The 113,743-nt window shown below is 59.7% G+C and carries 99 protein-coding genes and 6 pseudogenes (1 of these 105 cut by a window edge); 44 read left to right on the top strand and 61 right to left on the bottom strand.

Going from position 1 to position 113,743, the window contains the following annotated elements; all coding sequences use genetic code 11:
* Positions 1-487: 487 nt before the first annotated feature.
* The 3 genes and pseudogenes from KVH01_RS20660 to KVH01_RS20650 form a co-directional block, all read right to left on the bottom strand.
* A complete protein-coding gene (locus KVH01_RS20660) occupies positions 488-868 on the bottom strand; it encodes a RidA family protein (RefSeq protein WP_046068176.1) in 381 nt (126 codons plus the stop codon).
* A gap of 71 nt (positions 869-939) precedes the next feature.
* Positions 940-1,644, bottom strand: a pseudogene (locus tag KVH01_RS20655) (beta-ketoacyl synthase N-terminal-like domain-containing protein); the annotation flags it as partial.
* A 66-nt stretch (positions 1,645-1,710) separates the two neighbouring features.
* Positions 1,711-2,580 carry an isocitrate lyase/PEP mutase family protein gene (locus KVH01_RS20650; RefSeq protein ID WP_217882694.1) on the bottom strand — a complete coding sequence of 290 codons (870 nt, stop codon included), beginning with the start codon at positions 2,578-2,580 and terminating at the stop codon, positions 1,711-1,713.
* Between the two features lie 329 nt (positions 2,581-2,909).
* Between KVH01_RS20650 and KVH01_RS20645 the strand changes: the two are divergent.
* Positions 2,910-3,170, top strand: a pseudogene (locus tag KVH01_RS20645) (sulfonate ABC transporter substrate-binding protein); the annotation flags it as partial.
* A 19-nt stretch (positions 3,171-3,189) separates the two neighbouring features.
* Positions 3,190-3,879 (top strand): annotated as a pseudogene (locus KVH01_RS20640) (NtaA/DmoA family FMN-dependent monooxygenase); the annotation flags it as partial.
* Positions 3,880-3,933: 54 nt separating this feature from the next.
* Here KVH01_RS20640 and KVH01_RS20635 read toward each other — a convergent pair.
* Together KVH01_RS20635 and KVH01_RS20630 are read right to left on the bottom strand one after the other, a co-directional pair.
* Positions 3,934-4,485 (bottom strand): ATP-dependent Clp protease proteolytic subunit, encoded by a 552-nt coding sequence (locus tag KVH01_RS20635; protein ID WP_217882693.1) that lies wholly within the window; start codon positions 4,483-4,485, stop codon positions 3,934-3,936.
* A gap of 356 nt (positions 4,486-4,841) precedes the next feature.
* Positions 4,842-5,018 carry a con-10 family general stress protein gene (locus tag KVH01_RS20630; protein WP_043050189.1) on the bottom strand — a complete coding sequence of 59 codons (177 nt, stop codon included), beginning with the start codon at positions 5,016-5,018 and terminating at the stop codon, positions 4,842-4,844.
* A gap of 306 nt (positions 5,019-5,324) precedes the next feature.
* Here KVH01_RS20630 and KVH01_RS20625 point away from each other — a divergent pair, with 306 nt between their 5' ends.
* The 3 genes from KVH01_RS20625 (at position 5,325) to KVH01_RS20615 (ending at position 7,997) form a co-directional block, all read left to right on the top strand.
* Entirely contained in the window at positions 5,325-5,546 is a 222-nt protein-coding gene (locus KVH01_RS20625) for a PLDc N-terminal domain-containing protein (protein ID WP_043050188.1), read from the top strand.
* A gap of 128 nt (positions 5,547-5,674) precedes the next feature.
* On the top strand, positions 5,675-7,468 hold the full coding sequence (locus tag KVH01_RS20620; protein ID WP_217882692.1) for a thiamine pyrophosphate-requiring protein: 1,794 nt from the start codon (positions 5,675-5,677) through the stop codon (positions 7,466-7,468).
* A gap of 349 nt (positions 7,469-7,817) precedes the next feature.
* Positions 7,818-7,997: a hypothetical protein gene (locus tag KVH01_RS20615; RefSeq protein WP_217882691.1), complete on the top strand. Its 180-nt coding sequence runs from the start codon at positions 7,818-7,820 to the stop codon at positions 7,995-7,997.
* A gap of 38 nt (positions 7,998-8,035) precedes the next feature.
* Here the strand turns inward: KVH01_RS20615 and KVH01_RS20610 are convergent, their stop codons facing one another.
* Complete coding sequence (locus KVH01_RS20610) at positions 8,036-8,317, bottom strand: hypothetical protein (RefSeq protein WP_217882690.1); 282 nt, start codon at positions 8,315-8,317, stop codon at positions 8,036-8,038.
* Between the two features lie 42 nt (positions 8,318-8,359).
* Positions 8,360-8,812 (bottom strand): short chain dehydrogenase, encoded by a 453-nt coding sequence (locus tag KVH01_RS30685; RefSeq protein WP_217882689.1) that lies wholly within the window; start codon positions 8,810-8,812, stop codon positions 8,360-8,362.
* Between the two features lie 192 nt (positions 8,813-9,004).
* On the opposite strand from KVH01_RS30685, the gene KVH01_RS20600 reads away from it, so the two are divergent.
* Positions 9,005-9,937 carry a cupin domain-containing protein gene (locus tag KVH01_RS20600; RefSeq protein ID WP_217882688.1) on the top strand — a complete coding sequence of 311 codons (933 nt, stop codon included), beginning with the start codon at positions 9,005-9,007 and terminating at the stop codon, positions 9,935-9,937.
* A gap of 1 nt (position 9,938) precedes the next feature.
* Here KVH01_RS20600 and KVH01_RS20595 read toward each other — a convergent pair whose 3' ends face one another.
* A complete protein-coding gene (locus KVH01_RS20595; RefSeq protein WP_217882687.1) occupies positions 9,939-10,841 on the bottom strand; it encodes a LysR family transcriptional regulator in 903 nt (300 codons plus the stop codon).
* 159 nt (positions 10,842-11,000) lie between these two features.
* On the opposite strand from KVH01_RS20595, the gene KVH01_RS20590 reads away from it, so the two are divergent.
* Both KVH01_RS20590 and KVH01_RS20585 read left to right on the top strand, forming a co-directional pair.
* Entirely contained in the window at positions 11,001-11,270 is a 270-nt protein-coding gene (locus tag KVH01_RS20590; RefSeq protein WP_217882686.1) for a hypothetical protein, read from the top strand.
* 81 nt (positions 11,271-11,351) lie between these two features.
* Positions 11,352-12,221, top strand: coding sequence for a HEPN domain-containing protein (locus tag KVH01_RS20585; RefSeq protein WP_217882685.1), 870 nt, complete (start codon positions 11,352-11,354; stop codon positions 12,219-12,221).
* A 176-nt stretch (positions 12,222-12,397) separates the two neighbouring features.
* Here KVH01_RS20585 and KVH01_RS20580 read toward each other — a convergent pair whose 3' ends face one another.
* On the bottom strand, positions 12,398-13,603 hold the full coding sequence (locus tag KVH01_RS20580; RefSeq protein ID WP_217882684.1) for an MFS transporter: 1,206 nt from the start codon (positions 13,601-13,603) through the stop codon (positions 12,398-12,400).
* Between the two features lie 141 nt (positions 13,604-13,744).
* Here KVH01_RS20580 and KVH01_RS20575 point away from each other — a divergent pair, with 141 nt between their 5' ends.
* Together KVH01_RS20575 and KVH01_RS20570 are read left to right on the top strand one after the other, a co-directional pair.
* The gene (locus tag KVH01_RS20575; RefSeq protein WP_217882683.1) at positions 13,745-14,656 is read left to right on the top strand and encodes a LysR family transcriptional regulator; all 912 of its coding nucleotides are present in this window, start codon (positions 13,745-13,747) and stop codon (positions 14,654-14,656) included.
* A 110-nt stretch (positions 14,657-14,766) separates the two neighbouring features.
* Entirely contained in the window at positions 14,767-16,500 is a 1,734-nt protein-coding gene (locus tag KVH01_RS20570; protein WP_217882682.1) for a hydrogenase maturation protein, read from the top strand.
* A 46-nt stretch (positions 16,501-16,546) separates the two neighbouring features.
* Here the strand turns inward: KVH01_RS20570 and KVH01_RS20565 are convergent, their stop codons facing one another.
* The 8 genes from KVH01_RS20565 to KVH01_RS20530 all read right to left on the bottom strand — a co-directional run bounded on the left by KVH01_RS20565 (position 16,547) and on the right by KVH01_RS20530 (position 24,523).
* Positions 16,547-17,839, bottom strand: coding sequence for an MFS transporter (locus tag KVH01_RS20565; protein WP_217882681.1), 1,293 nt, complete (start codon positions 17,837-17,839; stop codon positions 16,547-16,549).
* A gap of 398 nt (positions 17,840-18,237) precedes the next feature.
* Positions 18,238-18,906, bottom strand: a complete 669-nt coding sequence (phzG, locus tag KVH01_RS20560; protein WP_217882680.1) for a phenazine biosynthesis FMN-dependent oxidase PhzG — start codon at positions 18,904-18,906, stop codon at positions 18,238-18,240.
* Positions 18,903-19,739, bottom strand: coding sequence for a PhzF family phenazine biosynthesis protein (locus KVH01_RS20555; protein WP_217882679.1), 837 nt, complete (start codon positions 19,737-19,739; stop codon positions 18,903-18,905). Before KVH01_RS20555 ends, phzG begins: the two co-directional genes overlap by 4 nt.
* 2 nt (positions 19,740-19,741) lie before the next feature.
* On the bottom strand, positions 19,742-21,631 hold the full coding sequence (locus KVH01_RS20550) for an anthranilate synthase family protein (RefSeq protein WP_404822077.1): 1,890 nt from the start codon (positions 21,629-21,631) through the stop codon (positions 19,742-19,744).
* Between the two features lie 20 nt (positions 21,632-21,651).
* Positions 21,652-22,275 carry an isochorismatase family protein gene (locus KVH01_RS20545; RefSeq protein WP_043050173.1) on the bottom strand — a complete coding sequence of 208 codons (624 nt, stop codon included), beginning with the start codon at positions 22,273-22,275 and terminating at the stop codon, positions 21,652-21,654.
* A gap of 15 nt (positions 22,276-22,290) precedes the next feature.
* Positions 22,291-23,493 carry a 3-deoxy-7-phosphoheptulonate synthase gene (locus KVH01_RS20540; protein WP_217882677.1) on the bottom strand — a complete coding sequence of 401 codons (1,203 nt, stop codon included), beginning with the start codon at positions 23,491-23,493 and terminating at the stop codon, positions 22,291-22,293.
* 24 nt (positions 23,494-23,517) lie between these two features.
* Positions 23,518-24,006 carry a PhzA/PhzB family protein gene (locus KVH01_RS20535; RefSeq protein ID WP_043050171.1) on the bottom strand — a complete coding sequence of 163 codons (489 nt, stop codon included), beginning with the start codon at positions 24,004-24,006 and terminating at the stop codon, positions 23,518-23,520.
* A gap of 25 nt (positions 24,007-24,031) precedes the next feature.
* Positions 24,032-24,523, bottom strand: a complete 492-nt coding sequence (locus KVH01_RS20530) for a PhzA/PhzB family protein (protein ID WP_217882676.1) — start codon at positions 24,521-24,523, stop codon at positions 24,032-24,034.
* Between the two features lie 387 nt (positions 24,524-24,910).
* On the opposite strand from KVH01_RS20530, the gene KVH01_RS20525 reads away from it, so the two are divergent.
* Complete coding sequence (locus tag KVH01_RS20525; RefSeq protein WP_043050196.1) at positions 24,911-25,636, top strand: autoinducer binding domain-containing protein; 726 nt, start codon at positions 24,911-24,913, stop codon at positions 25,634-25,636.
* Between the two features lie 47 nt (positions 25,637-25,683).
* On the opposite strand, the gene KVH01_RS20520 is transcribed toward KVH01_RS20525, so the two are convergent.
* Entirely contained in the window at positions 25,684-26,274 is a 591-nt protein-coding gene (locus KVH01_RS20520; RefSeq protein ID WP_217882675.1) for an acyl-homoserine-lactone synthase, read from the bottom strand.
* Positions 26,275-26,550: 276 nt separating this feature from the next.
* Between KVH01_RS20520 and KVH01_RS20515 the strand changes: the two genes are divergently transcribed.
* The 6 genes and pseudogenes from KVH01_RS20515 to KVH01_RS20490 all read left to right on the top strand — a co-directional run.
* Positions 26,551-26,799: a CsbD family protein gene (locus KVH01_RS20515; protein WP_043050168.1), complete on the top strand. Its 249-nt coding sequence runs from the start codon at positions 26,551-26,553 to the stop codon at positions 26,797-26,799.
* A 360-nt stretch (positions 26,800-27,159) separates the two neighbouring features.
* Positions 27,160-28,527 carry an epoxide hydrolase family protein gene (locus KVH01_RS20510; RefSeq protein WP_217882674.1) on the top strand — a complete coding sequence of 456 codons (1,368 nt, stop codon included), beginning with the start codon at positions 27,160-27,162 and terminating at the stop codon, positions 28,525-28,527.
* Between the two features lie 62 nt (positions 28,528-28,589).
* Positions 28,590-29,663, top strand: coding sequence for an alpha/beta fold hydrolase (locus KVH01_RS20505; protein ID WP_043050166.1), 1,074 nt, complete (start codon positions 28,590-28,592; stop codon positions 29,661-29,663).
* Positions 29,664-29,687: 24 nt separating this feature from the next.
* Positions 29,688-30,182, top strand: coding sequence for a cytochrome P460 family protein (locus KVH01_RS20500; protein WP_217882673.1), 495 nt, complete (start codon positions 29,688-29,690; stop codon positions 30,180-30,182).
* A gap of 24 nt (positions 30,183-30,206) precedes the next feature.
* Positions 30,207-30,983, top strand: coding sequence for an alpha/beta fold hydrolase (locus KVH01_RS20495; RefSeq protein ID WP_217882672.1), 777 nt, complete (start codon positions 30,207-30,209; stop codon positions 30,981-30,983).
* A 24-nt stretch (positions 30,984-31,007) separates the two neighbouring features.
* Positions 31,008-31,142 (top strand): annotated as a pseudogene (locus KVH01_RS20490) (hypothetical protein); the annotation flags it as partial.
* A gap of 42 nt (positions 31,143-31,184) precedes the next feature.
* Here the strand turns inward: KVH01_RS20490 and KVH01_RS20485 are convergent.
* Both KVH01_RS20485 and KVH01_RS20480 read right to left on the bottom strand, forming a co-directional pair.
* Positions 31,185-32,396, bottom strand: a complete 1,212-nt coding sequence (locus tag KVH01_RS20485; RefSeq protein ID WP_217882671.1) for a cytochrome c biogenesis protein DipZ — start codon at positions 32,394-32,396, stop codon at positions 31,185-31,187.
* A 32-nt stretch (positions 32,397-32,428) separates the two neighbouring features.
* Entirely contained in the window at positions 32,429-32,689 is a 261-nt protein-coding gene (locus tag KVH01_RS20480; protein WP_217882670.1) for a DUF2790 domain-containing protein, read from the bottom strand.
* Between the two features lie 304 nt (positions 32,690-32,993).
* On the opposite strand from KVH01_RS20480, the gene KVH01_RS20475 reads away from it, so the two are divergent.
* Genes KVH01_RS20475 through KVH01_RS20465 form a run of 3 tightly spaced genes read left to right on the top strand, consistent with a single transcriptional unit; the run spans position 32,994 to position 35,482 of the window.
* Positions 32,994-33,734: a response regulator gene (locus tag KVH01_RS20475; protein WP_043050160.1), complete on the top strand. Its 741-nt coding sequence runs from the start codon at positions 32,994-32,996 to the stop codon at positions 33,732-33,734.
* Positions 33,731-35,038 carry an ATP-binding protein gene (locus KVH01_RS20470; RefSeq protein WP_217882669.1) on the top strand — a complete coding sequence of 436 codons (1,308 nt, stop codon included), beginning with the start codon at positions 33,731-33,733 and terminating at the stop codon, positions 35,036-35,038. The genes KVH01_RS20475 and KVH01_RS20470 overlap by 4 nt, the downstream gene beginning before the upstream one ends.
* Positions 35,039-35,050: 12 nt before the next feature.
* A complete protein-coding gene (locus KVH01_RS20465; protein ID WP_217882668.1) occupies positions 35,051-35,482 on the top strand; it encodes a DUF1810 domain-containing protein in 432 nt (143 codons plus the stop codon).
* A gap of 680 nt (positions 35,483-36,162) precedes the next feature.
* Here the strand turns inward: KVH01_RS20465 and KVH01_RS20460 are convergent.
* Complete coding sequence (locus KVH01_RS20460) at positions 36,163-36,597, bottom strand: hypothetical protein (RefSeq protein WP_217882667.1); 435 nt, start codon at positions 36,595-36,597, stop codon at positions 36,163-36,165.
* A 211-nt stretch (positions 36,598-36,808) separates the two neighbouring features.
* Positions 36,809-37,492 carry a deoxyribose-phosphate aldolase gene (deoC, locus tag KVH01_RS20455; protein WP_217882666.1) on the bottom strand — a complete coding sequence of 228 codons (684 nt, stop codon included), beginning with the start codon at positions 37,490-37,492 and terminating at the stop codon, positions 36,809-36,811.
* A 128-nt stretch (positions 37,493-37,620) separates the two neighbouring features.
* On the opposite strand from deoC, the gene deoR reads away from it, so the two are divergent.
* Entirely contained in the window at positions 37,621-38,379 is a 759-nt protein-coding gene (gene deoR, locus KVH01_RS20450; RefSeq protein WP_217882665.1) for a DNA-binding transcriptional repressor DeoR, read from the top strand.
* Here the strand turns inward: deoR and KVH01_RS20445 are convergent.
* The 5 genes and pseudogenes from KVH01_RS20445 to KVH01_RS30675 form a co-directional block, all read right to left on the bottom strand.
* Positions 38,376-39,422: an aldose 1-epimerase family protein gene (locus tag KVH01_RS20445; protein ID WP_217882664.1), complete on the bottom strand. Its 1,047-nt coding sequence runs from the start codon at positions 39,420-39,422 to the stop codon at positions 38,376-38,378. The genes deoR and KVH01_RS20445 overlap by 4 nt on opposite strands.
* Entirely contained in the window at positions 39,419-40,750 is a 1,332-nt protein-coding gene (gene fucP / locus KVH01_RS20440; RefSeq protein ID WP_217882663.1) for an L-fucose:H+ symporter permease, read from the bottom strand. Before fucP ends, KVH01_RS20445 begins: the two co-directional genes overlap by 4 nt.
* 27 nt (positions 40,751-40,777) lie before the next feature.
* On the bottom strand, positions 40,778-41,698 hold the full coding sequence (rbsK, locus tag KVH01_RS20435; protein WP_217882662.1) for a ribokinase: 921 nt from the start codon (positions 41,696-41,698) through the stop codon (positions 40,778-40,780).
* 240 nt (positions 41,699-41,938) lie between these two features.
* Entirely contained in the window at positions 41,939-42,664 is a 726-nt protein-coding gene (locus KVH01_RS30680) for a methyl-accepting chemotaxis protein (protein WP_404822076.1), read from the bottom strand.
* A gap of 132 nt (positions 42,665-42,796) precedes the next feature.
* Positions 42,797-43,552: pseudogene (locus tag KVH01_RS30675) on the bottom strand (MCP four helix bundle domain-containing protein); the annotation flags it as partial.
* 158 nt (positions 43,553-43,710) lie between these two features.
* Between KVH01_RS30675 and KVH01_RS20425 the strand changes: the two are divergent.
* Together KVH01_RS20425 and KVH01_RS20420 are read left to right on the top strand one after the other, a co-directional pair.
* On the top strand, positions 43,711-44,922 hold the full coding sequence (locus tag KVH01_RS20425) for a multidrug effflux MFS transporter (protein ID WP_043050150.1): 1,212 nt from the start codon (positions 43,711-43,713) through the stop codon (positions 44,920-44,922).
* Between the two features lie 106 nt (positions 44,923-45,028).
* Positions 45,029-45,886: an SDR family oxidoreductase gene (locus KVH01_RS20420; RefSeq protein WP_124400639.1), complete on the top strand. Its 858-nt coding sequence runs from the start codon at positions 45,029-45,031 to the stop codon at positions 45,884-45,886.
* A 67-nt stretch (positions 45,887-45,953) separates the two neighbouring features.
* Here the strand turns inward: KVH01_RS20420 and KVH01_RS20415 are convergent, their stop codons facing one another.
* The 3 genes from KVH01_RS20415 to KVH01_RS20405 all read right to left on the bottom strand — a co-directional run bounded on the left by KVH01_RS20415 (position 45,954) and on the right by KVH01_RS20405 (position 48,688).
* On the bottom strand, positions 45,954-46,868 hold the full coding sequence (locus tag KVH01_RS20415) for a site-specific integrase (protein WP_217882660.1): 915 nt from the start codon (positions 46,866-46,868) through the stop codon (positions 45,954-45,956).
* Between the two features lie 626 nt (positions 46,869-47,494).
* Positions 47,495-48,307 carry a M949_RS01915 family surface polysaccharide biosynthesis protein gene (locus KVH01_RS20410; protein ID WP_043050464.1) on the bottom strand — a complete coding sequence of 271 codons (813 nt, stop codon included), beginning with the start codon at positions 48,305-48,307 and terminating at the stop codon, positions 47,495-47,497.
* A 195-nt stretch (positions 48,308-48,502) separates the two neighbouring features.
* A complete protein-coding gene (locus KVH01_RS20405) occupies positions 48,503-48,688 on the bottom strand; it encodes a hypothetical protein (protein WP_124421724.1) in 186 nt (61 codons plus the stop codon).
* A 30-nt stretch (positions 48,689-48,718) separates the two neighbouring features.
* Between KVH01_RS20405 and arnC the strand changes: the two genes are divergently transcribed.
* From arnC to KVH01_RS20335, 14 genes are all read left to right on the top strand, one after another.
* Entirely contained in the window at positions 48,719-49,753 is a 1,035-nt protein-coding gene (gene arnC / locus KVH01_RS20400; RefSeq protein ID WP_124400637.1) for an undecaprenyl-phosphate 4-deoxy-4-formamido-L-arabinose transferase, read from the top strand.
* A complete protein-coding gene (gene arnA / locus KVH01_RS20395) occupies positions 49,750-51,741 on the top strand; it encodes a bifunctional UDP-4-amino-4-deoxy-L-arabinose formyltransferase/UDP-glucuronic acid oxidase ArnA (RefSeq protein WP_217882659.1) in 1,992 nt (663 codons plus the stop codon). Before arnC ends, arnA begins: the two co-directional genes overlap by 4 nt.
* Positions 51,741-52,625 carry a 4-deoxy-4-formamido-L-arabinose-phosphoundecaprenol deformylase gene (gene arnD, locus KVH01_RS20390; protein WP_217882658.1) on the top strand — a complete coding sequence of 295 codons (885 nt, stop codon included), beginning with the start codon at positions 51,741-51,743 and terminating at the stop codon, positions 52,623-52,625. The genes arnA and arnD overlap by 1 nt, the downstream gene beginning before the upstream one ends.
* Positions 52,622-54,277, top strand: a complete 1,656-nt coding sequence (arnT, locus tag KVH01_RS20385) for a lipid IV(A) 4-amino-4-deoxy-L-arabinosyltransferase (protein WP_217882657.1) — start codon at positions 52,622-52,624, stop codon at positions 54,275-54,277. The genes arnD and arnT overlap by 4 nt, the downstream gene beginning before the upstream one ends.
* Positions 54,274-54,621: a 4-amino-4-deoxy-L-arabinose-phosphoundecaprenol flippase subunit ArnE gene (arnE, locus tag KVH01_RS20380; RefSeq protein ID WP_217882656.1), complete on the top strand. Its 348-nt coding sequence runs from the start codon at positions 54,274-54,276 to the stop codon at positions 54,619-54,621. The genes arnT and arnE overlap by 4 nt, the downstream gene beginning before the upstream one ends.
* On the top strand, positions 54,618-55,031 hold the full coding sequence (gene arnF, locus KVH01_RS20375; protein ID WP_043050470.1) for a 4-amino-4-deoxy-L-arabinose-phosphoundecaprenol flippase subunit ArnF: 414 nt from the start codon (positions 54,618-54,620) through the stop codon (positions 55,029-55,031). The genes arnE and arnF overlap by 4 nt, the downstream gene beginning before the upstream one ends.
* Entirely contained in the window at positions 55,028-56,410 is a 1,383-nt protein-coding gene (locus KVH01_RS20370) for a UDP-glucose dehydrogenase family protein (RefSeq protein ID WP_057010937.1), read from the top strand. Before arnF ends, KVH01_RS20370 begins: the two co-directional genes overlap by 4 nt.
* On the top strand, positions 56,411-58,033 hold the full coding sequence (locus tag KVH01_RS20365; protein ID WP_217882655.1) for an ArnT family glycosyltransferase: 1,623 nt from the start codon (positions 56,411-56,413) through the stop codon (positions 58,031-58,033). It abuts the gene before it with no gap.
* 319 nt (positions 58,034-58,352) lie between these two features.
* On the top strand, positions 58,353-58,541 hold the full coding sequence (locus KVH01_RS20360) for a type VI secretion system contractile sheath small subunit (protein ID WP_264083707.1): 189 nt from the start codon (positions 58,353-58,355) through the stop codon (positions 58,539-58,541).
* A gap of 166 nt (positions 58,542-58,707) precedes the next feature.
* Positions 58,708-59,415 carry an HPP family protein gene (locus tag KVH01_RS20355; protein WP_043050473.1) on the top strand — a complete coding sequence of 236 codons (708 nt, stop codon included), beginning with the start codon at positions 58,708-58,710 and terminating at the stop codon, positions 59,413-59,415.
* A 141-nt stretch (positions 59,416-59,556) separates the two neighbouring features.
* Positions 59,557-60,756 (top strand): cytochrome P450, encoded by a 1,200-nt coding sequence (locus KVH01_RS20350; RefSeq protein ID WP_217882654.1) that lies wholly within the window; start codon positions 59,557-59,559, stop codon positions 60,754-60,756.
* Positions 60,741-61,619 carry an alpha/beta hydrolase gene (locus KVH01_RS20345; protein ID WP_217882653.1) on the top strand — a complete coding sequence of 293 codons (879 nt, stop codon included), beginning with the start codon at positions 60,741-60,743 and terminating at the stop codon, positions 61,617-61,619. The genes KVH01_RS20350 and KVH01_RS20345 overlap by 16 nt, the downstream gene beginning before the upstream one ends.
* A gap of 117 nt (positions 61,620-61,736) precedes the next feature.
* Entirely contained in the window at positions 61,737-62,840 is a 1,104-nt protein-coding gene (locus KVH01_RS20340; RefSeq protein WP_217882652.1) for an enoyl-CoA hydratase/isomerase family protein, read from the top strand.
* A gap of 3 nt (positions 62,841-62,843) precedes the next feature.
* Complete coding sequence (locus KVH01_RS20335) at positions 62,844-63,995, top strand: acyl-CoA dehydrogenase family protein (RefSeq protein WP_217882651.1); 1,152 nt, start codon at positions 62,844-62,846, stop codon at positions 63,993-63,995.
* A gap of 318 nt (positions 63,996-64,313) precedes the next feature.
* On the opposite strand, the gene KVH01_RS20330 is transcribed toward KVH01_RS20335, so the two are convergent.
* Genes KVH01_RS20330 through KVH01_RS20310 form a run of 5 tightly spaced genes read right to left on the bottom strand, consistent with a single transcriptional unit; the run spans position 64,314 to position 69,871 of the window.
* The gene (locus KVH01_RS20330) at positions 64,314-65,087 is read right to left on the bottom strand and encodes an enoyl-CoA hydratase (RefSeq protein ID WP_217882650.1); all 774 of its coding nucleotides are present in this window, start codon (positions 65,085-65,087) and stop codon (positions 64,314-64,316) included.
* Between the two features lie 11 nt (positions 65,088-65,098).
* A complete protein-coding gene (locus KVH01_RS20325; protein ID WP_043050479.1) occupies positions 65,099-66,226 on the bottom strand; it encodes an acyl-CoA dehydrogenase in 1,128 nt (375 codons plus the stop codon).
* Between the two features lie 9 nt (positions 66,227-66,235).
* Positions 66,236-67,420, bottom strand: coding sequence for an acetyl-CoA C-acyltransferase (locus KVH01_RS20320; RefSeq protein ID WP_217882649.1), 1,185 nt, complete (start codon positions 67,418-67,420; stop codon positions 66,236-66,238).
* A gap of 12 nt (positions 67,421-67,432) precedes the next feature.
* A complete protein-coding gene (locus KVH01_RS20315; RefSeq protein WP_124400624.1) occupies positions 67,433-68,200 on the bottom strand; it encodes an SDR family NAD(P)-dependent oxidoreductase in 768 nt (255 codons plus the stop codon).
* 21 nt (positions 68,201-68,221) lie between these two features.
* On the bottom strand, positions 68,222-69,871 hold the full coding sequence (locus KVH01_RS20310; RefSeq protein WP_217882648.1) for an AMP-binding protein: 1,650 nt from the start codon (positions 69,869-69,871) through the stop codon (positions 68,222-68,224).
* 254 nt (positions 69,872-70,125) lie between these two features.
* Here KVH01_RS20310 and KVH01_RS20305 point away from each other — a divergent pair, with 254 nt between their 5' ends.
* On the top strand, positions 70,126-72,114 hold the full coding sequence (locus KVH01_RS20305) for a peptidase U32 family protein (RefSeq protein ID WP_217882647.1): 1,989 nt from the start codon (positions 70,126-70,128) through the stop codon (positions 72,112-72,114).
* A gap of 99 nt (positions 72,115-72,213) precedes the next feature.
* Here KVH01_RS20305 and KVH01_RS20300 read toward each other — a convergent pair whose 3' ends face one another.
* Positions 72,214-73,746 (bottom strand): hypothetical protein, encoded by a 1,533-nt coding sequence (locus tag KVH01_RS20300; protein ID WP_217882646.1) that lies wholly within the window; start codon positions 73,744-73,746, stop codon positions 72,214-72,216.
* Between the two features lie 118 nt (positions 73,747-73,864).
* Positions 73,865-74,767 carry a DMT family transporter gene (locus KVH01_RS20295; RefSeq protein ID WP_217882645.1) on the bottom strand — a complete coding sequence of 301 codons (903 nt, stop codon included), beginning with the start codon at positions 74,765-74,767 and terminating at the stop codon, positions 73,865-73,867.
* A 108-nt stretch (positions 74,768-74,875) separates the two neighbouring features.
* On the opposite strand from KVH01_RS20295, the gene KVH01_RS20290 reads away from it, so the two are divergent.
* Complete coding sequence (locus KVH01_RS20290; RefSeq protein WP_217882644.1) at positions 74,876-75,316, top strand: Lrp/AsnC family transcriptional regulator; 441 nt, start codon at positions 74,876-74,878, stop codon at positions 75,314-75,316.
* Here KVH01_RS20290 and KVH01_RS20285 read toward each other — a convergent pair.
* Positions 75,315-76,475 (bottom strand): annotated as a pseudogene (locus tag KVH01_RS20285) (pyridoxal phosphate-dependent aminotransferase); the annotation flags it as partial. The gene KVH01_RS20290 and the pseudogene KVH01_RS20285 sit on opposite strands and share 2 nt — an antisense overlap.
* Before the next feature lie 182 nt (positions 76,476-76,657).
* On the opposite strand from KVH01_RS20285, the gene KVH01_RS20280 reads away from it, so the two are divergent.
* Positions 76,658-78,010, top strand: a complete 1,353-nt coding sequence (locus KVH01_RS20280; protein ID WP_217882642.1) for a cation:proton antiporter — start codon at positions 76,658-76,660, stop codon at positions 78,008-78,010.
* Here KVH01_RS20280 and KVH01_RS30330 read toward each other — a convergent pair.
* From KVH01_RS30330 to KVH01_RS20260, 5 genes are all read right to left on the bottom strand, one after another.
* Positions 78,001-78,135 carry a hypothetical protein gene (locus KVH01_RS30330; protein WP_014718417.1) on the bottom strand — a complete coding sequence of 45 codons (135 nt, stop codon included), beginning with the start codon at positions 78,133-78,135 and terminating at the stop codon, positions 78,001-78,003. The genes KVH01_RS20280 and KVH01_RS30330 overlap by 10 nt on opposite strands.
* Positions 78,136-78,146: 11 nt before the next feature.
* The gene (locus KVH01_RS20275; RefSeq protein WP_043050488.1) at positions 78,147-78,359 is read right to left on the bottom strand and encodes a hypothetical protein; all 213 of its coding nucleotides are present in this window, start codon (positions 78,357-78,359) and stop codon (positions 78,147-78,149) included.
* Positions 78,360-78,443: 84 nt separating this feature from the next.
* Entirely contained in the window at positions 78,444-78,989 is a 546-nt protein-coding gene (locus KVH01_RS20270; RefSeq protein ID WP_043050489.1) for a hypothetical protein, read from the bottom strand.
* Between the two features lie 657 nt (positions 78,990-79,646).
* The gene (locus KVH01_RS20265; RefSeq protein ID WP_217882641.1) at positions 79,647-81,905 is read right to left on the bottom strand and encodes an ATP-dependent DNA helicase; all 2,259 of its coding nucleotides are present in this window, start codon (positions 81,903-81,905) and stop codon (positions 79,647-79,649) included.
* Positions 81,902-83,548: a VRR-NUC domain-containing protein gene (locus KVH01_RS20260; RefSeq protein ID WP_217882640.1), complete on the bottom strand. Its 1,647-nt coding sequence runs from the start codon at positions 83,546-83,548 to the stop codon at positions 81,902-81,904. Before KVH01_RS20260 ends, KVH01_RS20265 begins: the two co-directional genes overlap by 4 nt.
* 187 nt (positions 83,549-83,735) lie before the next feature.
* Here KVH01_RS20260 and KVH01_RS20255 point away from each other — a divergent pair, with 187 nt between their 5' ends.
* Positions 83,736-83,960, top strand: a complete 225-nt coding sequence (locus KVH01_RS20255; RefSeq protein ID WP_005788446.1) for a YgdI/YgdR family lipoprotein — start codon at positions 83,736-83,738, stop codon at positions 83,958-83,960.
* Between the two features lie 134 nt (positions 83,961-84,094).
* On the opposite strand, the gene KVH01_RS20250 is transcribed toward KVH01_RS20255, so the two are convergent.
* The 10 genes from KVH01_RS20250 to KVH01_RS20205 all read right to left on the bottom strand — a co-directional run bounded on the left by KVH01_RS20250 (position 84,095) and on the right by KVH01_RS20205 (position 101,258).
* Positions 84,095-85,519, bottom strand: coding sequence for a polyurethane esterase (locus tag KVH01_RS20250; RefSeq protein ID WP_217882639.1), 1,425 nt, complete (start codon positions 85,517-85,519; stop codon positions 84,095-84,097).
* Between the two features lie 173 nt (positions 85,520-85,692).
* Positions 85,693-88,800, bottom strand: a complete 3,108-nt coding sequence (locus KVH01_RS20245) for an autotransporter outer membrane beta-barrel domain-containing protein (protein WP_217882638.1) — start codon at positions 88,798-88,800, stop codon at positions 85,693-85,695.
* 189 nt (positions 88,801-88,989) lie between these two features.
* Complete coding sequence (eprS, locus tag KVH01_RS20240; protein WP_217882637.1) at positions 88,990-91,947, bottom strand: autotransporter serine peptidase EprS; 2,958 nt, start codon at positions 91,945-91,947, stop codon at positions 88,990-88,992.
* Between the two features lie 109 nt (positions 91,948-92,056).
* Positions 92,057-93,397 (bottom strand): TolC family outer membrane protein, encoded by a 1,341-nt coding sequence (locus tag KVH01_RS20235; RefSeq protein ID WP_217882636.1) that lies wholly within the window; start codon positions 93,395-93,397, stop codon positions 92,057-92,059.
* A gap of 2 nt (positions 93,398-93,399) precedes the next feature.
* The gene (locus KVH01_RS20230) at positions 93,400-94,713 is read right to left on the bottom strand and encodes an HlyD family type I secretion periplasmic adaptor subunit (RefSeq protein ID WP_124400611.1); all 1,314 of its coding nucleotides are present in this window, start codon (positions 94,711-94,713) and stop codon (positions 93,400-93,402) included.
* A complete protein-coding gene (locus KVH01_RS20225) occupies positions 94,710-96,461 on the bottom strand; it encodes a type I secretion system permease/ATPase (protein ID WP_217882635.1) in 1,752 nt (583 codons plus the stop codon). The genes KVH01_RS20230 and KVH01_RS20225 overlap by 4 nt, the downstream gene beginning before the upstream one ends.
* Before the next feature lie 101 nt (positions 96,462-96,562).
* Complete coding sequence (locus tag KVH01_RS20220) at positions 96,563-96,931, bottom strand: AprI/Inh family metalloprotease inhibitor (protein ID WP_217882634.1); 369 nt, start codon at positions 96,929-96,931, stop codon at positions 96,563-96,565.
* Positions 96,932-96,978: 47 nt separating this feature from the next.
* Positions 96,979-98,412: a serralysin family metalloprotease gene (locus KVH01_RS20215; RefSeq protein WP_217882633.1), complete on the bottom strand. Its 1,434-nt coding sequence runs from the start codon at positions 98,410-98,412 to the stop codon at positions 96,979-96,981.
* Between the two features lie 368 nt (positions 98,413-98,780).
* On the bottom strand, positions 98,781-99,884 hold the full coding sequence (locus tag KVH01_RS20210; protein WP_217882632.1) for a DmpA family aminopeptidase: 1,104 nt from the start codon (positions 99,882-99,884) through the stop codon (positions 98,781-98,783).
* Between the two features lie 9 nt (positions 99,885-99,893).
* Positions 99,894-101,258 (bottom strand): APC family permease, encoded by a 1,365-nt coding sequence (locus tag KVH01_RS20205; RefSeq protein ID WP_217882631.1) that lies wholly within the window; start codon positions 101,256-101,258, stop codon positions 99,894-99,896.
* A gap of 198 nt (positions 101,259-101,456) precedes the next feature.
* Between KVH01_RS20205 and KVH01_RS20200 the strand changes: the two genes are divergently transcribed.
* A complete protein-coding gene (locus tag KVH01_RS20200; RefSeq protein ID WP_124377870.1) occupies positions 101,457-102,242 on the top strand; it encodes a helix-turn-helix transcriptional regulator in 786 nt (261 codons plus the stop codon).
* Positions 102,243-102,244: 2 nt separating this feature from the next.
* On the opposite strand, the gene KVH01_RS20195 is transcribed toward KVH01_RS20200, so the two are convergent.
* The 5 genes from KVH01_RS20195 to KVH01_RS20175 all read right to left on the bottom strand — a co-directional run bounded on the left by KVH01_RS20195 (position 102,245) and on the right by KVH01_RS20175 (position 106,695).
* Positions 102,245-102,712: a M10 family metallopeptidase C-terminal domain-containing protein gene (locus KVH01_RS20195; RefSeq protein ID WP_043049394.1), complete on the bottom strand. Its 468-nt coding sequence runs from the start codon at positions 102,710-102,712 to the stop codon at positions 102,245-102,247.
* A 210-nt stretch (positions 102,713-102,922) separates the two neighbouring features.
* Entirely contained in the window at positions 102,923-104,002 is a 1,080-nt protein-coding gene (locus KVH01_RS20190) for a polyamine ABC transporter substrate-binding protein (protein ID WP_217882630.1), read from the bottom strand.
* A 60-nt stretch (positions 104,003-104,062) separates the two neighbouring features.
* The gene (locus KVH01_RS20185; RefSeq protein WP_043049396.1) at positions 104,063-104,404 is read right to left on the bottom strand and encodes a cupin domain-containing protein; all 342 of its coding nucleotides are present in this window, start codon (positions 104,402-104,404) and stop codon (positions 104,063-104,065) included.
* Positions 104,405-104,432: 28 nt separating this feature from the next.
* Positions 104,433-105,839, bottom strand: a complete 1,407-nt coding sequence (locus tag KVH01_RS20180; RefSeq protein ID WP_217882629.1) for an NAD(P)/FAD-dependent oxidoreductase — start codon at positions 105,837-105,839, stop codon at positions 104,433-104,435.
* A 49-nt stretch (positions 105,840-105,888) separates the two neighbouring features.
* A complete protein-coding gene (locus KVH01_RS20175) occupies positions 105,889-106,695 on the bottom strand; it encodes a helix-turn-helix transcriptional regulator (RefSeq protein WP_217882628.1) in 807 nt (268 codons plus the stop codon).
* Between the two features lie 256 nt (positions 106,696-106,951).
* Here KVH01_RS20175 and KVH01_RS20170 point away from each other — a divergent pair, with 256 nt between their 5' ends.
* Positions 106,952-107,224 (top strand): DUF1652 domain-containing protein, encoded by a 273-nt coding sequence (locus KVH01_RS20170; RefSeq protein WP_005788459.1) that lies wholly within the window; start codon positions 106,952-106,954, stop codon positions 107,222-107,224.
* A 373-nt stretch (positions 107,225-107,597) separates the two neighbouring features.
* Here KVH01_RS20170 and KVH01_RS20165 read toward each other — a convergent pair whose 3' ends face one another.
* A complete protein-coding gene (locus tag KVH01_RS20165) occupies positions 107,598-110,054 on the bottom strand; it encodes a UvrD-helicase domain-containing protein (protein WP_217882627.1) in 2,457 nt (818 codons plus the stop codon).
* Positions 110,055-110,273: 219 nt separating this feature from the next.
* Here KVH01_RS20165 and KVH01_RS20160 point away from each other — a divergent pair, with 219 nt between their 5' ends.
* A complete protein-coding gene (locus KVH01_RS20160) occupies positions 110,274-110,969 on the top strand; it encodes a pirin family protein (RefSeq protein WP_217882626.1) in 696 nt (231 codons plus the stop codon).
* Between the two features lie 360 nt (positions 110,970-111,329).
* Here the strand turns inward: KVH01_RS20160 and pgm are convergent, their stop codons facing one another.
* Together pgm and KVH01_RS20150 are read right to left on the bottom strand one after the other, a co-directional pair.
* Positions 111,330-112,973 (bottom strand): phosphoglucomutase (alpha-D-glucose-1,6-bisphosphate-dependent), encoded by a 1,644-nt coding sequence (gene pgm / locus KVH01_RS20155; RefSeq protein ID WP_217882625.1) that lies wholly within the window; start codon positions 112,971-112,973, stop codon positions 111,330-111,332.
* A 103-nt stretch (positions 112,974-113,076) separates the two neighbouring features.
* On the bottom strand, positions 113,077-113,743 hold the final stretch of the coding sequence (locus KVH01_RS20150) for an aminotransferase-like domain-containing protein (RefSeq protein ID WP_217882624.1). It continues 740 nt past the right edge of the window; only the last 667 of its 1,407 coding nucleotides appear in the window; its start codon lies beyond the right edge, outside the window; its stop codon occupies positions 113,077-113,079.

The raw sequence follows: 113,743 nt of genomic DNA, 5'->3' as shown, positions 1-113,743 counted from the left end.
CGGTCCAAATGTGGGAGAGGGCTTGCTCCCGATGGCGGCCTCAGGGCCGACCAGGATGTTGGATCATACCGAGTACATATCCATTGCTGCGGTAACGGCGGCTATTGGTTCCGCCCTGACGGCGGGTCACTTTGGAAAAGAGCCCAAAGTAACCAAAGGGCTCTTGCCCCACCACTCGGCACCTCGCCCAGGCTCGGTGTGCCCGTAATCCGCCATGGATTTGGGGGGCCGCCGCCACGCGCCATCCATGGCGCGGGGCGGCTAAACCGGCATCCCTGCCGGTTTACCCCCCAAATGCCTGTCGAATTCCGGCCGGCGTGGTTTAACGGGGCGCCTGAGATCAAAAGCAGATCAAGATCAAGAGCGGCTCGCTGCGCGTCGTGGTAACCGTCGGCTGCTGTACAGTTGTGCAGATACCCGTGGGCATCGGGAGCAAGCCCTCTCCGACATTTCGTTCGCGGCGCACCATGCGAATACTCGGTGGCTGTCAGGCCTTGGCCGCCATTGCCGTCACTTCAACACGCATGCCTTCCACGGCCAGCGCAGCAACGCCCACCGCCGCGCGGACCGGCCATGGCTTGGCGAAAAAGCGCTTGTAGACTTCGTTGAACGCCCCACGGTCGGCCATGTCGGTGAGGTAGATGGTCAGGTGCATGACCCGGTCCATGGAACTGCCGGCTTTTTCCAGCGCGACTTTCAAGGCTTGCAGGGTGCATTCGCTTTGCAGGGTGATATCGCCCAGTTCCAGGCTGCCGTCGGCGCGGGTTGGCACTTGGGTGGAGACTAGAATGCCGTTGAAACCGATTACGTCGGAGGAAATTGAATCGGCATCCGGGTCGGGGGTGTAGGACAGGTCGTGGTTGGCCATGGGCACCTCTTGTTGGCAGGAACACAAAGGCGCCATGGTCCGCGAAATTTACCCCAGGGGCAAACCCCTGATCATGTCCAACGTCGGAACAGCACGCTGGCGTTCACACCGCCAAAGCCGAAGCCATTGGACAGCGCATATTCAATCGGCATCGGCCGCGCCGCAACGCGCACCATGTCCAGGCCGTCGGCGAGGGCGTCCGGGTTTTCGAGGTTGAGCGTCATCGGTGCAATCTGGTCACGCAGGGCCAGCACAGTGAACACCGCTTCGATACCCCCGGCCGCGCCGAGCAGGTGGCCGGTGGCGGATTTGGTCGAGCTGATGGCCGGCCCGCTGCCGGTACCGAAGACTGTCTTGATCGCCGCCAGTTCGCCTTTATCACCTACCGGCGTGGAGGTCGCGTGGGCGTTCAAGTACTGCACCTGCGACGCGTCGATGCCTGCCTGGCGCAACGCCTGGGTCATCGCCCGGCGCGCGCCATCACCATCTTCGGGCCCGGCTGTCATGTGATAGGCGTCTGCACTGGTGCCATATCCCACCAGCTCGGCAATCGGCTGCGCACCGCGGGCCAGTGCATGTTGCAGTTCCTCGATGACCAGGATGCCGGCGCCTTCGCCAATCACGAAACCATCGCGTGCCTGGTCAAAAGGCCGTGAAGCATGCTCCGGCGCGCCCAGGGGGCCCTTCAGGCCGTAGTTGATCGACACGTGCCCGGCGGCCATGTTGCTTAAAAACGACGGAATGGTGAATGGCGACAACCGAGTACAGGCCGGTCCGGCCGCCAGCGCACGCATGCGCAAGCGGCTGGCCCCTGAATGATTGAGGCAGTACCGCTGCGGTAATTACTCTTTAACGTCCATGAACTCTTCGGCCCACGCCACATAGCTTTCGGGCAAGGTGTAGGTGTGGGTCAGTTCCGTTGCACTGAGGTTCGAAGTGCTGTGGGTCAGCTGGCGTTGCGCACGCAGGCTGTCGTAGGTGGCCTTGATCGCGGCGAAATAAGCGCCATGTCCGGCCACCACGATGCGTACGCCCAGGCTGGCCAGGCGCTCGCTGTCGTGCAGTTGCGGGTTGCCGTAGGTCACCAGCATCAGCGGGACGGTGAGGTTTTCTGCGATCTGCTCCAGGTGCTGGAAGTCTTTGACCCCGACCATGCAAATGCCATCGGCACCGGCCTTTTCATAGGCCTTGGTGCGCGCAATCACGTCTGCGGTGGGCAGCACACCTGCGTTGGTGCGGGCAATGATCGACAGCTCAGGGTCAACCCGCGCTTCAAGGGCGGCCTTGACCTTGCCGATGCCTTCCTCAACCGAAATCAGATCCGTGGATTTGCGCCCGAATTGTGCAGGCAGCAGGGTGTCTTCAATGGTCAGCGCCGCGACGCCGGCACGCTCCAGCTCTTCGACGGTGCGCATCACATTCAGGGCATTGCCGTAGCCATGGTCGGCGTCGGCAATGAACGGCAACTGGGCGACACGGCCGATGCGGGTGGCCTGCTCAACGAACTCACTCAGGGTAATCAACGCAAAATCGGGGGCCGCCAGTACCTGCAGGGAGGCGACTGAGCCGCCCAGGATCCCGACTTCAAAACCCAGGTCGGCCGCGATGCGGGCAGACATGGGGTCGAATACGGAAGCGGTTTCAACGCAGATGGGGGTTGCAAGCAGGTCACGGAAGTTGCGGCGTAGCGCTGAGTGAGAAATCTTGGGCATGTTCTTTCCTGGCTTTGGTCATCGTCAAGTGACGATCAATGTCTATTCGTGGTGGCGTGAGATTACCACGCAGACGCCCGCAGGATTATGACGTTTGAGCGTGGCCCGCGTAGCAGGCCCATGACGGGTCGGTTAAAGGCTTGAGGATGGAGAAACCGGCCAGAAGATCGATTAGATGCAATGCCTGCATTATTAAAGATTTACGTTATGCATTATGGGTATTTTAAACCTGATCACTGCAACCTCATCGTATCGACCCTGACAACCATTGCCGAGACCGCGCGCGCGGATCGACTTGAAATGCCCTGACCGGGCATCTGGAGACGAACGTGCGTTACCTGACAACACTGGCGGCGGGGTTCACCGCCGCCTTACTGTGCCTGACGGCACAGGCACAAACCCTGGTCGTCGGCGACCAGAGCTACAACGCCCAGGCCGTGATGGGAGCGGCGGGGGTGCTGGATGATCTGCCCTACACACTGGATTGGAAGCAATTCACCGCCGGCTCCCCGGTGGCCGAGGCGCTCAACGTCGGCAGCCTGGATATAGGCCTGCTGGGGGATGCGCCGGTATTGTTCCTGGGCGCACTCTTCAAGGAACCCCTGCACAATGACTCAAAGACAGCTCAAACTCGGCGCCCTGACCATGGGTTGCGACGGGCCGGCTCGGCATAACCTGTGGCTTGACCCGCAATTGCCGGCCGATGCCAGCGTCAACGTCGACTGGTACATCGACATTGCGCGCCAGGCCGAGGCGGCGCTGTTCGACCTGATGTTTATCGTCGACAGCCAGTTCATCACCGAAGGCTCGCTGTCCCATTACCTCGATCGCCCGGAACCGCTGACGCTGTTATCGGCATTGGCGGTGGGCACCCGGCATATCGGCCTGGTCGGTACGCTGACCACCTCCTGCAACTCACCCTATAACGTCGCCCGGCGCCTGGCGTCCCTGGACCTGATCAGCAAAGGCCGCGCCGGCTGGAACGTGGTGACCAGCGGCGATGCCGGCACCGCGGGCAATTACAGCCGCGACGAACATTATGACTATGCCACGCGCTATGGCCGCGCCGCTGAACATGTGCAAGTGGTGCAGGGCTTGTGGAACTCCTATGAGGAAGATGCCTTTGTGCGCAACCGGGCTACTGGCCAGTTTCTTGATCCGAGCAAACTGCACAGCCTGAATCATCAGGGCGAACACTTCTCCGTGGTCGGGCCGCTGAATATCCAGCGCTCACCCCAGGGCCAGCCGGTGATCTTCCAGGCAGGCGACTCAGAGCCCGGCCGTGACCTGGGCGCCGCGTGAGAGCCTGGGTTTGTCGATTCCAACCTGTACGCCGGGCCGGGTCCAGGCGCCCTAGGAGTGAATGAAGCTGGTGACGAATTCTGCCTTGATGAGCGTCGGCTCAATGCCATGGATCAAACCGCAGGCCATGGCCTGGTGCGGATCGAAGATGCGCGGCGCAGCGATCAGGTACTTTTCGGTTTCCAGTTGTTCGATGGCATCGTGGGTACGTTCGGCCACGATGCGTGCGTACAGATGCAGGTCGTAGTCCAGACTCATGGTGTACTCCGACATGCGCGAATGATCGACGGCGCCTTGCAGGTGCCAATGAAACGGATGAAACAGGAATTTGCTATGGGCGCAGGCCGTCCTGCGCTCACCGGCCAGGAAAATAATGTTGCCCATCGACTCCACCGTGCCCAGATTGTGGGTATGCACGGGAATCGGCAGGGCCAGCAGAAAGTTGTACATCGTAAAACCGTAGCTGCACTCACCGCCCATGGTCGCAATATTCAGTAGCAGGCAGCTGGCACCCTGCTGTACGGCAACCGTGGCCTTGTCGATGAGTTGGCTACAGGTCGATGCATTGATCGGGCCGGTGAAGTTGATAGCGTGTAGAGGCATGTTGTCCCTCGCAAATGAAACCTGCATTAACCGCATTAACTATCAAGTTAACGGCTGTTTTGCAGTCTTGCTCAGACTAATTAAAATGTGCCGCTTTTATGAGCGGTGGTTATAAGCGCTTTTCGCATAAAGGTAGCGCACGCTCAGTACCAACAGTGATTTCAGCCTGTTTGGCAACCTGCAAATGTTCATAACATGAGTGCGGGTTCGAACGCACTGCCGTTTTCGGTTCGGTTCGTCCTTCCATAATAGCCTCACGAGATAAGTCGTCAGGCTGCACATCAACTGGCGCTCGCATGTTCAACTCCTTGCTGTCAAAAGAAGGGGCGGCATTGCCGCCCCCACCGTCGCGTCAATTACGACTTGCGGCCGCCGCCATGGCTCTGCTGCCCACCTTTACGGCCGGCTTCCGACGCCTTTTCACGGTCGTTGGCAAAGTTGCCGCCAGATGCCTGGCCACCTTTCCTACCCGCCTCGGAAGCTTTTTGTTGATCGTTGGCGAAGTTTCCAGGGTTTTTATTACTTGTGGTCATGATCGTTCTCCAAAAGTAAGTGTCGTTTCGCTAGTTGCCCATTGATGCAGCGGGCATTTACTTCGAGAAGAGCGACCGCGAAAACGTTTTGAAAATTTTTCCGCGCGGCGATGAATGGTAGTGCACGTCAAAAAACTTTTACAAGGCAGCGTTAATTCGTGCTGCTTCGTATAACTTTTGTGACCGGCTCAAGCGCGCCGAAACCGAACCCATAGGCTCAACGGCCGCTTCGCTTAGTTGCCTTTTATATTGAACCTCTCGCACCCGCCCTTGACCTAACTTGCATCACTGACCTGGAGGTGCAGCATGCAAACCACGTATTTCTGGATAGGCCTGGCAGTCATCCTCGTATTACTCGACCTGTGGATCATCAACAGCGTATGGCGCAGCGACAAAACCTCGGGCACCAAGGCCGGATGGACTGCGCTCGTGGTGGTGCTGCCATTTGTCGGCGCGGTGATATGGAGCGTGGCCGGCCCCCGTGGCGTAACCAAAGGCCCGTCGTCGCCGGAACACAGCAAGGGGTGAAAGCGGTAACGGCGCGCTGATCCGAATATGCGCAAATGAAGCTGAACTAACCCTGGCAGCGTGCCCTCGCAAGACTATGCGCGACGGCAGGGCCTTCTATTCTCTGAAATAAAGGAGAAAACAATCCGATGACAATGACAGTAAGCGACTTTCTGGTTGAACGGCTCAGCGAGTGGGGCGTAACGCGTATTTTCGGTTACCCCGGCGACGGTATCAACGGGGTGTTCGGTGCCTTGAATCGGGCCAAGGGCAAAATCGAATTCGTCCAGGCGCGCCATGAGGAAATGGCCGCTTTCATGGCCTCGGCCCATGCCAAGTTCACCGGCGAACTGGGGGTATGCATCGCCACCTCCGGCCCGGGCGCTGCGCATTTACTCACCGGCCTGTATGACGCGCGTATGGACCACATGCCGGTGCTGGCTATTGTTGGGCAGCAGGCCAGGGCCGCACTGGGCAGTCATTACCAGCAGGAACTGGACCTGCTCTCGATGTTCAAGGATGTCGCCGGGGCTTTTGTGCAACAGGCCTCGGTCCCGGCGCAGGTGCGCCATCTAGTGGACCGCGCGGTGCGCACCGCTGTGGGCGAGCGCAGGGTCACCGCGATCATCCTGCCCAACGATCTGCAGGAGCAGCCTTACGAAGCGCCAGCCCGAGCCCATGGCACTGCGCATTCCGGCGTCGGCTACACCAAGCCCAGGGTACTGCCCTATGCCAATGACCTGGAGCGCGCCGCCGAGGTGCTGAACGGCGGCGAAAAGGTCGCCATCCTGGTTGGCGCCGGTGCCTTGGGAGCCACCGATGAAGTCATCGCCATTGCCGAGGCGCTGGGCGCCGGAGCCGCCAAAGCCCTGCTCGGCAAGGCCGTGCTGCCTGACGACTTGCCGTGGGTCACCGGTAGCATTGGCCTGCTCGGCACCGAGCCCAGTTATAAGCTGATGACCGAGTGCGACACCCTGTTGATGATCGGTTCGGGGTTTCCCTATTCCGAATTCCTGCCCAAGGAAGGCCAGGCCCGTGGTGTGCAGATCGACCTGCAACCGGACATGCTGAGCCTGCGCTACCCCATGGAGGTCAACTTGGTGGGTGACGCTAAGGAAACCCTGGCGGCATTGCTGCCGTTGCTGGAACGCAAGAGCCAGCGCAAGTGGCGCAAGCAGGTCGAAGGCTGGCGTGGCAGTTGGGAAAAGACCCTGGAAAAACGCGCCCTGGCCAAGGCCAAGCCGATCAACCCGCAGCGCGTCGTGCATGAACTGTCACCACGTCTGCCCGACCACGCGATCATCACCTGCGACTCCGGCTCCTGCGCCAACTGGTACGCCCGCGATCTGAAGATCCGCCGGGGTATGCAATGCTCGCTGTCCGGCGGACTGGCGTCCATGGGCGCCGCCGTGCCCTACGCCATCGCGGCCAAATTTGCCCATCCACAACGCACCGTCGTGGCGCTGGTAGGGGATGGGGCGATGCAGATGAACAACCTGGCCGAGTTGATCACCGTGGCCAAGTATTGGCGACAGTGGCAAAGCCCGAGGTGGATCTGCGCCGTGTTCAATAACGAAGACCTCAACCAAGTCACCTGGGAGCAGCGGGTCATGGAAGGCGATCCGAAGTTCGAAGCCTCGCAGAATATTCCCGACGTGCCGTACCACCTGTTCGCCATTTCCCTTGGGCTCAAAGGCATCTTCGTCGAGCGCGAAGAGGATGTCGCCGCAGCGTGGGAGCAGGCATTCGCATCGGATGTCCCGGTATTACTCGAATTCAAGACCGACCCCAACGTGCCGCCGTTGCCGCCGCATATCAAGCTGGAGCAGGCGAAGAAGTTCGCCTCTACATTGCTCCAGGGTGATCCGGACGAGGCCGGGGTGATTGTGCAAACCGCCAAGCAGGTGCTGGCCAGCGTTTTGCCGGGCGGCGCGAAGAAATAGACGGGCACCGGCAATAACCCTGATAAACGCCTGTGCATCGGCGCAGGCGTAGCTAAGGACAGGGCCATGAAACGCCGGTGGTGAGGTGTTTATCCTTGTTGCGCAAGTTCACGTCATCATCTTCGGCCAGGGTGGCCGGGGTAATGAACTGCGCCTTGCCCGTACTCGGCTGGATAACCTTGGGACGGGATAAATACCGCAAAGGTTCGAGCCGATTGCCGGACGGCGACTGCCGTTTGTCTGTGCAGGTTTATCGCAAGTGAACCCCGGGACATCGATTGTCCTCCACAGGCTTGTATGCCCCGTAAATGCAATCGACAGGCGCATTTCTGCGCTCGAGGAGGGAGGTATGAACAAGCCTACATCGCCAGGCCCAGGCACCCATGCCGGGCAAAAAGTACGCCCTGATACGGCAAAACGAAACGATAAGTCCGAAGACCCGAGTGTCGAGCGCCCTTGGGAAGCGGATGTGGACCAGGGCGGCGTAGCCCCTGGCGGGCCGTCCAAGGACCCTGAATCAGGCGCATGACCGACGGCCCCGTAGGGGCAGGGCCGCCAGCAGCGGTTTTAATCGTCCACAGTGAACGTGACCCAGCCCGGCCCCTCGGTGGGTCTTTGAATTTCAACAATCACCCCGCTCACAGAGGTGCCGTCGGGCAAATTGACCGTCACGAAGTTCGGGTGGCCTGGCCACTCAAGCGGGGTATCGAATGCCAAGTGCACGACGGTGGGTTTACCGCTGCTGCTCATGTGGATGTCTACCGAGTCATTCAGGCATTCATCTGAGCCGGTGCCTAGATGGCGCGATGCGGTGATAACACTTGCAGAACCTTCATAGTTGTAAGACATACTTGCGTACCTTTCGTAGTAAAAGTGCGGGGGCGCAGTCAGTTATCTGCGGCGCTGGGTGCTCATCCGACAGGCACGCGCAATCGCAATGCCGGCGACCAGCAAGGCGGCGCCTGTTGCAATCAGTAAGTAGGGGGGCTGACTGGTTCTTCGCCTGCCGGTCGCTTCCCGGCGTTGACTGGCCGGTGCGGATTCAGGCGCCTGCGTGGGGGCATCGGCCTGCATTTCCTGCAGTTTCAGGCGCGCGCCATCGTTCAACACCAGGGTCAAGTCTTCGATAGTGCCGGCGACCCGATCGGGAAACACCGGCTCGCCGTTGGCATCCAGTTCGTCATACAGGAACTTCTGGCCTTCCAGCCAGCCCACCGCAGTCATCAGCTCGGGACCGAGGTAGTACTTTCCATCCAGGAAGAATCCACCGAAATTCTTCGTGCGCTCCAGGTTTTGCACGGTGTAGCGCTGGCCGGGTCTCATTCCGGTTGCTGAGTCGATCATGATGACTTCCTCCATTTACATGTCCTGCGATAGAGGAGGTTGGGTAAATGATCGTTCAATCCAAATGACCGAAAGGCGCTACAACGCTTGCCAGCGTTCCCATCTTGCACAACTGCTGTGCAGCGCCAGGGGTTAATCCGCTGAGCCGCCATGCCTATAGTTCCCTCACTAGCGCAGACCGAGGTGAGCCTGATGAACCGTGAATTGCAACCCGCACCAAGCGACATGAACCAAGTGGACGCCGAGTACTTCGAATACAGCAAGGCGGCCAACCCCATCAGCGCCAATCTCATCCCGCGGATTCCCTACCACAGCTTTCCTGCCTCGCTGTGTGCCAGCGGCCCCTCGCGGGTGATACCGCTGGACCTCAGCGACGCCCTGGGCTGTGAAGGGCCGGCGACCGGGCCCGGGCTGAGCGCGAATTTCATGCGCCTTAATCGGGGCGACAGCCTCAGCCTGCAACCGAATGCGACCTCCCAGGTGTTCTACGTGATTGCCGGGGAGGGCAGCGTGGTCCAGGGGACGTATGAGATTCAATGGTCCAAAGGCTGCTTCATCGCCTTGCCCGGCTTGCAGGCGGCGCACTTTCGCGCAAGCCTGGATGCGCGTCTTTACTATGTGCACGATGAACCATTATTGCGGTACCTGGGGGTGACACGCAGCGCAGATCGTTTTACGCCGACGCTGTACCCCGCGGCCCTGGCCAACGCAAAACTGCGTGAAGCGGCGGATGATCCCCGTGCCCAGGACCGCAGCCGCATCAGCATTCTGCTGGGCAATCGCCACTTCCCGCAGACGCGTACGGTGACCCATGTGCTGTGGGCGATGTACGGGATCCTGCCGGCGGGCTCGGTGCAGAAACCCCATCGGCATCAGTCGATTGCGCTGGACTTCATCATTGATTGCCCGGTGGGGTGCTACTCCCTGGTAGGCACCGAGCTGGATGCGGATGGGCAGATCCGCAACCCGCAGCGGGTGGATTGGTCGCCGGGCCTGGCGTTTGTCACACCACCTGGGTACTGGCACGCGCACTTCAATGAATCAGACACCGAGGCGTTCCTGATCCCGATCCAGGATGCCGGGCTGCAAACCTACCTGCGCTCCCTGGATATTCGTTTCAGCTGAATCATGTCCAGTCAGGTGCCTGGCCCAGTCGCTCAACGATGAAGTCGATAAAACACCTGACCTTGGACGACACGATGCGCTTGGGCGGGTAGACAAACCACACGGCAAACACCCGCTCGACATCGCGAACGCGCCACTGCGGCAACCACACCACAAGCTCGCCGGTGTCGATGCTGCGGGCCACCAGCCAATCCGGCAGCAGCGCAAAGCCCAGGCCTTGGCGCGCAGCGATCAACTGCGCGTCGAGGTCGTTGATGCGAATACAGGCGTCATGCATCAATGGTAACGCCAGGTCGCCGTTCACAAAGGTGATAGCGCTGGAAGTCTTACCCACCACGGCAGGCAAACCGGCCAGGTCGGTGGGCGTTGACGGGGGCGGGTACTGCATCGCGAACGCCGGACTGGCCACCACAAAGTACCGGCCGTCGCTGAGTTTACGGGCCTTGAGCGTGGAATCGGCCAGCGCGCCAATGCGAACGGCGAGGTCGACGCCGGCATGGATCAGGTTGACCTGGGCGTTATCCAGCACCAGCTCCACGCTGATTTGCGGGAAGCGCACGCGGAAATCGTTCAAGGCCGGCAGAATGTGATGCCGGGCAAATGCCGGCGGCAGGTTGAGTTTCAACAAGCCTCGGGGCTGCTGGTTCAACGCCGAGGTGGCAGCCTTGGCGTGTTCCAGCTCATCCAGCACCCTGCGAGCGTGCATCAGGAAGGTCTGGCCACCTTCCGTCAGATGCAGCGTGCGAGTGGAACGGTTGAACAACGCGATGCCCAGGTCTTGCTCAAGATCCTTCACGTAGCGCGACACCGTGGACGCCTTGATGCCCAGGCGCTCGGCGGCGCGGGAGAAGTTGTTGCCTTCGGCAGCTTCGACGAAGGCGGTGAGGGCGGCGAAATAGTCCATATGCGATCTCCGGCGCGGCGGTACAGCCTGTGGAGTGGCGGATGATACATGACTGATTTTTGGAGATGGCTACCGACGACATTGTTGTGCCATTATTGGTGGCTTTCACTGAACAGCGGATGAAAGCTCACAATTGAATTGAAGCTATTGGAGAGGTTAATGAACAAGGTAGTTAAAGACTTATTAGCTGAGGCATTGAGTTTACTTGAAATGCATCATAAGGATCATGCCGGCGCCAGCCAGAAAGCTTGGGTCGGGCCGAATGATATCGTTGCGGTAACTGACACTGATAGATTTGCGCAGATAGTGGAAGAGCTATATTTGTCAGATAAAAAAATATCTGAAAGGTTTAGTAGAAAAACGATTTTCAAAATCATTGAAGAACGATTGGTTAGCTATAAGCGTCGCGGAGAGTCGTTTGTATCCTAAGATGATTGTAATATTTTTTCAGAGCAACATAAGGTGCTGCCGCGCTGCTTAAGTGTTTTTGCGCCAATATCAGGAGTGAGGTTGGATAGCGTCGAAAAAGTCACTATTTCGGCTTTTGAAATTGGCCCATCCAAAAAGTTAGCTTTACCCCTTTCGAATGCGTCCCCTGAATCAGGGGAGCTGTATATAAAAATAGACGTTGTAAAAGCATATGACCATCAGCGAGTAATTGAGATTGCCGAGGAGTCTTTTCTAGATTTTGTAAGAATAATAATATTTATATCTGGCAAACATGACAAAACGATTCAGATAAAAACTGGGCTTCCAGCGTTTCCAAGTATGAGTCGTGAGCTTATGTATGTTCAGACGTCGTCCTACCAAATAACGGATACTGAAGGTCGACTGGAGAGCGGAAGCGTAAGTAACAAAACGCTTGAAAAGATTCCCGTCGACAATCCTTTTTTCTGCAAAAATTTACAGTTTGAGAAGTTGTTGAATTTGTATGCAAAGAGGCATGCGGGGGAGCAAATAACAGATTTTGAGAATAGAATCATAAATGCGGCGATTGCAGTTGGTGAATCTGCAAAAAGTCGCGATATAAAAAATTCCATACTTTACTCATGCATTGCTCTTGAAATACTGTTTTCGTTTGATGACGGTAGTCTTTTTCAGAAAAGCATAGCTGACAGGTTGGCTGATACAATGGCATTTATTGTGGCCAAGGACAAAGAGGCGAGATTGCATGTCAATGCTACATTGAAAAAAGTTTATCAAATGCGCTCTGCCCTAGTGCATGGTGGCAATAAAAAATTAAATGATGATTATATTGTTGTTAATGCTCTGGTTCGAATGGCTATCTGCGAGCTTCTTGCAAATGACAAATATACTGAGATCAAGAAAATTGATCAATTATATGCAATGGTCAAAGAGGCGCAGTACTCGTACTCTTAATATCTGAAATGTGATGCTGACTTGTGTTTTTATGAGTCAGCATCTATTGGCATACGAACACTTGCTGGCCATACTCCTGGATACCTTTAATCCTGCGACTGCGCAGAGCACTGGCGCTAAACGGTCAGCCGCCCATATAGCGACACCTTAACTCTGAGAGGGGCTAATTGAGCGCCTCACCTTAGCGGTTCAAGGTTCCTATCACTGGCAATGCGACCGCCCAGCCAGTAGAACAACCCACCGGCGACGATGAACAGCATCAGCATGTAGAAAATATACTGCGCCGGTTGCGTCGCCAGCACGAGGCCGCATAGCACCGGCCCGAGCGCGGCGCCGATGTTGCCCAGGTTCTGCGCCGCGTAATACATGCCCCGCAGGTGGTTCGGCGCAATGCTGTCGATGAACATGTATTCGGCTGGGAAGACGATGATTTCACCGAGGGTGAAGATCACCATGGCAATCACCCACACCACCAGCGTGGTCGACAGGGCAAAGCCGCCCAACCCAACGATAAACAGGCTCAGCCCTGCCGCCAGCCAGGCGTTCAGGTGCCGACGGGAGATGCGCTTGCCGAGGCTGTATTGCAGGCTGATCACCATCAAGGCGTTGGTCGCCACCACGGTGCTGATGATCCGGTAGGTGGTCTCGGGCGTGGTGGTCACCACCAGATACTGCGAGAGGTAAGCGGTGAACTGGCCGAACACCACCGCACTCAATAAACCACCCAGCGTAAAGCACACCAGGCGGTAATCACGCAGCAATACCTTACCGACCGCCAGGAATGGCGTGGCTGGTTGGCCCGTTTCCACAGTCGCCAGGTTTTTGTCGCCCCCTACGCAGTAGATCAGCCAGTAGCCGGCCCCAAGCCCCGCCGACAGCAGGAACGGCAGGCTGGTGTCCAGGCTGGCCACCCCAGCGCCGAGAAATGGCCCGACGGCATAGCCGATATTGGTCAGGGTGTACTTGATCGAAAACGCTTCGCTGCGCTGATCGACGGGGAGCAGGCTGCCGAATCCGGACTTGACCGCGATATCAATCACCGCATACGCCAAGTTGATCAATACCAGGCACAGGTAGAACAGCCAAAGCTGGGACGCGCCGTACGCGCCAAGAAAAGCCAGGGTGAATACTGCGCAGCAGGTGAGAATCAGCGGGTAACTGCGTACGCGATCCACCAGGAATCCGCCATACAGGCTCAGTAACGAGCCGATGATCAGCGTGCTGCCGATGACCAGGCCGATGTCGGCAATGCCCAGGCCAAAATTGCCCGACAAGTAGATCACCAGATAGGGCAGGGTGACTGCCCGGGCGAGGGTCAGTACCAATGAAGCGCACAGCAGCAGGTTGAGGGTAGCGGGGTAGGTTTTAAGCGTGGCGAGCATTCGAGCCTCATCGTCCATTGACCAAGTGCAAGCGCCATGAGCCGCTTGTATGGATAGACATAGTTTACTGGTGCCATGAATTCTGATTTAGGATGCTTTTTACAACGACTCAGGAATTGAATTCATGAATAAGGACCGTCTATGTTTGCCTCCGAACGTTTGAAGGGCATTGACGTGTTTGTCTGCGTTGCGCAATGCGGCAGTTTCACCGCGGCTGCCGAAAACATGGCCCTGACCGCGTCTGCCGTGAGTAAATCCATTGCCAGGCTGGAAAAACGCCTGGGCGCCCGACTGTTCCAGCGTACGACGCGTGTATTGGCATTGACCGATGCGGGCACGGCGTTCCTGCGTACCTGCACCGGGGTGCTGGCTGACCTGGAAGAAGCCGAGCTGTCCCTGCAAGCGGAAAATACCGAGCCGCGTGGACGAGTGCGCATTGACCTGCCAGGCACATTCGGTCGCACCCAGGTGCTGCCATTCCTTGTTCCATGGATGCAGGCGCATCCACTGCTGGTGCCGCACCTGACCTTCTGTGATGGCCTGGTCGACCCGTTCCGGGAAGGCGCCGACATCGTCGTGCACATCGGCAATGCGAATGAGTGGCCGCAGACGCTAGCGCACAAGGTGCTCGCCCATGAATGGCATGTCTTGTGTGCCGCCCCGGCGTACCTGGCCCGGCATGGCACACCGGTGTCGGAGCACGACCTCGCACACCATCAATGCATCGCCTATGGCTGGGTAGATGGGCGTATCAGCCCGTGGCGCTACACCGGCGAACAGGGTATGACGCTGCACAAGCATGCAGCGCCGCAGTGGGTGGTGGGCAATGGTGAAGGGCTGCTGATGGCCGCGTTGGCTGGTTGCGGTATCGTCCAGTTGCCGACGTGGCTGGCCAAGCAACAGTTGCACGACGGGACATTGGTCCAGGTCTTGCCGCAATTGGCGACACCAGGGTTTGAGATCAACCTGGCCTGGGTCAAGAGCCGCCAGGAGCAGCCCAAGGTTCGCGTGGTGCTCGATGCGTTGATCGCCGGGCTGGGCACGCAAGATTGATCCTGATCAGGTGACCGTACCGGCGAGCGCTATAATCTTGTGATTCCATCAAAGGCCAGGGACGGCTCAAGGAGTGTCTCTGGCCGCGCATTCTCAAGGAAGAGTCAGCCATGCGATCATTGAAGATCCTCTTGTTATCATCGGCGTTCAACGGTTTGACCCAGCGCGCCTGGCTGGACTTGCGCCAGGCGGGTCACGACCCCAGCGTGGTGGTGTTCACCGATGAAGCCTCGGTGTGCCGGCAGGTCGAGGATTCAGGCGCCGACCTGGTGATCTGCCCCTTTCTCAAGGACCGTGTGCCACGGCAGCTGTGGAGCGATGTGCAGCGCCCGGTAGTGATCATCCACCCGGGCATTGTCGGCGACCGTGGCGCCAGTGCACTGGATTGGGCCATCACCGGGCAGCTCAGCCGCTGGGGTGTCACAGCCCTGCAAGCTGTGGAGGAGATGGATGCCGGGCCGATCTGGTCCACCTGCGAATTCGACATGCCCACTGATGTGCGCAAATCCGAGTTGTACAACGGCCCGGTGAGTGACGCCGCGATGGTGTGCATCCGCGATGTGGTGCAAAAGTTTGCCAACGGCTTCGTCCCGGTGCCGCTCGACTACACACAACCCAACGTCATCGGGCGTTTGCAGCCAAACATGACCCAGGCCGACCGAACCTTCAGTTGGTTCGATTGCGCAAGCTTCATCAAACGTAGCATCGACGCCGCCGATGGCCAGCCCGGCGTGCTGGCAAGCCTAGAGGGCGGGCAGTATTACCTGTACGACGCACACCTGGATTCACGCCAGGGTACGCCGGGAGCAATCCTCGCGGTACAGGACGACGCCGTGCTGGTGGCGGCCGGCGACCGCTGCCTGTGGATCGGCTCGCTCAAACGCAAAGCCCAGCCAGGGGAGGAGACCTTCAAGCTGCCGGCACGGCAGGTCCTCGCTGAGCGGTTGGCCGGCGTGCCGGTGCTCGATAGCTCCATCGCCCACCAAGCGTTTAACGCGCTGGTCTATCAACCGATTCGCTACCGCGAAGTCGGGCACGTCGGCGAACTGACATTCGAGTTCTATAACGGCGCCATGAGCACCGAACAATGCCAGCGCCTGGTGGCTGCATTGCGCTGGGCCAAGGCGCGAGATACCCAGGTGTTGGTGATCAAGGGCGGGCGCGGCAGTTTTTCCAATGGCGTTCATCTCAACGTCATCCAGGCCGCCACGGTGCCTGGGCTGGAAGCCTGGGCCAACATCCAGGCCATCGACGATGTGTGCCTGGAGCTTCTAACAGCCAGGCAACTGGTAATCAGCGGCCTGACCGGCAGCGCTGGCGCGGGCGGCGTGATGCTGGCGCTGGCCGCCGATGTTGTATTGGCCCGTGAGGGTGTCGTGCTCAACCCGCATTACAAAACCATGGGACTTTATGGCTCCGAATACTGGACCTACAGCCTGCCACGGGCCGTCGGCAGTGAAATCGCGCACAAACTCACCGAAGAATGCCTGCCCATCAGTGCCCTCCAAGCCCAGCAATACGCAATGATCCAAGGCATCGGGCCGCGATGCCCAGATGCATTCGCTCGGTGGCTCATGCAGCAGGCCAGCAGTGCGTTGACCGATGAGAAATACCTTCACGCACGCGCACGTAAAGCGGCGATGGATATTCAGCAGGTTAAGCGCTGTCGCGAACAGGAGCTGGCACAAATGCAGATGGATATGGTGCATGACCGTCAACAGTTTGCGCAAAAGTGCCAGGGCTTCGTGCTTAAGCGTAAGACTTGCCGGAGCCCGCAGCGGTTGATGGCGGCGTGGGCGTTGAGCCCACAGTCGGCAGTACAAGAGAAGCGGGAAAGCGCATAAGCGCGAATCACCCCAGCCGCGCGGGCTGGGGGCGATTGGGTGTGGTTCAGGACTGGGAGTGGGTGGGCTCGCCACTCAATGCATCGACCATGGGCGGATGATCCTGCGCCGCCTGGCGCAGATCTTCGGTCACGCGCAATTCAGCACCGGTCGGCGAGAAGGTTGCCGCAGCGGTAAAAGGTGCTGGATTGGACGGGGCGGGGCGTTTGTTACGGCGCCATAAGAAAAAGCTGACCATGCACAGGTTGACCAGCGCGAACACCCAGAACAGTCCACTTGGGCCGAACGAATTCATCACCGGTGAGATCATCATCGGACTGATCGCCGAGCCCAACGAGTTGATCAGCAGCAGGCCCTGGATCATCGGTACCAGCGCTTCGGCAGGGGCGCGGTCGGCGGCATGGCTGACGGCAACCGGGTAGAGCGCAAACACCGCGCCGCCGAGCAGGAACAGCAGCACGGCCAGCATCAGCGACGACAACGGCAGCAATACGATCACCAGCGACAAGACCGTGCAGGCCATCGCCAGAATAGTCAGCACCTGCAAGCGATCCTTGTGGTCGGACCAGCGCCCGACCGGGTATTGCAGGAGCATGGCGCCGAGGATTGTCCAGGCCATCATGCTGCCGACTTCACCGATGTCCAGGCCGGCGCGTTGCAGGTACAGCGGCAGCAAGGTGTAAATCGCCGCAATGCTGACCCCCGAGCCAAAACACCCGATCAGCCCGGTCGGCGTCACACCCAGCAGTTGCCGTGGCTTGAGGGGTTCAACCTGATCCAGCAGCGGCGACACCCGTGGCAGGATCACAATAGGCAGCACCGACAACGAAGCAAGCATGCCGGCCACCATGAACGGCGCACTATCGCTCAAACCGGTGATCTTGCCCAGCGCTGCCTGGCCCAGCACGCCCGCGCCATACAGCACGATCATATACAGCGCGAGCAAGCGCCCACGGATCTTCGCGTCGCCGGCCAGCAGCAGCCAGCTTTCGATCACCAGAAACACCCCGACCGTGGCCCAGCCGTTGATCAGACGCAGCGCGAACCAGCCCCACGTGTCATAGAACAACCCTTGCAGCAGGATGCTCACCGCGATCAACGAGGCAAAGCTGCCGTAGGCGCGGATATGGCCGATGCGCAGAATCAATCGATCATTAAAGACGGCGCCCAGCGTAAGGCCAATGAAATACGCCGAGGAAACGATACCGATCATGGTTGCCGAGGCACCGGCCGCGTCCAGTCGAAGGGTGGTCAGGGATGAAAGAAAGCCGTTGCCCAAAGCAACAATGAACAGCCCGAGCAGGGGCGCCAGCGCCATGGCCAGCAAACGCGGAGACATATAGACCTCTAGAATCGAACAGCGAAACAGGCACAGGCGTGCATGCGATTGCCAAACCGAAGTGTGTTGTGCAAATGAGGGTGGTTGAGTCGGACACACATTGACGAATATGTGGTCAGTCATTCAGGTACGCGTTGCTAGCCTCCAGTCATCGACCCCGACGACCGCAAGCGAGCGCGCGATTCTAAGGCTTGTGTGGGATTTTCCAAGAGCTGTCTGCTGCGACGTTAGGACGCAGGTGGCGGGCACAGGTATCTACATAACCTTTGGGTACGGCGCGGAATCTGTGGGAGGGGGCTTGCTCCCGATATAGGTGGCTCAGTTATTGATGCATTACTGGCACGCCCTCATCGGGAGCAAGCCCCCTCCCACATTTGGCCGAGATGGGTCACGGCTATTCAGGGCTGCAAACGCCGCACCCTCCAGCCTGTATCGCTGCGGTCATACCGCAACCGCTCATGCAAGCGCTCCTGCCCATTTCCCCAGAACTCCAGCGATTCAAGGCGCAACTCGAACACGCAATACCCCTCGGGACGCGGCAATGGACCTTGCAGCTCGGCCAGTTGCCTGGCGGCGTTGCGCATGGCCTGCACGTCCTGCAGTTCTTCACTCTGGCGAGACACCGATGACATCGGGTGCGTGGCATAAGGGCGCTTGAGCCAGGCATCATCGGCCTTGGCGTTCGGCAAGCGCACGGCCTGGCCATTGAGGATGATTTGCTGACTGGTTTCGCGCCAATACAGCACGCCCGAAGCCCAGGGGTTGTGGAGCAGTTCACGGCCTTTCTGGCTGCCGGCATGGGTGCTGAACACCACGCCAGCGTCACTGATCTCGCTGATCACCACGATCCGCGTGGAGGGCCGGCCCTGGCTGTCGGCGGTGGCCAGCGCCAGCGCCCTGGGCTCGCGGATGCCCACGCGGCGCGCACGCTCCAGCCAATTGTGCAGCACGCTCATGGGGTCGGCGGGCAGTGTCTGATATTCGGGGAAGGGCGCATCCAATGTGCCGGTGAGGGATTCCGACATGCCTTTACCCAACAGCGGCTTGCCTTGTATTGAGCCGTTCATAGCACGATGGTCCCCCGTCCAAATGTAACGCCATTACCTGATACCTCGACTCGCGTCAGCTGCTCTGCGCGGCCCTCAGCTTTGGCGAACATCAGTGAGGGGCGGCCGATTTCCACACCCTGTAAAATCTCCACGGGCTGGCCAAACTCAATCTGGCCATGGCGCGCCAGATGAATCGCCAATGGCCCGGCGGCGGAGCCTGTGGCCGCATCCTCCACAACGCCGTAGGCCGGTGAGAACATGCGGCTGCGCCAACGCCGTCCCGCACCGGCAAAACAGTTGATCGCCATGTCATGGAAGTTGGACAGTGCACGGTGGTCAGGATGCAGGGCCGATAACGCGTCAATGCTCCGCAGGCCGACAAACACATGGCGCGGGCCGTTGTGATAGATCTCGATGGGAAAGGTCGAGTCACTGATGCCCAAGGCCTTGAGCAGTTCAGCGTCGCGGCCCAGGGCCGTCCAGGTCGGGATCGGCTGGTCCATGCTGGCGGCGATGACGCTGCCGTTCTGGCGCTCCAGTTCAAAGGCGATGGTGCCCATCTGGGTTTCCAGATACAGCCGGTGATTGTCGGTATGTGCTCCCAGGGCAATCGCCGTACCCAGCAACGGGTGCCCGGCAAAAGGGAGTTCGTTGACCGGTGTGAAAATCCGGATCAGCGCATCTCCACCGTTGCGCGGCTTGAGCACAAAAGTGCTCTCCGAAAGGTTCATTTCTCGGGCGATGCGTTGCATTTGCGCGGGCGGTAAATCATCGGCGTCAAAGAACACCGCGACCGGATTGCCTTCCAGCGGGACGCTGGCAAAGGCGTCGATAATGACGTAGTTGTGCATGGTTATCTCCCGGCGGCCGAAACGCTGCTGTCGACAGGCGTGTGGATGAGGGCGTGCCGCAGCAGGTCGGCGATGATGCGCGGGCCTTCCTGGGTCAAAAGCGACTCGGCATGAAACTGCATGGAGGCAAACGCCGGCCCACGCAGGGCATGTACCTCGCCGGTCTCGCTGTCGCGACTGATTTCCACGGTGCCGATACCGTCGATGTCCAGGCGGTCACTGGAGCTGCGCGCCGCGAACGTGTTGTAGAAACCCACTCGTTCGGCGTTGCCGAACAGGTCGATCTGTTTTTGCACGCCCTGGTTGGGAATGGCCTTGCGTTGCAATTCCAGGCCCAGGCACAGGCTCAACACCTGATGGCTCAGGCACACCGCGAGGAACGGTCGCTGCTGGTTGAGCAGGGAACGGATGGCCACATGCAGGTGGTCGATTTTCGGCAGTTGCACATCGCTCGGATTGCCAGGGCCAGGGCCCATGATTACCAAGTCGTAACCGTCGAAACTGTACTCGTCACTGAAACTGCGCACCGTCACCACCAGCCCGAGAGCCCGCAGCTGTTTGGCGATCATCGAGGTGAACGTGTCTTCGGCGTCGACGATCAGCACCTGGCGGCCGCTGAAGTCGGACTGGGTCTGTTGCCGTTGCTGGCTGTTCATCAGCCAGAAATCCGAGACGTAGGCATTGCGGCTGGCCAATGCCGCGCGCACCTGCAGGTGGTCGCCGAAGCGCGAGGCCGCCTGGTTTTTCAGCGCGGCGATCAGGCCCGCAGCCTTGGCCCGGCTTTCGGCGGCTTCGGTCAGCGGTTCGGAGTGCCGCACGATGGTCGAACCCACACTGATCCGAACCTGCCCGCAGTTATCGATGTCGGCGGTGCGAATCAGGATCGCCGAGTCCAGGGAGCGTCCGCCCTTGCCATCGCTGCCAATCAGCGCGGCCATGCCGCTGTAGTACGCCCTGCCTTGCGGCTCATAGCGCTCGATCACCCGGCAGGCGCTTTCCAGCGGGCTGCCGGTGACCGTCGGGGCGAACAGGGTTTCGTGCAGGATTTCGCGCACATCGCGGCGGGTCCTGCCTTCGATGAAGTATTCGGTGTGCGCCAGATGGGTCATTTCCTTGAGGTAGGGACCGAGGACGTGTCCGCCGTCTTCACAAATACGCGCCATCATTTTCAGTTCTTCATCGACCACCATATACAGCTCATCGGCTTCCTTGCGGTCGGCCAGGAAGTCCATGACCTCCGTCAGGCTGGGGCCGGCAGGAGGGTAGCGGTAAGTGCCGCTGATGGGGTTCATCACCGCAAGCCCATCCTTGACGCTTATGTGGCGCTCGGGAGACGCACCGACGAAGGTGCGGCTGCCGGTGTGAATGATGAATGTCCAATAGACGCCTTTCTCCCGTTCCAGCAGATGACGAAAGAACGACAGCGCACTGGCCGGCTGGTACTCGCTGATCTCCGCCAGGAAGGTGCGCTTGATCACGAAGTTGGCACCTTCCCCGGAGCCGATTTCGTTGGCGATCACCTGGCTGACGATCTCGGCATAGCTGGCGTCGCTGAGGTCGAAGCGTTCGTTATTCAACTGGATCGGCACGTTGGGCAGTAACGCCAGCATCTGCTCGATGCTGATGGTTTGCTGCTCGGTAATGTTCATCGCCAGCAGCGGCGACTGGTCGTCCACCGCCGCAAAGCCGCGTTCGGCGATCTGGCAGTAGGGAATCAGCGTCAGTACATCCAGGCGAGGGGCACCGATTGAGGGGGCGGGCAGGTCGATATCGGCCAGGACCTGCGGCTGCGACATCTCGCCAATCAGCACATTCAGCAGCCCGGGGCCGCTGGATTCCGGGCGATACAAGAGCGCAAAGGGTTCGGGTACCGGTTGCAGGATGCGGTCCATGAGGCGGGCGGCGGCTTGGCTCATAGCACCACCTCATCGGTGGTGATGACCATGGCGCAACGGCTGGCGGCGTATTCCATGGCCATCCAGTGGTGCTCCTTGCTGAAGTCGGCAATGGCGTCGGCAACGAGGAAGGGTTGGATATCGTTGGAGTACGCATCCACGCTGGAAATCAATACCCCGACATGGGCATACACCCCACACAGGATCAACTGATCGCGCCCGCTGGCGTGCAGGCGTTGCAACAAGTCGGAGTTGAAGAACGCGCTGTAGCGCCACTTGGTCAGCAGCCAGTCACCGGGCTGGGGGGCGAGGGCGTCGACGACCTCGCGGTCGGTCGGGCTGGCTTTCATGCCCGGCCCCCAGAAGTCCTTGAGCAGCCCGCGTTGTTCCTCGTTCATGCTGCCCGGCTGGGCGGTGTAGGCAACCGGCACACCGTTGTCGGCAGCCCACTGGCGAATGCGTGCGGCATTGCCCACCACTTGGTCACGCAAGGCATCCGGCAAGGGCCGCAGGAAGTAGCGCTGCATGTCATGCACCAACAATACGGCACGTTCGGGGTCGATGTGCCATTGCGCGAGGTTGGCAGGCAGGTCGCGAGAAGTAGGCAGAGCGTAAGGGACGATCGATGGAATGCCGGTCATGGCGACAAACTCCAGTCAAAGGGAAACAAAAGAGGGAGGAGGGCAGGCTTGCCAGGCCATCACCGCAGTAATGGCTTGCCAGGGGTTCAGGCGCGGGTCGCACAGGCTTTTGTAGTGGCTGCCAACCTGGCCCAGGCCGGCGGCATCGGAGGCGCACTCGCTGACGTCATCGGGAGTGGTTTCCAGATGCAGGCCGCCGGCCACGCCACCGGCCGAGACCACCGCATGTTTGAAGGCGGTGATTTCGTCGGTGATGGTCTGCACCATGCGGGTCTTATTGCCGCAGGGCGCGACGATGGTATTGCCGTGCATCGGATCGCTGAGCCAGATGATCTTATGGCCGGCACGGCGCACCGCTTCAACCAGCGGTGGCAGGCGGTCGGCCACCTTGTGGGCGCCCATGCGGGCAATCAGGGTCAGCCGGCCGGGTTCGCGCCTGGGGTCCAGGCGCTCGCACAGGCTCAGTAACTGATCCTGGGTGATATCCGGGCCGACCTTGCAGGCCACCGGGTTGAGCACTTCGCTGAGCAGCGCTACGTGAGCGCCCGTCAACTGACGGGTACGCTCGCCAATCCACGGCCAGTGGGTAGAACCGAGAAATGTGCGGCCCTGTTCGTCCCGGCGTACTTGCGGCAGTTCGTAGTCGAGCACCAGCATCTCGTGACTGGTCCAGGCAGGGGAGCCGGTGAGCTGCTCCTGGCCGGACGGTTCCTTCCATCCCAGGTGTTGCATGATGTCCTGGGCGGCGCGATAGCCTCGTACCAAGCGTTGCGCATCATGCTGGCGATGGCCGAGGACAGCGTCGCGACCGTTGACCATGTCGCCGCGGTACACCGGCAACTCGACATCGCCGATGCGTTCGCTGTGGTTGGAGCGAGGCTTGGCAAACTGCCCGGCGATTCGCCCCACCCGCACCACCGGTTGCTGGGTGACCAGCCTGAACGTCCCCGCCAGCATATCCAGCAGCGCGGCTTTGCGGGTCACATGGTCGGCAGCGCTTTCATCCATGTCCTCGGCGCAGTCGCCGCACTGGATGATCATCGCTTCGCCAGCCGAGACCCTGGCCAGGGTGGCGCGCAAAACCAGAATATCTTCGACACGAATCAGTGACGCGCTGTCCCTGAGGTAGGCCTGCGCGTCATGCAATTGCGAGGGTTCGCTCCATTGAGGCTGCTGCAACGCTTCACACTTCAGAACCCGTTTCAGTAAGTCTTCCATGATGCGATCGCTCTCCCAAAAGGATCAGGCAGGAATGCCTTCACGCTTGATGTGCGGCACTGGAATACCCAGGGCGCGCAATTGTTGAAAGACATTCATGAATTCGCGATTGCGTTTTACTTTGCCGTCTTGCAGCTCGAAGGAGTGCAGGAAGTGGTTCTCGTAATAACCCTCCGGGTAACCAGGAAAGAGAATCTTGCCGTGGCCATCACACTCGACCCAGATATGGTTGGGGTCATCGGTTTCAAATACCTTGACGTTGTACCATTCCCAATCCGGGAAGCACTTGAGTGACCAAACAGCATGTTCGGCCAACTTGGCTTTGCCACTGATTACAATCGGCGCACCCGTGTCGGTGGTCCATAAGCCGCCTGAACCGTCTTCGGTAAACAGTTCATGCCGGCGCAGGCGGTCCTGGCCTTTGGTGCGCATGTATTGTTCAACCGTGGCGCGATTCTTGCGGCGTAGTTCAGTATCATCAGTGATGGGTTGTTGCACTGTGCTATCAGGCATGTTCAATCTCCAATGGATAAAGGACTTATGAGGCGGGGATACCTTCCCGCTTGATTTTTGGCACCGGGATGCCCAAGGCGCGAAGTTGTTCAAACGGGTTCATGAATTCACGGTTTTGTGTGATCTTGCCGTTGTCCAGCTCGAAGGAGTGGATGTAATGGTTTTCGCAATAACCTTGCGGGTAACCAGGAACTCGAGTGGTGCCGCGGCCGTCACTTTCCACCCAGAAGTGGTTGGGGTTGTCGGTTTCAAACACCCGGACGTTGTGCCATTGCCAGTCCGGGAAGCACTGTTGCAGCCATACGCCGAGTGCGGCCAGCTTCGCGTGACCCTTAAAGACAAGGGGTTCACCGGTTTCGGTGTTCCAGGAGCCGCCACTGCCATTCGGCGTGAATAACTCATGGCGGCGCAGGCGATCTTCGCCGTTGGTGCGCATGTACTGATCAACCGTGGCGCGGTTTTTTCGGCGAAGTTCAAGATGGTCATTAAAGCCGCCAGATGAAAGCGAACCGGGCATAGGCAGTGTTCTCCTTAGTTGACTGAAATCGCGCACAATCAATTAAATAATTAGTTAATTGCATGCGACGAAATTGAATGCTTGAACTGTTTTGCACTGATCGTTTTGTGCGGTGTCGTTTATACACCTGCGTTTCTCGGGCTTGGAACTACCAGATCTTGTAGTGGCCCAGGGCGGGCGCGATCGATCGGAGGGAGTGTTGCATTATTATGAATAGGCAGGCTCATTCGTCGGCTGATAAACAGTGGCCTATGGCTAGTTAGTTGGGTTAGACATAAAAAACATGTCGCTAGTGCGAAGCAGTCTATGACCGTTGATTTTGGGAGTTGACAGGCGCTCAGGTTGGTTTAGTCTCACGACTCCCTTGGAGTGTTATAGGTGTTCAAAATGGAATTAGGACAGCTGTTGGGATGGGATGCTTATTTTTACAGTATCTTTGCACAAGCCATGAACATGGAGGAGTTTACTGTTGTTGCATTGAGAGCCTTGCGTGAACTGCGGTTCGACTTTTTTGCCTATGGCATGTGCAGCGTAACGCCGTTCATGCGGCCCAAGACCTATATGTACGGCAACTATCCGGAGCACTGGCTACAACGCTATCAAGCCGCTAACTATGCGCTGATCGACCCCACCGTGAAACACAGCAAGGTCTCGTCGGCCCCCATTTTATGGAGCAACGAGTTGTTCCGAAACTGCCCGGACCTGTGGTCAGAAGCCAACGACTCAAGTCTATGCCATGGCCTGGCCCAACCTTCGTTCAACACCCAGGGCCGGGTCGGGGTGTTAAGCCTGGCACGCAAGGACAACGCCATCAGCCTTCAGGAATTCGAAGCATTGAAGCCAGTGACCAAAGCGTTTGCGGCGGCGGCCCTGGAGAAAATTTCCGCGCTGGAGACCGATGTTCGCGCGTTCAACACGGATGTAGAGTTCAGCGAGCGCGAATGTGATGTGTTGCGCTGGACCGCCGATGGCAAGACCTCGGAGGAAATTGGCGTGATCATGGGTGTGTGCACCGACACCGTGAACTACCATCACCGCAACATCCAACGCAAAATCGGCGCCAGCAACCGCGTACAGGCCGTGTCTTACGCCGTCGCGCTGGGCTATATCTGAGGTTCATCTGCTGCGCCGAGTCGCCCAAGAGGACGACTCGGCCGTTATCAAGCAGTCTCTTCCAATAACGCCTCAGACGTGAAGGCTGAAGGTAAGCGGGCGCCACGGTGGTGTTCGCGGTGAGCCGAGAGTTTGATGGCGAGGATTTTTTCGTCCTGATGCTCGATAACCGACCCCAGGCGTTCGTACTTGACCCCGTTGATCTTGTAATAGCGTTCCATCGTGCTGTTGACGATTCCGACGATGGCATCGGCACCCGCCAGGCTGGCGGTCTTGAGGGTTTTCCAGAACAAAGGCATGGCCAGTTGCGGTTCGCAGGTGGTGAAGCGTGTCATTTCCCAAATGGCGGGATGCCTGGGTGGTGCGCCTGCGCAGGCATGGCTGAATACGCCCTCCAGCAGATTAGGGAACGTGGTAGGTATCAGCCGGGCGCAGCCGACGATTGAACGATGCCCGTTGAACGCCAGCAGGTAGCGGGCGTGCTCGGTGTCGTATTGATCCCATTCATAACCGGCCTGGTGCGGTGGAATAGGTAATCGCCACCCTAGTTTTTCGACGAATTGTTCATGCCGAAAGCGACCCAGCATGAGTTTAAGCTCGTCGTCCATTGCGCTCAGCGCGTGCTCTTCCATGTGCATGGCAGGGGGTTCCTTGGGGGAGGGGAGAAGTGCGGTTTTTTATAGAGGACTTGTGGAGGGTTAGCGACTACAAGATATTGTAGGGCGGGCTGGTGTGGTCGGCGGGGCTGGAGTGCAAACGAAACGCGAGGAGTTCGAGCAGTAATCCAGCGGTCACCTCAAGAGCCTCAACCACTTTGAACTTATGCTGACGCTCATCCCCCTAATGCTGTGCAGCTAGCGCCTGGCTCAGGTTGAACCTGAGCTCACTAATTACACGCAAAGGTTTGGTGATTTATGAAGAGTGAACAAGTTGAAGGTGTTGCAGAAAAGGTTGCTGGAAAGGCGCAGAGCGTCGTCGGCAAGCTGTTTGGTGATTCCAAGCTGGAAGCAGAAGGCGCTGGTCGTCAAGCTGCCGGTCAGTTGACCCAGACCTACGGCGACGTACTGGACGGCGTATCTACGTTCGTTAAAGAAAAACCAGTTGCTGCAATCGCGATTGGTGCAGTGGCGCTGCTGGTTCTAGATCGTCTCTTTCGCCGCTGAGTCATAGAGAAAGGGCGTTCCGTCAGGGACGCTTCCTGCGGCCTCGATGCCCTTTGCCGGGCTTGATGGGCTGAAAAGCCCTTATATTTTCCACGTCCCAGAAAAGCCAATGCCCCGACAAGTCGGGGCATTGGCTTTCTTATGAGCGAGTGGTGGGTTTGTATCGTTTTGTATCTGCGCTTTGGATAGATACACAGCGATTCTTTTAAGTCGGTTGATGACACATACGGGATACCTGCGGGGCTTTAAATGAAGCCATCGAGAAGGCGCAAACCTTTTCCAATGGATGACTCATTTAACTCGCGGCTACCTCTGCGCGTTTCGCGACGTTGTCGACCAATGACTTATAGGAAATTCAAAATGCCTGCAGCTACGTTCGGTTTGACCTGGCGCCATTGTCTGGTTTCTTCCGTGAGGAGGGGCGTTTTGGGGTTGGCCCTGATAGCCGGCAGCGGTGGTGCCTGGGCTGCTGGCCCAGCCGCCGATGCGTCAGTTGCCAGCTCGGCCTCGACCAATCCCGAATCGATTAGACCTTATCGAATTCACGTCGATGAAGCTCAATTGACCGATCTGAAAAAGCGCATTGCGGCGACCCGCTGGCCGGACAAAGAGACCGTCAATGATGTTTCCCAAGGCGTACAGTTGGCCCAGGTCCAGGCGCTGGTGAAGTATTGGGGCAGCGGCTATGACTGGCGCAAGGCCGAAGCAAGGCTCAATGCGCTGCCTGAATTCATCACGACTATTGACGGCGTCGATATTCAATTCATCCATGTTCGCTCGCCAAACCCCAACGCGATGCCGCTGCTTCTGACACACGGATGGCCTGGCTCACAGTTTGAGTTCCTGAAGACCATCGGCCCGCTGACGGATCCCGTTGCTTACGGCGGCAAGGTTGAAGACTCGTTCGACGTGATCATCCCATCGATTCCGGGACACGGTTTTTCCGGTAAGCCAACTGAATTGGGCTGGGGACCGGATCGAGTCGCGAAGGCTTGGGATGTGCTCATCAAGCGTCTGGGTTATACCCACTATGTTTCCCAGGGCGGAGATCACGGTTCGGTGATATCGGATGCTTTGGGCCGCCTGAATCCGCCGGGTCTGTTGGGCATTCACTTGAACATGCCGGCCACCATCCCGCCCGAATTGGTCAAGCCGATCAATAGTGGTGACCCGGCCCCTGTCGGGCTCACTGAGCCTGAACGCAAAGCGTTTGATTCCTTGAGCACCTTCTTCGGCCGCAATGCAGCATACGGCGCGATGATGGTTACGCGCCCGCAGACTATCGGTTACCTGCTGGCCGATTCGCCTACCGGTACTGCGGCGTGGATGTACGAAAAAATCGCCGCGTGGACGGACAGTGACGGTCAGCCTGAACGGGTATTGACCCGTGACGAGATGCTGGACGATATCAGCCTGTACTGGCTGACGAACGCAGGCGCATCGTCATCGCGTTTCTACTGGGAAAACAACAACAACAATTTCAGCGCTGCCGCGCAGAACACCGCAAGCATCAAGGTGCCGGTGGCGATCACGGTCTTCCCGCACGAGATCTATCAGGCGCCAAAAAGCTGGGCGCAACGCGCTTACCCATCACTTTCCTACTACAGCCAGGTTAACAAGGGCGGCCACTTCGCTTCCTGGGAGCAACCTCAATTGTTCAGCGAAGAGTTGCGGGAGGCTTTCCGGCCGCTGCGCGCCAAGCTGAGCGCAACGAACACAGCCCAGTAGCTCACACGCCATCGAGTCAACACACCGGGCCGCTATTCGGCGGCTCGCTACGGAGAAACACCATGGAGATGACCTTGCTGAACAACCAACATAAATCCAGCCGCCTGCGGGGTCTTGCCCCATCACTGTTGGCAGCAGCGGTGCTGCAATTCGCAGCAGTGGCTGTCGGTTTTTCCCAAGCCAGCGCGGCTGATGTACCCGCGTCCACCATTGGGGCTATCACGCCGGGAGCTCACAACTCTCTCGGTGCTCTTAAGCATGTGAAAGCGGGGCTGCTGGACGTTTCTTACGCGGAACTCGGCCCAGCCGAAGGCCCTGTGGTCATTTTGTTGCACGGCTGGCCCTACGATATCAACGCATACGCTGATGTCGCTCCTGCTTTGGCGGACAAGGGATATCGGGTGTTGATCCCTTCTGCGCGTGGTTATGGCGATACGCATTTTCTCTCGGCCAAGACAGTTCGCAATGGTCAACCTGCTGCGCTGGCGACCGACCTGATCGACTTCATGGACGCGCTGAAGATCAAGACGGCGGTGCTGGGTGGGTTTGACTGGGGCGCCCGCACTGCAGATATCGTTGCCGCACTGTGGCCGGAAAGAGTGAAAGCCCTGGTCGCTGTGAGCGGTTACCTGATAGGCAGCCAAGAGGCGGGCAAGGCGCCATTACCGCCAGCCGCCGAACTGCAGTGGTGGTACCAGTTCTACTTCGCGACCGAGCGCGGGCGCCTGGGCTACGAGAAAAACACCCATGACTTCGCCAAGCTCATCTGGAAGCTGGCGTCGCCACAGTGGAATTTCGACGACGCCACTTATGAGCGCAGCGCGGCGTCCTTGCAAAACCCTGATCACGTGGCCGTGTCGATTTTCAACTATCGCTGGCGCCTGGGGTTGGTCAAGGGCGAGGCCAGATATGACGCACTGGAAAAGAAACTCGCGGCATTTCCATCCATCAGCGTGCCCACCATCACCCTGGAAGGTGATGCGAACGGCGCACCGCACCCACCTGCCGAGGCGTACGCCAAGCGCTTCACTGGCAAGTATGAGTACCGATTGATCACCGGTGGTGTTGGTCACAACTTGCCGCAGGAAGCGCCAAAAGCCTTCGCCCAGGCAGTGATCGACGCCGATCATCTTTGAAAACCGGATGAGAGGAGGGCGATGATGAAGCTGAAATTTCTTGCCGCGATGTCGGCTGCCATTGCAATCGCAGCGTTGACCGCTACCGGTGTTGCCTCGGGCGACGCCTCGCCGATCTATGGCGTGAAATTGCCTGAAAACTACCGCCTATGGCCGTTGATTGCGCCGGCGCAGGAAGCGGCCCCCCTGAATGAACTGCGAGCCGTGCTCGGAAATGACTCGGCCATCAAGGCTTATCAGGACTCAACGCTGCCATTCCCCGATGGCACGGTGCTGGTAAAGCTCGCCTGGAAACATGTGCAGTCCCCGGAATTCGAGCCGGCGTCCATCCCGGGGCCGGCCACGACCGTGCAGGTGATGGTCAAGGACTCAAAAAAATATGCAGCAACCGGTGGTTGGGGATTCGGGCGGTTTATCAACGGTAAACCGGCCGATGAAGCCCAACACGAAACCTGCTTCGCCTGTCACCAGGCGCGAGTGCGTAATCACGACTTTGTCTTCACTCGCTTCGCTCCCTGATTCCCGTCAAACCCGGAGTTAACAATGAAAAAAGTATTAACCGCACTGGCCGTCGCCGTCAGCCTGAGCATGGCGACACACGCCTGGTCGCAAACTGAAAAACCCACGATTGTGCTCGTGCATGGCGCCTTTGCCGATGCGTCGAGCTGGAATGGCGTCGTGAAGATTCTCGAGAAGGACGGTTACCCGGTGGTTGCTGCTGCCAATCCATTGCGCGGTGTAAAGAGCGATGGTTCGGCAATCTCGGCATTGCTGACGAGCATTCATTCGCCGGTGGTGTTGGTCGGCCATTCCTATGGCGGCAACGTTATCAGTGATGCGGCCAACGATCATGTTAACGTCAAAGCCCTGGTTTACGTCAGTGCGTTTGCACCTGAGGCCGGGGAAACCGTCGCCGGGCTGGCCGGCAAATTCCCGGGCAGCACACTGGGCCCAACGCTGGCTGCGCCTGTACCGCTGGCCGATGGGGGCAAGGACTTGTACATCCAGCAGGACAAATTTCACAACCAGTTCGCCGCTGACGTCCCCGCGAAACAGGCGGCATTGATGGCCGCCACCCAACGTCCGGTAACGGAAGCGGCGCTCAACGAAGCGTCCGGCAACCCTGCCTGGAAGCATATTCCGTCCTGGTACATCTACGGCGACAAGGACAAGAACATTCCCCCGCAAGCCATGGCATTCATGGCCAAGCGCGCCGCTGCCAAAGCCGTGGAAGTGGTCAAGGGCGCTTCACATGTCGTGATGGTTTCGAACCCGGAACCGGTTGCCCGCCTGATCGAAAAAGCCGCCACGGCGAAATGACACGCCAAGGGCGAAGCGGCGTTTTCAGCGCTCTACGCCGGCTCGGTGTTGATCAACAGAATTTCGCCAGAGCTGCTGGCGCCGTTCGGCGGGGTAAAGCAGTCCGGTGTCGGCCGGAGAGTGTGGTCGCGCAACCCATGCCGCAGGAGAAAAAGCTAATGGCCCACAGCGCGTTGCCTGTGGGCCATGGATTTTCAAGGGTTACGCGGCTGGAGCTTTCGCCTCCTGCAGCAGTTGCTGAATCATCTTTTCCTGCGTCTCGTAGCCACCTTCTCCGAAGTGGGTGAAACGCACTTGCCCTTTGGCGTCGATCAGGTAGTGCGCGGGCCAGTACTGGTTATCGAAGTTGCGCCAGATCGCGTAGTTGTTATCGATGGCCACCGGGTAAGTGATGCCGAGCTTTTTCACCTCATCCCTGACATTGCTGATGATGCGTTCAAATCCGTATTCCGGAGTGTGGACGCCGATTACCACCAAGCCATCCTTCTCGTATTTCTGCGCCCAGTCCCTCACATATGGCAGCGCGTGCTGGCAATTGATGCAGTCGTAAGTCCAGAAATCGACGAGCACCACTTTGCCTCTGAGCGACTCACTGGTCAGTGCCGGCGAATTGAGCCATTCCACCGCGCCGGACAGCGACGGCATCGGGCCTTGGGCGTTGTCGAGGGTGGGTTCGGCCTTGGCCTTGCTTACCAGGTATTCGACGACTTTGGGGACGCGTTCCAGCACGCCTTTTTCCAGCACGCTGACGCCTTCGGACGACGCCCCGGCCAACAGCGTCTTGTCGGCACCGGTAGAAATCATCAGCGCTGCGGCCAGGACCGCAAAACCGGTGGCGCGCCGCAGCCAGCCGGTGAGCGGAATCGTGGCCTTCAGCCGATTGACTAAACCGCGTCCGGCGAAAATCAGCGTACCCAACGACAGTGCACTGCCCAGGCCGTAGGCTGCCAGCAGCAGGCTGGTTTGCGCATTGGCGCCTTGCAGCATGGCGCCGGTAAGGATCACCCCGAGAATAGGTCCGGCGCACGGCGCCCAGAGCAGGCCGGTGGCGACGCCGATCATCAGCGAACCCAGCGGCCCGGACATTTTGCGCGTCTGGGGGTCGAGTCGATTGCCCAGTAACACGAACGGGCTGGCCAGCCAGCCACTGATTCGCGCCGAAATCAGCGACAAGGCAAACAGCGCCAGCACCACCAGTGCCACATGACGCCCGGTGTTGTTGGCCTGAATCACCCATTCACTGCTGACCACGGCCAGGCTGGAAATCAGCGCGAAGGTCAGGACCATGCCGCCGAGGGTAAGCAGGATCGATAAGCGTGTGCGGTCGATACCGGCGAACAGAAATGGCACGACCGGCAGGATACAAGGGCTGAGGACGGTCAATAAGCCGCCCAGGAATGCGATGAGGAACATAAGGGTCTCCTGATGAAATGTGTGGGCCGGGCTCAGTTATCGCTTTGGCATTCGGCAAATTTGCGGTAGTTCAGGATCTCGGTCTTGCCCTGCGAATTCAGGTAGGTCAGTTGGGCATCGACAATGCCGCAGGAAGCCCCGGCATCCTGTGTCAATGCCACCACTTTCCGGATGTCCAGGTGCGTGCCGTAGGTGTAGGTCTGCGGCGTGACGTCGGCTTCGGCGCGGGCCGAGAAGGTGCAGATATTCAGGGCGGCAAACAGGCAAGTGGCAAAGAGGGTATTGGTGTTCATGGTCGTTTCCTCAAGGCTTCAATGGTTGGGTCGTTCAGTTGAGCCGAGGCGCTTGGGTTGGCCTCGATATGGCTCATTAGAAGCCCGCGAGGTATCTCGTCTGTGTCAAAAACAGGCTCGGATAAATCGGTTCGTATCAAGACCCCGTCCCGATACACAGCCATACAAAACCCCGGAAATTGTTGTTTTTACCTCTGCATGTATCCTTCGCCAGAGCAGATACACTGCAATACAAACCGCCGCGGGCGAACGGACTCAGTCTCTATAGACTGAGCCGCAATTCCCATTGACAGAGGCTTGGCCCATGGAACACGTTGATCACATCCTCATCGTGGACGATGACCGTGAGATTCGAGAGATGGTAGGCAACTACCTGAAGAAGAACGGCCTGCGCACGACCGTGGTTGCGGATGGCCGCCAGATGCGCTCGTTTCTCGAGTCCACGCCGGTGGACCTGATCGTGCTGGATATCATGATGCCCGGCGACGATGGCCTGGTGCTCTGCCGCGATATTCGCGCCGGTAAACACAAGGCCACACCGGTGCTGATGCTGACCGCCCGCAACGATGAAACCGATCGCATCATCGGCTTGGAAATGGGCGCCGACGATTACCTGGTCAAGCCGTTCGCAGCCCGCGAACTGCTGGCGCGCATCAACGCTGTGCTGCGCCGTACGCGCATGCTGCCGCCCAACCTGGTCGTTACCGAAACCGGAAGGTTGCTGGAGTTCGGGCGCTGGCGCCTGGACACATCCGCCCGTCATCTGCTTGATGAAGACGGCACCATGGTCGCCCTCAGCGGCGCTGAATATCGCCTGCTGCGGGTGTTCCTCGACCATCCGCAACGGGTACTCAATCGCGACCAGTTGCTCAACCTGACCCAGGGCCGTGACGCCGACCTGTTCGACCGTTCCATTGATCTGCTGGTCAGCCGCCTGCGCCAACGCCTGCTTGACGATGCCCGGGAGCCGGCTTACATCAAGACCGTGCGCAGCGAAGGGTATGTCTTCTCGCTTCCGGTGCAAGTGCTTGGAGCTCCGGCATGAAGCCTGCGCTGCATTGGCCTCGAACCCTCGTCTCGCGGCTGGCGCTGATCTTTCTGGTAGGGCTGACCCTGGCGCAGGCCTTGTCCTTCGGCGTGCAGTATTACGAGCGTTTTGAAACCGCGAAGAACACCATGCTCGGTAATCTGGAAACCGATGTGTCAACGTCCATTGCCATCCTTGACCGCTTGCCCGCCGAGGAACGCATGAGTTGGTTGAAACAACTGGATCGACGCAATTACCGCTATTTGCTCGATGAAGGCTCGCCAGGCGTCGCTCTGCGTGACACGCCGATTGCAGTGACCTCGATCAAGGAGGCCATCGGCAAGGATTACCCGATGACCGTGACAGACATTCCCGGGCCTATCAAACATTTCCAGGTCCATCTGAAACTGGCCGACGGCAGCCCGGTGACCATCGACGTGCGCCCCTCGATGGTGCCGTTGTCGCCGTGGCTGCCGGTGGTTTTGCTGGGCCAGTTGGCCCTGATGATTCTATGCGCGTGGCTGGCTGTGCGTATTGCCATACGCCCGCTGACCCGGCTGGCCCAGGCCGTGGAAAACCTTGATCCCAACACTCACCCGGTGCATCTGGATGAACAAGGCCCGACCGAAGTCGCACACGCTGCCATCGCCTTTAATGCCATGCAGGCGCGCATTGCGGCCTATCTGAAAGAGCGCATGCAACTGCTGGCGGCGATTTCCCACGACCTGCAAACCCCGATCACGCGCATGAAGCTGCGTGCCGAATTGATGGATGAGTGCGGCGACAAAGACAAATTGTGGAATGACCTCGGCGAGATGGAGCATCTGGTGCGTGAAGGCGTTGCCTATGCCCGCAGCGTGCATGGCGCCACCGAGGAAAGCCGCTGTACCGATCTTGATTCATTCCTCGACAGCCTCGTGTTCGACTACCAGGACATGGGCAAGGACGTGCAGCTCAGCGGCAAAAGCGCCGCGGTGATTCACACGCGGCCCCAAGCGCTGCGCCGAGTGCTGGTAAACCTCACGGATAACGCGCTCAAATTCGCCGGTGCAGCGCAGCTGCAGGTCGAATCGAAGGACGGCGACAGCCTCTCGGTGACCGTGATGGATCGTGGTCCCGGCATCGCCGAAGAGGAGCTGGCCCGTGTGGTTGAGCCATTTTACCGCGTGGAAAATTCGCGCAACCGCAGCACCGGCGGCACGGGCCTGGGCCTGGCTATCGCCCAGCAACTGGCACAAGCCCTCGGCGGCACCCTGACCTTGAGAAATCGCGAAGGCGGCGGACTGTGCGCTGAACTGAGATTGCCGACACGCTTATCGTAGGAGCAGCCAATTATGCAGGATACGTTCAATCTGTCCCGTTTCGTCGAGGCTCAGCGCCCGGTGTTCAGTCGAGTCATGGACGAGCTGCGCGCGGGCCGCAAGACGAGCCATTGGATGTGGTTCGTCTTCCCGCAATTGCAGGGGCTGGGTCGCTCCGATATGGCCGGACGCTTCGCGATTACCGGCCTTGCCGAGGCTCGTGCCTACCTCGAGCACGAGTTGCTAGGGCCACGACTGGAGGCGTGCGTCGCGGCCGTTTTGCAGCACCGAGGGGTGAGTGCCGAGCAGATATTCGGCTCGCCCGATGACCTGAAATTTCGCTCCTGTCTTACGCTGTTCAAGAGTGTCCCGTCCGACCCCGCTGTGTATCAGCAGGCGCTCGAGCAGTTTTATTCAGGTGAGCCGGACCGCAAGACACTGCTCTTGCTTGGGCAATCGGCGTGAGTGCTAAACGTTGATGTGTATCTGGAGCAGCCTGAAGGCGAGGGCGGCTATGCCCCCAACGGGGCAAGCTCCCTGTTCATCTGGGCATGATCGGTAATTCAATGAGATTCGGGCTGCCTGATCGAATACCGTCTTCGACAGCTCCCGCAATATCATGCTGGATCGGCTCAGCTCAGCCGGGTGTGATTGAACCCGCCTGCTATTGATACCCTTTGCGTTGTTTCTCCGCGCTCTCAAAAGGCGCGCGCTCAAGGCCTGCTGCGTACGCCTTTATCCTGGGCTTCCATGACGAGCCGAGTGCGGTCTTCGGGCAGCAGCATTCGCGCCGTGACCAGTGTCGGCAATTAATCTTGCATCCTGTAGAGCATGGTGAGGAAAAACCAGGTCGGCCATCTGTGCCTGATCTGCATAGGTGATCGAACTAGATATCACTGCTTTTGTGACGCATCACTGATGATCCATTGAACTGCAGATACTTACAGAAACATCAGGGGGCGAGTGACGGGGTTCCTTCACAATATCCAATTTAACATAATATACATTATGCGAACCAATTGAATCGTCCTTCAGGGGCTCTGCTCGTCGCATTTCACTAAGCGACCCAGACCACCGTGCCCAAGATTCAAAGCAGCCATCGCCGCCTCGCTGAGCTGTCTGCGTTTGACCCTTGGCCATCGGATTTACGGCGAGTCATCACACTGTTCACCAACGCTGTGGTGAAATCGATAACGTTGCCCGTCATAACGCAGTACTGGGAAACAAAAGCCCGGGCCGCCGACTTCGACATCAGGCCAACCATTACTGCCTTTGCTTGCAAGAAACTCAGCGACGCCGCTTTCATTGAGCATGAGTTTCCAGTCACCGTCAGGCTGCTGGCTGACTAGGTAAAATCCGGTACCCGCTTGCCCGTAACAGTCAGTGCTGCCTTCGGTAATCAACGCGTCCGGCCGACTGTCACCGTTCAGGTCCTCAATCAACTCCATGGTTACCGGCGTGTAGCTCCCTGTTGTCGCGATTTCGCACTCCGACGTCTCTTGGTTAAATCCAGCAGCGCGGAAAGCTTTTATCTGCTCGCTACGCGGCAGTTCATCCGCCAGCACTGTGGCACTGGTCACGAAACATGCCACCCATAGACCTGACGTAAGCCTTCCCCGCATATGGACCGTCCCTTTATGATGCTCAAATGTTAAGTCTCGTGCATGTACCCACACTAGCGTAAAAGATGAGCTGGCTCAGCCCCGGTAATATAACTAATGCCTATAACTCGACTAAATGACTATTTAGTTGAGTTATATATGTGCAGCTTTATCACTCTGACAAAAAATCTCAATAACCACTCGCCGCCGTCATTGCCCCGCCCACAATCGCAATCCCAGAGCTGCTGCCCAAGCGTGTTGCCCCGGCTTCAATCATCTTCAATGCCGTCGGATAATCGCGCACGCCGCCGGATGCCTTTACCCCAACCCCAGCTCCCACAGTTCTGCGCATCAGTGCTACGTCTTCAACCGTAGCCCCGCTTCGGCTGAATCCGGTGGACGTCTTGACGAAGGCCACACCCAGATCACGGCAGATCTCGCAGGCCTGGACCTTCTGCTTGTCATCGAGCAGGCAGGTTTCCAGGATGACCTTCAACGGCACGGCGCCGCAGGCCTGTTGGACCAGAGCGATGTCTTCGCGCACGGCGTCCAGCAGCCCGTCCTTCAACCAGCCGATATTGAGCACCATGTCGATCTCCCCTGCCCCGGCGGCAATCGCTTGTTGGGCTTCGAACGCCTTGGTATTACTCAGGCCGGCGCCCAGTGGAAAGCCGACCACGGCGCAAATCACCACCCTGTCGTCGGTCAGGCACGAAGCGGCGTAAGGCACCTGTGCGGAATTGAGGCACACCGAATAAAAGCCATGTTCGCGGGCTTCCTCGCACAAGGTGCGGATCTGTGCACGGGAGGCGTCGGGCGCCAGCAAGGTGTGATCGATGTACTTGGCCAATGCGGCGGGTGGGAGACTGTTCATTTAATGGGCCCTTGCCTGTATGTTGCCAATGATTGTGAGGCGCTTGTGATAGTGCCCACGTTAATTCGTTACAATAATAACAATTAATGTTACTTATTTAACACCAACAATCAAGCCCTGGAATACTCGTGGACAGTAGAAAAGCCGAGCGATTGAAGCTTATCCAACAAGCCCTGCAAGACCAGAACGCCATTCACCTGAAGGAAATGGCGGCACTGCTGGACGTGTCCGAGATGACCCTGCGCCGCGATCTCAACCACTTCAGCGATCACCTGCGGCTGCTGGGGGGCTATATCACCCGCATCGGCAATGACAGCGGCGATTACCGTGTGGTCGAGCAGGACACCCGCCACGTCGAGGAAAAACGCCGCATCGGTAAACTCGCCGCCGCGTTGATCCAGGCCGGTGATACGGTATTTTTCGACTGTGGCACCACCTCGCCTTTTGTGGTTGATTTCATCCCTGATGCGCTGGAATTCACTGCGGTGTGCAGCTCCTTGAACGTGCTGCTCAAACTGCAGAACAAGCCCAATTGCCACATCGTGTTGTGCGGCGGCACCTTTCACCGCAAGAACCAGGTTTTTGAAAGCAGCGCCGAGAGCAGCATCCTCGACAGCGTGCGCCTGACGTGGGCCTTTGTGACTGCCGCCGGCGTCAGCCAGGCGTTCGGCGTAACGTGCTTCAACTTCAATGAAGTCGAGGTCAAGCAAAAGGTCATGCGCCAGGCTCAGCAACGCGTGTTGCTTGCCGATTTCAGTAAGTTCGACACGGTGCGCACCGCGCACTTCGCCGCCCTGGAAGACTTTCAGTACGTGGTCAGCGACAAGAAAATCCCCCGCAGCTATAAAGACGTCATCCAGGCCAATGGCGCGCAGTTGCTGGTTTAATCCAGCAACCGTTGCCGTTCCTGCGCACTCAAATAACCGGTGCTGACACTGAACGAAACGTTGGCTCCGGCCGCCAGCACACGTACGTGGCCTTTGGCTTTCTCGGCGTTATAGCCCTCGGGTTCGCAGGTGGACGGCAACACGAACGCCGCCACTTGCTGATCCGGCGTGTGCAGGATCCAGCGGGCGGCGTGGGCGAATTGTTCGGGACGGTAGCGGGTGTAGAACGCCGCACCGCTGGGATGATCCAGTAAAAAGTGCGCCTGGCCCGTGGCGTCTGTGCCAACGCCGTCGAAGAAAAACACGATCTCAGGGTCGTACAAGGCCGGCTGCTCGAGGCAGGCCAATTGCGCAGGCTGCTCGGCCAACTGCGCCATGTAGGCGCTCCATGCCGGCGTCGGCTTGACATGGTCCGGCACGCTGCTGCGCAAACGCTGGCGCTGCGTGCCCAAAGGCTCGACAAACCGCGCGCCATCCACGTACGCATAGTTCATGTGGGCCATGTACATCAGGTCCATGGGCTTGCCGGCCAGGTTCGTCACCTGCATATCGATATCGAACACGGCCGAATCGGCGCGCAGTGTCACGCTGGGGCTTGCCCGGTAGCGATCGCCGAAACCCTTGGCATATTCATACGAGCCCCCCAGGCGTACAACGCCCTCGTCCACCTCAATCCAGGCCATTTCCATGGGCGCACAGGGCATTTCGCCGTGCAAGGCATGCGTGTCATCCGGTGCCGGACAGCCGTTGCGCAGCAGACCACTGTGAAACATGAAGCAGCCGTACGTATCGATAATCGTCGGGCTGGGCCGGGGTTGCTCAAACAGGTTGCTCATGGTCAAGTCGCAACCGTCGAACACGGCTGACCAGATCATCTGTCCCTGATAAGGCAGTATCACCAATCGGCCACGGCTATTCTCAAGGCTCACGGCCAGCACACCGGACGGGTAAGTCCAGGCAATGACCTTGAAGGCCGACGATTGCAGCAGGATTTTCTCCTGCTCGCCAAACACCGCAGGGTACAACGCGATACGTGTCTTCATGAGGCCACCGCCCCGGTCGCGCCCGCCGGTAAGGAGCCGGGTTGGCGCATGCACTTAAGTGCATACATCACGATCACAATGAAGCACAGCAACGGCACGCTGTAAGCCAGTTGCATGTTGCCGCCACTGGCGTCGGACAACAGGCCCTGGAAGATGGGGATCACTCCGCCGCCGACAATGCTCATCACCAGCAATGAACCGCCCACGCCGGTGTCTTCACCCAGGCCATCGATGGTCAGGCCGTAGATGGTCGGCCAGCAAGGACCGAGGAAAATACTCACGCCGACCGCTGCATATACCGCCGAAATGTTCGGCACCAGAATGGTGTAGGCCAGCAGCACGATACACAGCACCCCGTAGATCGCGAGTACCTTGGCGGGGTGCAGGCGCCGCATCAACAGGTTGGCGATCAACTTGCCGACAAAGTAGGCGGCAAAGGTGGTCAGCAGAAACCATGAAGCGCTGCGTTCATTCATACCGCCCATCTGCATGGCCAGGCGAATGGTGAAGCTCCATACCCCGACCTGCGCCCCCACATAAAGAAACTGCGCCAATACGCCAAAGGTAAAGCGCGGGTTACGCCACAGTCGTCCCAGGCTTTGACGCACGCTGCCCGGCTTGCTGTCGGCAGGTTTGTTGCCCTTGCATGCAGGGAACCGGGTGATCGCGACGAGAATAAACATCAGCACCAGCACCGCAATCATCCACTTGTAGGGCAGCAGCGTGGACTGAATCATCTGCAATTGCTGCACCGCGGCGTCGGAAGCGCTCATCTGAGCCAGTTGTTCAGTGGTGGCGTCGGTGTCCTTGAACATCACGAAGCTGCCCACATACACCCCGGCCATGGCGCCGAACGGGTGAAAGGTCTGCGAGATATTCAAGCGCCGGGTCCCGGTTTCCCGGGGGCCCATCAGTGTCGAGTAGGTATTGCAGGCGGTTTCCAGGAACGACAGGCCGGCGGCGATCACAAACAGCGCCAGCAGAAACATGCCGTACTTGGCCGTGGACGCGGCCGGGAAAAACAACAGGCAGCCCAGCATGTACAGCAGCAGGCCCACCAGGATCGTGCTCTTGTAGCTGAAACGACGAACCACCATCGCGGCCGGAATCGCTACAAAAAAGTAGCCCAGGTAAAACGCCGACTGCACAAAGGCCGTCTGGAAATCACTCAGCAAAAACGCTTTCTTGAAGTGGGCGATCAGCACATCGTTCATGCTCGCCGCTGCGGCCCACAGTGCAAAGATGCTGCACAGCAGGATAAAGGCGAACCAGGGCGTGCGGTTCAGGTAGAAACCATCGGCGGTTTGTTGCAGCGCAGGTTTGTTCATTATTGTTCTCCGGGCTGGGTGAGGGTGTCAGCGCTGTTGCTTAAAGCGATCAAACGTTTCGCTGTCGGGATAGGAACTCTGCGTCCCCAGCCCCATGACCGAGCAAGCCGAGTACGCCACCGCTTGCTCCATGGCCTGACGAATATGGCGGTCGCGGTTCCAGTGGTGGATAAAGCAACCGATAAAGGCATCGCCGGCACCGGTGGTGTCACGGGCGTCAACCCGTACCCCCGGCACCTGGAACTCCCCCTCCTCCCCCACGTACAGCGCACCGTGCTCGCCGAGAGTGACGATTACGTGACGAATGCCGCTGGCCACCAGGCTGTGGGCGGCGGTTCGGGCCGATTCAGGCGAGTCCACGACATGGCCTGTGATCAACGCCAGTTCCGACTCGTTGGGAATCAGGAAGTCAAGGTGCGCCAGGTGCTCACGACTCAAGCCGGCCACGGCCGGTGCGGGGTTGAGGAGCACCGCGATACCCTGTCGGTGAGCGAATTCGATGGCGTGGTAGACCGTCTCCAGATTGATCTCCAGTTGCAGCACGATCAGCGTGCAGTCACGCAGGTCGGCGGCGGCCGCGTCTATGTCCACCGGCAGCAAATGCGCATTGGCGCCCTTGACGATCAAGATGCTGTTGTGGGAATCGGCGCGGACAAAAATCGGCGCGACGCCGCTGGAAACCCCAGGCACACGCTGTACATAACGGGTGTCGATACCAAAGCGCTGGAAGTTGGCCACTGTGTTGTCGGCAAACATGTCGTCGCCGACCTTGCTCAGCATCAGGACATCAGCCCCAAGCTTGGCGGCCGCCACTGCCTGGTTGGCCCCCTTGCCGCCGCAACCCATGACAAAGCCAGGCGCTTCCAGGGTTTCGCCCTGGGCCGGCATACGGTCGATATAGGTAATCAAATCCACCATGTTGCTGCCGATGACTGCGATCTTGCTCATTGCTATTCCACCTTGTTGCGGCACGACCAGGCAGGTCGTAGCGCTTTTATTTTGTTATTTAAATAACATTAAGTGTGAATATTCAATCTTTTTTTGCGAAGATGAGTCAACGTATTGTACGAATAGCCACGGGCAAGGACCGGGCATCAAGCGCGGGGCGCGACCTTGAGCCGTTGCGGAACGATGGGATCACGCAAAAAAAAACCGGCCCACAAGGAGCCGGCAAAAAAAACGCCTGTGCTAAAGGCTGAACCGATCCACGGACTGCGACAACTTGCTCGCCAAACCGGCCAGTTCATCGGTGGTCGAGGCGGTTTCACCAATAACGCGGCTATTGGTTTGCGACATGCCGGCAATCATTTCCACCTGATGGGCGATCTCGTTGCTGGCCAGGCTCTGTTCACTGATGGTGCGCGAAATATCGTTGACCAACTCGGTGGTATTCAAGGTGGCCTGAAGAATGTCGCGAATGGCCCGCTCCACCTCAGCGGTCACGGCCATGCCCTTGTCCACCTGGGAGACGCCCTCCTCCATGCTGGTCACCGCCTCGCGGGTGTTTTGCTGGATACGCCCGACCATGCTGGCAATTTCCTGGGTCGATGCGCTGGTGCGTCCCGCCAGGCTGCGCACCTCGTCGGCCACTACGGCAAAACCGCGCCCCTGCTCACCCGCACGGGCGGCCTCGATCGCGGCGTTCAAGGCAAGCAGGTTGGTCTGGTCAGCAATGCCTTTGATCACCTGGATAATGCTGTAGATGGCCTCGGACTCCTTATCCAGCGTGCGGATGACCTGGGCCGACTGCTGCGCTGAACGGGCGATGCCGTCCATATCCTTGACCACCTGGTGAATGACACGGCCACCGTCCTTGGCCAAATTTTCAGCCTGGTTGGCCATGTCGAGGGCGCGCCCGGCGTGGCGAGTGATTTCCTCGATGCTGGCGGTCATTTCACTTGCGGCCGCCGCCATGGTGCTGGCAGCGCTACTTTGTTGCTGGCTGCTGTCGGCCACTTCATGGCAACCCTGGCTCAGGCGCTCGCTCATGCCATTGACGCCATGGGCATTGCTGCGCACCACCTCGATCATGCCGCGCAGGTCTCGCTGCATGGTGGCCAGACTGCTGATCAACAAACCGGCCTCATCCTGGCGACGCGGTTCCACAATCGGCTCGCTCAGATTGCCCCGGGCGATACTCGCGGCGATGCGGCTGGCGGTTTGCAGTGGTCCCATGATGCTCAGGGTCACCCAGCGGCCCTGGCCCAACAGCAACACCAGACTGGCAATCAATACCGCGCCGAGGGTGAAGTTAGCGTTGCTGATGGTATGTTGCGTGCCGGCACTGGTTTTTTGCGTATGACCTTCGATCAGTTCGCTCAGGGCAGCCATCTGATCTTCCAACTGGCTGAAGGCGGTATGGAAGGCATTCAATTGCCCCCGCGCGGCTTCGGGGTTATCCAGCGCCAAAACGACGATGCGCTCGCCGGCGCTGATGTAGGTGTCCAGGCTGGGTTTGATTTTTTCCAGGCTGTCCTTGATCGTGTCTTCCACCGGCAGCTTAAGGTTGTCTGCGAGCACCTGGCGAAAGTGCTCGGCGTGCTCCTTCAGCGAAGTGTTGACCTCATCCCTGGTGCTGGTGCTTTTCCCCAGGCCCACCAGCATGGCCGACAACACATCGGCGCGCAGGGCATCGTGCATCATGTCGGCTTCCATGTGATTGCGCAGCACGGTCATGCTGACTTCATTGTCCTCTACCGCTGCCCCCATCCGGTTATTTCCCAGGTAACCGGCCACGCTCATGACCAACGCAGTGAGCAATCCGGTCGCAATCAACAACATCAAGCGCAATTTGATCGTCATGCTCTTATCCCCGTACCTGGACTGCCGGTTGGGAACCCAACCGCTTGACCGCCCCTGCTACCGTTATCGGCCAGAGTCTCTGGTTAGTGAAGCCTAAGTTTGCGGATTTGCACCGATCCCTTAAGCTAACCGACCTTTGCTGCGCCCCGGATCTACCCATGTCTCGAAGTATTGCCCATCTCGCCCTGCTGCTGGGCTTGATCACCGCCGTTGGCCCGTTCGCCATCGACATCTACCTGCCTGCGCTGCCGACCCTGGGCGCCAGCCTCCAGGCCTCGCCGGCGGCGGTGCAAATGAGCCTGACGGTGTTCTTCATGATCATCGGCGTGTGCCAGCTGTTCTACGGCCCGATCAGCGATGTCTTCGGGCGCAAGTTGCCGATCTATGCGGGCCTGGTGATCTTTACCATCGGCAGTATCGGCTGCGCCCTGGCGCCGAATATCGAAGTGCTGATCGGCTTTCGTGCTGTGCAAGCATTCGGGGCCTGTGCGGGGATGGTGATCCCGCGGGCGATTGTGCGCGACCTGTACACCGGCCATGAAGCCGCGCGGCTGATGGCCTTGCTGATGCTGGTGATGAGTGTTTCGCCGATCCTCGCGCCCTTGGCCGGTAGCCTGGTGATTTCGATCTGGAGTTGGCGTGAAGTATTTGCGGTGCTGGCGGTGGTGGCCGTGCTGTGCCTGGTGATGACCATCGTGCAACTGCCGGAAACCCATCCAGCCGAGCGTCGCCTGGGCAAGACTCTGGGCAATGCGTTTGGCAGCTACGGAGCGCTGCTGCGCGATCCGGTATTCACAGGGTTGTCGGTGGTCTGCGGTTTCGGCCTCGCTACCTTCTTCGTCTTTATCGGCAGTGCGCCCTTCGTGTACATCGAGTATTTCGGCCTGACTCCGACGCAGTTCAGCCTGTGCTTTGCCCTTAACGCGGCGTCATTCTTCGCCATGAGCCAGCTGACCGCACGCCTGAGCGCGCGGTTCGGCCTGGCGCCACTGATCCGTTGGTCGGTGATGGGCGTAGCCGCGATCATGGCCGTGCTGGCGGCCACCACGCTATGGGGGGACAGCCTGGTCTTGATGATGGCGCTGCTGTTTACCGGGTTTGGCTGCCTCGGCCTGCTGCTGCCGGCAGCTGGGGTGCTGTCGCTGGAAGATCATGGCGCAGTGGCAGGTTCTGCATCGGCGCTGCTGGGCGCCATCCAGATGGTCACTGCCGCCGTAGCGATGACCCTGGTGGGGATATTCGCCGACCATACCCCGGCGCCGATGTTGATTGGCATCGCGCTGTGTGCGCTCGCCGCAATGCTCACCACGCTGTGGACCTTACGCCGTTTGCCGGCGCACCTGGCCTCCAGCGTCCCGCCCTCCTCCTGAGGCTTGACGCCAACCATTCGTCGGGCCTCGCGGGCATCCATTACAACTATCGCCGGCCACGTAATTACTAACTCCATAGCACCTTTGGAAACCTATGGAGACTGAAATGACTGACTATCCACGCCCGCCTTTCGCCCCTCAAGCCCAAGCCGTGCCCGGTTCCCAGAAAAAAATGGATCCGTACCCCGACTGTGGCGAACAGAGCTACAAGGGCTCCGGTCGACTGGCCAACAAGATTGCCCTGATCACGGGGGCCGACAGCGGCATTGGCCGCGCCGTTGCCATTGCCTTTGCCCGTGAAGGTGCCGATGTGGCCATTGCTTACCTGGATGAGCACGACGACGCCAAGGAAACCGCGCGCTGGGTTGAAGAAGCCGGTCGCCAATGCCTGCTGCTGCCTGGCGATATCGCGCAAAAAGCCACTTGCCAGGCATTGGTGGACAAGACCGTCGAACAGTTTGGGCGTATCGACATCCTGGTCAATAACGCCGCGTTCCAGATGACTCACGAAACCTTCGAAGAGATCGAGGATGAGGAATGGGTCAAGACGTTCGATATCAACATCACCGCGATGTTTCGCATCTGCAAGGCTGCCTTGCCCCATATGAAGGCGGGCAGTTCGATCATCAATACCAGCTCGGTCAATTCGGATATGCCCAAGCCCACGCTGCTGGCCTACGCCGCGACCAAGGGCGCGATTGCCAACTTTACCGGTGGCTTGGCGCAGTTGTTGGGTGACAAGGGTATTCGCGTCAACAGCGTGGCGCCGGGCCCGATCTGGACGCCGCTGATTGTCGCGACCATGACCGATGACGACGTGAAGAACTTCGGTGGCGAAACCCCGCTGGGGCGTCCGGGGCAGCCGGTGGAAGTGGCGCCGATCTATGTGTTGCTGGCTTCGGATGAGGCCAGCTATATCTCTGGGTCACGCTATGCGGTAACTGGCGGCAAGCCGATTCTCTGAGCCCTCTGAAAGACCAATTGTGGGAGGGGCAAGCCCCTCCCACATTTAATTTTCATTAATCCTGAGGCTACAAATCAAACCGATCCACCGCCCGCCGCCGCTCGTTGTCGTCACGCACGTCATAGCTGGCGGTGGTCTGGATATTGGTGTGATGCGCCAGCTTCTGTGCAATCGACAAATCATGCTCTTCAATCACCCGCGTGATGAACGAGCGGCGGAAGTCATGGGGCATGATCTTCACCCCCACCTGGTCGCCACGCTGGCGGGCGATGTAGTAAATCGCATGTTTGGTAATGCGTTCGCGAGTGATATGGCTGCCACGTCGAATCCGGTTGAACAGGAAGCTGTCGTCCTGTTCGCCGTCCTTGAGTTGCCCGCGACGAAATTCCAGCCAGGTCCGTAATTTGGCAAACGCCCAGTCCGGCGCGTACTTGACCAGTTCCTTGTTGCCCTTGCCGATCACCCGCAGGCTGCGTTCGTCAAAATTTATCTGGGCCAGGTCAAGGTTGACCGACTCTGACTTGCGCATGCCCGAGCCATATAGCAAGCCAATTACTGCGGCGTCCCGCAGGCCCTGGGGGCGTGGGTCGGCGGCGCAGACCTCGAGCATCTCGCGGATCAAGGTGCGACGCAGGTTACGACCCTGGCCCAGGCGTGTACCCGGTGTGGCCTTGACCGAGCGCATCTTCAACAGGTGGTCCTGGCTGATCAAGCTCATGCGCCATGCTTCGTTCATCACTCCGCGTACGGCATTCACATATAGCGACGAGGTATTCGGCGCATAGCCGTCCTCACGCAAAGCCGCGACCAGGGCGATCACATGCTCGGGTTGCAGCAGGTGCCAGTCGATCTCTTCGAGGTTGATGTCCTCGAAGCCCAGGCGATCGGCGGCATCCTGCAGCACATAGCGCATGGTCAGTTGGCTGGAAGGTGCCAGGCGGGTGAGGTAGAGGGTCAGTGGGTTGCGGGTAGACTCAGTCAAGGTAGATCAGCCTTTGGATTAAATAGATCGCTCAACCTGTTGATTAATCGATGTATTTAGTGAATTGGCGAAGGCAAAGTCTAACCCATGATCGACATGGCTATCTACCCAACTTCTGGTACTCCACTGGACCCTGTGGGAGGGGGCTTGCTCCCGATGGCGGCCTCCGGGCCGACCAGGATCTTGGATCAGACCGAGTACATATCCATTGTTGCGGTAACGGCCACTTAGGGTTCCGCTTTTACAACGGGTCACTTTTGGAAAAGAGCCCCAAAAGTAACCAAAATTAGGGCTCTTGCCCCACCACTCGGCACCTCGCCCAGGCTCGGTGTGCCCGTAATCCGCCATGGATTCGGGGCGGCTAAACCGGCATCCCTGCCGGTTTACCCCCCAAATCCCTGTCGAATTCCGGCCAGCGTGGTTTAACGGGGCGCCTAGGATCAAAAGCAAGATCAAGAGCGGCTCGCTTCGCATCGTGGTTACGGTCGGCTGCGGCTACAAAAGTTGTGTAGATACCTATGCCCCGATGACGGCCTGTCAGTGAATGCATCTGCGGCTGACCCGCCGCCATCGGGGGCAAGCCCCTCCCATATTTTGAGCGGCGAATATCATTGATAATACGGGCATCACGGCTCCACGCCGTCCTCCTCGCCAGAATCCTGAGGCTGGGCCAGGGACTGACTCCAGTCGGCGTCCTGCTGCTGCATCAGCGCGAACCAATGCTTGCGCATGAAGGTGAGGTAGCCGTCCGGCGCCTTGGCGAAGTCTTTCTCGTCGCCATAGCAGCCTGGCAGTGGCAGTTCGGTGCCCTGCTCCTTGTATTGGCTGACCAGCGCCTGCTGGGCCGCGACGCTGCAGTCGGTGGGCAATGGCATGCCGCGCAAGGCTCCGGCGTCCTCATCCCACCAACTGGCGCCCACACGGTCAAGGCCACGCAGGCGGTACTTCTCGGACTTGCCGACGTGCATGATCAGCTTGAATTCGTTAGGGCTGACATCACTGGTGCAGGTACGCGAATAGCCGACCGTGGCCTGGGTATTGCCGTCGCCCAGCAGATCAGTGACCTTGGTGGCCGCACGGTCAAAGCGCAGCCCGGCGTCGAATTCGCAGTGCTGCACGTCGTCGTACAGCATCCACACACGCTTTGGATGGTCGCCGCCGAGCAGGTACTGTGCCGCGTAAACAAAGGCTGACTGGGTGCCATCGTCATCCCGTTCGCTGACCTGTTCGGCAAGCACCAGCAGGTTTTTGCCTTGGCGGTCGTCCCAGGTATAGGCCGCGACTTGTCTGCCGCGGACTTCCACGCCTTCCGGCACCTGCTCGATGCTGGTCAGCGCAACGCCGTCATCGGCCCGCACGCTGGTGACACAGGCCACCGTCATCAACAGTCCCATCAACGCGGGCCGTAACTGGCCGCGTAAAAGTTGCACGCTATTCATCCGACTACCCTGGCAAGAGATGGCTTACTTTACCGGCACTTGAGCGCCAATGCAGAGAAGATTGTTGAATAAGCCTCTTCGCCCGGGCCGCCGCGCCAAAATTGAACCAACCCCCCTGTCGGGCGCTCCCATCTTGCCCACGCCCTTGTACTTGTAATGCCTTAGTTACTTAGCTGAACCCTAGCTGTCTACCTGTCAAATAAACGAGTTTTTCATCCGCCTTTCATATTCGTTGCACATTTTTGCGCTTAACCTTGTAGGCAATACTTCAGAGCAAACCGCGGTTTGTCGACTAACCTGTTGATTACGCTTTATCTTTAGCGCCGCCTTGTAGTCTGCGGGCTGTAATTTCGCCCAATAATTGCTGTTGTTTTCACGCATCAAGTTGCTCCAGCCCGAGGTCATGAAACGTTGAAACCCTACCCTATTGATTGCGTGTCGATCGTTATCCCGGTCTACAACGAACAAGAGAGCCTGCCCGAATTGCTGCGTCGTACCACCGCAGCCTGCAAGCAACTGGCTTACGAATACGAAATCATCCTGGTGGATGACGGTAGTCGCGACGATTCGGCCCAACTGCTCGAAGACGCCGCCGCTGCAGAAGGCAGCAACGTAGTAGCGGTGATCCTCAACCGCAATTACGGCCAGCACGCTGCGATCATGGCCGGCTTCGAGCAGTGCCGTGGCGACGTGGTGATTACTCTCGACGCTGACCTGCAGAACCCGCCGGAAGAAATCCCGCGCCTGGTGGAACAAGCCGCCCTGGGCTACGACGTGGTCGCCACCGTGCGCAACAACCGCCAGGACTCCGCCTTCCGTCGCTGGCCGTCGCGGCTGATCAACCTCGCCGTGCAACGCTCTACCGGCGTGGCCATGAGCGATTACGGCTGCATGTTGCGCGCCTACCGCCGCACCATCGTCGACGCCATGCTCGCCTGCCGTGAACGCAGCACCTTTATCCCGATCCTGGCCAACGGATTCGCCCGCCACACCACGGAAATCCTCGTGCATCATGCCGAGCGGGAACACGGCGAATCCAAATACAGCGCCATGCGCCTGATCAGCCTGATGTTCGACTTGCTGACCTGCATGACCACCACGCCATTGCGCCTGCTGTCCATTGTTGGTTTCAGCCTGGCGGCGCTGGGTGTGTTGTTTGCCTTCGCACTGATCATCATGCGCCTGGCCTTCGGCGCCGACTGGGCTGGTGACGGCCTGTTCGTGCTGTTCGCCGTGCTGTTCGTGTTCACCGGTGGCCAGTTCATCGGCATGGGCCTGTTGGGTGAATACCTGGGCCGCATGTACAGCGATGTACGTGCCCGCCCACGCTTCTTTATTGAAAAAGTGCTGCGCAACCAGCCGGCAGCACCGGCTCCAGTCGTCGTGGTTGACGGCCTGGTGTCTTCCCATACTTCTACTTCTCCTTCCGATCAGGTCCAGTCATGAGTTCAAAAGCTGTTGTCTTCGCTTACCACGATATTGGCTGTGCAGGCATTGAAGCCCTGCTCAGTGCGGGCTACGAAATTGCCGCCGTGTTCACCCATGCCGATGACCCCAGGGAAAACAACTTCTATGGCTCCGTCGCTCAGCTCTGCGCACGTAATGGCATCCCGGTACACGCCCCGGAAGACGCCAATCACCCCCTGTGGATCGAGCGCATCGCCAAGCTGAATCCGGAGTACATCTTCTCTTTCTACTACCGCAACCTGCTCAGCGAAGCGCTGTTGGCCACCGCTCGCAAAGGCGCGTTCAACCTGCACGGCTCGTTGCTGCCCAAATACCGTGGCCGCGCACCGGCCAACTGGGTGCTGGTCAACGGTGAGACTGAAACCGGTGTCACCCTGCATCGCATGGTCAAGCGTGCCGATGCGGGCGCCATCCTGGCCCAGCAGCGCGTCAGCATCGACCGCACCGATACCGGCTTGAGCCTGCACGCCAAGCTGCGTGATGCCGCCGCTGCTCTGCTGCGCGATGCGCTGCCACAGCTGGCCCAGGGCAAGCTGGCTGAAACCGCCCAGGATGAAAGCCAAGCCACTTACTTCGGCCGCCGCACCGCCGCCGATGGCAAGCTGGACTGGAAACAACCAGCCGAAACCCTGTTAAACCTGGTTCGCGCCGTGACCCAGCCGTACCCAGGCGCCTTTTGCGCCGTCGGCGAGCACAAACTGATCGTCTGGCAAGCCGAGGTGGTCAAGGGCAACGAAGGCCTGGCGCCAGGTCGCGTGATCAGCGTCAGCCCGCTGCGTATTGCCTGCGGCGAAGACTCCCTGGTGATCAAGTTCGGCCAGCGCAATGAAAATGGCCTGTACCTGGCCGGCCCGGCCCTGGCCGATGAGCTGGGCCTGGTGGACGGTTCCGTACTGCGCGGCGCTGAGTCCGGGCGCAAGCCACGCCGTACCCGCGTGCTGATCCTGGGGGTAAACGGTTTTATCGGTAACCACCTGTCCGAGCGCCTGCTGCGTGACGACCGTTACGAGATCTATGGCCTGGACATCGGCTCCGACGCCATCGAGCGCCTGCGCAGCCACCCCAACTTCCACTACGTGGAAGGCGATATCAGCATCCACTCAGAGTGGATCGAGTACCACATCAAGAAATGCGACGTGGTCCTGCCGCTGGTAGCCATCGCCACCCCGATTGAATACACCCGTAATCCGCTGCGTGTGTTCGAGCTGGACTTCGAAGAAAACCTCAAGCTGGTGCGCTACTGCGTCAAGTACAACAAGCGTGTGATCTTCCCATCGACCTCCGAAGTCTATGGCATGTGCCAGGACCAGTACTTCGACGAAGACACCTCCAACCTGGTGGTCGGCCCGGTCAACAAGCAGCGTTGGATCTACTCGGTGTCCAAGCAACTGCTGGACCGCGTGATCTGGGCCTACGGCGACAAGGGCCTGAACTTCACCCTGTTCCGCCCTTTCAACTGGATGGGCCCGCGCCTGGACCGCCTCGACTCGGCGCGTATCGGCAGCTCCCGCGCCATCACCCAGCTGATCCTCAACCTGGTGGAAGGCACGCCGATCCGCCTGTTCGACGGTGGTGAGCAAAAACGTTGCTTCACCGACATTGCCGACGGCATCGAGGCCCTGGCCCGCATCATCGATAACGACAACGATGCCTGCAACGGCCAGATCATCAACATCGGCAACCCGGAAAACGAAGCGAGCATTCGCCAGTTGGGCGAAGAGCTGTTGCGTCAGTTCGAGGCCCACCCGCTGCGCCATAACTTCCCACCGTTTGCCGGTTTCCGCGACGTGGAAAGCAAGGCGTTCTACGGCACCGGTTACCAGGACGTGGCGCACCGCAAGCCCAGCATCGAAAACGCCAAGCGCCTGCTGAACTGGGAGCCGACCGTGCAGATGAGCGAAACCATCGGCAACACGCTCGACTTCTTCTTGCGCGAAGCCATGCTTGAAATAGCGGACAAGAAATAATGCAGGCAGGTCTTCGCATCGACGTCGACACCTACCGTGGCACCCGTGAAGGTGTGCCGCGGCTGCTCGAATCCCTGGCTGAAGCCGGGGTAAAGGCGACGTTCTTCTTCAGTGTCGGCCCGGACAACATGGGCCGCCATTTGTGGCGCCTGATCCGCCCGCAATTCCTGTGGAAGATGCTGCGTTCCAATGCTGCCGGCCTGTATGGCTGGGACATCCTGCTGGCCGGCACTGCCTGGCCAGGCAAGCCGATTGGCCGCGACCTGGGGCATTTGATGCGCCAGGCCAAGGCTGCCGGGCATGAAGTCGGCCTGCACGCCTGGGATCACCATGGCTGGCAGGCCAACGCCGGGCGCTGGAGCGAGGCGCAGTTGATCAAGCAGGTTCGGCGAGGCGTGCAGACCTTGAGCGACATCCTGGGCGAACCTATCGATTGTTCAGCGGCTGCCGGTTGGCGTGCCGATGAGCGTGTGGTGCAAGCCAAGCAAGGGTTCAACTTCCGCTACAACAGTGATTGCCGGGGCACCAGCCTGTTTCGACCGACCTTGGCCGATGGCAGCGCCGGCACCCCACAAATTCCGGTAGACCTGCCGACCTTCGACGAAGTCGTCGGACCGGTAGTGGCTGCCAAAGACTTCAACAACTACATCCTGGACCGGTTCAGCGCCTCAAAACTGAACGTCTACACGGTCCACGCAGAGGTAGAAGGGATTCTGATGGCCAATGATTTTCGCCAGTTGCTCACTCAGGCAAAGCAACGCGGCATTGATTTTACGCCCCTGGGCGACCTGTTGCCCGCGGATGTGACCACCCTGCCCCAGCAACGGTTGGTGCGCGGCGCCTTGAGCGGTCGCGAGGGTTGGCTCGGAGTACAACAAGCATGATCCGCCGCTGGGCCCTGCCCTTGCTCCTGCTGGCGTTTGCCGTGGTCTATCTGCTGCCGCTGGCTACCCACGGCCTGTGGATCCCGGATGAAACCCGTTATGCGCAGATCAGCCAGGAAATGCTGCTGACCGGCAAATGGGCGTCACCGCACTTTATGGGCATCCGCTACTTCGAAAAACCCGCCGCAGGCTATTGGATGATCGCGCTGGGCCAGGCGCTCTTCGGGCAGAACCTGTTCGGCGTACGGTTTGCCTCGGCGTTGAGCACCGGCTTGAGCATCCTGATGGTCTACCTGGTCTCTCGCCGGCTGTGGAACGACCCGCAGAAAAGCCTGGTCAGCACCGTTCTGTACATGAGTTTCGTCAGTGTCGCGGCGCTCGGCGGCTATGCCAACCTGGACCCGCAGTTCACCTTCTGGGTCAACCTGACCGGTGTGGCGTTGTGGTTCTGCTTCGACAGCAGCTCGCGGCGTGGCCGCCTGTGGTCCTGGGCCCTGCTGGGTTTCGCGTGCGGCTTGGGTTTCATGACCAAGGGCTTCCTGGCCTGGTTGCTGCCGGTATTGGTCGCCCTGCCCTACGCCCTCTGGCAAAAACGCATGGGCGAATTGTTCAAGTTCGGCGTTGTGGCCGTACTGGTGGCGATTGTGGTCAGCGTGCCATGGGCGTTGGCCGTGCATTTACAAGAGCCGGACTACTGGCACTTCTTCTTCTGGCACGAGCATATCCAACGCTTCGCCGGTGAAGACGCCCAGCACGCCGAACCGTTCTGGTACTACCTACCGCTGCTGATAGCGTTCGCGCTGCCATGGGTCGCGCTGCTGCCGTCTACAGCCAAAGAGGCGTGGCTGCAAAAGCGCGTACCAAAGACCGCGTTCCTGCTGCTCTGGCTGCTGATGCCCCTGGCGTTTTTCAGCCTGGCCAAGGGCAAGCTGCCCTCCTATATCATGCCGTGCATGTTGCCCCTGGCCCTGCTGATGGGCTCGACCCTGAGCGACAAACTCACTCAGCGCCACGGTCGCGTCCTGCGTATCAATGGCTGGTTGAACCTGGTGATCGGTGTGCTGGTCTTGCTGGCCCTCAGCTGGTTCCAGTTGAAGAAACCGGTGTACGAACCCGGCGAGGAAACCCTCAGCCTGGTGCTGGTGTTTACCTTCTTGTTCGGCTGGATCGTCATCAATCTGCTGCAAGCGGCGCGCCCCTTGGCATTGTGGGCCGCGCCCCTGATCGGCAGTGGCTTGCTGGTGGTCCTGGTGCCTGCGGCGTTGCCCCATTCGGTGGTTTATAACAAGACCCCGGACCAGTTCATCATTGATCACATCGACGAGTTGCAGCCCACCGTCGCCCTGTTGAGCAATGACCTTGGCGCCGCCTCAGCGCTGTCATGGCGTCTGAAACGCCCTGATATCACGCTGTACAACACCTCAGGAGAGGTCAAGTACGGCCTGACTTATGCGGATACGGCCCCGCGCCTGGTGGACCGCAACGCGATTCAGGCATGGATGGAGCAAACCCGGCGTACCGGCGCTGTTGGCGTGGTGATGCGGGTCAATAGCGCCGGCGAAAAGGAAGAACTCGCGCTGCTGCCTGCCGATGGCAAGCGCTATGCACAGGGCAAGATCGTGATCCTGATTTTCCCCCAGGTCGCGCCATGATCACCCTGCTGCTGTTACTCACAGCCTGCCTGTTCACCTGCATGGGCCAGGTCTCGCAAAAGTTCGCCGTAGAAAGCTGGCGTGACGTGCCGGACGGTTGGGCGTTGAAACTGCGCTCACCATGGTTATGGTCGGCGCTGGTGTGCCTGGGCCTGGGTCTGCTGGCGTGGCTGTTGGTGCTGCAGCGCCTGGAAGTGGGCATTGCCTACCCCATGCTCAGCTTGAATTTCGTGCTGGTCACGCTGGTGGCGCGCTTTGTGTTTCACGAACCCATCGATGGCCGTCACTGGCTGGGTGTGGCGCTGGTGATTGTCGGTGTCGCCTTGCTGGGGCGCCAGGTATGAGCCGCGTACGGGGTTTCGCCCTGGCCTTGGGCAGTGTCGGCCTGGTGAGTGGCGCCCAGTTGGGCATGCGCTGGAGCATGACACGCCTGCCCTTGCCCGCCGAATGGCTGGCAGCCTTCACCAGCAACAGCATCGACCTCAGCGCCTTGGGCGTGGTGATCCTGGCGATCAGCGCCTATGCGCTATCGATGCTCTGCTGGCTCGGCGCGCTGAAGGACTTGCCCCTCGGCCGCGCCTATTCGTTGCTCAGCATCAGCTACGCGCTGGTTTACCTGCTGGCCGCCAGCCTGCCGGTGTTCAACGAAGATTTCTCGCTTTCAAAAACCCTGGGGGTGGCCTTGGTCATCCTCGGTGTACTGGTTATCAACTCTCGTCGTGCTAGCACCTCAAGTCCCAGGAATACCCCATGAAAATCAGTGTATTTGGTAGTGGTTACGTTGGTTTGGTACAGGCCACTGTACTCGCCGAAGTCGGTCACGATGTCATTTGCATGGACGTTGACAAGAGCAAGGTCGAGGCACTCCAAAAAGGCCACGTGACCATCTTCGAGCCGGGCCTGGCCGCGATGGTCAAGGACAACCTGGAAAGTGGACGCCTGCACTTTACCTACGACGAAAAACTCGCCGTCGAGCACGGTGAAGTGCTGTTCATCGCCGTGGGCACGCCGTCCGACGAGGACGGTTCGGCCGACCTCAAATACGTGCTGTCGGTGGGTGACGCCGTGTCTCGCCACCGCGTGGAGCCGGTGATCCTGGTGGAGAAGTCCACCGTGCCTGTCGGTACAGGCGACACCCTGCGTGCCCATATCGAAAAGAACCTGCATATTGCAGGCCGCCACCTGGATTTCGATATCGTCTCCAATCCGGAATTCCTCAAGGAGGGCTCGGCCGTTGCCGACTGCCGCCGTCCGGACCGCATCATCATCGGCTGCGAACGTGAGCAAGTGCGTGAAGTAATGCGCGACCTGTACGCACCGTTCAACCGCAACCACGACCGCATCATCTTCATGGACCTGCGCAGCGCCGAGCTGACCAAATACGCCGCCAACTGCATGCTGGCCACCAAGATCAGCTTCATCAACCAGATCGCCGAGCTGGCTGAACATTTGGGTGCCGATATTGAAGCGGTGCGCCTGGGAATCGGTGCCGACTCGCGGATCGGCTACCACTTCATCTACCCGGGCTGCGGCTATGGCGGCTCATGCTTTCCCAAAGACATGCGTGCCTTGATCCACAGCGCCAAGCAAGCCAACTGCTCCAGCGACCTGCTCGAAGCCGTGGAAGCCATCAACCAGCGGCAGAAGAGCAAGCTCTTCGAGCGTATCAACGCGTTCTTCAAGGGCAACCTCAAGGGCAAGACGTTCGCCTTGTGGGGCCTGGCCTTCAAACCCAATACCGATGACATGCGCGACGCCCCCAGCCGTGTACTGATGGAAGCCCTCTGGGCTGCCGGCGCCAATGTGCGCGCCTTCGACCCGGAAGCCATGCAGGAAACCCAGCGTATCTACGGCGATGACCCGCGGTTGATGCTGATGGGCACCCCGGAGTCCACCCTGGGCGGCGCCGATGCACTGATCGTGTGTACCGAATGGCAGCAATTCAAGGCACCGGACTTCGACCTGATTCACCAGCGCCTGAAAACCCCGGTGATCTTCGATGGCCGCAACCTGTATGACGGTGAGCGCCTGACACGCAAAGGCTTCAAGTATTTCCCCATCGGCCGTGGCGATTCCTGCGAGTTGCCGATCCCCCAGCAAAACTGGGTGGAACAGGTCAGGGATGTCGGCTAGGTGAACAAGGTTTTTCCGTCCCTGCAGAGTGCCACGATCCGCCGCCAGTCGCTGGGGCTTGGGCTTCTGGCGCTGGTGCTGTTCATTGCCGGCAACTGGCACCAGGCGATCATCGGCTTCGATTCGCGCTTCGTGGTCTTTGCCCAGGAAATGCTGCGCCATGGGCCAAGCTTTTTCCCCACCACCTACGGTCAGCCCTATGCCGACTACCTGGCGACGTCGACCCTGCTGACCTGGCTGTTGTCGTTGCCTTTCGGCCAGGTCACCAGCCTGACGGCGTGGTTGCCTACCGCGCTCGCATCGGCGCTGATCGTGGTGCTGGTGTATCGCCTGATCGCGCCCTACTCGCGGCGCTGGGGCTTGCTGAGTATTACGATGTTGCTGCTCAGCAGCACTTTTGTCAGCGAAACCCGCTCGGTCTCCCTGGACCAGATGCTCGCTGCCGTGGCCCTGGCCGTGTTTTACCTGGGGTATGCCCATGATCACTTCAGTGCAGCCAAACGCCTGCATTGGGTGTTCCTGTTGCTGCTGCTGGGGTTTGCGATCCGTGGGCCGATTGGCCTGGTGATCCCCACCGGGGTGTTGTGCAGCTATTACCTGATCAACCGCCAATGGCGCCAGTTGTTCAGCTTCGGCTTGCTGTCACTGGCGCTATTGGCGGCGTGTGTCGGCCTGCTGTTGCTGCTGGCCAAGCTCAGCGGCGGCGAAGACTTCATGCATGATGTGATTCGTATGCAGTTCCTTGGGCGCATGGATGGCAGCGAAGGCTCCGGCGGCGTGCTGTATTACTTCACCAGCTCCATGGGCAACTATGCCATGGCCTATCCGCTGGCATTGCTGGCGCTGCTGGCCGTGGTGATTGGCGGCCGGCGCGGGCCGGACCCGGCGTTGAAGCTGGTGTGCTATTGCGCGGCCGCGGCTTTGCTGGTGATGCTGGGCCTGTCGGTGCCCCAGGCCAAGAAGGCACGTTATATCCTGCCGATGCTGCCGTTTGCAGCCATCATCGCCGCGTACCCTTTCCAGGTCTCCCAGGGCCGTCTCTTTACCTGGCTGCGTGGGCTGACACTGGGTCTCTGGACGCTGTTGCCAACGCTATTGGCGATTGGCCTGGTGGTGGCGCGGCGGCGTTATCCAGAGCCGCTGGCCAGCCTCGAGCTGATCTTCGTTGTGCTCGGGCTGCTCCAGGTCCTGGCTTTGCTGGCACTGCTCAAGGCGCGACTACGCCACTATGGTCCCGCCTTGGCCGCCGTGCTCGCGCTCTGGACCACCTACATCATGGTGGTTGAACCCTTGGAACGCCGGCTGTACGACACCCGCACGTTCAGCCTTGCCGTGAAGGCCAAGGTCCTGCAGCAGCCGGCCCCGCTGGTGCTGCACGCCTTGGGCAAAGACGCGAAAGCCATCAAGTTCATGGTCAATTACGATTGTGACAAGGTGCCGTTGTTTACCCAATTGCCTGTCGATTTGAAACCGATCCAGGCGCCGGCATGGGTCGTCATGAGTCAGGCAGACTTCGAAACGCTGGATGATCCACGCCTGCGTTCGATCACGCCGATGCTCACCGGCGAGTTCGACAAGACCCCCTATGTACTGCTGCATCTGGCAGCCACTTCGGCGCCTTGAGTGCTTTTCCCATGGCATCGTAAGAAAGAACGCCCACTCTTCAACCAGTGGGCGACTTTCATCATAGGCACCAAGAAAACACCTACATTCCTTTGCGTAATAGCTGGTGCACTTTCCCTTCCTGCGCCTGGAACCCAACGGTAGACTCGCTGCCACGTGCAATCAATATCTACCACCCGCTCGTCAGCGCTCACCTGCTGGCGTTCGGACCAAGGCACTCCATAACAACAAGGACGCTGTAGGCTGCCCACGCGATGGCTTACTTCATTGAGAGGACAATGCCGTGCGAGAGGAACTGTTCACTGTACCCTTACCCAGACTGGATCGTTTGATGGAGCTGCGCGACGCACTGGTGGCACTTAAGGGCCCGTTGGCCGACGACCCCAGATTACGCGAAGACGTGCAAGAACGCCTGTTCAATGAAGAGGCCAACAGCCGCGTGCTGGGTAAGATCAACGCCGCCACGCAAAACCCGGCAGGGCCGATTACCTACGGCGATGCCATTTGACTGCATAATTTTTGCATTTAAACCTCATTAATATGCAGTGGCGCCAATGCAATATCAGCGGCACACTGCGCAGGTTCCTCCCCCAAATGTTGGAACCTTTCAAAGGGCTGTTCCGGGAAAACCGGCAGGCCTTTTTTTTCGCCCGCTGTTTATGGACCGTCTTTCAATGCTCGCTCGTTGGTTACCCGCTGCAATCAATACCCGCCCGACCGAATGGAGCCGTGCCGCAATCGGCATGGCGCTGGGCACGATGTTCAGTGTCTGGGCCTGTGCCCAAGTGTTCGGCATGGAGGTTGCCCTGCACCTGCTGGGCCCGCTTGGCGCCTCGGCGGTGCTGCTGTTTGCCGTGTCATCGGGGGCCTTGGCCCAGCCGTGGTCGATCATGGGCAGTTATCTCTGCGCCGGCATCGTGGCGTTGCTGGTAGCACGGGTGCTGGGGCGTACCTTGGGCAGTGCTTGCCTGGCGGCCGGCATGACGGTGATCCTGATCTGCTGGCTTCGCTGCCTGCATCCACCAGCCGGTGGCCTGGCCATGACCCTGGTGTTGGCCGACCCGGCCTCGATCGCACTGGGCTGGCACGAGCTGGCACCGGTGATGCTCGGCGCCGGCGCCCTGCTGGCCTGTGCCCTGGCCTACAACAACGCCACGCGCACGCGTTACCCCAAAGGCCCTGTTGAACCTGCGCCGGTTTTCATCGACAGCCCCCCCATGACCGATCCCGCTATCACCGCTGCCGATCTCAAGCTGGCGCTGGCCGAGATGGAGCAATTCTTCGATGTCGAGCCCACGGAGCTGGAACAGCTGATTCATGCCGCCGAAGTCCATGCGCGGCGACGCAGTATCGGCGAGGTGCTGGCAACTCGTGTGGGCTGAGGCCTAATCCGCACCATGCGACAAATGGTGCAATACGCCGCTTGCGACCAGGCGGCTGACGACTAAATTGACGCACTGGCAGATGACATCGAGCAGATCGTCGATGACTTGCTGACGCAATTAAGCTCCCAGCCAGAGCTGATGACTGAACTGTTCAACAAGATTCCCGCATTGATCCTGGCGCACATGTTCGGCATACCTGCGCAGGAAGCACTGAAGGTCAGGCGTTGGACGGATGCGATCATCGTGTTCATGGTGGGTAGCACCGATCCGGCATTCGGACCGCGAGAGGCCTTGCAGGCGATGGAAGAGATGTACGAGTACTTCTCGCGTCTCGTCGATGAACATCGCCAATCACCTGGCGCTGATTTGGTCAGCCAAGTGATTGCCGCCGGCGAACAGGCCGGGATGACCCAAGACGACTTCGTGGCGCAGTTGGCCTTTATATTGGTAGCGGCCACGACGACCAGCGCCGATCAGTTGGGCATTATCCTGTTCTATTTGCTCACCCACCCGCAGGCGTTGGCCGAACTCAAGGCCAACCCGGGGTTGATCCCCAATGCCATCGAGGAAGCATTGCGCATCTGCCCCGCCGGGCAGCTGAGTCATCGCGTCGTCACCGAAGACGTCACGCTGCATGGCCAGACCCTACACAAGGGTGACCTTGTGTACCTGGTCCGCGCCGCGGCCAATCGTGACCCCCGGCACTTCAACGATCCTGATCGCTTCGACATCCATCGCCAGCAGCACGACCACCTGGCGTTCGGCCGTGGTCCGCATTTTTGCATGGGCACGTTGCTCTTCAAACTCGAAGCAAAGATCGCATTTACCCGTCTGCTGCAACGCTTTCCCGATGTGCGCCTGATAGACGAGCAACCGCCAGCATGGCGCACCAACAGTCTGCAATTTCGGGGATTAAGCCACATCCGTGTTGCGCTGCAACCGGCTGGCGGGGCGATCACGCGTTGCTTTTCCGCAGCACCGTGGGAAAAGAACGGCGGCTACTGTCGAGCGCTACGCGCAGGCAACCTGATTGTCACCAGTGGCACGGTGGCGTTCGATGAGCAGGGCAATCCCTACGCTCCCGGTGATGTATACCGCCAGACCAGACGCTGCCTGGAAATCATCGAAACCGCGCTCAAGCAGTTGGGCGTCGACAGGACACTTGTGGTCGCCACACGCATGTACACCACCGATGTGGCCTGGTGGCCACAAATCGCCAAGGCTCATCAGGAGTTTTTCAGCCATTGTCCACCGACCACCATGCTGCTGGGCGTCAATCAGTTGATCGCGCCTGCCTATCTCATAGAAATAGAGGCCCAGGCATGGACCGGCCAGTGATGACAGCCGAGAAAGTCCGCGCCGCAGTACGTGGCGCTGTGGTGATGAGCGTGCAGGACTGCTCGGTCGAGACGGCGCCGCGCTCGGTGCGTATACGCCTTTACCGGCAGTCGACAACCGCGCCTGCCCCGGTCCTGCTGTATTTTCATGGCGGTGGCTGGGTAGCTGGTGACCTGGATACCCATGACAGCTTCTGTCGGATCATGTGCGAATGGGCCAGGTGCGCGGTCGTTGCCGTAGATTACGCCAGGCCACCGGAATTCCGCTTTCCCGCCGCCGTGGAAGATTGCTACGCCGTCACCGAATGGGTGGCCGTCCAAGGCGCGGCCCTGGGGCTGGACAGCCACCGGATCGCAGTCGCCGGTGGAGGTTCCGGCGGTGGGCTGGCGGCGGTTATCTGTCAGATCGCCTATGAACGCCACGGTCCCACCATTGGTTTCCAAATGCTGCTTTATCCGCTTCTCGATTGTCTGGCGCGCACTCGTTCCCGGGCCGAGTTCGCGGGTAGATCGGGCCTGACCGCTGAAATGCTCAGATGGTATCTGGGCCAGTATGTGGGCGAAGGACAATCTTTGGACCACCCCTGGTTGTCGCCTGCGCACCGGGCTTCGTTACAGGGCTTGCCCAAAGCGCTGATTCTCACCGCCGGCTGCGATTTACTGCGTGATGAGGGCCGGGTTTATGCACACCGGTTAAAAAAAGCCGGCGTGCAGGTAAGACACACAGAGTACCCAGGCATGGACCACGGTTTTATCAACTACCCTGGTGAACACCTCGCTGCGCGCAAGGCCATCCTCCAGTGTGCGCACGCCCTGGCGGAGCATTTTGGCGGCGGGACGCCCCCAGGCCCCAACCCTGCATAAATGCAAAAACGACCTGCATGATTCCGGGTTGTACGGGGCAAATTTGCACTGGTACGATCACGGGATGGTTCGTCCGCGAACATTTAGATAAAGAACAATAAAAGCAGGGAGTTACACATGACTGCTCAGGTTTTATCCGAAGCAAACCGCAGCGAGGGCCTTCAGGAAGATGTCTTGGCTGAAGTGCGCAACCATATTGGCCACCTCACCCTCAATCGCCCCGCCGGCTTGAATGCCATCACCCTGCACATGGTGCGCCTGCTGACCACGCAGTTGCGGGCCTGGGCCGATGATCCGCAGGTCCATGCCGTTGTATTGCGCGGCGCCGGGGACAAAGCCTTTTGTGCCGGCGGCGACATCCGGTCCCTGTATGACAGCTTCAAGAACGGCAACACCCTGCACGAGGATTTCTTCGTCGAGGAATATGCGCTCGACCTGGCCATCCACCAGTACCCTAAACCGGTGCTGGCGCTGATGGATGGGTTCGTCCTCGGCGGCGGCATGGGGCTGGTACAAGGCGCGGACCTGCGAGTGGTGACCGAGCGCAGCCGCCTGGCCATGCCGGAGGTGGCCATCGGTTACTTCCCGGACGTGGGCGGCAGCTATTTCCTGTCGCGTATTCCCGGTGAACTGGGGACTTACCTGGGCGTCACCGGGGTGCAGATCCGCGCGGCGGACGCCCTGTATTGCGGGTTGGCCGACTGGTATATCGACAGCGCCACGCTCCCCGAACTGGACCAGCAGCTTGATCGTCTGCAATGGCACGACTCGCCCCTCAAGGACCTGCAGGGCGTGCTCGCCAAACTGGCCGCGCAGCAATTGCCCGATGCGCCACTGGCGACCTTGCGGCCGGTCATCGACCATTTCTTCGCCTTGCCGGATGTGCCGAGCATTATCGAGCAGTTACAGGCAGTCACTATCGCCGATACCCATGAATGGGCATTGACCACCGCCCACCTGATGCAGACCCGCTCGCCGCTGGCCATGGCCGTGACCCTGCAAATGCTCCGCCGTGGTCGCCACCTGACGCTGGAACAGTGCTTTGACCTGGAGCTGCACCTGGACCGCCAGTGGTTCGAGCGCGGCGACCTGATCGAAGGGGTTCGTGCGCTGATCATCGACAAGGACAAGACCCCGCGCTGGAATCCGCCGAGCGTTAATGAGCTGGACGCCGCTCATGTCAAAAGCTTCTTCCGCGACTTCGTGCAGATTGAGAAATAAGCCATGCAAGATCTTGAATACACAGAAGAACAAGTCATGATCCGCGACATGGCACGGGACTTTGCCCGTGGCGAAATCGCCCCCCATGCCCAGGCCTGGGAAAAAGCCGGCTGGATCGACGACGCCCTGGTCACCAAGATGGGCGAGCTGGGCCTGCTTGGCATGGTGGTCCCGGAAGAATGGGGCGGCACCTATGTGGACTACGTGGCCTATGCCCTCGCGGTCGAGGAGATTTCCGCGGGTGACGGCGCCACCGGCGCCCTGATGAGTATCCATAATTCAGTGGGTTGCGGGCCGATCCTCAACTACGGCACACAAGCGCAGAAACAAACCTGGCTGGCCGAACTCGCCAGTGGCCAGGCCATTGGCTGCTTCTGCCTGACCGAACCCCAGGCCGGCTCCGAAGCCCACAACCTGCGTACCCGTGCTGAGTTGAAAGATGGCCAGTGGGTGATCAACGGCGCCAAGCAATTTGTCAGCAACGGCAAGCGCGCCAAGCTGGCCATTGTGTTTGCGGTGACCGATCCGGAACTGGGCAAGAAGGGTATTTCAGCGTTCCTGGTGCCCACTGATACCCAGGGTTTTGTGGTCGATCGCACCGAACACAAGATGGGCATTCGCGCCTCGGACACCTGCGCCGTCACCCTCAACCAATGCAGCGTTCCCGAGGCCAACCTGCTGGGTGAGCGCGGCAAGGGCCTGGCTATCGCCCTGTCCAATCTTGAAGGCGGGCGCATCGGTATTGCCGCCCAGGCCCTGGGCATCGCCCGCGCCGCCTTTGAAGCGGCGCTGGCCTATGCCCGTGATCGGGTGCAGTTCGACAAGGCAATCATCGAACACCAGAGCGTGGCCAACCTGCTGGCCGATATGCAAACCCAGCTGAATGCAGCGCGCTTGCTGATCCTCCACGCTGCGCGCCTGCGCAGTGCCGGCAAGCCGTGCTTATCGGAAGCCTCACAGGCCAAGCTGTTTGCCTCCGAAATGGCCGAGCGCGTGTGCTCCAAGGCTATGCAGATCCATGGTGGGTATGGGTACCTGGAAGATTACCCGGTGGAGCGCTACTACCGGGATGCGCGGATCACACAGATCTATGAAGGGACCAGCGAAATCCAGCGGATGGTGATAGCCAGGGAGCTGAAAAACTACCAGCTCTGACTGGCACGCCGCATAAAAACTGTGGGAGGGGGTTTGCTCTCGATGAGGGAGAGTCAGTAAACACATCTATGACTGACCCAACGCCATCGGGAGCAAGCCCCCTCCCACATTTGCATCTCCAGTGTGATAGAGACGGCGCTTGGCCACGAATGCCGCTCAGCTCTGACTGACACACCGCATAAAACTGTGGGAGGGGGCTTGCTCCCGATGAGGGAGAGTCAGTAAATGCATCTATGACTGACCCAACGCCATCGGGGGCAAGTCGAATCGTCGCACCGCCCTTCCCACATTTGCATCTCCAGTGTGGTAGAGACGGTATTACTTATCCTTGAACTGCGGCGCACGCTTGGCCACAAACGCTGCCATCCCTTCTTTCTGATCCTGGGTCGCGAACGCCGCATGGAACACCCGGCGCTCAAAACGCACGCCTTCGGACAGACTGACTTCAAAGGCGCGGTTCACGCTTTCCTTGACCATCATGCTGATCGGCACGGATTTGGCGGCGATCAGGGTAGCGACCTTCAGCGCCTCCTCAAGCAACTCATCGGCCGGTACGATACGCGCCACAATGCCGCAGCGCTCGGCTTCCACCGCGTCGATAAAGCGACCGGTCAGGCACATTTCCATGGCCTTGGCCTTGCCCACTGCGCGGGTCAGGCGCTGGGTGCCACCCATGCCTGGCAGCACGCCAAGGTTGATTTCCGGCTGGCCGAACTTGGCGCTGTCGCCGGCCAGGATAAAGTCGCACATCAGCGCCAGTTCACAGCCGCCGCCCAAGGCAAAGCCGTTTACCGCCGCGATGATCGGCTTACGGCGGTTAGCCACGCGGTCGCTGTCGCTGAACAGGTCGTCCAGGTAGATCTGCGGGTAGGTCAGCTCGGCCATTTCCTTGATGTCGGCACCGGCAGCGAAGGCTTTCTTCGAGCCGGTCAGCACGATGCAGCCGATCTCGGGGTTGGCTTCCAGATCGTCCAGCGCCTGGTTCAACTCACTGACCAGTTGTGCATTCAAGGCGTTCAACGCCTGGGGGCGGTTGAGGGTGATCAGCCCGACACGGCCCTGGACGTCAAGCAAGATGGTTTCGTAACTCATGTATCGGCTCCTTAAAGATTGCGTGAGATGACCATGCGTTGGATATCGCTGGTGCCTTCGTAAATCTGGCAGACCCGCACATCGCGGTAGATCCGCTCCAAGGGGAAGTCGCTCAGGTAACCGTAACCGCCCAGGGTTTGCAAGGCGGCCGAGCAGACTTTCTCGGCCATTTCCGAGGCGAACAGCTTGGCCATGGACGCCTCGACCAGGGCCGGCTTGCCGCTGTCGCGCAAGGCAGCGGCGTAATGCACCATCTGCCGGGCGACGGCAATCTGCGTGGCCATGTCCGCCAGGCGAAAAGCCACCGCCTGGTGTTCGATCAGCGGCTTGCCAAAGCTTTCGCGCTCGCGGGCGTAATCGCGGGCCGCTTCGAAGGCCGCCCGGGCCATGCCCACCGACTGCGACGCGATGCCGACGCGCCCGCCCTCAAGGTTGGCCAGGGCGATCCTGTAGCCCTCGCCCTCTTCGCCCAGGCGGTTGGCCACCGGCACTTTCACGTCTTCAAACAGGATCTGGCAAGTGTCGGAGGCATGTTGCCCGAGCTTGTCTTCAACCCGTGCCACGGTATAGCCCGGTGAATCGGTAGGCACGATAAACGCACTGATGCCACGCTTGCCCGCTGCCGGGTCGGTGACCGCAAACACAATCACAACCCCGGCGTTTTGCCCGGAGGTGATGAACTGTTTGCAGCCGTTGAGTACGTAGTGATCGCCTTCAAGACGGGCACGGGTTTTCAGGCTGCTGGCATCGGAACCAGCCTGGGGCTCGGTCAACGCGAAGGCGCCGAGCATGGCACCGCTGGCCAGGGGCGTGAGGAACCGGGCTTTTTGCTGGTCATTGCCGAACTTGAGGATCGGCACGCAGCCCACCGAGTTATGCACGCTCATGATGGTCGAGCAGGCGCCATCTCCCGCGGCGATTTCTTCCAGGGCCATGGCATAGGCCAGGTAGCCGGTGTCGCAACCGCCCCATTGTTCGGGCACCAGCATGCCGAAAAAGCCCAGTTCGGCCATCTCAGCGATGGCTTCCTTGGGGAAGCGATGCTCGCGATCCCATTCGGCGGCGAAGGGTTTCAGACGTTCCTGGGCGAATTGCCGGGCGGCGTCGCTGATTTGCAGTTGTTCGTCATTGGGCAGCATAAGCAGTCCTTAGTACAGGCATTCGACGGCCATGGCCGTGGCTTCACCGCCGCCGATGCAGATGGCGGCGACGCCACGCTTGAGGCCCTTCTGGCGCAGGGCCGACAACAGGGTTACCAGGATGCGTGCGCCGGAGGCGCCAATCGGATGGCCCAGGGCGCAGGCTCCGCCATGGACATTGACCTTGTCGTGGGGAATCTCCAGCTTGCTCATGGTCACCAGGCTCACAACGGCAAAGGCTTCGTTGATTTCGAACAGGTCGACTTCATCGAGGTTCCAGCCGGTCTTGCTCATCAGTTTGCGGATCGCCCCCACTGGTGCCACCGGAAACAGCCCCGGTTCGTCGGCAAACGCCGCATGCCCGTGGATTAACGCCAACGGTTTGAGCCCGCGTTTGTGGGCTTCGGATTCGCGCATCAGCAACAGCGCGGCAGCGCCATCGGAGATCGAGCTGGAGTTGGCCGCCGTCACGGTGCCGCCTTCACGGAACGCCGGTTTCAGGCTGGCAATCTTGTCCAGCTTGGCTTTCGGCGGTTGTTCATCGTGCAGGATGGTCTTCTGCTCCTTGCCCACGGTGACCTGTACCGGGACGATTTCGCTGGCGAAGCTGCCATGGGTGATGGCTTCCTGCGCACGAGTCAGGGAAGCAATGGCGAAGGCGTCCTGGGCTTCCCGGGTAAAACCGTTGTGCTCGGCGCAGTCCTCGGCAAAGGTGCCCATCAGGCGGCCCTTGTCGTAGGCGTCCTCGAGTCCGTCGAGAAACATGTGGTCGAGCACCTTGCCGTGACCCATGCGATAGCCGCTGCGCGCGCGGTCCAGCAGGTACGGCGCATTGGACATGCTCTCCATGCCACCGGCAATCACCACGTCGACGCTGCCGGCACGCAGTGAGTCGTGGGCAAGAATCGCCGCCTCCATGCCGGAACCGCACATTTTGTTGAGAGTGGTGCAGCGGGTGCCCTTGTCCAATCCGGCGCCCAGGGCGGCCTGGCGCGCTGGTGCCTGCCCGAGCCCGGCCGGCAGCACGCAGCCGAACAGCACTTCGTCGACGGCATCGGTGGCAATACCGGCACGTTCGACAGCGGCACGAATCGCGGCCGCGCCCAGCTGTGGTGCGGTCAAACTTTTGAGATCGCCCTGGAAACCACCCATGGGGGTGCGCACGGCGCTGACAATAACGATTGGGTCATTCATACAGGTGGCTCCTTACTTGGCGGCCATACGCAAGGCGCCGTCGAGACGGATCACCTCACCATTGAGCATGCTGTTTTCAAGGATATGTCGCACCAGCGCGGCATATTCGGCGGGTTTGCCCAGGCGCGGCGGAAATGGCACGCCGGCAGCCAGCGAGTCACGTACTTCCGGGGTCATGCCGGCCATCATCGGGGTTTCGAAGATGCCTGGGGCGATGGTCATCACGCGGATGCCAAACCGCGCCAATTCCCGGGCGGCGGGCAAGGTCAGGCTGGCAATCGCACCTTTGGAGGCAGCATACGCCGCCTGGCCGATCTGGCCGTCGAATGCCGCTACAGAGGCTGTATTGATGATTACACCGCGCTCGCCATCGGCGTTCGCCTCGGTTTCAGCGATGGCCGCAGCGGCCAGGCGCAACAGGTTGAAGCTGCCGATCAGGTTGACGTTAATCACCTGGGCAAAGCTGGCCAGGCCATGGGGGCCATTCTTGCCGAGGATCTTCTCGCCGCGCACTACACCGGCGCAGTTGATCAACCCGTGCAAACCGCCAAACGCCTCGACAGCCGCGTTAACGGCCGCTTCGGCAGCGGCTTCCTGGCTGATATCCGCCACGGCACTACGAGCGTTGTCGCCCAGCTGGGTGGCCTTGGCCGCCACGGCGTCGGCATTCAGGTCCACCAACATCACCTTGGCGCCGGCCGCAATGAGCATTTCAGCCGTGGCCGCACCGAGGCCCGAAGCACCGCCGCTGACCAGGAATACCTTGTTTTCAATCTGCATCATTGTTTCCTTTGAAAGGGATCAAGCCACGGCCGCCTGGGCCTTGGCAATTTCCTGATTACGCAAAATAAAACGTTGCAGCTTGCCGCTCGGGGTCTTGGGCAAGTCGCTGACAAATTCGATTTCTCGTGGGTAAGCATGGGCAGCCAGGCGCTGGCGCACATGCAGGCGCAGCTCTTCGGCCAATTCCGGGGTGGCGCGGTATTGCTCGCTGATCACCACGAAGGCCTTGACCAGTTCGGTACGTTCCGGGCAAGGCTTGCCGACCACGGCGGCTTCAACCACCGCCGGGTGTTCGACCAGCGCGCTTTCCACATCGAATGGGCCAACGCGGTAACCGGACGTGGTGATCACATCATCGCTGCGCCCGACAAAACTGATGCTGCCGTCCGGGTTCAGCTCCACGGTGTCGCCACTGAGGTAGTACTTGCCCACAAACGCCTTGGTCTTGACGCCCTCATAGCCGGCGAACCAGCACATCGGCGATTGTTCACGGTCGATGGCGAGAATGCCGGGCTGGCCGGCGGGCAGTTCCTGATTCTGGTCATCCAGCACCACGATGCGGTGCCCGGGCGAGGCGAAGCCCGCCGACCCCACATGCACCGGGTGCGCCAGGCCATGGTGATTGCACAGCACCATGCCCAACTCAGTCTGGCCATAGTGGTCGTGGATGGTCACGCCCAGGCTATCGGCGAACCAGCGGATCACCTCCGGGTTCAACGGCTCGCCGGCACTGCTGACGATGCGCAGCTTGCCCTTGATCGAGCGGGCGAACTGCTCGCCCCCGGCAATCAGCAGGCGGTACGCCGTGGGCGAACCGGCGAGGTTGGTGATCCCATATTTATTGATGACACGGCAGGTGCTTTCCAGGGTGAACGGACCATCGTAGAAAGTGATCGGATGCCCCATGGCCAGCGGCCCGGTCACGCCGAAATAGATGCCGTAGGCCCAGCCCGGGTCGGCGACGTTCCAGAACGCATCTTCGGGGCGCAGGTCCACGGCGTCGCGCATGTAGCCCTGGAACGCGACAATCGCCTTGAGTGGCACCGACAGCGCCTTGGAGGGGCCGGTGGTGCCGGAGGTGAACATCAGCAGGAACGGGTCGTCAGCGCCCAGCATCACCGGCTCGCAGACGTTGGCATGGTTGGGCAGTTCGGCCCAGAAGCTGTAGTCACCGCGCACGATGCCCTCACCCCTGGCCCCGGCCACCGTGACGATGGTCGGGCAGCCGGTGACTTCGGCCAGCTTGGGACGGTTGACCGCGTCGGTGACCACCAGCGCTGCCCCGGAGCTGTTCAGGCGATGCTCGATGGCCTTGGGGCCAAAGGCGGTAAACAGCGGCTGGTACACCGCGCCGATGCGCCAGGTGGCGAGCACCACCACCAGCAACTCAGCCGTGCGCGGCAACAGGCCTGCGACCTTGTCACCGCGCTTGACGCCCTGGGACAGCAGGAAGTTGGCGAAGCGTGCGGCCTGTTCCTGCAGCTCGGTGAAGGTCGACGTGGCGCTGCGCCCGTCCTTGCCCTCCGAGAACAACGCGATACGCCCCGGCAGCGCGTGGCGGTCACAGCATTCCACACAGGCATTCAACGCCTGCAGGTTGCCGGCCAGCGCGGCGTCGACGGTGTGCTGGTAATCAAACCCGGAGGTGGCAGCCAAATACTCACGCATCGTTTCCAATCCTTCTGTATTTTTATTTTCAGGACTTTTTGACTCGATAAATCAGCTGGAATAGTCGCTCCAGAGCGTCGCAGCGGCAATGGTCAAATCCTTCAACCTGGCTGACTGGTTTGGCCAATCCGGCCCGGCGCTCACCTATTGAGTCCGGGGTAGCCTGAGGGCCCACAGCCCTGCGGTAGATGCCGCCCAGGCATTTCACGGCTACAATGCGCGCCTCGACCGTGACAAGCCTGACTAAAAAAACTATGTCCTTGCCCAAGCATCACCTGGAATTGCTCAGCCCTGCCCGCGATGTCGCTATTGCGCGCGAGGCGATCCTGCATGGCGCCGACGCCATCTACATCGGCGGGCCGAGCTTCGGCGCTCGCCATAATGCCTGTAACGAGGTGAGCGATATCGCTCAGCTGGTGGAGTTTGCCCGGCGTTACCATGCCCGTGTGTTCACCACCATCAACACCATCTTGCATGACAACGAGCTGGAACCTGCGCGCAAGCTGATCCATCAACTCTACGATGCCGGTGTTGACGCGCTGATCGTGCAGGACCTGGGCGTAATGGAACTGGATATACCGCCCATCGAGCTGCACGCCAGCACCCAGACCGACATCCGCACCCTGGGCCGCGCCAAGTTTCTCGACCAGGCCGGTTTCTCGCAGTTGGTATTGGCTCGCGAGCTGAACCTGCAAGAAATCCGCGCCATCGCCGACGAGACCGATGCCGCCATCGAGTTCTTTATCCACGGCGCGCTGTGCGTGGCGTTCTCCGGGCAGTGCAACATCTCCCACGCGCAAAATGGCCGCAGCGCCAACCGCGGTGACTGCTCCCAGGCGTGCCGCCTGCCGTACACCTTGAAAGATGACCAGGGCCGCGTGGTCGCGTTTGAAAAGCACCTGCTGTCGATGAAGGACAACAACCAGAGCGCCAACCTGCGTGCCCTGGTCGAAGCCGGCGTGCGCTCATTCAAGATCGAAGGTCGCTACAAGGACATGGGCTATGTGAAGAACATCACCGCCTACTACCGCCAGCGCCTAGACGAAATCCTCGAAGACCGCCCGGACCTGGCCCGAGCTTCCAGCGGCCGCACCGCGCATTTCTTCGTGCCCGACCCGGAAAAAACCTTCCACCGCGGCAGCACCGATTACTTCGTCACCGACCGCAAGATCGACATCGGCGCGTTCGACACCCCGACCTTCACCGGCCTGCCGGTGGGGGTGGTGGAAAAAGCCGGCAAGCGTGACTTGCAGGTGGTCACCCAAGAGCCGCTGTCCAACGGCGATGGCTTGAATGTGCTGGTCAAGCGTGAAGTGGTGGGGTTCCGCGCCAATATCGCCGAGCCTAAAGGCGAGTTCGAAGAAGACGGCGAAAAGCGCTATCGCTATCGCGTCGAACCGAATGAAATGCCCGCCGGCCTGCATCAGCTGCGCCCCAACCACCCGCTGAACCGCAACCTGGACCATAACTGGCAACAGGCGCTGTTGAAGACCTCGGCCGAGCGCCGTATCGGCCTGTCATGGGGGGCACGCCTGCGTGAAGACCAGCTGCAAGTCACCGCCACCAGCGAAGAAGGTATCAGCGCCAGCGTCACCCTGCCCGGCCCGTTTGGCGTGGCCAACAAGCCGGAACAGGCGCTCGACACGTTGCGCGACCTGCTTGGCCAGCTTGGCACCACCGAATACCACGCCACCCGCATCGAGCTGGATGCGCCGCAGGCGTTCTTTATCCCCAACTCGCAGCTCAAGGCATTGCGCCGTGAAGTGATCGAGGCGCTGACCGCTGCCCGCATCGAGGCGCACCCACGGGGCGGGCGCAAGGCCGAAACCTCGCCGCCACCGGTCTACCCCGAGGCGCACCTGTCGTTCCTGGCCAACGTCTACAACCAGAAAGCCCGGGACTTCTACCACCGTCACGGCGTAAAGCTGATCGACGCGGCCTTTGAAGCCCACGAAGAAACCGGCGACGTACCGGTGATGATCACCAAGCATTGCCTGCGATTCTCGTTCAACCTGTGCCCAAAACAGGCCAAGGGCGTGACCGGGGTGAAAACCAAGGTAGCGCCGATGCAGTTGATTCACGGCGACGAAGTGCTGACCTTGAAGTTCGACTGCAAGCCCTGCGAAATGCATGTGGTGGGCAAGATCAAGGGGCATATCCTTGGGTTGCCGCAGCCGGGCAGCGTGGTGGGCTATATCAGCCCCGATGACTTGCTCAAGACCATCACTCGCGGACCGCACTGAGAACCAAGCAAGTACGGCACCTAATGCCGTACTTGCTCCTCTCCATACACGATTTCCAGTTTGAGTTTAAAAGGGTCCGTCTGTCATACGAGAAGGGCTCTAGCGCCTGATTTTACGCTTTAAAGAAACAACAATTTGCCAGATCAACGTGGCAAATATCACATAAAAAGTTAAACTGACAAGCTCCATACCCGGATGCAAAAACTGTTTAAACGGAATAATGCTCGTCGCTATTTCGTTTGCAATTTTTGAGCCTCGCTCAATACCTGAGCCATACGATGGAAATAGTTTGTACAGCGTATTATTTTGATGGCCCTTGCTGAGCGCATAGAACAGCCCGGCAAATACAAATGTCAGCATTGTAGGCCGAATATAGCTTTGGCCAAAATTTGACGTATATGAATTCACTTTATATACGAATTTATCTGCCCAGTCCCCTTGAGCGCGTAGTTCTTGTTGACGTTGCTTCATCTCTAGCGCAAAAAATGCATTTGCCTCAATATGGGCGCCATGACTATCCAGAGCATGCTTTATCACCCTGAACGTCTCTCTTCTGGTGCCCTCAAACGCAACGAATACTCGATGAAAATTAGGTTGCTCTAGCGTATTAATTTTCTCAAGATCAAGGCCTGAATAAAACTGAGCACCACGAAAACTCGCAAACGCTAAGAAAGTGACATACTCAAAATGCGCGACTCTCGACCGTAATAATCTCGACTTGGTTCGAGAACGGTCGCTTTGGGGAGGAGAAAACCGGCACTCCTCAAATCCAACGAATGTATCAAATATGCTTTTCCGCAAATAAAACCGCTGCAGAGATGTATTATAAAAATCTGCTACCTCCTGGAAATTACAGTTATCAATCCTTAAGCGTTTTACAATATTCTCTTTAAATTCAAATTTCCCCTTGAACAAGCAAGATTCAAAGAAAGCGTACTCCATGATTTGAGAATTTATATAGGTCCCACTATGAAATATGCAGTTCTTCGCTTTCAGCCTGAGGATTTCAGATACGAAACGCCGATCACCATCGATAAGATATCCTTCCAGCTCGACGTTCTCCAGTACAACTCTACCCTTGAAAAGACACCCAGAAAAAATTGGATATTTTATTAGTAGTGTTTCTTTTTCTTCCTCGCTCCCACACCTGACATCACCAAGAAATTGACATCGCTGATAAAGGCTGTCGTCATAGGCTTTATCTTTTCGCAACTTCAAATTATTAACATTATAGGCTTCGGTAAATTCGCAATCAAAAAAAGACAGTCTTGGATGATGCAGATCTACACAACTCACGGAAAACGTACATTGCGTGAATCGAACAGTTCCTAAGCATTCGAATATCTGAAGGAGCCTGACACCCTCCTCTCCTCCCGGGAAGCAAACATAAAAGACATGCAGCTCTTTTTCACTAAGAAACTTCAATGTCTGAAGCGTAGCCTTTAATCTCCCGCGCTTGTCCAACCCTAAACACCCAGACGGAAGTCTAAAAAAATTTTCTATGTAGTCAATCAGACGCTCTGAAAACTTTTCATACTCCGAGAAACGACCTGCTTTTTCTGAAGAGAGTGATTTTTCAGGGTCAAAACCCCGATGAATCGGCCACTCTCGGAGATTTTCCAAACGCTCCACTTCCATTTCTTGAATAACCCGTCCATAAATTAAAATTAATTTTTGCTTTGCCTGGGTATTGCTGGAGGTACTTTTATTAACCGAGGACTAGCGCATTTAAAATACCCTAAGATTAAAACTAATCAAGACTCGCCAAAATGCTTTTAGTTTTTGAACGCCACCACCAGCCCCGCTGTAACCCTGCCGCCGCCAGCAGAATCGCCGCCACCCCCAGCCATTGCAGCCAACCCAGACGATGCCCGAAGGCAATCCAGTCGACGAAAATCGCCGCAATCGGGTAGATGAACGACAGTGCTCCGGTGATCGCGGTTGGCAGTTTCTGGATCGCGCCATACAACAGCACATACATCAGGCCTGTGTGTACCACGCCTAACGTCACCAGTGCGGCCCAGGCATTGGTGGATGTCGGCAAGCCATTCCAGGGCACCAGCGGCGCCAGCAGTACCGCGCCAGTGACCACCTGGATCAGCGCCATCAGATGCGGCGGCACCGCCTTGAGGCGTTTGATGATCAGCGCGGCTATCGCATACAAGAAGGCCGCGCCGAGGGCCAATGCAATACCCACCAGGTAATTGCCGCCGCTCGTTTGCTCGCCGTGGGCGGTGACAATCGCCAACATGCCCACGAAGGCTACGCTCAACCACGCCAGTTTCTGCACGGTGATTTTTTCACCGAGAAACAGCGCTGCCAGCATCACCAACATGAATGGCTGCACGTTGTACACCGCCGTACTGATGGCAATCGATGCGCGCGAATAGGATTCGAACAGCAGCAGCCAGTTACCGACGATAGCCACGCCGCTGAGCACTGCCAGCCCCAGCGTCGCCCAGTTGAGCAGGTCCAGGCGCAGATAACCCAGCCAAGCGCACACCAGCAACAACGTCAGCGCGCCGATCACGCAGCGCCAGAACACCGCTTCGATCACCGACACGCCAGACACCAGCACAAACCAGCCAATGCTGCCCGAGATCAGCATGGCGGCGACCATTTCCCACGACCCGCGACGGATGGATGAATCCATGATTGAAACTCCTCAAGTGAGGCTCAATTATGGCAATCTGCTCGACACGGCTACAGCGACAAAAAAAGGCAGAACCCAGAAATCACCTTTCCTTATTAGGCGGATAGCATGATCGACACAATCGACCAGCAATTGATCGCGGCCTTGATGGACGACTCGCGACTGTCCCTCAAGGCGCTGGCGGGCATCACCGGTTTGTCTTCACCGAGCGTCAGCGAACGCCTGCGGCGCCTGGAAGAACGCGGTGTGCTGACTCACTACACCGTCGTTATCGACCCCAGGCATTTCGGCTACCTGCTGCAAGCCATCGTGCGCATCCGCCCCCTGCCCGGCAAATTGCAGGAGGTGGAACGCCAGATCCAGGCGATACCCGAGTTCACCGAATGCGACAAGGTCACCGGTGAGGATTGCTTTATCGCACGCCTGCATGTGCGCACGATGGAGCATCTGGACGTCCTGCTCGACCGGCTCAATACCTATGCCGAAACCAACACAGCGATCGTCAAGAAAACCCCGGTGAAACGGCGTTTACCGCCCTTGGCTGATTAGCGACAAACTGCGCGATCCGCCGACAGGCCTCGGCCAGACGCTCCTCACCCAAGGTAAACGACAGCCGGACGAACCCCTGGGCCGGCTCGCCAAAGGCCGCCGCGTCCAGCACCGACACCCCGGCCTCGCGAAACAGGCGCCAGGCAAACTCCAGGGAGCTGAGGCCCGTACCGCGTACATCCACCAGCACAAACATACCCGCTTGCGGCGCATGCACCTGGATGCCTGGGCAAGCACTCAGGCCAGCCACCACCAGGTCACGTCGGCGCCGGTAGATCTCGCGCATGCCATCAGTCACCTGGTCATGGGCCAACACCGCCGCCGTCGCCGCCTCCATCACAAAGCCCGGCAAGCCGTACAGCATGCTCAACATCAGGGTTTCGGCGTGCTTGACCATCTGCGGCGCGGCGATGAGCCAGCCGATACGCCATCCGGTCATGGCATGGGACTTTGACAAGCTGCCGATGACGATGCAGCGCTCAGCCATGCCGGGCAATGCCGCAAGGCTGTGGTACTGGCCGTCAAACACCAGGCTTTCGTAGACCTCATCCACCACCACCCACAGGTCATGGGCGATCGCAAGTTCGGCGATGGCTTGCAGTTCGTGCAGGTTGAGCACCACCCCAGTCGGATTGTTCGGGTTGGAAAAGAACATCGCCCGCGTACGTGGGGTGATCGCGGCGGCGAGCAACTGTGGCTCCAGGCGAAAGCCGGATTGCGCACTGCATGGCACTCGCACCAGGGTCGCGCCGCTGGCCTTGAGCGTGGCCTCGTAGGTGACGTACATCGGATCGAGCACCAATACCTCGTCGCCAGCCTGCAGCAGGCACAGCGAGCTGATAAACAACGCGTTCTGCGCACCGGCCACGATGATCACGTTATCGGCAGTCAGCGGGCGATCCAGGGTATTGCTGTAGCGCGCCGCGACTGCCTCGCGCAGGGCCGGGCGACCGGGGATCTCGGTGTAATGGGAATCGCCCATGTGCAGGGCTTTGACGGCGGCGTCGGTGATGAAGGATGGCGTGGCGAAATCCGGGTCGCCGACACTGAGGATAATGATGTCTTCGCCCTGGCTGGCGGCCTGGAACGCAGCGTGGTGGATGTCCCAGGCGGCGACGCCCTGCCCTGCAATTTGTTCGACGAAGGGGGAAAACCGCATGCCAGGGCCTCTGGTTCAAAATGAAAAGACGTGAACCCGTTGATAGGTGAACGGGAAGGAGGATTCAACATAGTGCATACCCAGCGCTCCTTCAACGGCCAACATGTGGCTGTAATCACATTGAACCTGCATCCCTCGACCGTCCTCAAACCTGCATAGACCAAGGCCCTGGAACGCGCTCGATGACTTTTATTCTCTGGATGGCTGTGCTCGGCGCCGTACTGCTCACCCTCGCCCTCACCTCCTCCTACCTGCGCTGGATGCCCGTGACCACCTCGGCAGTCTGCCTGCTGCTGGGCATCGCCATCGGCCCGTTGGGCGTGGACCTGTTGCACCTGGACATCAAGGGCTCGGCGCGCTGGATGGAGCACTTGACCGAAGTCGCAGTGCTGTTTTCGCTATTCGTCAGCGGCTTGAAATTACGCCTGCCTCTGCGCCATCGCACCTGGCGCATTGCGTTTGGCATGGCCGGGCCGGTGATGTTGCTGACCATCCTCGGCACCTGCCTGGTGCTGCACTACCTGTTGCAACTTTCGTGGGGCGTTTCGCTGCTAGTGGGCGCCATGCTCGCGCCGACCGACCCGGTGCTGGCCGGCCTGGTGCAGGTCAACAATGCCCAGGACTATGACGCCCTGCGCTTCGGTTTGTCCGGCGAGGCCGGCTTGAACGACGGTACAGCCTTCCCCTTTGTGATATTCGGCCTGTTGTTCATGCAACACGGCGGGTTTGACGGCGACTGGCTAGGCGGCTGGATATTGAAGAACCTGCTATGGGCGGTGCCGGCGGGACTGCTGATTGGCTACTGGATGGGTCGCGGCATCGGCCGGGTCACATTGCGCATGCGCATCACCAATGCGGACAGCACTTTGTCGCCCAATGATTACCTGACCCTGGCACTGATCGCCCTGGCTTACGTGGCAGCTGAAGCCGTCGGCGGCTACGGCTTCCTTGCCGTGTTTGCGGCGGGCCTGGGCCTGCGCCAAGCCGAGGTCAAATCCACCGGCAACGCCGATACACCGGCCGAACACCTGGCGCAACCGGTGGTGGGTCACCTTGAGGTGGAACCTGAACAGGCCCTGCACGGCGACGTCAGCCAATTGCAGGACACGCAAATCGCCGCCGGGGTGATGATGAACGACATGCTGTCGTTCGGCAGCCTGGTGGAGCGCTCCATGGAAGTGTTCCTGGTAACGCTGTTGGGCATCGTGCTGGTCAGCCACTGGGACTGGCGCGCGCTGGCGGTGGCGGCGTTGCTGTTTGGGGTGATTCGCCCGGTCAGTGTGTTTGCCGTGCCTTGGGGCGGCCTGCTGGACCATCGGCAACGCGGGCTGATGAGTTGGTTCGGGATTCGCGGAATCGGTAGCATTTACTACCTGTTCTATGCGCTCAACCATGGGCTGATCGGCACCAGCAGCACGGTGGCGGTGAACCTTACCCTGTCGGTGATCGCCCTGAGCATCGTCGTTCACGGCCTGAGTACCCAGCCGATGCTGGGCTGGTATGAACGACGTGCCGGGGCGAAGGGTCAGTCCTGATTTTCGGTATTGCCGACGTCCGCCGCTTCATCCAGATCATTAAGCGGGACTTCGGCATCGTCCATCAATGAACCCGGGTCTTCATTGCCCGGATCGTTGAGTTCGTCGTCGAGTTCTTTTGACATGAGCCTCTCCTCTAGCCGCCCTGGGTATCGATATCCGCATCGGTTTCAGGCTTGGGCTCGCGCTCAGGCTTGAAGTCTGGACTGTAGTCGTTTTCCTTGGCCTTGGGGTCGCTATCGGCCTTGGGGTCTTTGGGGGCATCGGCAGAGGTGCCGGGAGCCGGCTCGCCACGGTCGATGGCGGGATCATTACGATTGTCGAGCTGAGGGTCTTTGCTGTTGGTCATGGCGCACCTCTTTGCAGCGCTGGGGAAAACTGTTCGGCATAGAGGTAAGGCGCCACTTCAGGCCGTGAAGTTCATTCCAATAGCTCAGCGCAACGGGTTGTCGACCTGGATGTAAAACGCATAGATCCCCAATACCAGCCAGAACACCATGAACAGCCACGGCGCACGCATGGAGAACAGCAGCGACTTGCGGTATCCCTTGTGCGTCGACTCCATCTCGGAGAACAACGGTGATTCATCGTAGGCCATGCCCATTACCGGCTCACTGCGCAGCAGCTCGCTTTGCTTGTAGTGCCAGTGGTCGATGATTTCATAGGCGGCACGTATGCCAGGCCAGGCGTTGAGCGAGCTTAAGATACCCAGCGCGGCGAGGATCACCGGCACCACCAGGGTGAACAGCTTGCCCCACTCCGGGTTAAGGTTGCCCATGCCGGAGACAAAGGCGATGACCAGGAATGACTGCGCCGTGAGGTAGGCGTCAGTACGGTTGGCCAGGATGGAAGTTTCGTACTGGATCTCGCGGCGGTAGAAGTCGAGGCGATCCTTGGGCGAGCCGAAGATCTTCGCGTTGTGCTCGCTGTGGTCGGTCAGGGCTGCTTCGGGCGTGTTTGGAGAGATGATTCTGGGCACGACGGGGCTCCACACGATAACTAATCTGGTTAGAAGACGTGGGCTTCGATGAAGTTCAAGTTTGTTCACGCCCAGGGTGGAACGAACACGCTTTGAATGTGGGAGGAGGCTTGCCCGCGGTAACCACGATGCGCAGCGAGCCGCTCTTGATCTGCTTTTGATCTTGATCTTAGGCGCCCCGTTAAACCACGCTGGCCGGAATTCGACAGGGACTTGGGGGGGTAAACCGGCAGGGATGCCGGTTTAGCCGCCCGCCATGGGTGGCGCGGGGCGGCGGCCCCCCAAATCCATGGCGGATTACGGGCACACCGAGCCTAAGCGAGGTGCCGAGTGGTGGGGCAAGAGCGTTTTGCTTACTTTTGCCTGGGCCGGCATTCCGGCTTTTCAAAAGTGAGCCGCCGTAAGGGCGGAACCCATAGCAGCCGTTACCGCAGGAATGGATATGTACTCGGCCTGATCCAACATCCTGGTCGGCTGTCAGGCCGCCATCGGGAGCAAGCCCCCTCCCACATTTGGATCGCGGTGCATCAGTTAGATAGCTATAAGTTGCCAGGCCGCAAGCCCCCTTGCCAGAGGAGCAGCGGCCTACCAAAGTTGTGTAGATACCCATGGCTATCGGGGCAAACCCCCTCCCACATTTTGACCGCCGTACGTCTGTCAGTTATCGATCACCCACCAACGCGGCAGCAATTGCCGTACCCGCGCTTCGCCGAAACGGTCATCGATCAACATCACCACACCGCGATCCTGCTGGCTGCGGATCACCCTGCCCGCGGCTTGTACGACCTTCTGCAGGCCGGGGTACAAGTAGGTGTAATCGTAGCCGGCGCCGAAGATCGCGCCCATGCGTGCCTTCATTTGTTCATTCACCGGGTTCAGTTGCGGCAGGCCCAGGGTCGCAATGAAGGCGCCGATCAAGCGCGCACCGGGCAAGTCGATGCCTTCGCCAAACGCACCGCCCAGCACCGCAAAGCCAATGCCCTGGCTGTGCTGGGTGAACTGGTCGAGAAAGGCCTGGCGCTCGGCCTCGGCCATGCCCCGGGATTGCAGCCACAGCGCAATCTGCGGGTGCCGCTCGGCCAACAACTGCGCCACCTGTTGCAGGTAATCGAAACTGGAAAAGAACGCCAGGTAGTTACCCGGCTGCTCGACAAATTGCCGCGCAATCAGCTCGACAATAGGCGTAAGCGACGCCTGGCGATGCACGAACCGGGTGGAGATGGCATCGACGATACGCACCTGCAATTGCTCGGCCCTGAACGGCGACTCCACATCAACCCAGGCGGTGTCCGCTGGCATGCCGAGCAAGTCGGCGTAATAGTGGCGCGGGCTCAAGGTTGCGGAAAACAGCACACTGCTGCGGGCTGCGGTCAATCGAGGCCGGATGAACTCGGCCGGCACCACATTGCGCAGGCACAGGGTTGAGCTGCTGCGCTTGCCGTTGAACTGGCGCTTGCTGATATCGAAGATGAAGTGTTCATTGAACAGCTCCGCCACTTTGGCCCATTGCAGGGCTTCAAAGTAGAAAGCTTGCAGGTCGCCGCTGAGGGCTTCGGGGTGATCGTTGAAATAGTCGCCCATGGCGCTGATGCACAGGCTCAGGGCTTGCAGCAATTTTTCGGGCCGGGTGGCATAGGCCTGGTACGGCGCGACTTGCTCCTTGTGCAGGGTGTTCCATTCGCGGTTCAGACGCTGCAAGGGTTTCTTCAGCGCCTCGGGTGCCGTGTCACGCAGGGTCTTGAGGCTGTACTGGTCAAGGCTGGCGCTGTACATCGAACGGGCGCGCTCTACCAGGTTATGCGCTTCGTCCACCAGCACCGCGACGCGCCACTGGTTCAACTGGGCGAGGCCGAACAACATGGCGCCAAAATCGAAAAAATAGTTGTAGTCGGCGACTACCAGATCGCTCCAGCGCGCCATTTCCTGGCTCAGGTAGTACGGGCACACCCCATGGGCCAAGGCGACATCGCGCAGGCTGCGTTGATCGAGCAGGCGCACTTGGGACGCGGCTTGGCGCGCGGCGGGCAGGCGGTCGTAAAAGCCCTTGGCCAGTGGGCAGGAATCGCCGTGGCAGGCTTTGTCCAGGTGCTCGCATGCCTTGTCCCGGGCCACCAATTCAAGTACCCGTAGCGGCAGATCGGGGCTGCTGGCGTACAGCACCTGGGCAGCGTCCAGGGCAAGCTTGCGCCCTGGGGTCTTGGCGGTGAGGAAGAACAGCCTGTCCAGTTGCTGCGGCGCCAGGGCCTTGAGCATTGGGAAAATCGTACCAACGGTCTTGCCGATGCCGGTGGGCGCCTGGGCCATCAGGCAACGGCCGGTACTCACGGCTTTGTAGACCGATTCAGCCAAGGCACGTTGCCCGGGACGGAACTCGGCATGGGGAAACGCCAGGGCTTGGGCGGCGCTGTTACGTGCGCTGCGGTGTTGCATTTCCTGCCGGGCCCAGTCCAGGAACAGCGCGCACTGCTGCTTGAAGAAGTGCTCCAGGTCTGGCGCGTTGAAATGTTGGTTCAGCAGGGTCTCGCCTTCGCCGACGATATCGAAATACACCAGCGCCAGATCGATGTCGTCGAGGCCGAGTTTCTGGCACATCAGCCAGCCATACACCTTGACCTGGGCCCAGTGCAGTTGCCGATGGTTGGCGGGCTGGGCGGCGAGATCGCCACGGTAGGTCTTGACCTCTTCCAGACGGTTGGCGTCCGGGTCGTAGCCGTCCGCCCTGCCCCGCACTTTGAGCTGCAGGTATTCGCCCTCGAGGGCGACCTCGTTCTGATAGTGCGCGCTACGCCGGGAAGCCACCGTGCGGTGACCGACGATCCCTTCCTGGGCGCTGGGCGACGGCGTAAAACGCAGGTCAAGATCACCGACCTTGGCCGTGAACTCACACAAAGCCCGCACGGCCACGCTGTAACTCAAGCGGGTTGCTCCGCCCAGCGCACGTAGCAAACGGTGACCGGCATCTGGTACTCGGCGCAGAACGCCAGCCAACGCAATTGGTTGTCTTGCAGACGGTCACCGGGGCCCTTGACCTCGATCATGCGGTAGGTCTTTTGTGCGGGCCAGAACTGGATCAGGTCGGGCATGCCGGCGCGGTTGGCGCGGATATCCAGCAGCAGGCGCGCAAACCAATGGCGCAGGTGTTCGGCGGGCAGGCAGGCCAGGGCTTGTTCCAGCAGCTCTTCACTGAGCAGGTTCCAGAACACGAACGGCGACTGGATGCCCCATTTGTCCGTGTAACGTTGGCGGATGGTGGCCTTGTAGCGCTCATCCTCCAGTTGCTCGAAGCACGCGGTAAACAAAGCTTCTCGACGTTGATGGAAGTCCTCGCTGTGCAGGTCCGCCGGCCCACGCTGGAACGGGTGGAAGAACGCCCCCGGCAGCGGCGCGAAAATCGCGTCCCAACACAACAGCCCGAACAGCGAATTGATCAGGCCGTTCTCGACGTAATACACCGGTGCGTCCGGCTCGTTCAGATGCGCCTGCACGCAAAATTCCACCGACATCATCGGCTCCGGCTCCAGCGCCAGGTCCAGGCGCGCAACGGCCTGTGGCTTGGCCTTGGGCTGCGCCGGCTCGCCCAGTTTGCGCCGCAAGCGGGGCAGCACCCGTAGCAGGTGCTGGTGTTCAGCGGCACTCTCCGGAGCCTGTTGGGCGGCGATCGCCAGGGTCATGGCCTGCGCGTAATCTTCCTGGCGCTCCAATACACGGATCAACCGCGCCCGTGCGCCGGGATAGGTGCAGTGTCGGTAAACCTGTTCAGCCAGCGCCAACTCGCCACAGCGCTCGCCATACTGGCCGATCTGGAAGAGCAGTTTGGCGCGGCGTTTTTCCAGCCAGGGGTTATCGGTATACAGCGTGGCGACCTGTGCCAGCACCGCATCCAGCGCCTCACCGGCTTCAAAGGCTTGCTGACATTGGTGCAGGAACAGGAAACCCTGCACGTCGTCACGGGTGCGCAAACCACGTGACTCGGCGCAGAACGGGACTTTTTCATAGGTGTAGATGCCCAGGTCTGCCAGCACGAATTCCGACCAGTCCTGATGCAGATTGCCGAAGAACATCAGGCGCAGGCGATCACACAACTCCATCACCGTGAGGCTATAGAGCACATCGTCTACATCGGGACACCATTGGGCAAAACTGCGCTGTTCGCTGAACTGCGCGGCCAGTGGCTCGAGCCAGGCGGCCTTGTTGGCCTTGGGCTGGTCGATCCAGGGCCTGAACGCATTCAGGATTTCGCCCTTTTGCAGCAAGGTGAACAAGGTCGCAAACGGCAGCGGGCTTTGGTCGTCCACCCAGCCCAGTTCGCGCAACGGGCCCGCCGCTGCATGGGGACAACCGATTTCCAGGTAATTGAGCTTGGCGCCGCGGAAATGCACGCCCTTGCGCATCACCATGCGTACCAATAACGCCTGGGACGCCTGGGGTAACCTGTCAAATTGCTGAATGAAATGCTCTTCGTGCGCCTCGAGCAAATCGGCATAGCGCTGCCCCAGCCAAGCCAGCACCTGGCGGAAGTTATGCAAGTAATACAAGGGGTTTTCGAGAGTGTTGACCATGGCGCAAGGCAATCAAATACTGGTTATGCATACAGAGTGCCGCTGCTAAGCGCTTGATGCAATCGGTAATAGATAAATGGTCCCTGCAACTTTTTGTAAAAAAGCGATCAGATGAGGGAGTTGATCGCGTAATATTTATCGCCCCCAGCCATGGGTGGCGGGACTTTTCAGGGTTAAGGTAAGGGTAATGAACATGAAGAATTTGGGGCTTCCACTGGTTGCGCTCACTTTTCTGGTATTGGCCGGTTGCTCCACGCAAACCGTCGTGACATTGCAAAATGGTACGCAGTATTTGACCAAGGACACACCCAACGCCAAGACAGCCGACGGCTTCTATGAGTTCACCGATATTGCGGGCAAGCGCATTCGCATCAAGGCGGATGACGTGGCCACGGTGCGCAAGGAAAACTAATCCTTCCAGGCGAATCGGGATCAAATGTGGGAGGGGGCTTGCTCCCGATGAGGGTGGGTCAGTAAGCACATCTGTGACTGTCCCACCCTCATCGGGAGCAAGCCCCCTCCCACAGTTTTCAACCGTATTCCAATTTAACTGATCACTATCCCCTCCCCCGACACACTGCTCACACCCACCAGCGTCACCGAATCCGCGCCAAAGCTGATCACCGTGTCTGCGCCCACCACCTTGGTGTGCTCGCGATAATCCGTACTGCCCTGCACATCGGTGAATACCAGCTTGTCGGTTGCTTGATAGCCAATCACTCGGTCATTGCCAAACTGCCCGCTGAACAAAAATGTGTTATGCCCGCTGCTGTCGCGGATGGTGTCATTGCCCTTGCCGCCTTCGATAAAGTCTGCGCCCCGGCCGCCCTTGATAAGGTCATTGCCGTCGCTGCCGATGATGAAGGTGTTGCCCTTGTGCGCCTCGGCGTTGCGGTTCAGGTCCTGCACCCAGGTGGTGGCCCGTGCCGGGTCGGACAGGTTGGCGACGATCACCGTGGAGTCACGGGTCATTTGCTCGTAGAAGCCGGAGTCGAGGATGCGGGTCATGCCGTCGCCGTAACCGGTGGGCAAGTGTGAAACCCACGTCGACAGGTTGAGGATGGAAAATGGCAGCACGTTCCACAGCGTTGACGCGTAGTGGTCGTTGAAGCTGACGATATTGTCGGTGCTCGATTCATGGGGCATGTCGTGCACCCCCAGGGACGACAGGTTGAATGACGAGCCATCCAGGGCGCGGAACACCGGGTCGTTTTCATAGCCAACGTTCAGCACCTTGTCGCCGGCGCTCTGGGTGGGTGAAGCGTAGGCCACGTAGTTGGCGTCCTTATAGAACCCCGACCATTTGCCGTCGCTCAAGTCGGCCATGCTGTTGACCGCCAGGCCGCCCAGGCTGTGGCCGCTGACCACCACGTCGTTGCCGCTCAGGCCTTGGGCCGTGGCGTAGGCCGCGACGTTGCCAAGCAAGTTGCCAAAGGCTTCGCCCGTGTAGTTTTTTGCGTAGTCCTTGGGGCCGAACGCGGCCAGCAGGTCGCTGATCACGTCGCCGATGGCGTCTGTTACCAGGTTTTCCCGAGGCCCCGACGTGCCACGAAAGCCGATGCCGATTTCCTGCAATTTGCCAGCGTCATCGTACTTGCCCAGCACCTCGACCTGCGCCGTAGCGTAGGCGGCCTTTTCACCGAAGAAAGTGCCCCGCGCATCAACCTTGCCGCTGTAACCCAGGGTATCGGCGCTGATGGGGGACCAACCGGCTTTCTGTACCGCATCGAGGGCGGCTTTTTCCGCGTCGGGGTTCCAGGGGATACCGGGGATCACCCCTTGGGAATCGCTGCTGCCAATCAGCGCGCCGACCAGTGTGGCCGGCAGCCCAAGGCCGAGACCATTGTTCTGGTAGCCGACGGCAAAGCCGTGATCCAGGTTGTGGTAGGCATACACCGTGATCGCCATGGCATCGGCGAACAGCGCCTTGGAGTCCTCGGTACCGAGGTTTTTATAGTCAAAGATACCCATTGGTAGTGCCTCTCTGTTGTTGGATTTGTAGAGAAAGCCAAAACACCTGTTATCCGTTATCTCGTGTAGGAGCGAGCTTGCTCGCGAAGATCGTCAACGATAACGCGCCCTGCCTGAGGGAACGCGGCGCTATTGAGTTTTTCGCGAGCAAGCTCGCTCCTACAGTGTTTGCGTTAGAACGCCCAATCCAGGCTCAAACCGACGCCGTGTACCTTCTCCTTGCTGGCCAGCAGGCCGTTGTAGTCGAAGTTCACCCGCGCCTCCTTGCTCAACGCCAGGCTGACCCGCGCCCCTACCAGCGCGGCATCGCGCACCATCGGCGCACTTTCCACGCTGAACGAAGGACCGCCGGAGGCGAACGCCAGGTGCTGCTCGGAATCGGTGCTGCTCAGGTTGTGCTGCCAGCCCAGGGTGCCGGACACCTCCAGTTGCTGGTGGTCGTTGACATTGAAGGTCTTCAAGGCACGCACACCCAAGGTGCTCAACACCAGGTCGCGGCTGTCATCACCACTTTTCAGCGCAGCGGCATCGCCCTTCTCTTTGAAGCTGTCAGTGTCCAGGTGCACGTAGGCCAGGTTGGCGAACGGCTCCAGGGCCAGCGGTTGCAGGTTGATGCGATACGCCGCTTCGGTGAACACCTGGGTGCTGTGTGCATCGACCTTGGCCTTTTGCTTGCCGCTGACGTCGCCGTATTGCAGGTCGCGCTTCACATCCGCACGGTGCCAGCTGTAGGTTGCGCCACCGCTCAGGCGCCAGGCGCCGATTTCATGCCCGGCATAGGCCCCGAAGTGGTAGCTGTCGACCGAAGCACGGCTGTGGGTTTCGCTGCCCATGTTCAGCGACGTGTCGCTGTAGCCCGCCACCAAGCCGATGCGCGTGGCGTCGTCCAGCGCCCCATCCACCCCGGCGAGCATGCCGCCGATGGAGGTGTTATAGCCTGCCGTGTCGCTACGGCTGTCGGTCTTGCCCCAGGCGCCCAGGGCCTTGACCCACACGTTGCCGCGGGTGTCGATGGCTTGGCTGGTGGCGCCCATCTCGCCATTGCGCAGGCGCTCGCCTACCGCTTCGCGAACGTAGCGGCTGTCATTGACCAATGCGGTTTGCAGCGCTGGGTAGACTTCACCACTCAGTTGCTGGAACGCGCCCTGGGCCGAGGCGGCCGTGGGTGCCAGCAGCAAGCTTTCATACACACCATTGCCCGCGCCCAATTGCTCGGCGGCGGCGGCCACAGCGCGCTGGTTCGGCGTAGCGGCGACACTGGCGAAGCTGTTGGTACGCGTCACGTCCAGCTGCACGCCGTTGGCTGCATAGTTCAGGGTGCCGCCGACAAACAGGTAGTTGGGCAATACCGCACCAAAGTTGCCGGTGACCCCGCCTGCCGCTTGCAGGATGTTGTATTGGCGGCCGATCAGGCTTTGGGCCTGGGTCGCGCTCAACAAGGTCGGGCTGTTTTCCAGGGCCAGGGTCACGGTGCCGCCGTTAAGCGTGGCGGTACCACCGGCGACGATACGGTCGCTGCTGGTGGGCGACAATTCCACGGCGTAGGTTGAGCCCGCATCGAAAGTGACGTTACCCGCCACGTTCAAGGTGCCGATGGAATTACCCGGCGCCACGGTGCCACCGCTTTTTGCGGTCAGCGAACCGATGCGCCCCGAGCCACCGAGCACGCCGGCCTGGCTGACGCTGACGTCGGAAGTCAGCGAGCCGTTGATCGCCAACAAGCCCTGGTTGACCAGGGTCGGGCCGCTATAGGTGTTGGTGCCGGTCAGCACCAGGCTGCCGATGCCCTGCTTGGTCAGGCCGCCATGGCCGGAGATGTCGTTACTCCACACATCCAATCCGCAGTGCACATCGTTGCAAATGCGCTGGGTCGGCTTACCGGCATCTACCACTGCGCCGATCCCTGGCAGGTCCGCCACGAACTGGCCGCTGCCGTAAGCGCCATCGATACGGAACTCGGCGGGAATATCCTCTGCGGTAACAAACATCCCCGGCCCATTGACCGCCTTGCCCAGGTTGATCATGCCCCAGCCATACAGCGAGTCGATGCCCGGCGCGCCGAGGTCGGTGGCGGTGGTCTTGAGCAGCGTGGAGATCTGGTCGCCGCTCATGTACTGGAAGCGCTCCATCAGCACTGCTGCTGCACCTGCTACATGGGGCGCGGCCATGGAGGTGCCGTTTTTGTTGGCCCAGTCGGTGGTCAGGTTGTTCAGGTCGGTGCCATTGATGATCGAGCTGTAGATCTTGGTGCCGGGGGCCGACACGCAAAAGCTCGCCGCATAGCCGCAGCGCGAGGAGAAGGTGCTGATCACATAGGGATTGGCGCTGGTGGTGTCCGGGTTCTGCTGCAACGCCGCCACTGACAGCCAGTTCGGCGCAATCTGCGGCACAAAATACGCCAGGCCGGAAATCGCATCCGGGTTGTTAAGGTTGTAGTCGTTACCGGCGGCAAAGATGGTCAGCACACCGCTACGGGCCGCATCGATCGCGCCTTGATAAGCCCCCCCTGCGATCGTGCCGAGAATCGGCCGGATCGTATTGAACTGTGCCTGGGCTTCATTGACGGTGAAATTGGGGAACGCCGGATCGCGGCCGCCCTTGGCATATTGATCACCAATGCCGATGCCCCAGCTGTTGTTGATGATGCGTGCGCCACTGGCGACCAGCCCATCCCAGCCGGCTTTGTACACCGCGCCGTCGTTGCCGAGGATGATCCCGTCTTCCGGGCCCGGGTCACCGTTTTCGGCGGTGAGGATTTGCGCGTTGAACGCCACGCCATGCATCGGCCCACCGTCGCGGTTACCCGCGGCAATGCCGCCGACGTGGGTGCCATGGTTACCCAGCTTGCCGTTGGAGTCCTTGGACGGCGTGCCGTCGTAGCGGAATGCATCGCCGGCCTTCACTGGGATATACGGGTCGGTGTATTGGCGGATGCCTTCAGTGACAATCGTCACCACCTTGTCGGGGCTGGCGAACTCCGGATGCTGGGCGTACACCGGCTGGTCGAAGATTCCCAGCTTGACGCCCTTGCCGGTGTAGCCGGCGGCATACGCGGTGTCGGCGTGCACGGCGCCCAGGCCCCAGTCGGCCTTGAACTCATTGCTGCGCCAACTGGCGGCGTCGCCGAGCTTGCCAGTTTCTACGTAGGGTGCGGCCTGGGCGGTTCCCAGGCTGGCCAGGCAACACAGCAGCGCGCCGTATGGCACGCAGCTCAGCGCCTTGAGCGGGTAGCCCGGGCCGGTGTGGATGGCGGTGGTTAACCCTGACTTGCGTTTTTTCACGGTGACCTTCCTTAGTTTTCTTATTGCTGGTAGGTGAATCACTTTCCCTGTGGGATGACTGTAGGAGCGAGCTTGCTCGCGAAAAACGTCAACGATTACGCGTGCTTCCTGAATAAACGCGTCGCCTATGGTTTTTTCGCGAGCAAGCTCGCTCCTACAAGTATTAGGGCTGCGTCTCCCACATTTTCTTCAGAACTGCCAGTTCAGGCTCAGCCCCACGCCTTGGGTTTTCTCGCGCCCGCCCAGTTGGCCGTTGTAATCCAGGTTGACCCGTGTCGACGCGTTCAGCGCCAGGCTGGCCTGTACGCCCACCAAGGCTGCGTCACGCAGAAGCGGCGCGCTGCGCACGGCAAACGAAGGCCCGCCTGCGACAAACGCTAAGTGTTCTTCGGACGCAACCGCCGTCAGGCTGTGTTGCCAGCCCAACGAACCGGAGAGTTCCAGTTGCTGGTGGTCATTGAGGGCCAGGGTTTTCAAGGCACGCACGCCGAGGGTGCTGAGCACCGCATCGCGCCGGTCACTGCCGCGTTCCAGGGCGGCGGCATCGCCTTTTTCGTGGAATGATTCGCTGTCCAGATGCACGTAGGCCAGGTTGGCGAACGGTTCCAACGCCAGCGGTTGCAGGTGTATGCGGTACGCCGCTTCGGTGAACAGTTGCGCGGTGGTCGCATCCAGCTTGGTTTTTTGCTTGCCGCTGACGTCCCCCAGTTGCAGGTCGCGCTTCACATCGCCGCGATGCCAGCTGTAGGCACCGCCGACGCTCAGGCGCCAATCGCCCAGCTCGCGCCCGGCGTACGCGCCGAAGTGGTAGCTGTCGATGGACGCCGATGAGTGCGTGCCACTGCCCATGTTCAACGAACTGTCACTGTAGCCGGCGACCACACCCACACGGGTCTGCTCATCCAGCGCACCATCCACGCCCGCCAGCAGGCCACCGATGGAGGTGGTTGAGCCCGCCGTTTCACTGCGGATGTCGCTTTTGCCCCAGGCGCCGAGGGCCTTGAACCAGAGGTTGCTTTCACCGCTCACCGGCACATGGCGCAGGCGTTCGCCCACGGCATTGCGCAGTTGCAGGCTGTCGTTGATCAGCATCGCACCCACGGCAGGGTAGATTTCACCGGACAGTTGCTGCAGGCCCTGTTGCGCGGTGGCAACCGACTGCGACTGCAGCAGGCTTTCATACACCGGGTTGCCGGCGCCCAGTTGCTCGGCAGCCGCCGCTACGTTGCGCTGGTTGCGGGTAGCAGCAACGCTGGCAAAACTCGCGTCGTTGCGCCCGACGTTCAGCTGTACAGCATTGGTGGCGTAGTCGAGGGTGCCGCCAAGGAATACATAGTTGGGCAGCACTTGCCCGAACTGGCCCTGGATACCGCCCGCCGCCTCCAGGATCGAGTATTGACGGCCAATCAGGCTTTGCACCTGGCTCTGGCTGAGCAGCGTCGGGCTGTTTTCCATCGCCAGGGTGACGGTGCCGCCGCCCAATACCGCCTTGCCGCCCGCAACAATGCGGTCGCTGCTGGTGGGCGTCAGTTCCACTGCATAGGTCGAGCCCGCACCGAGGTTCACATCTCCCGCTACCTGCAAGGTGCCCACGGAATTGCCCGGTGCCACGCGGCCGCCGCTGTTCACCGACAGCGCGGCGATGCGCCCGGAGCCGCCGAGGGTACCGCTGTTGTTCACCGTGACCGCCGAGGTCAGCGAGCCATTAACCGCCAGCAGGCCGCCATTGACGGTGGTCGCGCCGCGATAAGTGCTGTCGCCGCTGAGTACCAGGCTGCCGGCGCCGGACTTGATCAGGCTGCCCTCGTATACGCGGTTGGCGGCGGCCTGGTCGCGGGCGTTGCCAATGGCGTAGTCGGTCTGGTCCTGCTGGCTGGCATTGGCGCCCACGCCGTTTTGCCAACCCTTGTCGATCAAGGTCTGCTGCCAGGCGGTATGCTCGGCGCGGTCCTCGGCCTGACGCTGGAGCAAGGCCTGGTCGGAGATGCCATTGCTCCACACATCGCCCTGCCCGGCTGCCAGGCTCACATCCATGACCCCGAGCAGTTGCCCCGGCCCATGCATCGCCCGGCCCAGGTCCGGCACGCCCCAGCCGACGATCGCGTTGGGCGCCTGGGTGATCGAGCCGTCGAGCTGCGTGGCGGTGGTCAACAGCACCTGCAGCGCCTGCTCATTGGTCATATAAGGATAGCGTTCCATCACCAGCGCCAACGCCCCGGTGGCATGGGGCGCCGACATCGAGGTGCCGGACTTGACCCCATAGCCGCCGTCGGGAATGGTGCTGTTGATCAGCGCACCTGGGGTGGAAATGCACCAATACTTGGCGATGCCGCACTTGTTGTACTTCTGGTTATTGGCTTTATCCAGCCCCGACACCGCCAGCCAATGGCCTTCCAGCTCCGGTTGGAAATACGGCAAGGCCGAGCGCACGCTGGCATTCGCATAACCGCTGTTGCCGGCGCTGAACACATTGATCACGCCGGCCTTGGCCACGTCCGCTGCCGCGTCCAGCCAGGTGCCTCGGTTGTAATGCTGGGCGTACGCCGCGTGCATGTTGTCCAGGGTCTGGTAGCTGACGTCCTTGGGCTGGCTGCCCCAGCTGTTGTTGATGGCGCGCACGCCGGAATCCACCAGGGCGCTATACACCGTCTTGAAATACTTGGGGTCCGGGGTCGGGCCGAACAGGAAGCTGTCGTTGGCGTTGGTGTTACCCACATAGACCTGGGCGTTGTAGGCCACGCCATGCATGCCCACGCCGTCGCGGGCGGCGCCCATGGTGCCGGTGACGTGGGTACCGTGGGAGTCGTTGTTGGGGTTGAGCGCGCCCGTGGTGCTGAAGGCGCTGCCGTCGACATAGGTGCCGGTGGCGGTCACCGCATGGAAGCGGTCCGTGGCGGCTTCGGGGTGGTTGGGGTCGAAACCCGAGTCCAGCGCGCCGATTTTCACACCTTTGCCGCTGATCCCGGCAGCGTAGGCTTCATCGGCCTTCATCCGCCCCAGGCCCCAGTCGCTCTGGTACTCGGCCGAACGCCAGCTGGCCGGGTTACCCGGTTGGCCGGTCTCGGCGTATTGCGCCTGTGCCGCAACGGACAGCAGCAGCAAGGAGCCGGCGGTGAAGGGTTTGAAACGCGGTGAATCAGTAATCATTGACACACTCCTAATTATTGTTATTCCCCAGGCTCGCGAAGAACACTGGTGCCGCGTACAGCCAGGATGTCCACGTCATCGTTGACATTTTTCGCGAGCAAGCTCGCTCCTACAGTTTTCTATCCGGGCCGAAGGCCTCGTCCACCTTGGCCAGGTCGGTGTCGCGCAAGTTGCCCGCGTAGTAGTGCAATTTGGTCCAGGCCATCAGGTAGTCATACCGCGCCTGGGCCAGGTCGCGGCGGGTGCTGTACAGCTGCTGCTCGGCATTCAGCGCATCGAGGTTGACCCGTTCGCCGCCGAGGATGCTCTGCTTGGTCGACACCACCAGGGCCTCGGCCGAGACCAAGGCTTTCTGGTAGGCGCGCAGCTTGCTCACCCCCGACAGGCAGGCACTGAACTGACGCCGCAATTCGATCAGGGTCTCGCGGGTCTTGCCTTCCAGCTCGTACTCCGCCTGCTCCATGGCGCGGCTGGCCTGGCGGGTGGAGGCCGAGATGCCGCCTCCGGCATACAGCGGCATGCTCACTTCGACGCCGATGGTGTTGGTGTCGTAGCGCTGGTTGTAGGTGTTGCCGCTGTCGGATTCCTGTTTGCGCGAAGTGGCATAGGCGGTGATTCTGGGCAAATGCCCGGCGCGGTTGCGCTCTACCTCATAGCGCGCCACTTCCAGGGATTGGCGCTGGGAGGCCAGCACCGGGTTATTGGTGAGCGCCAGTTCATGCCAGGTGTCGTAATTGACCGGGGCCAGGGTGAAGGCGGCAAAACTCTGGTTCAGCGGCGCCAGGTCGTCGATATTGACGCTTTGCACGCCAATCAACGCGCCCAATTCCCGCAGCGAGGCGTCCTGCTCATCCAGGGCCTGGATCTCTTCGGCGGTGGCCAGTTCATAGCGCGATTCGGCTTCCAGGATGTCAGTGCGCGTGCCCTCGCCGGCCTTGAACAAGTGCTGGTTCTGCTGGAATTGCTGCTCGAAGGCCTTTTTCTTGGCGCGGGCGATGTCGATCTGGTCCTGGGCAAACAGTGCCTGGGTGTAGTAGCTCAGCACCCGCACCAGCAACGCCTGGCTCTTGTCACGAAAGCTTTCATCGGCGAACAGCGCCTGGGCCACGCCCTTGCGGTAGTTGGCATAGGCTTCGTAATCAAACAGCGGTTGTTGAAGGCTGAAGGTAGAGCCATAGCTGTTGTAGTTACGATCATCGCGATAGCTGCCACCACGTCCATCGGGCAGGTGCGCCTCGGAATTGTTGCGGCCCTTGTTGTAGTTGTACGACAGCCTCGGCAGCAGCCCGGCGCGGCCGATGGTGCGGTTTTCCAGGCCGGCGTCGCGCTCCTTGATGGCGCCGAGGAATACCGGGTCGTTACGCAGCGCCTGCTCGTACACATCGAACGGGCCCATGGCGGCCTGGGCACTGCCACTCACCAGCACCAGCGAAATGAACACTGACTTCATGCTCATTCCTCAGTCAACGCGGAGCCGGCGCGATCCAGCAGCGGCTTGAACAGGTAATTGAGCAATGATCGCTCGCCAGTGCGTACGAACATCTCGGCGGGCATGCCGGGTTTGATCACCAAGCCATGGAGTTTTTCCATCGCCGCTTCGCTCACACTGGTGCGCAGCACGTAATACGGCGCACCGGTTTTTTCATCGAGCATCTGGTCGGCCGAGATCAGGCTGACCTCTCCCGGCACCCGGGGCGTGCGGCTCTGGTTAAAGGCGGTGAAGAGGATGTCCACCGGCAAATGGGGACCCACTTTGTCCACCAGGTGCACCGGCAAATGCCCCTCCACTTCCAGGCGCGTGCCTTGGGGCACGATCTCCAGCAGGGTTTCACCGGCGCGCACCACGGCGCCTTCGGTGTGTACGCTGAGGTTGACCGCGATGCCATCGGCTGGCGCGTTGATCTCGCTGTGTTGCAGGTTGAAACCTGCGGACGTCAGCTGCTGTTCAAGGGTCAGACTGCGCAGTTGTGCATCGGCCAACTGGCTGCGCACTTCCTTTTGATATTCCTCGCCGTGCTGTTGCAGCTTGAGGCGCGACTCGAGGATGCCCTGTTCGATGCGTCCGCTTTCCCCGGCGTTCTGCGCCAGGTCCTGTTGCACCTGGGACAGCTGGCGCTGGTATTCCATCAGGCGGTTGCGCGGGATATAGCCGTTGTCGGCCAAAGGTTGCAGGTTGCCGAGCTGATCGCGCAGGGATTGGGCCTGCGCAGTCAGGTCACTGCGGGCACGGCGCATGCCGCCCAACTGTGAGGTGGCGCCTTCGATGCTCGCGCGAATCCCGGCTTGCTCACGGGCGAAGGCGTCGCGGCGGCTGCTGAACAGTTGGCGCTGGCCTTCCAGCACTAACGCCAGGGCCGGGTCGGGGTTGGCGCTCAGCTCAGCGGGAAAGGTGACACTGGCAAGATTGTCGCGCTCGCTCTGCCAACGCGCCACGCTGGCCCAGGCCATGCGGTACTGGGCTTGCAACGACTGCACGTCAGCCTGGTTCTGGGTCTGGTCGAGACGAAACAGCGGCTGGCCCTGCTTGACCAGTTCGCCCTCCTTCACCAGGATCCGGCTGACTACGCCGGGGCTGAAGGTTTGCACGGCCTTGCGCTTGCCGGACACCACCACGGTGCCTTGGACAGGAATGCCCTGGTCCAACGGCGCAAGGCTGGCCCACAGGAAAAACCCACCGGCACCGACGATGGTCAGCAGCCAGCCCATTTTTACGAAGAAACCAGCATCGTGTTCTTTAAAACGAGGTTCAACGGTCATGCTGCTCATGCGCCTGGATTCCTTCCGGCCTGGTACTGACGACTGAAACTGACTCCGGTTTTTTCTTTCGGCGCTTCCTGCTGGCCGGACAATGCGCGCAGCACTTCCTGGCTGGGCCCGAACGCTTGCAAATGGCCTTCGCCGAGCACCAGCAGCTTGTCGGCCTGGGCCAGCGCCGAGGAACGGTGGGTCACCAATACCACGCTGCTGCCCTGGGCTTTCATCTGCACGATGGCACTGGCCAGCGCTGCTTCGCCGACGGTGTCGAGGTTGGAGTTGGGCTCATCCAGCACAATCAGGCGCGGCTCGCCGTACAGGGCGCGGGCCAGGGCCACCCGTTGTTTCTGACCACCGGACAGACCGCCGCCGTTGTCCCCCAGCACGGTGTCATAGCCTTGGGGCAGGCGCAGGATCAGTTCATGTACACCGGCCTGTTGCGCGGCCTTGACCACCCGCTCCGGGTCGGCCTCGCGAAAGCGCGCGATGTTTTCGGCGATGCTGCCGCTGAACAGCTCGATATCCTGGGGCAAATAACCGATATGCGGGCCGAGGTCGTCGCGGTCCCAACGATGGATATCCGCGCCGTCCAGGCGCACGGTGCCGGCCAGGGTCGGCCAGACGCCCACCAGCACCCGGGCCAGGGTGGACTTGCCGGAGCCCGACGCGCCCAGCACACCGAGCACTTCCCCGGCCGCCAGGTTGAAGCTGACCTGATGCAAGGTTGCCATGCGTCGCCCCGGAGGGCCGGCACTGACCTGCTCGAAACTGACCTGGCCCTTGGGTGCCGGCAAGGCCATCTGCTCGACTTCCGGGGGGAATTCGCGCAACAGTTCGTCGAGGCGCTGGTAGGCCAGTTTGGCCGAGCTCCATTGCTTCCACACGGCAATCAGCTGGTCAATAGGGCTGAGTACGCGGCCCATCAGAATGGAACCTGCGATCATCATGCCGGCGGTCATTTCGCCCCTGATCACCAGGAAGGCGCCGAGGCCCAATACCAGGGATTGCAGGCACAGGCGCAGGGATTTACTCAGGGAGCTGATCACCGAACCGGTGTCGCTGGCCTTGTTCTGGAAACCGAGGAATTGCGCGTGCACACCAAACCAGCGCTGGCGCAGTGCGCCGAGCATGCCCATGGCCTGGATTGTCTCGGCGTTGTGCAAGTGGCTGGTGGCCAACTGGGTGGATTGCTGGGAGAAGATACTCGCCTCGCCCAACGGCTTTTTCGTCAGGTATTCATTCAGGCACGCCAGCCCAATCAACAGCACCGCACCGGCCGTGGCCAGCACGCCGAGCCACACGTTGAAGAGGAAAATCACGAACAGGTAGATCGGAAACCACGGTGCATCGAAGAATGCGAACAGCGCAGGTCCGGTGATGAATTGGCGGATAGCGGTCAGGTCGCCCAGGGACTGCCCGGCGTGCCCCTGGCCGCGCTGCAGGTTGCGTTCGAACGCAGCCTTGTAGACGCGCAGATTGAACCGCCGCTCCAACTGGCTGCCAATACGGATCACGACAAAACTGCGTACCACTTCCAGCAGGCCGATAAATGCAAAGAAGCCCACGACCATCAGCGTCAACATCACCAGCGTGGTTTCATTCTGGGAGGACAACACACGGTCATACACTTGCAGCATGTAAATCGACGGCACCAGCATCAGCAAGTTAATCAGCGCCGTAAAGCAGCCGATGCTGATCAAAATACTCTTGTATTCACCCAACGCCCTGAATAAGGGCGCAACCCCATGGGACTTCGCCATATTATTTGATCTTCCTTGGAGCGAATGACGCGCAATAATCACCCTTGCCCCTAACAGGACTCGGCCAACTATTAAATCGAGTTATATGCTTATAACTTGAACTAAGGTATCCGTTTCAGTTCAACAACTTCTCCGGCTTTAGTACGGGCTTGATATTCACCCTCTTTCTGGCGATTCAAGTGCGTAATCCCTGAACCCTCAGCGTTAAACAGCCAAATACCATCCGGTGAGGGCGACCAGGTCAGTGGCTTATCGCCCAGCCATTGCGCGGCACACGCGATATCGCCATCCAGGGAATTGGCCTGCTCCAGCAATTCCAGGGCACACACCTTATCCTGCTGCTTCAACTCCCAATGCCCGGCCAATTGCGCGGTGGTGGGTAGAACGAGACTGCTCGCCATTGCATGGGCTCCTGCCGACACGAACAACACCTGCGATACACAGGCGATCAAATGGGAAAAACGCGGCATTTCAAGCTCCATCATAGAGCGCGGTGCCGAGGCACCGCGCGCTTACATCACGCTACGATGTCGCTGACCGCTGCCTGGCCGACGGTGGTGACGAGGAAATCCGCCACGCCGTGCCCGGAGAAGTCCACGGCCAACGTACCCAGGTTGGTGCCTGAGGCGTAGGACAGAACAGCATCGCCGGCATGCCCGGTAAATGCATTGACGAAGGTCACACCCGCACCCTTGGTGATACCGGACAGGTCGATCTTGTCCGAACCCGAGGTGAAGTCGAAGATCTTGTCCGCAGCGCCTGGACGGGAGTCGGAACTGGCACCGTACACGAAGGTATCTCTGCCGGCGCCGCCCCACAGTTGGTCTGCACCGCCACCACCGTAGATGAGGTCGTTGCCGGCCCCGCCCTTGATGAGGTTAGCGGCCTGGTTACCAATGATCAGGTCGTTGCCCGCGCCACCAAAGGCGTTTTCGACGGTGACGCCCTTGGCGATGGACACGTTGCCCACCAGCCCGCCAACGTCGGAGAACGAGGTGGCATTGAGGTTGATCTTCTGGTTTTGGGTGAAACCGGAGAAGTCCAGGGTATCATTGCCACCACCGTCCCACACCGAGAACACCAGCTTGTCGGCATTGGATGTGGCGCTGAGAAAATCACGCCCGGTGTTGGAGTTGAACCCGTAGGTAGTGTCACCGGCACGGGTGTTGAAGTTGGCACCGTAGAGCTTCTGGATCGCGGCGATGTCGTCGATCAGCGGGCCGGAAGCGTAAGCCTCGACGCCGCCTTTGCTGAAGTTCTGGTTGGTGTTGCTCTCGCTCCAGTAACTCATGAGGCTGTAGCCGCGCGTGTCCTGTCCATAGGTCGCGTCGTTGTAGGTCGGGTTGCCATTCCCGGCGTTGTAGTCGCCAGGGTGAGCCAGGCCCAGGGTGTGGCCGATTTCATGGGTGAGGGTTTGCCGGCCATAGTTGTTCAGGTCCGGGCTTTTGTTCGGCGTGTAGCTGTTGTTGGTCAGGTACCACGAGGTGCCGTCGTAGCCTGCGCCGGTGCCGGGCAGGTAGGCGAACGCCGCCGCGCCGTCCTGGCCGCTGCTGTAGTTGCCGAAGGTCATGTGACCGTCACCGCCGGAAGCCTTTTCGGTAAAGGTCACGTTGGCGACATCCGACCAGGATTGCATAGCCAGTGCGGCCTGTGCTTTCTGCTGGGCGTTGAACTGGCTGAAACCTGAGATGCCATGTTTGTTCATGGTGCTCTGGGTAGCCGAGGTGAGGAAGGTGTAGGTCAGATCGATCTTGCCGTTGCCATCAAAGTCCCGATACGCGGCGCCATCCCGCAGCAGCTGGGTAGCTGCCTGGTCGACGGTGTAGGACGGTTTGCCGTTGACCGTGAGGTTACCGCCACGGTCATACAAATGGCTGAAGCTATCGATTTGCGAGTAAGCAGTGCTGGCTTGCGCGGCAGATACAATAGCCTTGTCTTTTACTTTTGACATAAACGTACTTCCTTGTTTGCAAGTGCATCAGTCTTTGTTCGATAGGAACCTCGCGGGCGAGGATAGTCCTATCACTCACCTCTTTTGAAGGCGTAAGAAAACTGACACAACTTGAAATCTTTCGTCCACCACTATTTCCACGGCTAAAATGTGACGCAGGTTCAACTTGAGTAAGTCGCACGTAGTGTTTACAGGGAACCCTTGCTTTTTAGCTGCCTCGTTTGACGCCGTGATATTTAAATATTAAATAGCAGTAAAGCCGCTCGATTTGAGCGGCGCACTTGAATAATGGATCCAATATATTGTCACGGTGTCAATGGCAGCATTAAAGAGCCATCATTCGCACTATTAAAGTGCGTTGTCCCCTATTACCGGGACATACACCACCCGCACTTGTGCAATGCTTCAAAGAGCGTCTCGCCGGTCAGCCCAGGCACCCTGACGCCCTCTTGCGTGCTCATGTTTTCGCCCGCCAGTATCGCGTTGATGATCGCCTCTTCCACCGCCTCGGCCGCAGCGCTGAACAGCGGCGAGATATGATCGTTATTGACCATGTGCAGCGCCGTTTGCAATGGCAGGTCTCTACGCCCGTAGTCTGCCGGCGGCAAATCCTGGTTACCGGTGGCAAAGGCTAAAAACAGGTCGCCACTGGAATCCTCGGTGCCACCCCCGGTGCGCGCGATGCCAATGGATGCACGCTGTGCCAGGCGCTGGCATTGGTGGGGCAGCAAGGGTGCGTCGGTGGCGATAATCACCACGATAGACCCCATGCCAGGCGTACCCTGCTCGGCGAAAGGCGAGGCAATATCCATCAAGTGGCGCCCCACTGGATAACCATCGACCCGCAGCTCCTGGCGCTTGCCATGGTTGGCCTGCACCAGCACGCCGACTGTCCAGCCGCCCTGCTCCGCCGGTAAACGCCGTGACGCCGTGCCGATACCGCCCTTGAACTCATGGCAGATCATGCCGGTGCCGCCGCCCACCGAGCCCTCCTGCACCGGGCCGCTTTCAGCGTTTTCCAGGGCCTGGCGTACATGCTCAGGTTGTACGTGCTGGCCCCAGATATCGTTGAGCAAGCCGTCGTAGGTTTCCATGACCACCGGCATGCACCAGTACACCGCAGGGTCCGCCAGGCGCTCGCGCTCCAGGGCGATCAAGGTGTCACGCACAATGCCGATGCTGTGGGTGTTGGTAATCGCCATCGGCGTGGTCAACAGCCCCGCCTCGCTGATCCACTCAAGGCCGGTGGCGTCGCCGTTGCCATTGAGCACGTGGTAACCGGCGAAACAAGGTTGGTGCCGCGTCTCCCCGGCGCGCGGTTGGATCAGCGTGACCCCGGTTCGCACCTGCTTGCCGTCGATCTCTGCCTTGAGCGTGGTGTGACCCACGCGAACCCCGGGAACATCGGTGATGGCATTCAATTCGCCGGGCGTGCCCAGCCCCAACGTGATGCCCAATTGACGTGCTCGCATACCCACTCCTTACAGTTTCTGGAACGCCGGGCTCAACCGGCCACTGATGCAATACAGAATCACCGACAGGGCCAGCAAGCCGATGATGATCATGATGTCGCGCACCGATGCCTCAAGGATCAAGGTCACCAACAGGTACCCCGCGCCGAGCACCGCCAGCAAGGCCGGCAACGGCCACAACGGCATGCGATAGGGATGCTCGCGATCACGCAACAGTACCCGGCTCATCAGCGCACTCAGCGCCACCACCAGGTACACCAGCATGATCAGCAAGACGCTGAACGAAGTCAGGTCGGCCAGGTTCGAGCTGAAACTCAACAGCGCCGAAGGAATCGCCAGGAACAGAGTCGCCAGCCACGGCGAATCCCAGCGCGGGTGAATACGCGTGAACAGTTTGTTGATGCTCGGCGTCCACAACGCATCGCGACCGCTGCTGAACACCACCCGGCCAATCTGGATGACGATGGCGACAATGGCATTGAACACCGACAGGAAGATCCCGGCACTGACCAGCCGCGACAGGGTTTCATTGCCGTGGCTGGTCAACAGGTAACCGATGGGGTCGGGGCTGCTGATCATCGCGCTCAGGGACGGCGCCCCAATCAACAATGCCGTGATCGGCACCAGTTCGATCACCACCACCAGGCCCAGGGACCACAACACCGCCTTGTGTACGCCCTTGCCGCCGCATTTCATGTCTTCGGCCAGCAACACCGCCGGGCCGTAGCCATTGAACGAGAACAGGCCGATGCCAACCGCGCCGATTACCAGGGCCCAGGGCGCCAGGTGCAACACGCCGTTTTCGACGATCTGCGGCTGGAACAACACACTGGCCGGTTGTACCGGGTTGCCGAAGCCGATCACCACGATCACCAGCAGGGCCGCCACTTCCAACAGCAGGCACGTGCCAGTGATCCAGGCATTGAGCTTTATATTGAGAATACCCAGGGCGTAGCTGGATACCACGATCACCAGGGCGACGGTCTGTGAATCGAAGTTCGTGCCCAGGGCATTATTCAGGTAAGTCGCCGCCCCCGTTGCCAGCACCGGCGGGATAAACAACAACATCACCAGCACGGTCAGGAACGTCGCGTAGCCGGCCATGCCGCCAAACACCCGCTTGGCATACACATACTCGCCACCAGCGCTGTTATGGGCGCGGCCCAGTTCCGCGTAACAGAAGGCGAACATCAGTGCGAGCAACGCGGCCATCACAAAAGCGAGGAACACGCCGCTGCCCGCCTGCTGGATGGCAAACGGGGCGATCACGAATACGGAACTGGCCGGCGTTACCGCGGAAACGGTAATGGCCACTACATCAAAGACGCTCAGGGTGGGCTTGAGCACGCCATCGGGCGCGGGAGAAGCGCTCATATCGTTATCCTCTGTCGTTGTTTTTGGTGTGAGGCAGAAACGAAAAATGATGTTTTTGCGGGATATGCTTCCCGTTGGATGACTGCGACGTTATCGGCCCTGGATCTATCAGCCAATTCCCCTATTGGCGTACTCCCCTTGACGATGCCCGCTAAAAGCCGAACTCTTGGCCGATATTTCGATGATGGAGCCAGGTACATGCATCTGTTCAGGGAAATCGGCATGCACGCGGGGTTGGGCCGCACCCTGTCACAGATCGGCACCGAGCGGTTCTGGAAACAGCTGGTGCTGTTGCTGCACCAATGCCTGCCCTTCGATAACGCCCTGGCGATTTTCTACCCGCTGGATGGCCCGCCCCAGGCCCTGGAGGAGTACGACGCCCAACCCAGCAGCAAACCGGCTTCGATGCTGGTGTACCTCAATGGCCTGTACCTGCTCGATCCGTTTTACCAGGCGTGCCGCGAGCACTATGCCAGCGGCGTTTACCGCCTGGAGGAAGTGGCGCCGGACCATTTCCGTCAGAGTGAGTACTTCCTCAACTACTTCCACGACAACGTGCTGGAAGACGAGGTGCAATTTATCCTGCAATTGCCCGGCGCGGGCACGCTCTCACTGTCACTGGGTATGCAGCGGCGCTTCAGCTTCGAAGAGACCGGGCTGTTGACCACGCTGGCGGCCTGGGTGCTGCCGCTGATGCAGCAGCACTGGCAACAAAGTACTCAGCGGGCTCCGGCGATGGACAGCCAGATCCGAGACGCATTGAGCCACTTTGGCAGTGGTGTGCTCTCGGACCGCGAACTGGAAATCGCCCGCCTGGTATTGCGCGGTTTTTCTTCCAAGGCCATGGCCGAACGCCTCAAGATCTCGCCGGACACGGTGAAAGTGCATCGTAGGCATTTGTACGCCAAGCTGGACATCTCGTCCCAGCCCGAGTTGTTTTCATTATTCATCCAATCATTGGGGCACGATCTGGATAATCCGTAGGTTCAATCCGAATGAAAGAAATTAATGTGCTCCGGCAATAGATTGACACCGTCAACGCGCACAGAAAAGTTCGGGCCCTCAGGGGTGACTTTGATATTCAAGGTACTCACGCCAAACTCATGACTCAACTGCACGTCACCGACGTCCACGGGTGGACCCGGTTGAATGTTGATGGCCGATATATTGTGATCTTTTAGTACCAATGACACATCGATCTCGTCTTCCTTTGGATTGAAGTTCAAGATTGTGTCCGGATCATCACTGAGGGAGTCGGTGCTGTGCTCATATTTGAATGTATTTTCACCCTGCCGGCCCACCAGCTGGTCGGCGCCGCCGCCGCCAATTAGCACTGAGGGCTCGCCGCGCTGGGCTTCCAGGCTCTCGCGCTGGTCTGTACCGCGCAAGACGGGAGGGCTATTTTCTGGCTGGGTCCACGTGCCACCTGCTGGAAGGCTTTGTATGGAGGACATTTAAATCACCTTTTAGATAATGCGTTTATGTGAATGTGTTACATGCAGCGGACCGAAATCTCTCACACTGCAAACAACACTTTCCATGCGTAATATTTGACATCAAATGTCTTAAATATGACGTCATTATCTATTCAAGTGCATTCGGCGGTTAATGCCTGCCAATGGATATGCAAAAGACTGGCTTACAGCGTAAGCCAGCCTACTTAATCAGCGCCCCGTGCGAATGGTATTCCACACTCGCGTGCGAATCCGATCAATCTTCAACGGCATGGCTTCCAAAGCGAACAACTTGCCCATCATATCCGGGCTCGGATACACCTTGGTGTCCGCCTTGATCGCCGGGTCAACCAGGCTGTCGGCCGCCGCGTTGCCGTTGGCGTAGTGCACGTAGTTGGTGATGCTGGCCATCACCTCCGGGCGCAGCAGGTAATTCATGAAGGCATAGCCGGCTTTTTCATCGGGCGCGTCGGCGGGCATGGCGACCATATCGAACCAGATGGCCGCGCCTTCCTTGGGAATGTTGTAGCCGATCTTCACACCGTTCTTGGCTTCCCTGGCGCGGCTTTCGGCCTGCAGGATGTCGCCGGAAAAACCGACGGCCACGCAGATATCGCCATTGGCCAGGTCGGCGGTGTATTTCGAGGAGTGGAAATACGCCACATAAGGCCGCACTTTCATCAGCAGGTCTTCGGCCTTTTTGTAGTCCTCGGGCTTTTTGCTGTGGTGCGGCAAGCCCAGGTAGTTCAGCGCTGCCGGCAGCAGCTCCGGGCCGTTGTCGAGGATGGCCACGCCACATTTTTGCAGCTTGGCCATGTTTTCCGGCTTGAAAATCAGGTCCCAGGAATCCACCGGCGCGTTATCGCCCAATACGGCCTTGACCTTGTCGATGTTGTAGCCAATGCCGGTGCTACCCCACAGGTATGGGAACCCATGCTCGTTGCCCGGGTCGTTGTTTTCCACGGCCTTGAGCAGCACCGGGTTGAGGTTCTTCCAGTTCGGCAACTGGCGCTTGTCGAGTTTTTTCAGGGCGCCGCCCTGGATTTGACGGGCCATGAAATGGTTGGACGGAAACACCACGTCGTAACCGGATTTGCCGGTCATCAACTTGCCGTCGAGGGTTTCGTTGCTGTCGTACAGGTCGTAGGTGAAACCGATGCCGGTGTCTTTCTGGAAGTTCTTGGTGGTGTCCGGGGCGATGTAGTCCGACCAGTTGTAGATCTTCACGGTCTCGGCGGCCTGGCTGACGGAGGCCAGCAACATCAAGGGCAACAGGGCAATGGCTTTCATGGTTCGATTTCCTGGCGGTTTTAGGGCTGTTGTTATGGCAGGCGATCAAGGATCAAAGCGTTACAGGATCAATACGTAGGTCTTGCGCACGGTTTCCTGGATATCCCAGGTGCCGGTGCTGTTGGCCGGCAACATCAGTGCATCGCCGGCTTGTATATGAAGGGTTTCACCGTTATCGGGGGTGAAGGTGCAGCGGCCCTGGATGAAATGGCAAAACTCCTGGGACTTTATCTGCCGACGCCAGCGCCCTGGGGTGCATTCCCAGATACCGGTCTCAACCCCATCATGGCGTTCCACGCTCAAGGTCGAGGCCACGGCGATAGGCTCGCCCAGGGGCGCGGCGACCGGTGACGAGTCCGGCAGACGGGTGTTCAGTGCGTCTTTGAATTGGGTGATGCTCATGGGGGGTTTCCCGTGTGAGTGGAACGACTTAGTGCATGAAGCCTTCCATGAACCCGGCGACGCCGGTCGCCAACCTGCGGCGCCAGGGCGCGGTATTGGGGTTGGCCAATACCTGGTCCTCATGGACAAAGCTGCGGATGATCGCGTTATAGCCCAGCCAACGGCACGGCTCGGGCTCCCAGGCCTTGAGGGCTTGCAGGCCGCGTTCGCGAATCACCCAGGGTTGACGGGTCAGGGGCGTATCAAGGCCCAGAATCAGATCGGCCAGGGTGCGGCCGCCAAGGTTGGTGGCGCCTACGCCCTCCCCGCCATAGCCGCCGGAAAGCGCAACGCCGGTTTTATGGTCGCAGAGCATGTGCGGACGGAAATTGCGCGACATGCCGAGGTTGCCGCCCCAGGAATGGGTAATCCTTACCTTCTTCAGCTGTGGGAAGAGTTCGCCAAACAGGTAGCGACGCAGCTGCACTTCGCTGTCGGTGAGATCAAAGTTGTGGCGCAACTTACCGGCAAATTGATAGCCGCCGCGGGCGCCGAACACTAAGCGATTGTCGGCCGTGCGCTGGCCGTAGGTGACTTGTCGGCTGCTCTCGCCAAATGCCTGGCCCCGGTTGAGGCCGATTTCATCCCACGTGCTGGCGGGCAAGGGTTCGGTGGCGACGATCAGGCTCTGTACTGGCAACTGGTAACGGCCCAGGAGCGGCAAGGTATTGGCGTAACCCTCCACTGCCGGCACTACCCAGGCGGCACGCACACTGGCCTTGGCCGTGCGCAGGCTGCCGGATTGCCAATGGGTCACCGAGCTGTTCTCGTAGATGCTCACGCCGAGGCTTTCAACGGCCCGCGCCAGGCCGCGCACCAGCTTGGCCGGGTTGATGGTCGCGACATGGGGTGCATAGATACCGCCATAGGGCTTGGCGATACGAATCTGCTCGGCCAACTGCTGCGGGCTGAGCCAGCGGTAATCATCTTCGGTAAGGCCCTGGGCATACAGCTTGTCCAGGTACCGGCGCAGGCTGCCCTCCTGCTCGGGGTAGCGTGCGGCGCAATACAGCGCGCCACCTTTGCGGTAGTCGCAGTCGATACCTTCGCGGGCCAACACCTGCGCTACCTCATCAGGAATGCCGTGCAGCAGGTCAAACGAAGCGCGCCGTTGCTCCGGAGCGAGGCCGGCCAGCAGGCGGTCCTCGCCCAGCAGATTGCCCATCAGCCAGCCACCGTTGCGCCCGGATGCGCCAAAGCCGGCGGTCTGCGCCTCAATGATGGCGATCTTCAGCTCCGGAGCCTGGCGTTTAAGGTAATAGGCGGTCCATAGGCCGGTATAGCCGGCGCCGATGATCGCCACATTGACATCCAAGTCATGCTCCAGACACGGCCGCGCCTCCAGCGGGTCGTCCAGTTGGTCCATCCATAGACTGATATTGCGCCATGCCGGCATGCCAGGTGCCCCTACCTCGTTTCGATAGGGTCGATCCTAGAGCGCGGCGTCAGGGGCTGTCTTGCGCGCGTGCACGCAGGGAAATTTGTTTGACGTAAGCCTTGGGCGATTGGCCGGTGTGCTGGCGGAAAGCACTGTAGAACGCCGAGAGTGAATTAAACCCGGCGGCAAAGGCCAGGTCATCGACTTTCAAAGGAGCAGTGGCACCGTCCAGTGCGGCCAATAAATGCTGGAGCCGCGCCTGATTGACGTAACGGTAGAAGCTTTGGCCAAGCACCTGATTGAGCAGGTAGGAAATCTGATTGCGGCTGTAGCCACACTCCTTCGCGACCCGTTGCAGGTCCAGCTCCGGGTCCAGATAGGGTTGCCTGGTTTCAAAGTATTGCTGCAGGTCATTCGCCATATGTCCCAATTGCTGGGGCGACAAGCCCAGGCGACTGACCGTGGGCCGCATGGATTGGGCCGGCTCATGCACCAGGGATGCATATTCATTGACCCGCCAGATCAACCCGTCGCGCACGGTGATGGCTTCGCTGGTGCGAAACGACACCAGGCCCTGACCGCCACGCAAAGTGATGCGGTACTGGATGAACGCGGTGTCGTCATCGGCACGGATACGATCGGTGTGTTCAATCGCCTCCTGCGCTTGACGGGGCATGCTGGCCTGCAGGTACTCGCGCAGCTCGGCGTAACCCACCACGCGGTTCTGGAAGAAATCGTGGTACTGGATCTCGGGGTGGTAGTAACCCATTACGCCGTCCAGATCGCGATGGCGCCAGCACAGGTGATGGCGCAGCACCAGCTCACGGGTGGCTCGGGTGTTCCGACAATCATCATCTGGGATCATGTCAGGCATAAAGGGCTCTGCAGCGGGGAAAATGCTTGAGGATGCCGAAGTTTACCCGCCCCTTCAATGGTCAGAGCGGGCAGCAGACTAATGGCCTTTTGCCTAAATTTGCGTAGGACATGACCCACGTCAAAATTAGCGAAAAGAACCGCCGAACGGAGCTAAAAAAGTCCACGTGTACTTGCGAACGAATGCTATTTTTAAGCTCTTCACTGTCATGACCAGCGAGGTCTTGACCCCTGCCGCGAGCTAAAGGAAGCGCTCAATGAACAAGGTGGGCAATATGAACAAAGTGACGTTTCCCAACGCGTGCCAGCTGATGCGCTGGCATTTTCATCCAATGGGCTTCGAGGGCAGCATGGACGCCCCCGGTAGCATGATCGCCCGCCTGTTTGACCGGGCCAGCGGCGAGACATTGATCGCCATCGCCGGCATCCCTTGCGCCACGGTGATGAACGCTGCCGATGTGGAGCGCATCATCGAAGCGGTAGAGGATGAGCTGGAGTGTTTTGTGCCCCCGTTGTCGTTGCGGGCCTGAATACTATTTGGGCAGCCACCGATTGGCTAATATGGGTGAGGGCTTGCCCCGATGCCGGTGTGTCAGCCGGTACATCCGGTGACTGACATTCTGCAATCGGGGGCAAGCCCCTCAAACTACAAGTAAACTTCTGATTTTAAAGAGTTAAAATTTAGTCCTAACGCCGGATATTTTGGAGGCGGTCCAGGTTGCTGCGCGACGGCGCCACGTCGACGATGTGACCGGGTCGTTTACCTAAACAACAAATATGTAGCCAGGCCGAAAACCAACATCCTGCTCGGCTGTCAGGCCGCGACGGGAGCAAGCTCCCTAGTTTGCTGCGCGACAGCGTCACATCGAAGATGTGGTGGGGGCTCCCACATTTGTCTCTGTGTCAGTTGGAGGGGCAGCGCTGGTCATTGAAGAAGGCTTTTCTGCCATCCACCCGCTCTGAGGCCTTGGGCACATTCACGCCCTGGCCTTCCGGCTTTTCCACGTACCAATAGCAGTGGCTGACCGCTCGGGTAATGCCGACATAGGCCAGGCGCAATATTTCGTCTTTCTGCGCAGTGTCATAAGGTTCGTTATCACCGTCCTTGCCCAGGCCCGCCATGCGGTAGACCTGATTCTTATACGGCGAGCTGGTGAGATGCTGGCAGTCCCCCAGTAGAAATACCGCATCCGCCTGCAATCCTTTGGCGCTGTGATAGGTCAGCTGTTTCAACCTGCGCTCGTGGGACGGCAAGTTAGAATCCACATTAACTACAGCCTGGATATGCTCTTGAATCAGTAACTTATCGCTGCTTTTTCGATACAGCATTAACACTGTCTCGCCCCGCTGATAGTGCTCCAGCAATCGCCGGCCCAGCGCCGCGTCGTCGCGTTCGAGCACCATCACGGGCACCAATGCCTTGGGCGCGCCACTGGCCTTGGCCTTCTTGCCGGGAATCGCCGGAGCACTGCGCACGACATGTTCGGCCGCGTCGATGATGTACTGGTGGCTGCGATAGTTCTCCGCCAGCATCACGCGGGTGGTAGTTGGCGAGGCAAATTCGTTATTGAAGTGCATGAAGAACTTGGGCGAGCTGCCACGCCAACCATAGATCGATTGCCAGTCATCCCCTACGCATAGCAATGAAGAACGCTGTGCGCCGCGCCCCACATGCATCGCCGGGCCGCGACTGCGGATCTCCCTGAGGCTTGCGCGTATCCACGAGACAATCTGTGGCGAAACATCCTGGAATTCGTCGATCATCAAGTGCGACATCGGCCGCAGCAGCGGATCGCTGAGCAACTTGAGGTTTTCCGGGGTGTTTTCACCGAACAGGGAGAACATCCGGTTGTAGGTCATGATCGGCGGCGATTGATCCAGCAGGTGATCTTCCAGGGCCTTCCAGAAAATGCTCAGGGCTTCAAAGAACAACCGATCCGGATCGTCCTTGGCAAAGCGCATCTGGCCCACGGCCGTCGGTACGTCCAGCCCGAGGTTCTCGATAAACCCGGCAGCCATGACAAAACTATCCAACAGCGGCGTCGAGGCCAGTTCGCCTTTGACCTTGTAATCAAACCCAGGCCCGGCCGTGGCATCGCCGGCCAGACTGCTGATCAAGCGCTTTGAAGCCTCATAGTTATCCAGCCATATCAAAGGCTTACGACAAAAAGCTTGAAAAAGTGTGCGCTTGACCGCCCACTCGGCACGTACGGATAGTTTGGAATTCGGTCGGCTGAGCTGGGCGTTTTCCCGCGCATCGAAACCCAGCATCACCCATGCATCCAGCGCCGGGATATAGCCGTGACAATGAAATTGCGCACCGTTGATTTCAAAAGTCTGGCGGCTGGGCTCTATGCCCTTGATCGGCCACGCCCCGGCGCGAAACCATAGATCTTCGATCACATCGCAAAGTTCGTCATCACGTTTGGCCGCCAGTTCTGTCACCGCGATGCGTTTTTGCACGTCCGGATGATCGCGCTCCAGCTCCTTGAGTTGCAGGCCCTGGCGGGCCAGCGGCGCAATCAGCTCGCGAAAACGCTGGTGGCGGCCATGCAGGCGGTGATAGCAGGCATTCATCTGTTGACGCTGGGCGTCGCCGATGCGCAGGTCGAAGGGGTTGCTGTCGGCGTCCGCAGAACCGTCGCTGAGGTTTTCAAAGGCTTGCAGACGCTCAAAGCCCGGCAGGCTGCGCACCATTGGCAGGATGCGCGAGTGGAAGGTACGCACCACAGCCTGGGCTTCCTTCATGCCAAGGGGTTGGCCCCACAAGCTGAGAATGTCCATGAGCTTGTGTATGAAGTCCTTACGCGACTCGCGAGTAAAGGTCACCACCGTCATCGAACTCAGCTCAAAGCCCAAATAATGGCTCAGCAGCAGGATGCGCAGCACCAGGGATGTGGATTTACCCGCGCCGGCTCCGGCGATCACCGAAGTCGAGGGCGTATCGCTGAAGATCATCTTCCACTGCGCCGCGCTTGGCTGCGCATGGGCCGGCAGCAGCCGCGCCACATCCGCCTTCATGCGTTTTTTCACTTCCGCCGTGAGCGGCAGCCGCCAGTCATCGAACAGGCTGTCATCCACCCCCGGCGCAGGGTGTCCGTCCGCACGGAAGTCGCGGATCAACAGGACCTGCCGGCCCTCCTCAATCCCATCGGCCTTGCCCTCGCGATAACCATATTCCACACCCGCCTCATGCCCACTGCGAAAGCCGTCGGCTTGGCCATGCAACCAGGAGAACCGGTGCTGCGCGCGCAAACGGGTGAGGCCGTGGCCAAACAGGCGAGCGGCCAGTCGTTTCAATAGCGGCATCTCGGCCAAGGGGCGCAGTTCGGGGGGCAGATCAGGCTTGTGTTGCGGCACGCGGACTCCTGCGATGAGATTGGCTGTGATGAGGGGCGTCATGGTCGCCGGAATCGGCGCTCAGTTCCAGCCAATTGCTTTGCTGTCATGCAGTTAGGCGATGAAGTGAAAGTTGATATAGACCAAACATATCGAATTAACGGATAGGAATTAGGCATTTTTTACGCTTTTTATCGATGATCCGCTGCTGGATGATAGACCCATCAACAGGAGACGATCATGCTTGAACTTCGACCTTTCAGCACCCTGGGCGGCGCCCATCACGGCTGGCTTGACGCCCATCACCACTTTTCCTTCGCCGAATACCACGACCCCGAGCGCATGCACTGGGGCAACCTGCGGGTATGGAACGACGACATCATCGCCCCGGGCAGCGGTTTCCCCCAGCACCCGCACCGCGACATGGAAATCATCACCTACGTGCGTGAAGGCGCGATCAGTCATGCTGATAACCTGGGCAACAAAGGTCGCACCGAGGCTGGTGATGTGCAGGTGATGAGTGCGGGCACCGGGATCGCCCATAGTGAATACAACCTTGAAGCTACACCGACCAAGATCTTCCAGATCTGGATTATCCCGAATCAGGCTGGGCTACCGCCGTCCTGGGGCGCCAAACCGTTTCCACAAGGTAACCGTGAGGGTTTTGTGACGCTTGCCAGTGGTAAGGCCGGCGACAGTGAAAGACTGAGCATTCGTGCCGATGCACGCTTGGTGGCGGCAAATCTGAAAGCCGGGGAAAGCGCTGAGTATCGGCTGGACAGCGGCCGCCGGGCATACCTGGTGCCGGCCACGGGCGTGATTGACGTCAATGGTTTACGGGCACAGGCGCGAGATGGCGTGGCGGTTGAGGATGAGCAGGTATTGCGGGTGACGGCGGTCGAGGACAGTGAGATCGTGTTGGTTGACCTGGCCTGAGCTTGCGCCCGATGCTGGCCTTACAGCAGAACGCTATCTGACTGACGCCCTGATCCAATGTGGGAGGGGGCTTGCTCCCGATGGCGGCCTGGCAGCCGACCAGGATGTTGGATTAGACCGAGTACATATACGCCCCATCCAGGGTTACTGTTGACTGCTAAAAAGTTGTGTTGATACCCATGCCCCGACGAGGGCGTATCAGTAAATGCATCTGTGGCTGCCCCATCGCCATCGGGAGCAAGCCCCCTCCCACAGGGTGGTGTGGAAACCCATGCCCCGGTGAGGCGGTGTCAGTCAACGCAACTGTGACTGACTCACCGCCGTCGGGGCACGGCCCTTCCCACATTGGGTTCGGCGTTACTACTGGGCGATTGCACCGTCCACCAGTACCTGCGCCTCCTCCACCAGCCGCTTGAGGTGATCTTCGCCGATAAAGCTCTCGGCATAGATCTTGTAGATGTCCTCGGTGCCCGATGGCCGTGCGGCAAACCAACCGTTTTCGGTCATGACCTTCAAACCGCCAATTGCCTGGTTATTGCCCGGTGCATGGCTGAGAATCTGCTGGATGCTCTCCCCGGCCAATTGCGTGGACGTCACCTGCTCCGGCGAGAGCTTGCCCAGAAGGGCTTTCTGCGCCGGGGTCGCCTTGGCGTCGACACGTATGGCAAACGGCTCGCCCAGCGCGTCGGTCAGGCCGCGGTAGATCTGGCTCGGGTCCTGGCCTTTGCGCGAAGTCATTTCCGCCGCCAGCAAAGCCGGGATCAAGCCGTCCTTGTCGGTGCTCCACACCGTACCGTCCTTGCGCAGGAACGAGGCACCGGCGCTTTCTTCACCACCAAAGCCCAACGAACCTTCGAACAAGCCGTCGGCGAACCATTTGAAGCCCACCGGCACTTCGTACAAACGGCGATCGATACGCGCAGCGACGCGATCAATCAAGCCACTGCTGACCACGGTCTTGCCCACTGCAGCATCGGCGCGCCAGTCAGGACGGTTCTGGAACAGGTAATCAATGGATACCGCCAGGTAGTTGTTCGGCGCCAACAGGCCGCCGGATGGGGTGACGATGCCGTGGCGGTCGTGGTCCGGGTCGCAGGCGAACGCAACGTCGAAACGCTCCTTGAGGCCGATCAGGCCCTGCATGGCGTAGCTGGACGACGGGTCCATGCGAATCTGGCCGTCCCAGTCGACGCTCATGAAGCGGAAAGTCGCATCGACTTCGGTGTTCACCACCTCCAGGTTCAGACGGTAGTGCTCGGCAATCGCCGACCAGTAGCGCACCCCGGCCCCGCCCAACGGGTCCACGCCCAGGCGCAGGTCGGCGCTGCGGATCGCATCCATGTCGATCACATTGACCAGGTCGGCCACATAGCTGTTGAGGTAGTCATGGCGATGGGTGGTGTCCGCCTTGAGCGCCTGGGCGTGGGTGATGCGCTTGACCCCGGCCAGCTTGTTGGCGAGCAGTTCATTGGCCTTGGCTTCGATCCACTTGGTGACGTGGGTATCAGCCGGGCCGCCATTAGGCGGGTTGTACTTGTAACCGCCACTCTGCGGTGGGTTGTGGGACGGTGTAATCACGATACCGTCCGCCAGGCCGCTGGTGCGACCACGGTTGTAGCAGATGATTGCGTGGGAAATCGCCGGGGTCGGCGTGTACTCATCGCCTTCGGCCAGCATGACGTGTACGCCATTGGCGGCCAACACTTCCAGGGCGCTGGCCCCGGCAGGCGTGGACAGCGCATGGGTGTCCAGGCCCACGAACAATGGCCCGTTGATACCTTGGGCTTCGCGGTACAGGCAGATTGCCTGGCTGATCGCGAGTACATGCCATTCGTTGAAACTCAGCTCGAATGAGCTGCCACGGTGCCCGGAGGTGCCAAAGGCCACGCGCTGGGTAGAGATTGCTGCATCAGGCTGGCCGGTGTAATAGGCCGTGACCAGTCGCGGGATATCCACCAGCAACTGGGCCGGCGCCGGTTTGCCCGCAAAAGGACTGATAGTCATGCATAAACCTCGAAAAGAAGGATTCGGAAAAGTGTCAGTTTACTGGGACTTGGACTACCGCGCGACGGTATCGATCCTACAACCTGAAGAGAAATTTCAAACTCTAAGCGGTCTGCGCCTCGAGCAACGCCTGAGCCAGCGCATCCAAGGTGACATCCAGATTGGGCTGCCCCGCGAACGTATGGCTCAAGCGCATATGCTGATGGTGCAAGCCGCTGAGGCTGAATAACTCTCCCGGCGCTATCACGACCTGTTGCGTGAGCATCCGCTGAAAGATCAGGCGCATATCCACTGGCGCCACCGACTCCAACCAGAAACTCGCCCCGGCGATGGGCGCCCGGTAGCTCACGCGCCCTTGCATGCGTGCGTCCAACCGCAGGCTCATGGCCTGCGCTTGCTCCTGTAGCAGTTGGCGCAATGCCCGCAGGTGCTGATCAAAGCGCCCGCTCTGATAAAGCCGGGCAATGGCCCGCTGACGGATTGACGACAAACGAAATGAGCGCAATAAAAACTGGCGCTGCAATTCACTGCTCATTTGATGCGACAGTAAATAGCCATAGGGCGCTTCCGGACCCAACACTTTCTCGAACGACGAGAACACCAGTAGCCGCTCCGGGTTGACCAAGTGACGCAGGGCGGCCTGGGATGGCGTGTAGCTCAGCTCACCAAAGGTGTCGTTCTCCAGCAGCCAGCAACCGTATTGCTCGAGCAAATGCGCAATCTGCAACCTTTCCGGAACCGATAACGCCGTACCTGACGGCATGCTCACC

The organism is Pseudomonas khavaziana (assembly GCF_019145205.1).
GTDB lineage: Bacteria > Pseudomonadota > Gammaproteobacteria > Pseudomonadales > Pseudomonadaceae > Aquipseudomonas > Aquipseudomonas khavaziana.
This window is presented reverse-complemented; position numbering and strand designations above follow the sequence as displayed.

Bases quoted from the DNA above. Each gene is read 5' to 3' on its own strand.
- KVH01_RS20660 (WP_046068176.1), bottom strand. From the start codon at position 868: ATGGCCAACCACGACCTGTCCTACACCCCCGACCCGGATGCCGATTCA.
- KVH01_RS20650 (WP_217882694.1), bottom strand. From the start codon at position 2,580: ATGCCCAAGATTTCTCACTCAGCGCTACGCCGCAACTTCCGTGACCTG.
- KVH01_RS20635 (WP_217882693.1), bottom strand. From the start codon at position 4,485: ATGCCTCTACACGCTATCAACTTCACCGGCCCGATCAATGCATCGACC.
- KVH01_RS20630 (WP_043050189.1), bottom strand. From the start codon at position 5,018: ATGACCACAAGTAATAAAAACCCTGGAAACTTCGCCAACGATCAACAA.
- KVH01_RS20625 (WP_043050188.1), top strand. From the start codon at position 5,325: ATGCAAACCACGTATTTCTGGATAGGCCTGGCAGTCATCCTCGTATTA.
- KVH01_RS20620 (WP_217882692.1), top strand. From the start codon at position 5,675: ATGACAATGACAGTAAGCGACTTTCTGGTTGAACGGCTCAGCGAGTGG.
- KVH01_RS20615 (WP_217882691.1), top strand. From the start codon at position 7,818: ATGAACAAGCCTACATCGCCAGGCCCAGGCACCCATGCCGGGCAAAAA.
- KVH01_RS20610 (WP_217882690.1), bottom strand. From the start codon at position 8,317: ATGTCTTACAACTATGAAGGTTCTGCAAGTGTTATCACCGCATCGCGC.
- KVH01_RS30685 (WP_217882689.1), bottom strand. From the start codon at position 8,812: ATGATCGACTCAGCAACCGGAATGAGACCCGGCCAGCGCTACACCGTG.
- KVH01_RS20600 (WP_217882688.1), top strand. From the start codon at position 9,005: ATGAACCGTGAATTGCAACCCGCACCAAGCGACATGAACCAAGTGGAC.
- KVH01_RS20595 (WP_217882687.1), bottom strand. From the start codon at position 10,841: ATGGACTATTTCGCCGCCCTCACCGCCTTCGTCGAAGCTGCCGAAGGC.
- KVH01_RS20590 (WP_217882686.1), top strand. From the start codon at position 11,001: ATGAACAAGGTAGTTAAAGACTTATTAGCTGAGGCATTGAGTTTACTT.
- KVH01_RS20580 (WP_217882684.1), bottom strand. From the start codon at position 13,603: ATGCTCGCCACGCTTAAAACCTACCCCGCTACCCTCAACCTGCTGCTG.
- KVH01_RS20575 (WP_217882683.1), top strand. From the start codon at position 13,745: ATGTTTGCCTCCGAACGTTTGAAGGGCATTGACGTGTTTGTCTGCGTT.
- KVH01_RS20570 (WP_217882682.1), top strand. From the start codon at position 14,767: ATGCGATCATTGAAGATCCTCTTGTTATCATCGGCGTTCAACGGTTTG.
- KVH01_RS20565 (WP_217882681.1), bottom strand. From the start codon at position 17,839: ATGTCTCCGCGTTTGCTGGCCATGGCGCTGGCGCCCCTGCTCGGGCTG.
- phzG (WP_217882680.1), bottom strand. From the start codon at position 18,906: ATGAACGGCTCAATACAAGGCAAGCCGCTGTTGGGTAAAGGCATGTCG.
- KVH01_RS20555 (WP_217882679.1), bottom strand. From the start codon at position 19,739: ATGCACAACTACGTCATTATCGACGCCTTTGCCAGCGTCCCGCTGGAA.
- KVH01_RS20550 (WP_404822077.1), bottom strand. From the start codon at position 21,631: ATGGACCGCATCCTGCAACCGGTACCCGAACCCTTTGCGCTCTTGTAT.
- KVH01_RS20545 (WP_043050173.1), bottom strand. From the start codon at position 22,275: ATGACCGGCATTCCATCGATCGTCCCTTACGCTCTGCCTACTTCTCGC.
- KVH01_RS20540 (WP_217882677.1), bottom strand. From the start codon at position 23,493: ATGGAAGACTTACTGAAACGGGTTCTGAAGTGTGAAGCGTTGCAGCAG.
- KVH01_RS20535 (WP_043050171.1), bottom strand. From the start codon at position 24,006: ATGCCTGATAGCACAGTGCAACAACCCATCACTGATGATACTGAACTA.
- KVH01_RS20530 (WP_217882676.1), bottom strand. From the start codon at position 24,523: ATGCCCGGTTCGCTTTCATCTGGCGGCTTTAATGACCATCTTGAACTT.
- KVH01_RS20525 (WP_043050196.1), top strand. From the start codon at position 24,911: ATGGAATTAGGACAGCTGTTGGGATGGGATGCTTATTTTTACAGTATC.
- KVH01_RS20520 (WP_217882675.1), bottom strand. From the start codon at position 26,274: ATGCACATGGAAGAGCACGCGCTGAGCGCAATGGACGACGAGCTTAAA.
- KVH01_RS20515 (WP_043050168.1), top strand. From the start codon at position 26,551: ATGAAGAGTGAACAAGTTGAAGGTGTTGCAGAAAAGGTTGCTGGAAAG.
- KVH01_RS20510 (WP_217882674.1), top strand. From the start codon at position 27,160: ATGCCTGCAGCTACGTTCGGTTTGACCTGGCGCCATTGTCTGGTTTCT.
- KVH01_RS20505 (WP_043050166.1), top strand. From the start codon at position 28,590: ATGGAGATGACCTTGCTGAACAACCAACATAAATCCAGCCGCCTGCGG.
- KVH01_RS20500 (WP_217882673.1), top strand. From the start codon at position 29,688: ATGAAGCTGAAATTTCTTGCCGCGATGTCGGCTGCCATTGCAATCGCA.
- KVH01_RS20495 (WP_217882672.1), top strand. From the start codon at position 30,207: ATGAAAAAAGTATTAACCGCACTGGCCGTCGCCGTCAGCCTGAGCATG.
- KVH01_RS20485 (WP_217882671.1), bottom strand. From the start codon at position 32,396: ATGTTCCTCATCGCATTCCTGGGCGGCTTATTGACCGTCCTCAGCCCT.
- KVH01_RS20480 (WP_217882670.1), bottom strand. From the start codon at position 32,689: ATGAACACCAATACCCTCTTTGCCACTTGCCTGTTTGCCGCCCTGAAT.
- KVH01_RS20475 (WP_043050160.1), top strand. From the start codon at position 32,994: ATGGAACACGTTGATCACATCCTCATCGTGGACGATGACCGTGAGATT.
- KVH01_RS20470 (WP_217882669.1), top strand. From the start codon at position 33,731: ATGAAGCCTGCGCTGCATTGGCCTCGAACCCTCGTCTCGCGGCTGGCG.
- KVH01_RS20465 (WP_217882668.1), top strand. From the start codon at position 35,051: ATGCAGGATACGTTCAATCTGTCCCGTTTCGTCGAGGCTCAGCGCCCG.
- deoC (WP_217882666.1), bottom strand. From the start codon at position 37,492: ATGAACAGTCTCCCACCCGCCGCATTGGCCAAGTACATCGATCACACC.
- KVH01_RS20445 (WP_217882664.1), bottom strand. From the start codon at position 39,422: ATGAAGACACGTATCGCGTTGTACCCTGCGGTGTTTGGCGAGCAGGAG.
- fucP (WP_217882663.1), bottom strand. From the start codon at position 40,750: ATGAACAAACCTGCGCTGCAACAAACCGCCGATGGTTTCTACCTGAAC.
- rbsK (WP_217882662.1), bottom strand. From the start codon at position 41,698: ATGAGCAAGATCGCAGTCATCGGCAGCAACATGGTGGATTTGATTACC.
- KVH01_RS30680 (WP_404822076.1), bottom strand. From the start codon at position 42,664: ATGGCGGCGGCCGCAAGTGAAATGACCGCCAGCATCGAGGAAATCACT.
- KVH01_RS20425 (WP_043050150.1), top strand. From the start codon at position 43,711: ATGTCTCGAAGTATTGCCCATCTCGCCCTGCTGCTGGGCTTGATCACC.
- KVH01_RS20420 (WP_124400639.1), top strand. From the start codon at position 45,029: ATGACTGACTATCCACGCCCGCCTTTCGCCCCTCAAGCCCAAGCCGTG.
- KVH01_RS20410 (WP_043050464.1), bottom strand. From the start codon at position 48,307: ATGAATAGCGTGCAACTTTTACGCGGCCAGTTACGGCCCGCGTTGATG.
- KVH01_RS20405 (WP_124421724.1), bottom strand. From the start codon at position 48,688: ATGCGTGAAAACAACAGCAATTATTGGGCGAAATTACAGCCCGCAGAC.
- arnA (WP_217882659.1), top strand. From the start codon at position 49,750: ATGAGTTCAAAAGCTGTTGTCTTCGCTTACCACGATATTGGCTGTGCA.
- arnD (WP_217882658.1), top strand. From the start codon at position 51,741: ATGCAGGCAGGTCTTCGCATCGACGTCGACACCTACCGTGGCACCCGT.
- arnT (WP_217882657.1), top strand. From the start codon at position 52,622: ATGATCCGCCGCTGGGCCCTGCCCTTGCTCCTGCTGGCGTTTGCCGTG.
- arnE (WP_217882656.1), top strand. From the start codon at position 54,274: ATGATCACCCTGCTGCTGTTACTCACAGCCTGCCTGTTCACCTGCATG.
- arnF (WP_043050470.1), top strand. From the start codon at position 54,618: ATGAGCCGCGTACGGGGTTTCGCCCTGGCCTTGGGCAGTGTCGGCCTG.
- KVH01_RS20370 (WP_057010937.1), top strand. From the start codon at position 55,028: ATGAAAATCAGTGTATTTGGTAGTGGTTACGTTGGTTTGGTACAGGCC.
- KVH01_RS20355 (WP_043050473.1), top strand. From the start codon at position 58,708: ATGCTCGCTCGTTGGTTACCCGCTGCAATCAATACCCGCCCGACCGAA.
- KVH01_RS20350 (WP_217882654.1), top strand. From the start codon at position 59,557: ATGACTGAACTGTTCAACAAGATTCCCGCATTGATCCTGGCGCACATG.
- KVH01_RS20345 (WP_217882653.1), top strand. From the start codon at position 60,741: ATGGACCGGCCAGTGATGACAGCCGAGAAAGTCCGCGCCGCAGTACGT.
- KVH01_RS20340 (WP_217882652.1), top strand. From the start codon at position 61,737: ATGACTGCTCAGGTTTTATCCGAAGCAAACCGCAGCGAGGGCCTTCAG.
- KVH01_RS20335 (WP_217882651.1), top strand. From the start codon at position 62,844: ATGCAAGATCTTGAATACACAGAAGAACAAGTCATGATCCGCGACATG.
- KVH01_RS20330 (WP_217882650.1), bottom strand. From the start codon at position 65,087: ATGAGTTACGAAACCATCTTGCTTGACGTCCAGGGCCGTGTCGGGCTG.
- KVH01_RS20325 (WP_043050479.1), bottom strand. From the start codon at position 66,226: ATGCTGCCCAATGACGAACAACTGCAAATCAGCGACGCCGCCCGGCAA.
- KVH01_RS20320 (WP_217882649.1), bottom strand. From the start codon at position 67,420: ATGAATGACCCAATCGTTATTGTCAGCGCCGTGCGCACCCCCATGGGT.
- KVH01_RS20315 (WP_124400624.1), bottom strand. From the start codon at position 68,200: ATGCAGATTGAAAACAAGGTATTCCTGGTCAGCGGCGGTGCTTCGGGC.
- KVH01_RS20310 (WP_217882648.1), bottom strand. From the start codon at position 69,871: ATGCGTGAGTATTTGGCTGCCACCTCCGGGTTTGATTACCAGCACACC.
- KVH01_RS20305 (WP_217882647.1), top strand. From the start codon at position 70,126: ATGTCCTTGCCCAAGCATCACCTGGAATTGCTCAGCCCTGCCCGCGAT.
- KVH01_RS20295 (WP_217882645.1), bottom strand. From the start codon at position 74,767: ATGGATTCATCCATCCGTCGCGGGTCGTGGGAAATGGTCGCCGCCATG.
- KVH01_RS20290 (WP_217882644.1), top strand. From the start codon at position 74,876: ATGATCGACACAATCGACCAGCAATTGATCGCGGCCTTGATGGACGAC.
- KVH01_RS20280 (WP_217882642.1), top strand. From the start codon at position 76,658: ATGACTTTTATTCTCTGGATGGCTGTGCTCGGCGCCGTACTGCTCACC.
- KVH01_RS30330 (WP_014718417.1), bottom strand. From the start codon at position 78,135: ATGTCAAAAGAACTCGACGACGAACTCAACGATCCGGGCAATGAAGAC.
- KVH01_RS20275 (WP_043050488.1), bottom strand. From the start codon at position 78,359: ATGACCAACAGCAAAGACCCTCAGCTCGACAATCGTAATGATCCCGCC.
- KVH01_RS20260 (WP_217882640.1), bottom strand. From the start codon at position 83,548: ATGGTCAACACTCTCGAAAACCCCTTGTATTACTTGCATAACTTCCGC.
- KVH01_RS20255 (WP_005788446.1), top strand. From the start codon at position 83,736: ATGAACATGAAGAATTTGGGGCTTCCACTGGTTGCGCTCACTTTTCTG.
- KVH01_RS20250 (WP_217882639.1), bottom strand. From the start codon at position 85,519: ATGGGTATCTTTGACTATAAAAACCTCGGTACCGAGGACTCCAAGGCG.
- eprS (WP_217882637.1), bottom strand. From the start codon at position 91,947: ATGATTACTGATTCACCGCGTTTCAAACCCTTCACCGCCGGCTCCTTG.
- KVH01_RS20235 (WP_217882636.1), bottom strand. From the start codon at position 93,397: ATGAAGTCAGTGTTCATTTCGCTGGTGCTGGTGAGTGGCAGTGCCCAG.
- KVH01_RS20230 (WP_124400611.1), bottom strand. From the start codon at position 94,713: ATGAGCAGCATGACCGTTGAACCTCGTTTTAAAGAACACGATGCTGGT.
- KVH01_RS20225 (WP_217882635.1), bottom strand. From the start codon at position 96,461: ATGGCGAAGTCCCATGGGGTTGCGCCCTTATTCAGGGCGTTGGGTGAA.
- KVH01_RS20220 (WP_217882634.1), bottom strand. From the start codon at position 96,931: ATGCCGCGTTTTTCCCATTTGATCGCCTGTGTATCGCAGGTGTTGTTC.
- KVH01_RS20215 (WP_217882633.1), bottom strand. From the start codon at position 98,412: ATGTCAAAAGTAAAAGACAAGGCTATTGTATCTGCCGCGCAAGCCAGC.
- KVH01_RS20210 (WP_217882632.1), bottom strand. From the start codon at position 99,884: ATGCGAGCACGTCAATTGGGCATCACGTTGGGGCTGGGCACGCCCGGC.
- KVH01_RS20205 (WP_217882631.1), bottom strand. From the start codon at position 101,258: ATGAGCGCTTCTCCCGCGCCCGATGGCGTGCTCAAGCCCACCCTGAGC.
- KVH01_RS20200 (WP_124377870.1), top strand. From the start codon at position 101,457: ATGCATCTGTTCAGGGAAATCGGCATGCACGCGGGGTTGGGCCGCACC.
- KVH01_RS20195 (WP_043049394.1), bottom strand. From the start codon at position 102,712: ATGTCCTCCATACAAAGCCTTCCAGCAGGTGGCACGTGGACCCAGCCA.
- KVH01_RS20190 (WP_217882630.1), bottom strand. From the start codon at position 104,002: ATGAAAGCCATTGCCCTGTTGCCCTTGATGTTGCTGGCCTCCGTCAGC.
- KVH01_RS20185 (WP_043049396.1), bottom strand. From the start codon at position 104,404: ATGAGCATCACCCAATTCAAAGACGCACTGAACACCCGTCTGCCGGAC.
- KVH01_RS20180 (WP_217882629.1), bottom strand. From the start codon at position 105,839: ATGCCGGCATGGCGCAATATCAGTCTATGGATGGACCAACTGGACGAC.
- KVH01_RS20175 (WP_217882628.1), bottom strand. From the start codon at position 106,695: ATGCCTGACATGATCCCAGATGATGATTGTCGGAACACCCGAGCCACC.
- KVH01_RS20170 (WP_005788459.1), top strand. From the start codon at position 106,952: ATGAACAAGGTGGGCAATATGAACAAAGTGACGTTTCCCAACGCGTGC.
- KVH01_RS20160 (WP_217882626.1), top strand. From the start codon at position 110,274: ATGCTTGAACTTCGACCTTTCAGCACCCTGGGCGGCGCCCATCACGGC.
- pgm (WP_217882625.1), bottom strand. From the start codon at position 112,973: ATGACTATCAGTCCTTTTGCGGGCAAACCGGCGCCGGCCCAGTTGCTG.